The organism is Parasegetibacter sp. NRK P23, from assembly GCF_023721715.1.
GTDB lineage: Bacteria > Bacteroidota > Bacteroidia > Chitinophagales > Chitinophagaceae > Parasegetibacter.
In genome coordinates this window covers 57,672-173,014 of sequence record NZ_JAMDLG010000017.1, presented here as the reverse complement: position 1 = coordinate 173,014, position 115,343 = coordinate 57,672, and the positions used below count along the sequence as shown (strand labels likewise).

Below are 115,343 nucleotides of genomic sequence, written 5' to 3'. Positions count from 1 at the left end.
AATACTTTGTCTACGGCCGGATGTTGTTCGAGGTACTTCGCAATGGCCAGTGCATTCCGGCAATGTTCGCGTACACGGAGGTGGAGCGTTTCCAGTCCGCGGATCAGCAGGAAGCTATCGAATGGTCCAAGAATGTTCCCGGTGGCGTTTTGAAAGAATTTCAGTCTTGCGCCCAATTCCGGTTCAGCGGTTACCACAACGCCCGCTATAATGTCGCTGTGTCCGCCGAGGTATTTGGTGGCGCTGTGTACCACGATGTCGGCGCCCAGTTTTAGTGGTTGTTGTAGTGCCGGCGTAGCGAAGGTATTGTCTACGCAAAGCAATGCACGGTGGGCGTGCGCCAGTTCCGCGATGGCTGCTATATCTGAAATTTTGAGTGTCGGGTTGGTGGGTGTTTCCAGCCAGATGAGCCTGGTGGCGGGCGTTATGGCCCTTTTGATTTCCCGCAGGTCAGCGGTATCTACATAGGTTACTTTGATGCCGTATTGGGAATATACTTTATCGAACAGGCGAAAGGCTCCGCCGTAGATGTCGTCAACGGCAACCACTTCGTCGCCGCTGCGGAGCAGTTTGATCACGTTGTCGATGGCCGCGAGACCGCTCGCGAAAGCGAGTCCCGTGCTGCCGCCTTCCAGTTCAGCCACGATTTTTTCGAGGGTGGCACGGGTGGGGTTGTTGCTGCGCGAATAATCGAATCCTTTGTTGATGCCCGGGGCTTCCTGTACAAAAGTAGAGGTCTGGTAGATGGGCACAGCGATGGCGCCGGTCTGTTCATCTACGGGAATGCTGTGAATCAGTTGTGTGGTCGCTTTCATTGTTAAACAGTTTTAAGTAATTGAAAAACAGTTGTTCGAGCGACACCACTCAGCAAGAATTTTTTTCAGGGGGCTTTCTTCAGGGCATAAAAAAAGCTCTCCCGGAAAGTCAGGAGAGCTTGGATATATTTTGTTTTGAATAATCAAGCGGACGCTGACTTATCTGACCCGCTGTACGCGGGATGGAATTGGCACCTTGTTGCGCATTGCTGCACAATAGGTTGTCAAGGCTTCATCGGGCCATATCCCTCTGCCTTTCTTGATAAGCGATGTTGAAAAGAACTGGTGCAAAGGTAAATCCGGAATCCCGGATTTACCAAATTTTATTTTTTGAACTAGAAACGGTAGCCCAGGGAAACGCCGAAACCGGTGTTTTTATAGGAAGACTCGTCGGTTCCAGGCCCAGTATATTTAGGATTGATTTTCGCGAGGCCTAGTTGCGCATTTAATTGGAAAGAGAGTTTGTTGGAGAACTCATAACCCGCCAAGAAATTTGCACCGGCATCCATTCTTTTGAAAGTTGGCGTAGTGCTTAAGCCTGAAATTTCATTTTCAAACTCAATATCAACATCATTTCCGTTAGGCAATTCCACTTTACCCCCTACGCCGAATCCTACATACGGTCCAAAGCCAAGCAACATCTTACCTGCACCCAGTGCTGGTTTATAGAGGAAGTTCACAGGAATTTCCACGTACGATAGATTTATTTTGCTGTCGTTTTCCAGCTTTGCACCTTTAGTGGAAAGCAAAACACCAGGTTGAACAAAATAATCCGGTGCAACAGGAATTTCAGCATTCAGGCCTACGTTAAAACCAGTCTTCAGTTTATTTTCCATTTTACTGCCATTGCTCGCATCTCCGGTAATGTTCTGAAAATTCACGCCAGCCCTGATTCCAAAAGTTGTTTGTGCGTTTACTTGTTGCAGTCCGGCAAAACCTGCCAATACAGTGAGTGCTGTGATGATTCTTTTTTTCATCGTAGTAGTTTTAATTGTGAGCTATGAAGTTTTGATGATAGGATGAACTTATTGCTTCGCTTCTTTTTCAGCTTCAGCTTTCATTTTTTCGTTCGCGGTAATCAGGAATTCCACACGACGGTTTTGTGCACGCCCGGCTTCCGTGTCGTTGGTGTATTTGGGAGAACCTTCACCAAAACCTTTGGTGGTGATGCGGGAAGATGCGATACCATGCGACCTCAGGTAGCTTGCGGCACTTCCTGCCCTTCTTTCCGATAATCCCTGGTTGTATTCATCTGTTCCGGCGTTATCAGTATGGCCCTGAACTTCCAGGTTGGTATCGGGATAAGTATTCAGTACCGTGATCAGTTTGTCCAGTGTTTGGGAGGCTTCCAGCGTAACATCGGCCTTATTAAAACCAAACAGCACGTTGCTGCTGAATTCTACTACAATCCCTTCTCCTACGCGCTCCACTTTTGCATCCGGAACTTTGTTTTTGATCTCTTCTGCCTGTTTGTCCATTTTCCTGCCAATCACTGCGCCGGTCACGCCACCAACAGTAGCACCAATGATGGCGCCCATGGCGGTATTACCTGCAGCTTTTCCGATTACGGCCCCAACAGCGCCTCCACCTGCTGTTCCAATTACGGCGCCTTTCTTTGTTTTGTTCATGGGCCCGCAGGCTGCCGCCATCATGGCGATCAGGGTGATTCCGGCGAGCATTTGTCTAACTGTAGTCATAGTGCTTATTTTTAAGTGGTTCAAGACTGGTTTTGCCCCATATAGCCAAATCTTGTGCCATAGTATTTATTCTTAATGCGTATTGGTTGTATTGTCATATAAGTATACGGGAGAAACTTTTTCTGATTCTTTTTGTTTGTACCTTCAATCCTCGAACAATAAGTATGGCAGCATCAAAGAAGCCGGTTCAGCAACCGGTGCAGGAACAGATTGAAGTGATAGGCGCAAAGGCGCATAATTTGAAGAACCTCGATATCAATATTCCCAAGAATAAACTGGTGGTGATTACCGGTATCAGTGGCAGCGGAAAATCTTCGCTCGCTTTCGATACCATTTATGCGGAAGGGCAGCGCCGTTATATGGAAAGTTTCAGCGCGTACGCAAGGCAGTTCATCGGTGATATGGAACGGCCCGATGTAGATAAGATATCTGGCCTTTCTCCCGTTATTTCCATCGAACAGAAGACCACCAATAAAAATCCACGCTCCACGGTAGGGACCATTACAGAGGTCTACGATTTCCTCCGTTTGCTGTTCGCGCGTATCGGCGAGGCTTTCAGCTACGAGACCGGGAAAAAGATGACGAAATTCAGCGAAGAAGAGATAGTGGAGAATGTTCTACAAAAATTAAAAAACAAGAAAATAACGCTCCTGGCACCACTGGTGCGGGGCCGGAAAGGGCATTACCGCGAGTTGTTTGAAGACATGCGGAAGAAAGGATACCTGAAAGTGCGCGTGGATGGCGAAGTGATGGACCTTGTTCCGAAGATGCAGGTGGACCGCTATAAAATTCACGATATCGAACTGGTTATCGACCGTTTACAGGCTACGCCCGAAATGAAGCTGCGCCTGAGCCAGAGCGTGCAGAAAAGTTTACAGGTAGGTAAGGAACTGATGTTTGTGCTGGTGAATGATGACGATAAACTGGTGCAATACAGTAAGCAATTGATGTGCGCGGATACCGGCATCAGCTACGAAGAGCCTTCTCCCAATAGTTTTTCCTTTAACTCCCCATATGGCGCGTGCCCAACTTGTAAAGGATTGGGTTCTGTGTACCAGATCAACATGGATGAAGTGATTCCTGACCCGGCCAAAAGCATTAAGGAAGGTGGCATCGCGCCGATAGGCGAGGAGCGGGAAGCGCACGTGTACAAACAGGTAGAGCAATTGTCTAAAAGGTATAAGTTCAGTCTGGTAAAATCAGTGGCCGAATTACCTGAAAAAGCGAAGAACTTATTATTATACGGCAATGAAGAAGGCGCTTCAGACGATACGGTGGATTTTGAAAACGCTGGCGCTTACGAAGGAGAATTTGAAGGCGTGGTGAATATGATCCGGCGCTGGTTCTTTGCTACGGGCAGTGATGCCATCCGTGAATGGGCCGAAGGGTATATGAAACTGCATACTTGTCCTTCGTGTAACGGTGCACGTTTGAAGAAAGAAAGTCTCTGGTTTAAGGTGGATGGAAAGAATATCTCCGAACTCAGTGAACTGAACCTCGATAACCTGATGATTTGGTTTGAAGGGGTGGAGAAAAGATTGTCGGATAAACAGAATGTGATTGCCCGTGATGTATTGAAAGAAATACGCGAACGGCTGCAGTTCCTGCTGGATGTGGGTTTAACATACCTGTCCCTGAACCGTTCCTCCAAAACACTGAGTGGTGGCGAGTCGCAAAGGATAAGACTGGCCACGCAGATCGGTTCTCAATTGCAGGGCATCACTTACATCCTGGATGAGCCTTCCATTGGATTGCACCAGCGCGATAACCACCGGTTGATCGAGGCGTTGAAGAACCTCCGGGATATCGGGAACTCCGTATTGGTGGTGGAGCACGATAAAGATATTATGATGGCCGCCGATCACCTGATCGATATCGGGCCGAAAGCTGGTAAACACGGCGGAAGAATTGTCGCGGAAGGAAAGCCGAAGGATTTGCTGAAACTGGATACGCTTACCTCTTCCTACCTGAACGGGCATAAGTCTATACCGGTACCGGATACCCGCAGAAAAGGAAACGGGAAAACGCTTGAACTGAAAGGCGCTTCAGGCAATAACCTGAAAGATGTAAGTGTGAAGTTTCCGCTGGGAAAGTTTATCGTAGTTTCCGGCGTAAGCGGCAGTGGGAAATCCACCCTCATCAATGAAACGTTGTACCCTATACTCAGCAAACATTGTTATGGTTCCAGGGTGACTCCGATGCCTTTCAAATCCATCAAAGGGCTGGACCATGTAGACAAGGTGATTGAAATAGACCAGTCCCCGATCGGGAGAACACCAAGAAGCAACCCGGCGACTTACTGCGGTTTTTTCACCGAGATCAGGACGCTTTTTTCCTCGGTGCCAGAAGCGAAAATACGCGGGTACAACGCAGGGCGTTTTTCTTTCAATGTGAAAGGAGGCCGTTGCGATATGTGTGAAGGAGGTGGTATGCGGGTGATCGAAATGAACTTTCTCCCCGATGTGTATGTGCATTGTGAAAAGTGCAATGGCAAGCGGTACAACCGTGAAACCCTTGAAATCCGTTACAAAGGAAAATCCATCTCCGATGTGCTTGAAATGACGGTGGATGAAGCCGTTGAATTCTTTACCAACGTGCCCTATCTCTACCGGAAGATCAAAGTGTTGCAGGAAGTGGGTTTGGGCTACATCACTTTGGGGCAATCGGCGGTAACATTGAGCGGAGGAGAGGCGCAACGGGTGAAACTAGCCACGGAACTTTCTAAAAAGGATACCGGAAAAACTTTTTATATACTGGACGAGCCCACTACCGGGCTGCATTTTGAAGACATCAACCATTTGCTGGATGTGCTCAACAAATTGGTGGAGCGGGGCAATTCGGTCCTCGTGATAGAACACAACCTGGATGTGGTGAAAGTAGCGGATCATGTCATTGACCTCGGGCCGGAAGGCGGTGCTGGCGGTGGGCAGATTTTGTTTGAAGGCACACCTGAAGAACTCGTGAAAGTGAAAGGCAGTTTCACGGGGCAGTTCCTGAAAATGGAACTATAAATGGAACGGTATTTTCACCGATCCTTATCAAATATGGTCAGAAACTTTGCTGTGAGGACTGAATGATTACCTTTGTGGCGTTTCACATTAATGGCGTTTCTCAGGCATGATTGCGTAAAAAGCTAACTTATGGGAGCACATACTCCCGCCAATCTGCCCGCTCTCCGTAAAATTGTACGGTCGCCGAAAACATGATGCATTCAATCTATGAAGAAGCAGCTTAGAAAAGAAGACGCGCTGGAATACCACGCGAAGGGTCGTCCGGGGAAAATTGAAGTAGTGCCCACGAAAGAGGCGAAAACCCAACGCGATCTCTCACTCGCCTATTCTCCCGGCGTGGCCGAACCCTGCAAGGAAATTCATGCCAACCCGGAAACCGTTTATAAATACACCGCGAAAGGAAATCTTGTGGGCGTGATCAGCAATGGTACCGCCGTACTCGGTTTGGGCGATATCGGCCCTGAAGCCGGCAAACCCGTTATGGAAGGGAAAGGCGTACTTTTCAAAATATTCGCAGATATTGATGTTTTCGATATAGAAATCAACGAGAAGGACCCCGAAAAATTCGTACAGATCGTTAAGGCTTTGGAACCAACTTTCGGTGGCATTAACCTGGAAGACATCAAGGCGCCTGAGTGCTTTTATATTGAGCAGAAGCTAAAGGAGCAGCTCAAAATACCCGTTATGCACGACGACCAGCACGGTACCGCCATCATCAGCGGATGCGGGTTGCTAAACGCATTGGAAATACAAAAGAAAAAGATCGAAAAAGTAAAGATCGTGGTGAACGGCGCTGGCGCGGCGGCCATGGCCTGTGTGCAGATGTATGTGTCGCTGGGCGCGAAATATGAAAACTTTATTATGTTCGACAAGGACGGCGTGCTCCACAAAGGCCGTCCCGACCTGGATGAACTAAAACTGAGATTCGCCATAGACGCGAAGAAAAGTAATATCGTGCTGGCGGACGCGCTGAAAGATGCCGACGTGTTCCTGGGATTGTCCGTTGGCAACGTGGTATCCGGTGAAATGATCAAAAGCATGGCGAAAAACCCTGTGGTATTCGCACTGGCGAATCCCGAACCGGAGATCAGTTACGAAAAGGCCACCGAGGTGAGGAAAGACATCATCATGGCCACCGGTCGTTCCGATTTTCCCAACCAGGTAAACAACGTACTCGGATTCCCCTACATATTTCGTGGTGCGCTGGATGTGCGGGCCACCCAGATCAATGAGGCGATGAAACAGGCCGCGGTAAAGGCCTTGGCCGAACTCACACGCACACCCGTTCCGGAGATTGTTACCCTGGCCTACAACGAAAAACACATTTCTTTCGGGCCCAATTATATTATCCCCAAACCGCTTGATCCGCGCTTACTGGAAACCGTTGCTCCCGCCGTGGCGAAAGCCGCCATGGAAAGTGGGGTGGCTCAGGCGCCCATCAAAAACTGGGACAAGTACAGAGAAGAACTGAACCGCAGGCTCGGTATTGACAATCAGGTAATGCGCGTGATTGGCAACAAAGCACGTCGTGCGCCCAAGCGTGTGGTGTTCGCCGATGCGGATAATGTGAAGGTGCTAAAAGCCGCGCAGATCGTTTATGAAGACGGTATCGCCTACCCGATCCTGTTGGGGGGAGAGGTGCGCATCAGAAAGATCGCCGAAGAAAACGGCATAGACCTCTCCGATATGCCCATTCTCGATCCCCGGAGCGATGAAATGGAAGAAAAACGCCAGCTCTACGGAGAAATATTCTTCCAGAAAAGGCAACGCAAAGGATTCAATTACTATGAATCCAAAAAAGCCATGCGCGACCGGAATTATTTCGGCTGTATGATGGTGGAATGCGGAGATGCCGATGCCATGATCTCGGGGCTGACTAAAAACTACCAGGAAACACTGCTGCCCGCTATCCAGATCATCGGCACGGAAGAAAACGTGAAGAAGATTGCGGGCATGTACCTGTTGCTCACCAAGCGAGGCCCGCTTTTCCTGGCAGATACCACCGTGAATTTCAATCCCACGGCCGAAGAACTGGCGGATATCACCCTGATGGTGGCCAAAGAAGTAAAACATTTCAACCTGGTGCCGCGCATCGCCATGCTCAGCTATTCTAATTTCGGCAGCAGCAACTCGCCGGAAGCCAAGCTGGTGGCCAATGCCCGGAAAATTGTGAAGCAAAGGAATCCTTCGCTCATCGTAGATGGTGAAATGCAGGCCAGCGTGGCTTTCAACAAAGAAATCCTCCGCGACAACTACCCGTTCAGCGAACTCGCCGACCAGGACGTAAACACACTCATCTTCCCCAATCTTACCGCAGGCAACGTGGCTTACAACCTGCTCAAAGAGGTGGGTGGCGCCGATGCCATCGGTCCCATCCTGCTCGGGTTGAAAAAACCGGTGCACGTGTTGCAACTCGGCAGCTCCGTGCGCAGCATCGTAAACATGACCCTGATCGCTGTAATAGACGCACAACAGAAATGTAAAATATCTACGGAAGAAGAAGTGCGGAAATCGCCCTGGTGGAAGAGTTTCAGAAAGGTGAGTAAGGATATGTAGGAAATTTTGAATGCTGGATATTGAATTTTGAATAGACGGAAACTCGAATTTATTAAGGGTAGTGCATTACTTCGCTGTATATTCGGAAAGTAGTAAACTAAACAACGCTTTGCGTCTCTGCTCCTTTGCGCCTTTGCGTGAAAAAAAGCAATAACTTACCACCTCAATTCATCATCCAAAATTCATCATTCAAAATTTAAAATTCCCTGGAAACCATCTCAAAAAAGAAAATCTCCTATCCCGTCAGCAAACACTTCAGGAAGTTCCTGAAACGATACGGGCGGGAAGCCCCGTTGCCCATCTCTTACGAGTTTCTCCGGCATTTTGATTCCTGCCGACCCGTATACGATTCGGCGGGGAAAGACACCTTATGGGAATCGGTATGGTACCATCCCACCTTACAGGAAGAGATCAATAAAAGCCTGAAGCACGTCTACTCCCTGCTGAAATCCGGGGGACAAACGGAAGCGGAAGAACACCTCCATATCGAAAGGATCGATTACTGTTTGTTCGGCAACTCACATCCTTTCCGCATCAAGATCGTGAACAACTACAACGAGGTGTACGACTATTTCTATATCAAACAGGCGGATGCCTCGCGGGTACTGGGCCTGGAACTGGAGCATATCGTTTCACCTTACTGGATCAACTATCTCGTGGATAACGGTACGCTGGTGGAAGAACACATCATCGGGGTGCCCGGCGACACCTTTATCAAACAGTACCTCGGCAGGCCTGAATTTAACCCTAAACGCATCGCGAAAGAATTCGTAAAATTCAATGAACGCTGCTTCTTCCGACTGCTGGGGGATATGCGCAGTTACAATTTTGTGTTCGACATCACCCAGGATTTTGATGACATTCATTTCCGGATGCGCGCCATGGATTTCGACCAGCAATGTTATGAGGGCAGAAAGAACATGTACCTGCCCCAGTTCTTCAAAGAGAACAAGGTATTCGTTGACCTCGCCATTCAGCACTGCCATCCTGATGTGATCCAGCAATACCAGGTGGAAGAACGTTCCCAGATCATCCGGCGCATCCGCTCCCAGCGCCACCGCCTCAAGGATTTGCACGATGCCGTTGTGCTGGATGAACTGTCCACGCCCGAAAAAACCGCTTCGCTGGCACAGGAATTGAGTGAGTACCACCAGGTTCCTGAAATGAAGCACTGCCGTACCATGGGAGAACTCATTAAGGCCCACATGAAAGTACTGATACTGGCAGGGATGAAAAAGTGACATCCGTTTCCGTTATTTTTGTTTTACTAAAACAGGCCCATGACATTTTTTACGGAGTTCGGCAGGTACCTGCTGATGTTGAAAGGCATGTTCTCGAAGCCGGAGAATTTTAAGATGTACTGGAAGGAATTCATGCACCAGTGTTCGGAGATAGGCGTGGGTTCTTTGGGAATCGTGGTCATCATTTCCATTTTCATGGGAGCGGTATCCACGTTGCAGACGGCCTACCAACTGGTTAGTCCGATCATTCCGAAATCCACCATCGCCCAGATTGTACGGGATACCGTCATCCTGGAGTTCGCACCCACCCTGGTATGTATTGTACTGGCAGGGGTCGTGGGCAGTAAAATCGCGAGTGAACTCGGTAACATGCGGGTAAGCGAACAGATTGATGCGCTGGAGATCATGGGCATCAACACCAAAACCTACCTTGTTCTGCCTAAAATAATCGGCGCTTTATTGATGATCCCGATGCTGGTCACACTTTCCGCCGCTCTCGGCATCTGGGGAGGAAGGTTTGCGGGCCAGGCGTCCGGCATTGTGTCCACCGCCGATTTTGATAAAGGCCTTTTGCAGAATTTCATGCCTTTCAACGTAACCTTCGCGCTCATCAAAGCGTATACTTTCGCTTTCATCATATCTTCTGTTCCGGCTTATTTCGGCTACTACGTGAAAGGTGGTGCCCTGGAAATAGGCCGTTCCAGCACAAAATCGGTGGTGGTAAGCTGTATCCTCATCCTTTTCGCTGATTATATACTGGCGGCATTGCTGCTCTGATAAAATTTAACCCAAAAGAAACCAGATGATCCAGGTAAACAATATCAAGAAGAATTTCGGCGAGAAGCAGGTGATCAAAGGCGTGAGCGTGAACATGGAGCCGGGGAAATGCAACCTGATCATCGGTTCCAGTGGAAGTGGTAAAACAGTTTTTACAAAATGCATGGTGGGGCTTTTCACCCCGGAAGAAGGCGAAGTGCTGTACGATGGACAGAATTTCACCACCATGGATTTCAAGGAAAAAAAGGACATCCGGAAACAAATCGGCATGCTGTTCCAGGGATCAGCGCTTTTCGATAGCATGACCGTGGAGCAGAATATCATGTTTCCACTTGATATGTTCACCACTGATTCCTACAAACAGAAAAGAAAACGGGTAAACGAGGTCCTCAACCGGGTTCAACTCAATGAAGCCAACCGGAAGTTCCCCGCGGAAATATCCGGCGGGATGAAGAAGCGTGTGGGCATCGCCCGGGCCATCGTGTTAAATCCGCATTATCTTTTCTGTGACGAGCCGAACTCCGGCCTTGATCCACAGACTTCGCTCGTAATTGATAAACTCATCCAGGAGATCACCCGGGAATACAATACCACCACCGTGATCGTTACGCACGATATGAACAGTGTAATGGAGATTGGCGACCACATCATTTACCTGTACGAAGGCCTGAAAGAGTGGGAGGGCTCCAACCAGGAGATCATTTTCTCGAAAAATGAGCGCCTGAACAACTTCATTTTCGCCTCCGAGTTCCTGCAGGATGCCAAGGAGCTCCGGATGATGGAGATGAACAGGAAAAATAAAGGCTAAAACCCTTACCTTTGCCCCGCCCAATAAGTTATAATCACCAAAATAGCAGATATGTCTGTATTAGTTAATAAGAACAGTAAGATCATCGTACAGGGATTTACAGGTACGGAAGGAACTTTCCATGCTACCCAAATGATTGAATACGGCACACAGGTGGTAGGCGGTGTAACCCCGGGTAAGGGCGGCACCAAACACCTCGACAGGCCCGTTTTTAACACCGTACTGGACGCTGTGCAGCAAACCAATGCAAACGTATCTATTATTTTCGTTCCCCCTGCCTTCGCTGCCGACGCCATCATGGAAGCCGCTGACGCGGGTATCGAACTGGTGGTTTGCATCACCGAAGGCATTCCCGTACAGGATATGGTGAAGGTGAAAAACTACCTCCAGGGTAAAAACACCCGCCTGATCGGACCAAACTGCCCCGGTGTGATCACTGCCGATGAAGCCAAAGTTGGCATCATGCCCGGCTTTATCTTCAAAAAAGGCAATGTTGGTATCGTTTCTAAATCCGGTACCCTCACTTACGAAGCCGCCGACCAGGTAGCCAAGGCCGGACTGGGCATAACAACCGCCATCGGCATCGGAGGCGATCCCATCATCGGAACACCTACTAAAGAAGCCGTGGAACTGCTCATGAACGATCCCAATACCCACGGTATCGTAATGATCGGTGAGATCGGTGGGGGCATGGAAGCAGAGGCCGCCCGCTGGATCAAGGAACATGGCACCAAGCCCGTGGTTGGTTTCATCGCCGGACAAACAGCGCCTCCCGGTCGCCGTATGGGCCATGCGGGTGCTATCGTTGGTGGAGCAGATGATACAGCAGCCGCAAAAATGAAGATCATGCGCGAATGTGGCATCCACGTGGTGGACAGCCCCGCTGATATCGGCAAAACAATGGCTGAAGTGCTGAAAAAATAATTTTACAGCAACATCATATTTAAAACGGTGAACGAAAGTTCGCCGTTTTTTGTTTGCGGTACTGTGAGAAAAGCGATTTCAGGTTATTGATAGCCGCTGAACTTCTTAGACGGGTGCTGCCTGGTTTCAAAAAAAGTAATGATTTCAATTTCAGTTTCATTCCTTACTGCATAAAGGAGCATACACCTTCCATGAAGAATAGCTTCCCTGATGCCTGTTCTTTCTGATGGCCTGTATCGTCCCGGATTCTTCTCAATACATCCTATTGCAAACCAGGTTCTGGAAAAGAACTTCTCTGAAACATAAGGCGGCCATTTTTCATCCAGGTAAGCTGTTATTTCCCTGAATCTTTCTTTTGCTACATCCTTCCAGTTGATCTTGATGCCCTTAATGCGATTAACCATTCCTCCATTTCTTTCTTTACTACTTCATGAGGTGTTCCCGGTCCCTCTTCCGCCAAAGCCGCCTCAATATCATCCCATACGCGTTGGGGATAACGGCTCCTTCCGCCATCACGTAATAGGGATTGTTCTTCCCCTTCATCATCTTCTTCATAACGGACCTGCGTCCGCAGTTTCACTTCATGCATAAAAACTGGTTTTAAAAATCAAATGTAGGACTTCTTACAACACCAGTCAATCCGTTTTAACACTGTTTTTTCTACACGCTTATGTAATACTTTGTGGTTTTGCATTCTACATGCAACTATACCCGCTTCAGGGTAGTCAACCTGGTATTTGTTTTGATAACTTGTAGTAAAATTTGCAGCATGGTTCAGTATGGTAGTAAGTTTTGTATGTATTTGAGGCACGGATTTGTTTTGCTTTTGCTGTTAATCCCTTTTATGGGAAAAGCACAAACCTCGGATAAGATGTATGCGGCACATTGGAAGAAGATTGATTCGCTGATTAATAAGAAAGGGCTACCCAAAGACGCGCTCGCGGAAGTTGAAAAACTCAGCGCCCGCGCCACCCAGGAAAAGAATGAGCCGCAAAGGTTGAAAGCCCTGGTGTACCGGATCATTCTTACGGAACCCGTGCAGGATGCACCTGTTCCCGTATCCATCTCCATGCTGGAAAAGGAAATGTCTGGCGCCGCAGGCGTATCCCGTGCCATTCTTCAGAACATGCTTGCGGAACAATACTGGCGGTACCTCCAGAACAACAGGTTCCGGCTTTACGACAGAACAAATGTGGCTGCTCAAAAAAATGATAACATCAATACCTGGACCGCGGCTGATCTTCACCAAAAGATCAGCGCACTGTACCAGGCTTCCCTGCAAACACCGGAACAACTTCAGTCGGTGCAATTGTCTGCTTATGAACCATTGATCCGGAAAGGTAATATGCGGCACCTGCGTCCTACGATGTACGACCTGCTTGCTTTTCGTGCATTGGAGTATTATACAAATGAAGAAAGAACGATCATTCAACCGAAAGATCCTTTCCGTATCAATATGAACGCGGCTTTTGATCCGGCGGATCAGTTCGTTAAAGTGAAATTTCCCAGCTCCGATTCCGGTTCCCTGTACCATAAAGCATTGTTGTTGTTCCAGGACATCATCCGTTTTCATTTGTATGATAAAACACCGGATGCTTTGCTGGACGCGGATATTAAACGACTTTCCTTCGTTCGCGACCATGCCGTTCAGTCCGACAAAGATGAATTGTGGCGGATGAGTGTGCGGCACCTGACCACCCAGTACGGACAAACTCCCGCTGCGGCCCAGGCCTGGTACCTGCTCGCGGAGGACCTTGCTGAAAAGGCAGCATCTTATCAGCCGTTTGAAGATACCACCCACCGCTATGCGTACAAAGAAGCGTTGGCGATATGCGACAAAGTGCTTACCCAGCCCGATTCTTCAGAAGGGAAAACAAACTGTGCCGTGTTGGCAAGGGATATTCGCTCGAAAGAAATACAACTGCATACAGAGCAGGTGAACGTTCCCGGACAGCCATTCCGCTCACTCGTTTCTTTCCGGAATATTTCGGGTATCCATATCAGGTATATACGAATGACCAGCGCATTAAAAACGGAGTTGAAAAATAATAATTTCAACAAAGATTTCTGGAAAAGAATCGTTGGGCTTCCGGCTTTCCGGAACGCAATGCAGTCATTGCCCGTAAACGATGACTACCAAACCCATAAAACTGAAATCGCACATGAGGCGCTGCCCGTTGGAGACTACCTTTTACTGGTTGCCAACGATGCGGATTTTTCCCCCAATTCCTCCCTGCTTGCCTTGCAGCAATTCCATGTTTCCAATATTGGTTTTGTGCAGAAAGGAAGACAGGTATATGTGGTGAACAGGGATTCCGGTGTGCCGCTGGCCGGTGCTTCGGTGGAACTCTGGATGAACCAATACGATTACAATACCCGTAAATCCACGGAGCGTAAAATAGAAACAGTTACCACCAATAAGAACGGATTGGCCGCTTTCACCACGCAGGAAAAAGAGGTGTACAATATGCGCTTTGCGGTGCAATGGGGGAAGGAAAGGTTACAACTGGATGACGCGCAATACGTGGTATACTGGAACAATAATGAGGAGGTAGAAGAAAAGAGGACCAACCGTACCTATCTTTTTACCGACAGAAGCATTTACAGGCCGGGGCAAACGGTACAGGTGAAAGGATTGATTGTTGCGGAAGCACGCGCCTACAAGGCGGTGCAGCCCGGGATTACCACCACGCTTTATTTGTATGACGCGAATTATAAGGCGATCGATTCGGTGAAAGTGACCACCAACCGTTTTGGTTCCTACGCCGCCAGTTTCAGGCTGCCTGAAAACAAGCTGAACGGGAACTTCCAGTTGCGCGATGCGAAGCAGCAAGGCTATGCGTCTTTTAGTGTGGAAGAATACAAGCGCCCTAAGTTTTCAGTTGAATTGAAACAGCCATCGGGGATGTTCAGGCTGAACGATTCCGTGTATATTTCCGGAAATGCACTTGCGTTTGCAGGGAACAATATTTCAGATGCGGAAGTTGCCTACAAAGTAACAAGAACACGCTGGATCGTGTATTATCCCTGGTTTGGAAGAAGCGTATGGCCTCCACAGCGGCCCGGTAATGACGCGGTGATATTGAATGGTACCGCAAGAACGGACGATCAGGGGAATTTCTCCATTTCGTTTAAAGCGATGGCTGATATGGACCGGAAGGCTGATCCCAATGATGTTTTCCTGTACCAGGTTGAAGCCGATGTAACAGATGTGAACGGGGAAACAAGGTCGGCGCAAACCAGCGTGCGTATTGGTTACAAATCGGTTACGCTTGCTTTCTCGCTGCCCGCTGAAATGCCCGCGGATAGTTTGAAACAACTCTATCTCTTCGCCCGGAACAGCAGCGATTCAGCACAATCCTTACCCGCAACCATTCATATCCATCAGTTGAAAACGCCGGACCGAAATTTCCGGGAAAGATTATGGGAAAGGCCGGATCAGTTTGTGCTGTCAAAAGAAGCATATTACGCCGCTTTTCCGCATGATATTTACAGCAATGAAAATGAAGTGATGGCCTGGCCCAAACAAGGAGAAGCGGTGTATTCATCCAGTTATCACACCACTACCTATGGCGAATGGGAACAAAAGCTGCCCGCATTTAAACCAGGTTGGTATATGCTGGAAGCCAGTGTGGTGGACGCTTTTGGAGAACAGGTAACCACGAAATGGTACATGCACCTTACCGGAGCGCAGAAAACCGGTGTGATGTATGGCATTCACCTGGAGACCATTCCTGAACCCACTGTTCCGGGTCAAAAACTCACTGCCCAATGGCAGACCAACCTTCCCAAACCTGTGTTGCTGAAAGATGTCTTTCGGTCAAAAAATACGGTAACCGAACACATTACAGGGAATAAAACAAACGGTGCTTTCGATATCAATACAAATGAATCCGATCGTGGCGGACTGAATGTGATGCTCACCACGGTGAAGTACAACCGGGTTTATACCACCAGCACTATGGCGAATATTTTTTGGAACAACAAACTGTTAAAGATAGAAACCACCACTTTCCGTGATAAGTTATTGCCAGGCGCGAAGGAAACCTGGAGTTTTACCGTGAAGCCTTCTGAAGGTACGCTGGATACGGCCGAAGTGCTGGCCGCCATGTACGATGCCTCACTGGATGACCTGAAGCCGCACCAATGGAACAGGCCGTACTGGCCCAATAATTACAGCGGTGCGACCTGGCAGGGGAATGGAAATTTTGGCGCAACGGAAGCGCAGGTGAAGGAGATTGAAGTGGCTCCTCCGGTGTATCTGGTGAAAAGTTATGATGGATTGTTTACGCCAGAAACTTGGAATATATTTGATAATGATCGGATCAGGTATTTTATGCGCTCGGATGAGTTGTATGTTCAAGGTGATAGAGTTACAAAAGAGGTAGTCGCTTCTGCAGCAATATCCAAAGTTGAAGGAAAACAATTTACCGCTCCGGAAGTTGTCCCAGACTTTGAAACAGCGCCACCGCCCGCTCCAAATACCAGCAAGCCCGCTATCCGCGCCAATTTCTCCGAAACCGCTTTCTTCTTCCCGCAACTCACCACGGGTGCTAATGGCGCTTTATCCTTCAGCTTCACGATCCCTGAATCCCTTACCAGGTGGAAATTTATGGGCTTTGCGCATACCACTGAAATGGCATCGGGCTACCTGGAAAGAACGGTCGTTACACAAAAGGATTTGATGTTGCAACCCAATCTTCCCCGTTTCCTCCGGGAAGGTGACAGGATCGATCTCAGTACTAAAATCGCCAACCTCACCGATAAGGAAATGACCGGCCAGGTGGAACTCCAGTTACTGGACGCGGATACGCGCAAGCCGGTGGATGGCTGGTTCCAGAATGTGATGCCCAACCAGTATTTCACGGCAAAAGCCAAAGGTTCGGCCGCCATTCGTTTTAGCATCCAGATACCTTATCAATACGCGAAGCCTTTGGTGGTAAGGATGATCGCCAGATCCGGAGACCACAACGATGGAGAGGAAACCATACTGCCCGTATTGGCGAATAAAATATTGGTAACCGAAACATTGCCCGTGTTCCTACAGGGTGATGGCGTGAAAAAAATCAGTTGGGATAAGCTGAAAAAGAGCGGGGAAAGCGAAACCTTGCAACACCAGCGGCTCACCGTGGAATTTACTTCTAATCCCACCTGGTATGTGGTACAGGCGCTGCCTTCCTTGCATACCCCTGCTTATCCTTCGGCGGATAGCTGGTTCAATAAATTATATGCGCAGGCTATTGGCGCGGCAATTTTCAAAAAATCTCCCCGCCTGAAAGTGGTGATCGATACCTGGCTGAAAGGAGATTCGGCCGCATTGATAAGTCCGTTGGAAAAAAATCCTGAACTGAAAAATATTCTGTTGGAAGAAACCCCCTGGGTCCTTGAATCTGGCGATCAGCAGGAAAGAATGCGCAGGCTCCGGTTTTTACTGAACATGGCCGCGGTGGAAGACGATATGCAACAGGCATTAACTGAACTGAAAGCGTTACAAACGCCCAACGGTGGATTCAGTTGGTTCCCGAATGGTCCCGACAACAGGTATATCACGCAGTATATTACCACCGGGATTGGCCGCTTGAAAAAGAACGGCATGTTACCTGCTTCCCTGCAAGGCGAACTGGAGGAAATGGCCGCCAAAGCAGTGGTTTATCTTGATCTCCGCTTCCTGGAAGATTACAACCTGCTCCTGAAAAAGAAGGTGAAAATGGATGCCCAGCAATTGGGCGCTGAGCAGGTGTATCATTTGTACATGCGCAGTTTCTTCCCGGATCTATCGGTGGATAAAGCTGTTCAGACGGCGCTTACTTATTACCGTAAGCAGTCCGCTACTTTCTGGCAAAAACAAACTCGGTATGTTCAGGGACTTATCACGCAGGTGCTTCTCCGCAATAATGAACCTTCCCGCGCGGCCCAGGTGCTGAATTCCGTCAGGCAATACGCGGTAAGAACACCGGGTGAGGGCATGTACTGGAAAGAGAACCGCGGCGGCTACTATTGGTACCAGTCTCCGGTAGAAGTGCAATCTCTGCTGATAGAAGCTTTTGCGGAGAAAGGCGGCTTCGCTTCCGAAGTAAACGACATGAAGACCTGGCTGCTGCGCCTCAAACAAACCACGGATTGGGGTAACAGCGTGGCCACAGCCAATGCCTGTTATGCGTTGCTCATGAATGGTGCCGACTGGTTGAATAAAACGCCCGTGGTTTCCGTAAACATCGGCGGGCAAAACCTGACCGCCGATTCCATTGAAGCGGGAACCGGCTATTTTAAAAAGCAGGTGCAGCAGGATAAGATCAGTGCCGCTTCGGGAGATATTTCCATTAAAATTACCGGCGCTGGAACAGGTAGTGCAGCCCTTCCAGCCTGGGGTGCGGTATACTGGCAGTATTTTGAGCAACTCGATCGCATCACAAGTGCCGGAGCCGATTCCACGCTTTCTATAAAGAGAGTGTATTACAAGCAGAAAGAAACCGATGCAGGTACGGTGCTGGAGGAAATCAACAACCTCACACCTTTAAAACCAGGCGATAAACTCGTGGTGAGGATGGTGGTAACCACAGGAAGGAACATGGAATTTGTCCACCTGAAGGACCAACGTGCCGCTTCCCTGGAGCCTGTGCAGGTGTTGAGCCGCTACCAGTGGAAGAACGGACTGGGGTATTACCAGACGGTGAAAGACGCATCTGTTCAATTCTTCTTCGACTGGCTTCCGAAAGGAACGCACGTGTTGGAATACCCGCTGTTTATTACGCATACCGGTGTTTTCAGTACGGGCATCGGAACGGTGCAGAGTCTGTATGCGCCTGAGTTTGCAGGGCATAGTGAGGGAAGTGTGCTGCGGGTAGAGGAATAGTTTTTTTCACGCGGGTGTTTTTTTTTTCACGCAACGACGCAATGACGCAACGCCTTAATTTGTTGGCTAAAGTCTTTTGGGAGCATGTTGCTTTTCTTAACTGTGATCGCCGCAACTTAAACAATACTTTGCGTTGCGAGGAACGAAGCAATTGCGTGACCCCGCCGCTTTCTTATATTTGCGCCCATGCGCACTAAGGTATTGATCCTCGGCCAGGGCCTCTGCGGCACCTGGCTGAGTTATTTTCTCGAGCAGGCAGGAATCAGCTATATTGTTTTGGACAAAGCTCCAGGCATCACATCTTCCCGTGTTGCTTCGGGCGTAATCAACCCGGTAACCGGGCGCAGGCTTCAAAAAACCTGGATGGCCGAACAATTGCTGCCTTTCGCGGAAACGCACTACAAAGCGATGGGCGCATTGCTGAACGAGGAACTTATTTCGGCCACCACGATCCGTAATTTTTTTCCCACCTTCCAGATGCAGGAGGCTTACCGTAAAGTGGCGGAAGAGGACCCGCATTATGTGAATCCCTGGAGTGATGGCGCTGAATGGAGTTCTTATTTCGAATTTATGTTTGGGGCCGGCGAAATTGCCCCGGCCTATTGGATCAGGCTCCGGACCATGCTGGATGCGTGGCGGAAAAAACTGGTCGCCACCAATAAGTTGGTGGAAGATATTTTTGAATGGAGTGAAGTGTCGGTGGAACAAAATATTGTTCATTACAAAGACATTGAGGCGGAATACATCGTTTGTTGTGATGGGGTGGCGGCCCTGGATAACCCGTATTTTTCCCGGCTGCCCTTTGCCCCGAATAAGGGAGAGGCGCTGTTGCTTTCCATACCGGGATTGCCCGGCGGAAATATTTACAAAAAGGGGATCACGCTGGTGCCCTGGGATGAGCCGGGTGTATTCTGGGCGGGGTCCACTTATGAACTGCGGTTCACTGATCCTGGTCCGACCGAGCAATTCAGAACGAACACGTTGTTGCAACTGAAAAATTTTCTGAAACTGCCTTTTGAAGTGATCGATCATTGGGCGGCGGTGCGTCCTGCCACGGTGGAACGAAGGCCTTTTGTGGGATTTCATCCTGTGTTTCCAAGGGTAGGGATACTCAATGGGATGGGCACCAAAGGCTGCTCGCTTGCGCCCTGGTTCGCAAAAGAGCTAACAGCACATATTACAGACAACACGCCCATTACACCGCAGGCGGCGGTAGACCGTTTCCGGGGCCTGCTCACCAAACAAATCAGCTGATACCAATATGGAAGAAAAGAAGCCTGCTTATACCATTCCCGCGCGTTTTCGTCAACTTGAGAACCTGCACATCCTTTTCTGGCTCATCAAAGACCTTTGCTGGTGCCTTTTGTTTAAACCATTGGGCATATTCATGATTCTCCCCACCATTTCCGTTGCCCTGTTCATCACCTGGCGGAACCGGAGGATATTTTCAGAATTGATGCACAACCTGGCCATCTCGCTGTGGATCGTGGCCAATAGCATCTGGATGATCGCTGAATTTTATGAGGTGGATGAGCAGGTGAAGCCGTATTGCGTGATTCCTTTTTCGCTGGGGTTGGCGTTGTTGCTGTATTATTATATTGTTTATAAGATGATTCAGAAGAAAGGAAAGGATGTGGTGGTAGAAACGGAGGAGCGGTTGGGGTGAATCTATGCCGCACACAGCGGATCCTGCCGCAACAATTTCCGCATCGCCTCATACAAATCCGGCAACTCCCTTCGTAAACTAACCGGGTTCTCAAAAAATACCTCCACGCTCACCGCCCAGAATTCGTTGTAATTCGATGCCGCGTATTCACCCAGCAAAGTGCTCTTTCCTTTCTGCATCTCGTTAAAAATAGGACGTGCCACTTTAGAGAACTGGTGGAACTCTTTTTTGAAGTGCTTATCCTCCTCCGTTTCTGAAACGAAATTCACGTACGCGAGGGCGTGTGCCATTTCGTGTAAACCGAGGTTGGAGTTCGTGGTCATCTGGCGGATGCCTTTCCTGAAGTTGTCCCAGGAGAGGTAGATGCCGCTGTGGTCCACGTGGCCCATGAAGGGCATGGAGTAATAACCATATTGGTAGTCTTCACGGAGCACATAGATGTTGCGGAAGTAATTCAGTAAAAAATGATCCAGGCCCAATGTGAGTTGCACGGCTACGGCGCTGATGAGGATGGGCATTTCATCGTGCTCCTCGATTTCCACATAATGGAAGCGGTGGGAGTGGCGGAAAAGAAAGGTCCGGAATAGAAACTTTTGCTGCTCCTCTGTGGGAAGTCTGTTGTAATACATGAAATTGGCCGAGATCACCTGGTGGTAATGCGGGGCATGCTGCGCGAAGCGCCGAAGATGGCGTTTGAAGAACCATTTTTCTCCCGCCTTCCTGCATAAGAAGACGACTCCTGCGATCAATAGCGCGATCAGAATAGTGTAGATCATTTCCATAAGGGCTCCTTTTGAGGTTCGGTAAAAACGTGTAAAAGGCCATTCAGGAATGGATTAAATACGGAAAACGGTCTTTCGGGGGATGGGATTCCAGGTAGGGGAATGAGGGTGCCGGAAAAATAGAAAGAATAGCTGGAAAATGGAAATGCCTGTTATAAGTTATTGAAAGACATTTTTATACATATATACTTGTTAGGAGAGTGCTTTCCAGGCGAGCGGGTCCTGGTTCAGGAGCTGGCACATGGCTTCATAAAGATCGGGCATCTCACTGCGCATTTGCATGGGTTTCTCAAAAAAAGTCTCCACGCTTACGGCCCAGAACTCGTTGTAGTTGGTGGCGGCATAAGAATCCAGCAGGAATTGTTCGCCGCGCTGCATCCGGTTAAATATGGGCCGGGCTATTTTAGAGAAATCCCTGAACTGCCCGCGGAAATGGGGGTCGTGGCCGGAATCGCTCATAAAGTTCACATAAGCCAGCGCGTGCGCCATTTCGTGGATGCCTACGTTGTGGGCGTCGTTGTAATTCTGAAATCCGCGGAGGAAATTGTTCCAGGAGAGGTAAATACCGGAATGGTCCACATGTCCCATGAAAGGCATGTTGTAGTGGCCATAGCGGTAGTCTTCCTTCAATACATAGATCACTTTGAAATGATCGAGGAGGAATTCGTTGAGGCCGAAAGTGAGTTGTACGGCTGCCGCACTGATCAGAATGGGCATCCTTTCCTGCGGCTCAATGTTCATGTACCTGAATTCGCGGGCATGCATAAATACAGTAACGCGTTTCAGGAAACGCACCTGTTCTTCGACTGGAAGTTGCCGGTAGTAGTGGTTGTGTTCCAGGAGATGCTCATGGTAGGAACGGGAATTCGTTTTCAGGTCTTTGCGCCATTTTTTACGCCGGAGCATGGCCTGGAACAATTTTGCCAGGAACGGGGCCAGGATCACCAGTAAAAGGGTGGCGATCACGATCGGGTTGTCGAGGTCGGGGCGGAGGGAAGGGGAGGTAGCGGTATCCGTCAGGGTTTCCGCCGGTAGACGGGGATTATTTCCGGGGGCAAGGAGGAGCTTTCCCGTTGAGTCAATCTTGGTATAGAGGGTATCGTTCGGCATTCCAATAGGAAACGTTTCAAATATCGTCCTTATTTTCTTTTCGCCTACCTTTGCACCTCATTTTAAGCATTTTAATAACTTTCTATATGTACAGAACCCATACCTGCGGCGAACTGAGAGCGGCCCATACCGGAACGGAAACAACCCTGGCCGGCTGGGTGCAGACCGTCAGGAAATTCGGCAGCATCACTTTTGTGGACCTCCGCGACCGCTACGGCATCACGCAGCTCGTATTCAGCGAATCGCTCAACCAACAATTGGATGAGCAGCCGCTGGGCAGGGAATTTGTACTCCAGGCCACAGGCGCCGTGGTGGAAAGGACCAATAAGAACCCGAATATCCCCACGGGTGATATAGAGATCAATGTTACTTCTTATAAAATTCTGAATAAATCCGCCGTTCCACCCTTCACCATCCAGGATGATACCGATGGGGGAGATGACCTCCGGATGAAGTTCCGTTACCTTGACCTCCGCAGGAACGCCGTGAAAAAGAACCTGGAACTGCGTTACGCTGTGAACCGGGCCGCCAGGAACTACCTCCATGAAAACCATTTTATGGATATCGAAACGCCGTTCCTGATCAAATCCACACCCGAAGGCGCGCGCGATTTCGTGGTGCCTTCCCGCATGAACCAGGGACAGTTCTATGCGCTCCCGCAATCGCCGCAAACCTTCAAGCAATTGCTGATGGTGAGCGGCTACGACCGTTATTACCAGGTAGTGAAATGTTTCCGTGACGAGGACCTGCGTGCTGACCGCCAACCTGAATTTACCCAGATCGATTGTGAAATGGCTTTCGTGGAACAGGAAGATATCCTCACCATGTTCGAAGGCATGATCAAACATATTTTCAGAGAAGTAAAAAATGTGGACATCACCGAAAAAGTGCAGCGCATGAGCTGGGATGAAGCCATGACCCGCTACGGCAACGATAAGCCCGATATCCGCTTCGGCATGGAAATCACTAACCTGAAATCTCCTTTCACCGGAGACGACAACGCTACCATCGCGGCCGCAGGCTTCAAAGTATTTGATGACGCGCAAACCGTGCTCGCCATCTCTGTGCCCGGTTGCAGCGAATACACCCGCAAACAAACCGATGAACTCACCGACTGGGTAAAACGCCCGCAGATCGGCATGAACGGGCTGGTGTTCATCAAATGCAATACAGATGGCAGCTTCAAAAGCAGTGTCGATAAATTCTTCGATGCCGATAAATTAAAGCAACTGGCCGCTGATTGTAAGGCGCAACCCGGCGATCTGATCCTGATCCTTGCCGGTCTGGAAGAAAGAACCCGCAAAGCCACGAGTGAACTGCGCCTTGAAATGGGTGAACGCCTTGGTATGCGGAAAAAAGATGAGTTCAAACTGTTATGGGTACTCGATTTCCCGCTTTTCGAATACGCGGAGGCGGATGGCGATGAACCCGGCAGATGGGTGGCGCGCCACCATCCGTTCACCTCTCCGAAACCGGATCATATCAGTATCATGATCAATAATAATCCGGTGATCGAGGACCAGGCCAACTACCTGTCGCATCCTTACGCGGGCATCAAGGCCAACGCCTACGATATGGTGCTGAACGGCAACGAAATTGGCGGTGGTTCCATCCGGATCTTCCAGCGTGAACTCCAAGAGAAAATGTTCGCGGCCCTGGGCATGAGCGACGAAGAAGCACGCCACAAATTCGGGTTCCTGCTCGGCGCCTTCGAATACGGCGCGCCACCACACGGCGGCATAGCCTTTGGCTTCGACAGGCTCTGCTCCATCATGGGGGGCAGCGAAAGCATCCGGGATTTTATCGCCTTCCCCAAAAACAACAGTGGCCGGGATGTGATGCTGGATGCACCTTCCGAAATTGACGCGAAACAAAAGAAAGAACTGGGACTGAACTAAGTTTCAGCCTCCGCAATATCCTTTATGAAGAAATTCACGAATATAACAGGTGTACTTTCCTGGATCAACCTGATCATCGGCGGGTTGATTACGCTTTTCGGACTGATCCAGGCATTGATGGGCGGTGGCATTGTAGCCATATTGCAACTGCTGCTGATAGGATCAGTTGTACTGCACAGTTATGCGGCGCTCCAACTGAGGAAGAGTATTGTAAACCCTGAATTTCCTTTGGACAGCAAAACGCCCACCGGTATTCGTTTTATCGGGTTTCTTGCCCTGATGCTTGGGGTGGGTTGTGTGTTTCAGGGTGTACAAGTGATCGGCAATACAAAAGAACTTATAGACCAGGTTGAACTGCCTGAAATGCCCAAAGAAATTAACGTGGAGAAGATGTTCCGCGGCGTAGGGTATTTTGTGCTGGTGTTCGGTTTGTCTGTAGCTATAAATGTCTTGCTGAACATTTCTTTGTTGAAGTGGTACAGGCAGCGGGAGCAGGGATAAGAGAAAGATTATGCAAAAGCCTCGCTATACATCTTTCTGATTTTCTTATGCATTTTTATTAGCGCAAAACTCCAGGCTAGTTGTACCGTTACCACAATAGGATAAATGAGCACAATAACGTCCGAACGTTGCGGCGTAAAATATTCCGGTGCATAGATGCTGCCAAGCGCTACAAGTGCCAGGAATAACGCGGCAGGTAAACAATACAGGTATTCCATCTTACGGAGGACAGCTATGCTTAATAACGGGAGCTTACGTTCACTACGGTTCCTGTATAGAATATTGTTCCCTGATACTATTAATACCCCTAAATTGATGATGTTGAAAATGTGCAGCAGCACTGGTAATGTTTCTTTTGAATACCCCGCTTTAACGGTCCAGATTGCGCCTGCAAATATTAATAAGATCAGTATTAATCTTGGAAGTGTGAAATTTGCCCTGAGCTCCTTAAAGTAGGATTGTTTAACGGTACGGGCGATCTCCCGCTTCTTTGTGTTCAGAATCATACTCCAATCGCTTACAAACTCGCGAAAACGGGTTTCGTTTTTAAATGCGACCTGCATTTCAGTGGCATTGTACCCTTTCTCTTCCAGGAGAGAACAGATGTGGTCAGCAAGCTCTAACTGAACATCATATTCTTTAATTCCTTTTTTCTCGCAAAAGCGTATCGCTTCCTGTTGCATAGGATCCATTTCAGGTGAATTGAGGTTTTATGATGGTGTGCATTGTTTCAAGGAATGATTTCAACTCATCCATCGCTTTGGCGGATGCTTTTTTCCCGGCTTCCGTTAACTTGTAATATTTTCGGATGCGGTTCCCTTCTCTTGCGGTCTCCACTTCCAGTGCGCCGTCAGCTTCAAGTCTGTGGAGCAAGGGGTATAAAGCGCCTTCGGTAATATGTAGCGCCCCATTACTCCGCTGTTTGACCTCTTGTGTAATTTCATATCCATACATGCGCTTCCGCTCTTTTAAAAGTTGAAGCACGATCGGCTCCAGGCATCCCCGGTATAAACCTGAATTGTTCATACACGAATATACATAACTTTCTTATGTATATCCATCTTTTTCTTTTCCCACCCCTCATTAAATTTTACCTTAGCAGTCTTTCAAACTAAGCGCATGTTAGTACCCAATATACCGCTTGCGGAACGGCTTCGTCCACAACAACTGGACGATCTTGCCGGGCAGCAGCACCTTACCGGGCCAGGCAGCATTCTACGCAAAGCTATCGCCCAGGGCAAAATTCCTTCCATGATCCTGTGGGGGCCACCGGGCGTGGGAAAGACTACGATGGCCCATATTATAGCCCATACCCTTGAAGTGCCGTTCTACACGTTAAGCGCAATTTCTTCCGGCGTGAAAGAAGTACGTGAAGTGATTGAAAAGGCCAAACTGGATAGCCAGTCGATCCTCTTCATAGACGAGATACACCGGTTCAACAAAGGGCAGCAGGACGCCTTATTGGGCGCAGTGGAGAAAGGTACCGTAACACTGATCGGCGCCACCACCGAAAACCCATCTTTCGAAGTGAACAGCGCCTTGTTGAGCAGGTGCCAGGTATATGTATTGAAGGCATTAGATAAAGATGATCTCCTGCGACTGATAGAAGACGCTTTCCGGCGCGATGATTACCTGCGGGAAATTGAAGTCCAGGTGAAAGAAACAGAAGCCCTCTTGCGCATATCCGGCGGGGATGGCAGAAAATTGCTTAACCTTTTGGAACTGGTGGTCACCACCTTGGGAAAGAACGGCGTAATTACCGATGATGCCGTGATGGAGATCGCCCAGCAAAAAGTGGCGATGTATGATAAACAAGGCGAGCAGCATTACGATATTATTTCCGCTTTCATTAAATCCATCCGCGGAAGCGATCCCAATGCCGCGGTGTACTGGCTCGCGAGGATGCTGGCGGGAGGAGAGGATATTAAGTTCATCGCCCGCAGGCTGGTAATCCTGGCCAGTGAAGATATCGGCAACGCGAATCCTAATGCGCTGTTGCTGGCCAATGCCACTTTTGAGGCCGTGAACAAGATCGGTAACCCCGAAGCACGGATCATTCTGTCGCAATGCGCCACCTACCTGGCGGCATCCGCCAAAAGTAACGCCTCTTATATGGCCATCAACGAAGCGATGGCAATGGTAAGCAGGGAAGGGGACCTCCCGGTTCCCATGCACCTCCGCAACGCGCCCACCAAACTGATGAAGGAACTGGGCTACAAACAAGGCTACCAGTATTCCCACGATTACAATAAAAATTTCTCCCCACAGGAATACCTTCCTGAAAAAATCGCCGGAACAAAGTTTTATGATCCCGGGAAAAACGCCAGGGAAGAAGAACTGCGCAAACACCTGAGAAGTTTGTGGCAGGAAAAATATGGGTATTAAAAATATGTGTATGCAAAAGCAGGGTAGTTTTCCACGGGTAGAGTGGATTTGTAAACATTTTTCTGAATTGAATACTGAAGCGTTGTACCAGATCGTTCAATTGCGGATCGAAGTATTTATCGTGGAGCAGCAGTGCGTTTTCCAGGACCTGGACAATAAGGACCGGGTTTGCGACCACCTGATGGCCTGGCAGGAAGGGAAGCTGGTCGCATACACCAGGCTGGTGCCACCGGGTGTTTCTTACGAAGAACCATCTATCGGAAGGGTGGTTACTTCCCCATTGGTGCGGAGAACAGGTATCGGGAGAATATTGATGGAAAAATCAATCGCGCTGGTACACAATAAATACGGAAAAATCCCGATTAAGATAGGAGCACAATGCTACCTTAACAAATTTTACACATCTCTGGGATTTATTTCCGAAGGTGATGTTTACCTGGAAGATGGCATTGAGCACGTGGCTATGAGGCTGCCGGTCTAAGTTCAAAGATCGTGCCGGAGAACGGAACGGCAGCAGGTTGATCCAATACTATTTGAAAACTAAAATCTAATATTCATGAAGAAGAAGTTACACTCTTTTTTGGGAACGGGTGTATTCGTAGGGTTGCTCTTATCCTGGCAAACATCCTTCTCGCAATCGCTCTCTTTTGGAAACCCCGGCCTTGAAATAGGGCTGAACGTCGCCCCGATGAACTTCCTGGGGGATGTGGGCGGAAACTACGGAGAAGGCAAACGATTCCTCAAAGACAACAATTTCGAATTTTTCCGGTTAATGAAAGGCGTATATGCCACCGCGCACCTTTCTCCCGCGTTTGGTATTCGTGTAGCCGTGAACGTTGGTCGGCTTGAAGGACACGATAGTGTGATCAATGGCAAAGGCGGCCTTGAAGAAGCCCGTCGTGCACGTGATCTCGGCTTTAGGTCTAACCTCCTCGAGGCGTATGGCGCCATTGAATTTTACCCCACCGTATTTTTTGAAGACGATCCTTCTGATGTATGGCACAAGTTCCGCCCCTACGGTGTGATTGGCGCGGGTATCTTCAAATTCAATCCCCAGGCGGAATACATCAATCCTGCCACCAAAGCAAAAACATGGGTTGACCTTAAACCCTTGCGTACCGAAGGACAGGGCATGGCCGAATATCCCGACAGGAAGGAATATAAACTCACTGAAACACTCATCCCCGTTGGCATTGGATTCAAATACTATGTGAACGAACGTTTCCATGTAGGATTCGAAGTGATGCACCGCGTTACCTTCACCGATTACATTGATGATGTAAGCACCAACTACATTGATCCCGCATTATTCGCCAATTACCTGCCAGCGAATCAGGTAGCGGTGGCCTACCAGATGTCGGACAGACAAAACTTTTTCCAGAGCAATACCCGTCCTGGTTTCACCCGTCGCGAAGGTGATCAGCGTGGTAACCCCAAGCAGAACGACTCTTTCTTTTCGGCCGGCATCAAACTGGGTTGGAGAGTAGGAAGCCTGCTTGATAAAGCATCGCTCCGCCAGACCCGTTGCCCGGTATGGTAAACAACAAATTCAATTAGCAATAAGGCCCGTATTTAGATCCGTACCCTGATTTTTGTTTTATCCCTAACCCCCGTGCCCGTGTGCGTATGAGAAAATGCTACTCTGTTTCGTTTATTCGTTCCTGTAAGTTGTTGCTTCCGGTATGTTTGAGTTTTGCCGGACTCCAATTGTATGCAGGCGTCTTCCAACTGGAACGAAGCGTTTCTTTATACGCATGCGGGCCATTTTTCCGAGCCCCGCTTTATGCTCCGGCCAGTATCAGTTTTCAGCCGGTGAGCGGACTAACTGCTTCTCTGGTAAACAACAAAGAAGTTCAGTTGCAATGGGAATTGTCCGATGAGAAGAACATTCTTCATTTCGAAATTCAGCATTCCACCAACGGAAGAAGTTTCAGCGCGGTAGGCATCGTTAAATTCAAACTCAATACCGAGGCTTCCAAAGCGGCTTATACTTTCCTGCATACACAACCGGTTTCCGGAAAGAATTACTACCGCATAAAAACGGTGTACCTTAACCGCAGCGCTGAGCAGTCTGTTATCGTCCCAATACAATACTCCACGGATGAAAAGGATAAAAAGGAAGCGGTTGTTTTCCCCAATCCTTCGGCAAATGGCATTGTATATTTCTCTACAACATCCTCCCGTTCCGCGCAGTATCAACTGTATGTATTTGACCTGGACGGAAAACTGGTGCGGCAAAAACTGATTCAATCCAACCAGACCACCATCCTGCAACAACTCAGTAAAGGAACCTACCTTTTCGAGATATTTAAAAATGATGAAAGAATAGACAGCGGCCAGCTTATCGTAAGATAACCGCCATTAACTTATTGCCCCGGAGCGCTCTTAAGAATCTGATATCCCGGTTGAATAACAGCCTGATCCGTTCCCTATTTTTGAGTGTACCTTTGAAACAAAAAGATTTTTTTGAAGTAGTTCCGGGGCCCCCCATTGCGAGGCACCGCAGGTGCCGAAGCAATCTCCCCTCGCCACCCACCCAATCCCCCCGCACCTCAACAAGCTCCCCACTCAAAACAAGCTCCCCACTCCAACCAACCCCCCCGCACCCAACCAGCAAACCAACCCCTCCCCAACTCATTCCTCCTCCCCATCCCCCGCCTCGCCCCACAAATCCTTCCATCCCTTATTCATCCCCTCCACCAACTTCTCCTTCGCCCTCCTGTTCCCGCCCTTTATCCTCTGCTCCTCCTCCCGCGCCTCTCTCAAAGTCCCGAACCACCGATAATACACCAGCTTATCCACATTATACCTCCTGCTAAAACTCTTCCCGTAAAACCCCGACTGATGCTCCAGCAACCTCCGCCTCAAACTAACCGTAGACCCCACATACAACACATTATGATAACTATTCGTAATTAAATACACCGCACCTCTTCTCATCCCACACCATTTTCAACAAAGTTCCGCACCTGTACCCAATAAAAATCCACCCGGCCAAAACACCATTCAACACACCGTGATTATCTCCTCCCGCAATCGGTATTTTAACCCAACGGCAAACCCCTTCAATGGAAATCTTCCCTGAAAACCTTACATTTAGTTTCCCAAAATCATTTGACCCATGCCCATCCGAATGGTAGATGATCCCCAGGATCCTAACGAATACAACGACAACAACGATTCCGGCGGCGGTGGTTCCCGCGGTGGTGGCGGCTTCTCCGGCGGCGGAGGCCTATTCAATCTATTGCCGCTTTTGTTGGGTCTTTTTCGCGGCAAAGGCATCCTCTTCCTGCTCGTGATCGGAATAGGCGCGTATTTCCTGATGGGTCGTGGTGGCGGTTGCGCTACCGGCAGCGGCATGTTCGATCAGTTGTCTAAGCTGGCCACGGGTGGCGTACTCGATCCAAAGCAGTTCGCGAAAGCCGAAGTGTATGAAGGACTGGAAGATGACCAGGGCAAGAATCCCCTGCCGGAAGCCGTATCCCTGCTGCGTTTTGCACCCTCGGCACAAAACCAGGGCGCACAGGGCAGTTGTGTGGCCTGGAGCAGCGCTTATGCGGCCCGCACCATCCTGGAAGCTGCCCGCACCGGTGAAAATCCCGATAACATCGCTTTCTCTCCGGCATTCCTTTACAACCAGATCGGACTGGAAGGTTGCCAGGGTTCCTACATCATCCGTGCCATGGAATATATGCAGGGAAAGGGCGCTGTTCCTTACGACGCTTTCCCTTACGATGAAAACAATTGTACCCGCCAGCCGCCGCCATCCCTCGTACAGGAAGCGGCGCAGTACCGGATGCACGGCTTCAACCGGCTTACGGCCACTGAAAGTACCCGGGACATTTCGATCAGAAGTATTAAGGAACACTTGTCCACGGATGCCCCGGTTGTGATCGGCATGATGGTGGGACAAAGTTTCATGCAACCCATGATGGGGCAAGCCCTCTGGGAGCCTGCTCCGGGAGATGAATCCATGATGGGCTTCGGTGGTCACGCCATGTGTGTGGTGGGTTATGACGACCGTAAATACGGCGGCGCTTTCCTGCTCTACAACAGCTGGGGGCCGGAATGGGGCAACAACGGCACCGCATGGGTGCGGTACGGCGATTTTAAACGGTTCGTGCGGGAAGCTTATGGGGTGAATACCATGCCCGCCACGGAAACAATACAGCGAACGCCGCTTGAAGTGTCGGTGGGTTTGGTGAAAAATGAAGATAAATCATACATCGCGTTGAGGTCAACGGGAGGAAATGGCCTGGAGACTACCCGTAACATTGAAGCGGGAACACGTTTTAAAATTGAAGTGAAGAACAATGTTCCCTGTTATATTTATGTTTTCGGGCAGGAAACGGATGGCTCAGGTTATATCCTGTTTCCCTATCCTTCTGAAGACGATCCCAAACAATCGAAGCATACACCTTATTGTGGCATCACGGGATACCGGTTGTTTCCGAAGAACCAGTCATTGATGGCAGATAGTCTGGGTACGCGCGATTTTATGGCTGTGGTGGTCAGCAAAGAACCCATTGATCAGTTCGCGTTTAATGCGCAACTCAACAATGCATCCGGCGACTATGCGGCGAAACTGAATTCCGCGCTCCGTTCGGTGAATGCCGGAAGCGCAACCGTTTCCACCACTTCAAACGGAATGGTAGCATTGCGTTCCAACGCTGCGGATGGCGCAATGGGCTGTTTGGTGCAGATTGGGAAGAACAACTAGTTCACTTATAAAATAACGGTTGCCTATGTCATCTTTCCGTGATATTGTTGCGAACCCGCTCAAGCTGCGGCTCTTCCTGGTCACAAAATTGCCATCGGCCTATTTTGCAGGTGTGCGTGTGCGTTATTTCGATGGGGAAAGGGCAAACGTTTCGGTTCCTTACAAATGGTTCTCCACCAACCCATTCCGGTCTACTTATTTTGCCTGTCTTGCCATGGCGGCTGAAATGAGCACCGGATTGCTGGCCATGAATGCCATATTTGGAAGAAAGCCAGCAGTTTCCATGCTCGTGGTGAAAATGGAAGCCGAATATTTTAAAAAGGCCATCAGCCACACTTTTTTTGAATGTACAGATGGCCATGAAATAGCGCAAGCGGTGGAATTGGCCTGTTCCTCCGGAGAAAGCACCCAATTTACCGCCACCGCTACCGGGAAAAACACAGCAGGCGAAACCGTGGCCGTATTCCATTTCACCTGGTCCTTCAAACAAAAAACACAAACATAACAGCTATCAATACTCGAATAAACGAATCCTCTCGTGTTGTTCCTGCCCCTCTCCGGCCGGAGAGGGGTTGGGGTGAGGCGTTTCTACAAATCAAGAGAACTATAACCAATCAATCCATCCCTCCAAAAAATAAAATCATGAAAATAGCATTCCACGGCGCCGCAAGAACAGTTACAGGTAGCAAACACCTCCTTACACTGGCCAACGGCAAACAAATACTCCTCGATTGCGGCATGTTCCAGGGCATGGGCAAACAAACAGATGTATTGAACCGCAGCTTCGGTTTTGACGCGGAAAAAGTGGACATACTCGTTTTGTCCCATGCGCACATAGACCACAGCGGGCTGATCCCAAAACTGGTGAAAGAAGGGTTTAAAGGAAAGATTTACTGTACCCCCGCCACCCGCGACCTGTGCGGTATTCTCCTGGAAGATTCCGCCCAGATACAGGAAGATGATGTGAAGTATGCGAACAAGAAGCGCGCATCAGAAGGGCAGCCCTACCTCAGGCCACTGTACACCAAAGAAGATGCCGCCGCCGCGATGTTGTTGTTCGAACAAAGGGAATACGGCGGCTGGTTCTCCATTGATGAAGATGTAGACGTTCTTTTTACCGATGCCGGCCACATCATCGGCAGCGCGGCCGTTCACCTGAAGATCAGGGAAAACGGACAGGAAACACGGCTCACCTTCAGCGGAGACGTGGGCCGGTACAGGGACGTGATCCTTCGTTCCCCCGAAGATTTTCCCCAAACGGATTTCCTCCTCCTCGAATCCACTTACGGCAATAGTTTGCACGACCTCCACGAAGCCACGCCCGACCTGCTCCTGGAATGGATCGAAAAAACATGTATCCGGAAAAAAGGTAAACTCATTATCCCCTCTTTCAGTGTGGGACGTACGCAGGAACTGCTTTTCGCGCTGAACCAGCTTGAACTGGAACGAAGGCTGCCCGACCTCGATTATTTTGTGGACAGTCCATTGAGTATTGAAGCCACCGAACTCGTAAAAAGGCATCCGAAATACTTCAACAAAACCATCCAGAAAATACTGGAAAGCGATGATGATCCGTTCCGTTTCAAAGGACTGCGTTATGTGAAGTCTGTAGACGAATCCAAACTGCTTAACTTCCGCAACGAGCCTTGTGTGATCATCTCGGCGAGCGGTATGGCGGAAGCGGGCAGGGTGAAACACCATATCTCTAACAATATTGAAAACAGCCGGAACGCGATTCTGATGGTGGGTTACTGTGAGCCGCGCTCCCTGGGCGGCAGGCTGATGGCAGGGCAGAAAGAAGTGGGCATTTTCGGCATACAACACGAAGTACACGCGGAGATAGGTTCTATCCGCAGTTTAAGCGCCCACGGCGATTATGAGGACCTTTGCCAGTTCATCGCCCGCCAGGACCCGCGCCAGGTAAAGAAAATTTTCCTGGTACACGGTGAATTGCCCGTGCAGGAAGACTTTAAGGAGCGACTCCTGCGCAAAGGCTTCTGGGACGTGGAGATACCTGAAATGCACCAGGTGTTCGGCCTCGGATAATGGCCTATATTTGCAGGCTTGAACCAATCTCGATATTGTTATGACGCCGTTCCGTACGCGACTGTACCTGCTATTGATTGGTCTGGGGTTATCCGCAGGCATATTTGCGCAGAATACACTTACACAGATCGATTCCTCCCTGTTTGTGATGGATACGCTCAGGCCGCTGTTGCAGAAGTTCGGCAACGTCAGGTTTTCCGGGTACATGCAAACACAGTTCCAGCTTACCAAAAATGATGGCACCAAAACCTATAATGGCGGCGACTTTCAGCCCGCCAGCAATAGCAGGTTCATGATGCGGAGGGGCAGGATCAGGCTAGATTATCTTTTGCTGAGTGAAGAAAATCTGCCCCGCGTGTTTTTCGTGTTCCAGTTTGATGGAACGGAGCGCGGGGTCAATATCCGTGATTTCTGGGGAAAGGTGTATGAGAATAAATTCAATGTGTTTTCCCTCACTACAGGTGTTTTCGCCAGACCTTTCGGTTACGAGATCAACTGGTCGTCGGTGGTGCGCGAAGCGCCGGAACGGGGGCGGATGTCGCAGATATTGTTGCAAACGGAACGCGATCTCGGTGCGATGTTGTCATTCGAACCACAACGCAATAGCCATAAACTTCGTCCCTTAAAGATAGACCTCGGCTTATTCAATGGACAGGGCCTCCCGGGAAGAGCGGATTTCGACAGCAGAAAAGACATGATCGCAAGGGTGAGTATGCGCCCTGTAAAGCTGGTGCACAAAGTGAATTTGTCGGGAAGTGTATCCTATTACCATGGCGGTACGCAACAGTTTTCAAAATACGTATACGAACATGCGAAGAACAGGCTGGGAGAACCGACAATGGCCGTGGATTCCAGTTTAACGAATATTGGTGAATATTCCCGCCGACAGTATTACAGTGCCGACGCGCAGTTGAAAATAAAGAACAGCTTCGGTTTGTCGGAGTTCAGGGCCGAATACTGGCAGGGCACACAGCCCGGCAGCGAACTCACCACGGTAAGTTTCCCATCTCAAACGGAGGCTGCACTTCCGCGTTATATCCGTGATTTCAACGGCGGCTTCTTCTATTATTTACAGAACATCGTGAACAACAAGCACCAGTTCGTGATGAAATATGATTGGTACGATCCCAACATTCACGTGAAAGGGATGGAAATAAAACCCGGCATGAACCTCTCGGAAGCCGATGTCCGCTACAATACATTGGGCATGGGTTATGTGTATTACCTGAATGATCACTTTAAGGTGACCACCTGGTACGATATGGTGAAGAACGAAGAAACCGCATTACCCGGTTATACGGAAGACATCGAAGACAATGTGTTCACCGTGCGTGTACAATATAAATTCTGATTACTGCTCTTCCTGGAACACGAGCAGGCTTTCGAGTATCACGTGTTTCTTTTCAGGTTCTCCGCCGTTCACTTCTTTGTTCAGCAATTGCATCAGCATATTGGTGGCCTCTTCACCCTGTTGGTAGGGGAACTGTTCCACCGAAGCCATGGGCGGATGGTCGAGGTAATGCACGATGGGCAGGTTCGCGTAGCTCACGAAGCAGATGTCTTTGTTTACTTTCATCTTCATTTTCTTCGCGTACTGGATGGCATCCAGCGCTACATAGTCGTTGAAAGCTACAATAGCCGTGGGCCGGTTCTTCAGCGAAAGCAACTGCTGCATGGCTTTGTGCGTGCTTTCTTTGGTGAGGTCGGTATCCGCGATCAGCGCGGGATCTATCTTTAAACGGTTCTTCTTCAGGGCTGCCTCGTAACCTTCCTGGCGCTCGTCGGTAATGCCGATGCTTTCCGGTCCTTTCAGGAAGCCGATGCGTTTGTGGCCGCTTTTCAGCAGGAACAATACCGCTTCGGTGGTGCTTTGCAACATAGAGCAGTTCACCTTGTAGTAGTGTGGTTCGCGGGGTACCCGGTCGAAAAATACGACTGGTATATTGTAATTCGTGAGTTGCTCAAAATGTTCGTAGGTATAAGTGTTCTTCGACACAGAAACCAGGATGCCGTCCACCCGGTGTTTGCGCATGGTTTCCACGATCTGTTTCTCGCGTTCCACATCATCGTGCGATTGCCCTACAAGAACGTTGTAGTTGTTCCTTGTGGCGGCGTCTTCAATCCCGCTGATGGCCTGGGAAAAGAATTCCTCCCCGAGGTTGGGCAGGATCACACCCAGTGTGAAAGTCTTGCCCTGCTTGAAAAAGATGGCTGTTTGGTTGGGCTCATAGTTCAGTTCTTTGGCCAGTTGCTGTACCTGCGTCTTGGTCCTGAGCCCGATGCTGGGATGGTTGTGCAATGCACGGGAAACCGTGGATACCGAGATGTTCAACCGCTTCGCGATCTCCTTGATGGTGGGCGCCTTCTTTTCCATTTGCGTTAGTTTTGCATGGTGAAGCTATTGAATTTGCATGAATTTGCGTAAAAGATGCGCAAACGTTTGTGTTGTAAAAACCGGTTGTAAAGCCCGGCGCGAATTGTATTTTCGACAACGATTCTTTCCACCAAACCGCTTATTATGAAGCCATTCCTGCTTGCCTTACTGCTCGTTTCCTGCCACGCCATGGCGCAGCAACAAAAACAGCCTAATATTATTTTTATCCTTGCCGATGATATGGGTTATGGCGATCTTGGTTGTTATGGCCAGCAAAAGATCAAAACACCACAACTCGACCAGATGGCGCAACTGGGCATGAAGTTCACCGATTTCTATGCGGGCAGTACGGTGTGTTCCCCATCCCGCGCAGCGTTGATGACCGGTGAGCATACAGGCAAGACTTATATAAGGGGCAACGCACCCATCTACCTCCGGCCACAGGATACCATTCTTCCGCAGTACCTGCAACAACGCGGTTATGAAACAGCGATGGTAGGGAAGTGGGGACTTGGGCTTCAACACACCACCGGCGTTCCGCACAAAAAAGGCTGGGATTATTTTGTGGGACACCTCGAAAACAAAGAGGCGCATTTCCAGCATGGTGATTCCATCTGGTACATGCACAACGGTACAACCGATCTGCTTCGTTTGAATAAGGATATTTTCTACAACGAAATGTTCACCGATTCTGCCATGGCCTTCATCGCGCGGCAGCGCCATCAGCCTTTCTTTCTCTACCTTTCTTTCACCCTTCCCCATGCGGAACTCCGTGTGCCCGAAAGGTACCTGGAACCATACCTGGATGCACAGGGCAAAAGTATTTTTCAACCGGAAACACCCTGGAAAGAAGGACAGCACTACCGGGGACAACCCAATCCCAAAGCGGCTTACGCGGCAATGGTGAGCAGTATGGACGATTATGTGGGAAAGATCAACGCGTTGCTGAAGCAACTGAAAATGGACGACAACACCATCGTCATCTTTACCAGCGATAACGGCACACATACGGAAGGAGGCAGAACCGCAGGGGATGTATTTGATTGCTTCCAGAGCAGCGGTCCGTTCCGGGGCAGAAAAAGAGATATGTATGAAGGCGGTATTCGCGTGCCGTTTATATTAAAATGGCCAGCCGCGGTGAAAGCAGGTTCCAGTTCGGACTTTCAGGCCGCCTTCTGGGATATATTGCCTACGTTCACTGAAGTGGCGGGCGGCAAACCAGTTGCTAAAAGCGGCCTTTCTATTCTTCCATCACTGAAAGGAGAACACCAACGCCCGCATGGCGTGTTGTATTGGGAATTTTATGAAGGTGGTTTTAAACAGGCCGTACGGTTCGGCAACTGGAAGGCTATTCGTTTTTATAATAATAACAATGCGCCACTGCGTACCGAGCTGTACGACCTCGGAACCGATCCCGGGGAAAAGAATGATATCTCCACAAGCTATCCTTCCAAAGTAAAGGAGTTGGAACAACTCATGAACAAAGAACATTCTAAACCGGAAAGCAACAACTTTCACCTGGGTATATAATTGGTTTTCGCGATCGGCAAACGATTGCGTGTCTGTCTTCGGTTATCGTGATAAAAAAAATACGCAAACGGTTGAAACAACTATTTCAATCGTTTGCGTATTTTTCTTTTAAGGCGCTGTAATGCCTGCCAGTACTGGTTTTGTTAAAAAAATGCCAACTTCACAATACACAGTTGGAACAGAACTGTGATGAAAGCCAGACCCCTGTATGCCTTACTGCAAATAACCAACCCTACCGTTTATTCATTACTCAAAAAACCAAAACTAATGCGAAAAGTTAGAGGAGGTGTCGTGTCCCTGACATGCCTGTTTTTTCTGTTGGCATGTATTCATCCGCTGATGGCGCAAACGCGTAAGATCAGTGGTATTGTACAGGACGGCAAAACCAATGCCCCGTTGGAAGGGGCCACTATCCAGGTGAAAGGAACTGAGGTAAGTACTACTTCCTTATCAGGAGGGAGCTTTTCCCTGAATGTTCCGGAAGGAAAAAATCAACTCGTGGTCTCTTACGTGGGGTTTAAAACCCAGACCTTCTCCCTGAAAGCGGGCGAAGCTACCATTACTGTACGACTTGAAGACGCGGGCTCTTCGCAGATGAGCGATGTGGTGGTGGTAGGTTACCAGAAACAATCCCTGCGTAAAACAACCAGTGCCGTGCAACTGGTGTCCGGGAAGGAAATTGAAAACATGCCCGCGCCCAGCTTCGATCAGATGTTGCAGGGACGCGTCGCGGGTGTTAACATTCAGAACTTTACCGGTGAACCAGGCGTGCGGAACACCTTTACCGTTCGCGGGAACACGACCATTGTAACGGACCTGAACAGTGGCGTGGATGAAGCCAGAACAATGAGTACACCCTTGTACGTGATAGATGGAATTCCCATGTCTGTAACTGACCTGGAAGGAATCGGCAGCACTGGAACAAACTTCCTCGCCGGGATAAACACCAACGATATCGAAAGCGTTGTGGTGCAGAAAGATGCCGCGGCCACCGCCGTTTGGGGCTCAAGGGGCGCCAACGGGGTGATCGTCATCAAAACAAAAAGGGGCCGCTCAGGTAAACCGCAACTGCGTTTTTCGTATTACACCGGCCTTACCCAGAAACCAAAATTGCTGCCTACACTGGGTGGCGTGGATGAACGCCGCGCAAAACTGGCGCTGTTCAACGAATACGGCACTTTCGCGCAGCAGGCTAACATCCCGCAGATATTGAGCGACAGCTTAAATCCTTATTTCAACAATGCTACCGACTGGCAGGAAATGTTCTACCAGAACGGTAACGTAAACAATGCCGACCTCAATCTTTCATCAGGCAACGACCAGGTGAACTACAGGCTCGGTGTCAACTTTTACGATGAAGCCGGTATCGTACGCAACACCGGGTTCAAACGCTTCTCCATACGCGGAAACTTCGATTTCAAGGTGAGCCCCAAACTGGATGTGAACCTGAATATTTCCGCTTCCCGCATGGATAGAAAAAGAGGATTGGGAAGAGGCAGGAACGATGTATTGCCCATCAACCTCGGACAAATGCCCTCTTCGTTGTACATGGTATCGGAAGAACAGAAAGCCTTCTACTACGGACAGTTCGATGATATAAAAGATAAGAACCAGTCTGACCTGCTTTCCCTCTATCTCCAGGGCAACTATGATATCGCCAAAGGCTTTGAATACAGCTTCCAGGGCTCCGTTTCCAAAACTACGGACCGCAGGGACAGGTTCCAGCCTACCTATATCACCGGCGACCGTTCTTTCGCGGAAAGCAACAACGGTAATTTCGAATCTTATTACCTGGCCAACGTCCTTACTTATGCCAAAACATTTGGGGAAAAACACAACCTCGGACTGGTAGGCACCCAGAGTTTCCAGTTTGATACCCGCTCCGGAAGTACGGTAGGAGGGTATAACGTGCCCGACGACAACATCCAGGTGGTGTCGGGCATTCCGCAGCAGGACTTGTATGGTTCTTCCTATATTCAGAAGGCGGGCCTGCTTTCAGCGATGGGACAGGTTTCCTACGATTATGATCAGAAATATATCCTGAACCTTTCGTGGAGAGCGGACGCTTCGTCCAGGTTCGGCTCCAGTACCAAATGGGGCTATTTCCCCGCGGTATCCGCCGCGTATATTCTGTCGGATGAATCTTTCATGCAGAACATCAGCTGGCTCAATATGCTCAAACTCCGCGGCAGCTATGGTTTATCCGGTACCATGCCCGACGATTTCTATGCGCCTTTCAACGTATGGAACCTTTCGCAGGGCACCTACAATGGAACCGTCATCGCCACACCATCTTTCACCAAACCCATCACGCAGCCCGACCTCACCTGGAACAAATCCAAGCAAACGAATATAGGTGTGGACGTCGCATTGCTCGAGAACAGGATCAGTTTCTCAGCGGACATCTACCGCAGGTACACCTCCAATCCTATCCTGCAGTTTCCTTTCCCCTTCTTTACAGGATATACCAGCGTTACCTACAATGCGCCGGTGAAGCTGCTGAACGAAGGACTTGACCTCAGTTTAACCAGCAGGAACCTCAACAAGAAGAGCGCCGTACAGTGGAACACGATTGTGAACCTCAACCTCAACGAGAACCGCATCGCTGAACTGCCCAACGGCAACAGGAGTTTCTTCCTGGATTCCTACGGGTACAACCAATCGCTGGTGTTTTCCGTTGGCGGCCCCACTTACGGCTGGGCGCAGATGTTATACAGAGGCGTATACAACAGGCTCGATGAGATACCGGTGAACCCCGTTACCGGACAAAAACTGTCCTATTTCAAAACCTATAACCCCGTATTGCCCGGTTACCCCATCTGGGTGGATGTGAACAAGGACTGGGATGTGTGGAGCGACGAGGACCGCGGGGAGCAATATGGCGACCTGGTACCAACAGGAAATCCAAATCCTAAACTTACAGGCGGTTTTACCAACGAGTTCACGTACAAGAATTTTTACTTCAGCGTACTTTGTACGTTTACCCTTGGCCGTGATATCATCAACAACTTCGACGCGAACCAGTTCGCGAACGTATGGAACTACAGTGGAAACACACTCGCTGATTTTGGCAACACCAGGCTGCCCGACCTCACCGGAAGGAATTACTGGACACCAACCGGCGCCGCGAAGGACCCGGCTTATTCGGCCAATTTCCCCTCACTCTCTCCTTACGGCGGACACTTCTATGAGTTTCTCCCTTTCTCCACCATGTGGAACGAAGACGGAAGCTACCTGAAGATCAGGAACATCTCCATGGGGTATACACTTCCCCGGAGCTTTATTGACCGGCTTAAACTGAAGAACGCCAGGGTGTACAGCATCATCGATAACATTTACGCGTTCCAGCGCTCTAATGTTCCGGATGCCGAACTGGTGAGCCCGCAGGGCGAATACAGGGGCGGTGCATACCCGCTGCCACGGAAATACACACTTGGATTAGAAGTTACATTTTAAAAGTTCAAACCGAATTCAATATGAAACGGAACAATAAACTGAAATACCTTGCGGGAGCGCTGCTGCTGGGCACCTCACTCGTTTCCTGCAAGAAATACCTTGACCTCGCGCCGGAAGACGCCACCTACGATCAGGTGTTCTGGAGCACGGGAGACAACGTTGACAAAGCCATTTCGGGCGCTTATGGATTAATCAGAACCGCATTCAGGGATACCAGGTCTTATTTTACCCTCGGTGATCTTCCCGCGGATGAGTTTCTCCTCGATGCCGGTACATTCTGGAACTACCAGGACCTGCTCTCCACCAAACAATACCATTACAGCTACGCGCCTTACCTGGAGGACGCGCTGCACAACTGGACCCGCTTCTACGGTATTATTAACCAATGCCATCTTATCGTGGAAAACGGTGAAAAAATTCCGGTAGCCAAATACAAGGGTGGACAGGAACAGAAGAACGCGTTCGTAGGGGAGGGGCATTTCCTCCGCGCCTATACCTACTTCTACCTTACCAAAGTTTGGGGAGAGCCCGTTATTACCAGGGAATCACTCAAAAACCCTACTGATGTTCAGCCCATACCGCGTTCCACCGACCAGGAAGCGCTGGAATATTGTATCAGCGATCTGAAAAAAGCGGCGGCTTTGCTGGGCTTCAATAAGGGAACCACTTCCGCCCGGATCCGCGCCGATAAAGGGGCCGCATGGGCGATGCTGGCGCATGTATACGCGTGGAAAAGAGATTTCGCCACCGCCAAACTTTATTGCGACAGTGTGATTGAAAGAGGTGGTTATACGCTGGAACCCATGTCCAGTTACGCGAACATCTGGAAAGGCGCATCCGGAGAAAGCATACTGGAACTGTTCATGAAGTATGATGCCGCCAACCAATCGGAATCAAGCGCGGGCTTCTTTGGAGATTTCCTCGCCGACCCACTGATCCGCAACAAAGGCATCAATACTTCCTGGCGCGTAAACGAGGACCTTTTCAACCAGTTGTACGATCCCGCCGATCTTAGAGCACAGCAGGTGTTCACCACCGTTTTGGGAGAAAGCCTGCTCACCAAGTACGCCAACGTGAATTACTTCGATCCCAACAGGCCCAATACTTATGTGGTAGACAATAACCTGGTGCTGTTGCGTTTGTCCGACATCCACCTGCTGCGTGCAGAGGCCCTATTTGAAGAAGGCAACGCCACCGCCGCGCTTTCCGACATGAATGTCATTCGCCAGCGTGCAGGTCTGGACCCGCTTACAGTGCCCGCCGACCTCACCATCGATGAAATTTACGATGAACGCGTACGCGAATTGTATGGAGAAGGTCAGGTCGCTTTCGATAAGATCAGAATGCTCATCACCAACCCCGATAAAAGAAGCGCGCTGCCTGAACCGTATACCACTGAAAGGGTGGATAAGAAAGGCTACAACTGGCCGCTCGCCATGCGGAAATTATTGCCGCAGAATGTATTGCTCACCCAAAACGAATGGTGGAAAAATCACTAAAAGCGCTTAAAATGAAATACACACCCATATTATTGCTGGTGCTTGCCCTGGCCGCAGGCGCCACTTCATGCAAACGAGACGATTATTTCAGCGGCAAGGATACCCATAACGCCAAAGTGGAGATGACCACCTACGATTTCCTGAAAGCCCATCCGCAGGGATTATTCGATACGTTACTGCTGCTGATCGATAAGGCCGGCCTGAAGGATAAAATCAACCAAAGCAATACCACTTTCTTCGCACCGACCGATTACGCGATCACCAATTACCTCAACAGAAGGGTAGTGCAGGAACAGAATATTGATCCGTTCAGAAAATGGACGATTGATTCACTCATTAAGTATGAATTGCCCAAGTTCACCGATTCCATCAATGTTTACCTCGTGAACCAACCCCTCAGTTTCGATAAACTCACGGAGAATGGTCTGGTAACACCCACCCTCAAAACTGGTGCCAATGCGGTTACTTCCTGGGAGTTCACCAACGACGCCAACCTGGGGTATAACCCGAACGTGGGTTCTTTCCCGCGCATCGTGTATTACGCGTTGTTGCTGAGAGACGTGCCGCCGCCCATAGTTTCAGCGGAACTTACCGCTACCGATGCCAGAAGGGTGCGTGTACAAACGGCAGGTATCCAGACCAATACCGGTATGGTGCATGTGCTGAACAACGGACACACTTTATTCTTCAGATAGTAAAAACATTCGTATGAAAATTCGTGCTATTCTAAATATATGTGTTATCGCAGCGGGTATCGCCGCCACCTCTTCCTGTAAAAAACTGCCCGATGGTTTTTTAAGTCCCATTGTACGGTACGAAGAGGACCCCATTATCATACAAAGGGGAAGGGTGAAAGTGAGCTCCGCGTTGAATTTCGATGGTTCTTCCAAGCCGGCCAATGTTCAGTTGCTTCATATTTACGATGCGAAAACCGGCGCAAATGTGGATGCGTTGTTCAATAAGAAATATCCGTTGAAAGTATGGACAGGATTATATGATCCTAAAACGGATACCACGCTGGAGCTGATCGCCGCCAAACAGGAAACGCAGGAACTGAGCCCGATTATCGTGAATCCTTTTTCGGGCCAGCTCGAAGCCAACTTTACCACGATCAATTTACCTGTGGGGGAATACGAATTCGACCTTGAAATCACCAATGCCGCGGGCAGGAACGTATACAACAAGATCGGACGCTTTAATATCGTGGATGCGAAACCGTATGAAGCGCATCCTGAAATAGGCACACCTTACAACAGGATGATTGTGGTGGGCAACGAAGGAGTGGGTACCAACCTGTTGAACCCGATAGTAACCATTACCAGGGTTGCCGATGAACCCAATGTGGTGGCCGTGAAATTTGTAGATAAGAATGGCGTTGCTTTTAATCCTTCGGCCGGTGAAATACAAAGAAGGCCCAACACGGGCAATAACCCCACACCGCCCTTCCTTCAGACACTGCAGGATTATTCCCTGAAAACAACCTTGTTCAACGACCGGATGGAATTCTCTTATGGCGTAACACCTTTCCCGCTCGCTTCGCTGGGAAACGGGTTTAATATTTATTACAGAATACCTACACAGTATTTTTCACACGACAACCAGGTGGCTTATCCTGATGGAAAGTATTCGGCTAATCCGCGGTTTGTTTTCAGAGGATATGTACCGGGTAAATATGAAATCAATTTCAAATTTGTGGACCTGGTCAGGAAACCCTGAGCACCAGGTATAGTGAACGGAGGTGGTTTTCCCTGACCGCCTCCGTTTTATTTTACATACTCCCCACCCATTCCCTGAACTGCGCCGCGTTCTCCTGGCTTACCGTGATCTCTTCATGTGAAGGAAGCGTAAGGTCTATTTGTATCTTGCTTCGTTCGGTGGGACGGAACTTGGCGATGAAATCAATATTGATGATGCATTGCCTGTTGGCGCGGAAGAACCTTCTTTTGTCGAGGCCCGCCTCCAGTTCCGTGAGCGTTTTGTTGACCATGAACTTTTTATTCTCCCTGTTCACCATGTACACCAGTTTACTTTCTGTGAAGAAGTAGGCGGTATCTTCCAAAGGGAGCGCGAGGTATTCGTTGCCTTTCTTCACCACGATTCTGCTGCGCGGCTGCGAAATTTGTTGCGTGAAGAATTCGAGCAGTTGCGTGTAATTCTGCAAAAAATGGGAACGGAAGGTCTGGTATTTGTGAATGGCCTGCTGCAGTTTTTCATCATCAAGTGGTTTCAACAGGTAGTAGATGCCGTTGTTGGAAAGTGCTTCGGTAATGTATTGGTCGTAAGCGGTCACAAAGATAACCGGTGCCGTGATGGTGCAATGCAGGAAGATGTGGAATGAAAGTCCGTCGTTCAGTTGCACATCCATAAAAATGAGGTCGGGAGAAGGATTTTGTTGCAGCCAAGCGATGCTTTCCCTTACGCTGGAGGTGGAACCCATGATTTGCACGGGAATATTGAGCCTGGAGCAACTGTTTACCAGGTGTTCACGGGCGGGCTGTTCGTCTTCTATGATCAGTACTTTTAACATGCGTAAGCTTTTATTAAGGGCAATCGTACAAGAAATTCGTTGTTGTTGCTGAACACCTGTATGGTACTGCGGGTAAGCAATACGTACCGGCTGTTCAGGTTTTGCAGGCCGGTTCCGGAACCGGGCGCGGCGTATGCTTTTTCCTGGATATTGTTGCGTATCTCCAGGTGGTGGTTGGAGCAATGCACATCAATCTTTAACGGTGTTTCGGAACTGAACGCGTTGTGTTTGATGGCGTTCTCCACCAGCGATTGCAGCGATATAGGTGGAATCATGTAACCCTTCGCATCCTGGTCGTCCATATAAAGATGTAACTCAATGCCTTCGCGGAAACGGAGTTTGAGGAGGTGGAAATAATTTTTCACAAACTCCACTTCTTCCCGTAATGGCACGAGGTTCCTGCTTTTGTGGCCGAGAATATAGCGGTACACCCGCGCCAGGTTATCGTTGAACTGCCGGGCCGCCACCGGGTCCTGTTCAATCAGCATCGATAAAGTATTCAGGGAGTTGAATACGAAATGCGGATCGATCTGGCTTTTGAGGATAGACAGTTCGGTGGCGATCTTCTCTTTATCGAGCCGGGCCATCATCAACTGGTCGGATTCCCGCTCCACGTTCAGGTACACAATTTCGTATATACTCGCAATGATGACGGCCACATTCGTGGAAAGCAGTACCGCGATGGCGAGCGCGTCACTGCTTTTGCCTTCCCTGCTCAGTTCGTATTGCCAGAATCCGAGCAGCAGCAGTGCCACCAGCGCCGAATAAATGATATTGGCGATAAACATCACGATGATGCGGTTCACCATCGAGGGCATCCTCCGGAGCCAGCGCCGGATACGAATATGGATCACCTCATTGCCTCTCCAGATGGAATAAGAGGTAAGAAAGAAGCAGCCGTAACTGATAAGCAACTCGGGCCAGGGATAAAGCCGGTTGTGAATAAGCCCGGAAATATTGGGAATAAGCAGCCCCAGCAAGGGGATACTGATCACCTTGCCCAACAGGGGGCCGATATGTTTTGATGTTCCTGGCATTGGTCACACGAAACCGGCATTTCAACCCGTGGTGGATTAATTTTGCCGTTCAGTACAATATTTTACGGGTTTGGTCATTTTAACATTGTATAAAGCAACCAAGCCTGTACTTTTGTAACTGTTCGGCTGAAAGGCCGAATATTAGTTTTCTCATGTGACCGCGGGTAGTTTCTACTACCTGCTTTTTTTTGCCCTTTCGGGAAGGAGGAGAATGATGTTGGGGTGAAATTAAGGTATTAGGGTGGAAATTCAAGAAAGAGGGCTGTTCACGCAATTGCTTCGTGATTCGTTTCACGCAATTGCTTCGTGCTACGCACTTCGCAACGCAAAGGAGTAAGGACGCAAGGCCTTGTTTGTTTGGCGGGTTGCTGATGGAGGATAATTATTTATTTCTCGCAACGGCGCGGCGACGCTACGGGCTGTTGTTAGAGGAGTGGATGAATAGGCTTTCCTCTACGTTGGTTGCTGCGAGAAAAAACACTTCTCCTCCAGCACCTCAACCGCTCCTTGCGTCCTTGCTCCTTTGCGTCTTCGCGTGAAAAACATAGCCTTTGCATGAAACCTATCCCAGCGCCTGCAAAATATCTTCCAGTATATCTTCCTTCTTCTCCAGCCCCACCGAAATCCTGATCAATCCCGGAGTAATGCCGGTTGCGAGCCGCTCCGCCTCAGTCAACTTAGCATGTGTGGTACTTGCCGGGTGCGAAGCGATGCTCCTGCTATCCCCCAGGTTCGCGGTAAGGGAAAGCATCTTCAACTTATCAAGAAACGCACGACCTGCTTCCAGTCCACCTTTCAGTTCAAAGCACACGATGCCGCCACCGTTGCTCATTTGCTTCGTGGCGATAGCATACTGCGGGTGCGAGGGGAGGAAGGGGTACTTCACCCAGGACAGTGCGGGATGTTGTTCCAGCTCCCTGGCGAGGAAGAGCGCGTTGCCGGAGTGGCGTTCCATGCGCACGTCCAGTGTTTCCAGGCTTTTGCTGAGTACCCAGGCGTTGAAGGCCGATAAAGTGGGGCCGGTGCTGCGGCAAAAAGTATAGATTTCCTTTACGAGGTCTTTTCTGCCGACCACTACGCCACCCAGTACGCGTCCCTGGCCGTCGATCCATTTGGTGGCGGAATGCACGACGATGTCGGCGCCGAAGCTGATGGGCGTTTGAGCCACCGGCGTGGCGAAACAGTTGTCCACGTTGAGGATGATATTGTGTTTTTTACACAGTTTGCCGGTCAGCTCCAGGTCTACGATGTCCAGGCCCGGGTTGGTGGGCGTTTCGAGGTAGAGCATCTTGGTATTGGGACGGATGGCGGCTTCCCAGGTTTCGGGCTTGTCCACTTCCACATAGGTGTATTCGATCCCGTATTTGGGGAGGAATTTGGAGATCACGGTATGGGTACTTCCGAAGATGGAACTGCACGCGAGCAGGTGATCGCCCTGTTTCAGGAGTGCCATGAAAGAGCCGAAGATGGCGCTCATCCCGGAGGCGGTGGCGAAGCCGGCTTCAGCGCCTTCGAGGGCGCACATGCGGTCGGTGAATTCCTGCACATTGGGATTGCTGAAGCGGGAATAGATATTATCATCGGTCTCATCCGCGAACGCGGCGCGCATATCTTCAGCGTTGTCGAAGCAGAAGCTGCTGGTCAGGAACATGGGGGTGGAATGTTCCATTTCATCGGTACGCGGTACGCGGGTGCGGATAACTTTGGAGGAAGGATGCATGAAATGTAGAATTTTGGAAGTTAGATTTTGATGAAGAGAGGAAAATCCAACAGTTTTTTAAGATTGGTTCAGGGACACTTGCCATTGGATGTCGCAACCGGAGCGGCGCAGTGTTTCGGCTACGGAGCAGTACTTGTCCATGGAAAGTTCAACGGCGCGCTGGGCCTTATCGGGATCAATGGCGCCTTTCAGGTGGAAATGAATATTCGCTTTGATCCAGATGGAGGGTTCCTTACCCTGTTCTCTTTCCGCTTCGATGGTCATTTTAATATCCTGCAGGTCCTGGCGTTGTTTCTTGAGGATATTCACCACATCAATGCCGGAGCAGCCGCCGAGCCCCATCAGCAGCATCTGCATGGGGCGGATGCCGAAGTTTTCGCCACCGGTTTCGGGGCTGGTATCCATTTTCGCTACATGGCCCATGCTATCGGTCGCTTCAAATCCAAATTCACCGGAAACCCTGTTGATCTCAATTTTTATCATAAAATCACCTTTTTTACAAAGGTAATTGTTGTATGTACTTACTTTGCACGCTGATAGCACCCGGCGTGGATTTTTTTTGAAGCATTTCTGAAAGAAAAACGCGGAACTTGATATTGTTTTACAAACGGATAGCAGGGATATGACTATTTTCAGGCCCGATGGCCCTTTTACGCTGGAAAGCGGTACACAGCTTGCGCAGATTGAAGTGGCGTATCACACTTACGGCACCCTCAATGCCGATGGCTCCAATGTGGTATGGGTATGCCACGCTTTAACGGCCAGTTCCGATGTGGTGGCCTGGTGGCCCGGACTGGTAGGCAAAGGTTGCTATATTGATCCCGCTGAACATTTTATCGTTTGTGCCAATATTCTCGGTTCCTGCTATGGTTCTACCGGTCCCACCAGTATTGATCCCGCAACCGGAGCACCGTACTACCTCGATTTCCCTGTTCCTTCCATCCGCGATATGGTACGGGCGCATATATTGCTCCGCGAATACCTCGGCATTCAGAAAATACATCTGCTCATGGGGGGAAGCATGGGCGGCTACCAGGCGCAGGAATGGGCGCTGATGGAACCCGACCGCATCCATAAACTTTTCCTGATCGCCACTTCACCCGCTGAAAGCGCCTGGGGACATGCCATTCACGCGGCCCAGCGCATGGCCATAGAAGCCGATCCCACCTGGAACGAACGTTCACCCGAAGCCGGCGCCAACGGATTGAAAGCAGCAAGGGGCATAGGGATGCTTACTTACCGCAACTACGATATCATGGTACAGCGCCAACAGGACCCTGATCCGGAAAAGATCAGCGGGTTCCGTGCTGAATCGTATATGCGCTACCAGGGACAGAAACTGGTGAACAGGTTCAACGCCCAATGTTACTGGATCCTCACCCAATCGATGGATACACACCATTTGGGCCGTGGCCGCGGCGGGAAACTGGAGCCCGTGTTAAACAGTATTCCGCATCCCACCCTCGTGATGGGCATTACCTCCGATATACTTTGTCCGCCCGCCGAGCAACAGTTCATGGCGAAGCATATCCCCAACGCCACCTACATCGAAATGCAATCAGACTACGGCCACGATGGCTTCCTCGTCGAAGGCGAACGAATCGGCGCCATTCTTGAACATTGGATGCAATAAAAAAGGCCCCGGAACATATCGCTATGCCCGGAGCCTGCCATGAACGCTATCGTACCCCTGATTTATTTTGAAAGAAACGCAAGAACGAGATCCAGGCTTACCCCTCAAGTTGCTGAAACCTACTCAAGGCGTTGCGTCGCTGCGCCGTCGCGAGAAATAAAATTTCCGCAAGAAAACCTCCCCAAATCTAACCAACGCCTTGCGTCCTTGCTCCCTAGTGTCCTTGCGTGAAAAATACCAATCGTCGCGAAGCATGAAGCAATCGCATGAAAAAACTATCGCTTCAACAAAACCCCCACAGCCACCTTCCCCCCATGCAACACCTGCACATGATACACCCCAGGCTTCAACCCATTCAATGAAACCGCAGCTCCATTGCGTGTATTCCCCATCTTCACCGTGCTCCCGTTGTTATCCGTAATCCGGTAAGCGAATACCGCATCTACACTTGGTATGGAAATCGTCACCATCGATGGCGCCGGGTTAGGAAACAATTTCAGTTCAGGCACCGCTTGCTCAGCTCCTATCCTGATGCTTTGTGAATAGTCAAACTGTCCATCCGTATCCACCTGTTTGATGCGGTAAATAGCCTGTCCTTCCAATGGAAATTTATCGGTAAAGCTGTAACTGTTTTCTCCGTTCCCACCTTTAGCCGCAATGTTTCCGATAGCGGTGAAATTCCCGTTGCCTTCACTGCGCTCCACGATAAAATGACTGGTATTGTATTCATCTGCGGTTATCCATTCCAGTTGCATCTTCCCATCCTGTTGTTTACCCGTAAAGCTCACCCATGAAAGCGGCAACGGCCCCGTGGTAACGAAACTGCCGGTAGTACCTGTTGTATTGTATACGGGCGCATCGCTTCCGTTGTATTCAAACACCTCGTAATGATAAGTTGTATTGGCTGTTAAACCGGTTACAGACACATTGCTGCCCGTTCCGCTGTACACCACGAATTCGTTCAATCCTATCTGTGCTCCGCTGCGGAAAGTTGTATTGGCGGTGTACTTATTCAGGTCAACGGGATTTCCCGTTACCGCCCCGCTTTCTTTCAAAACAACCAGTCTGCCACTGCCGCTCCCTTTGGTCCATTGAAGATTGGCAGTTGTTTCGCCGGTGGTGGCGATGGGTGCGGAACTCGGTGTAACCGGACTTACAGCGGTGGACGCGCTTGCTGTTAACGGACTTGCCTTGAGGTAAGCCGTAGCGGCATCTGCCCCGTTGTATTCAACAATGCTGAAGTGATAAGTAGAAGCAGGTTCTAAGCCAGAGATCGTAACTGAACTGTTATTGTTGTTGTACACGATGTAATGGTCCGTTCCAACTGCGCTGCCGGTTCCAAACTGGGATGCAGACGCATATGTAGTACCGTTTACCGGAACGAATGTTACGGGGTTGTTTTTCCGGGCGATCACGATGCGGTTCGCGCCATTGCCATTTGTCCACGATAAAGTGATTTTGTTCCCGTCAATATTGCTGAAAGATGCATTGGTGGCCGGAACCGTGGGGGTGATGTCTGCGGAAGGCAGTGTGGTGAAACTGAACAGGGTTGGTGTGTTATTGTACATCGGGGCGCTGCTCCCATTGTATTCATACACCGCAATATGATAGGTTGTTCCGGGTTGCAGGTTGGTAGCCGTAAAAACAACACCATCAGTACGTTTTGCGATAATGTAGTTGTCTCCGGAAAGTGTTAAACCGCCAAACGAGTAACTATAATTATAGCTGGTTAAATTGACCGGCGCAGCGTTTACAGGATTGGCTGCTCTTATGATGAATATTCTCCCATCACCGTTGCCGGCTGTGAAGGATATGGTGGCGCGGTTTTGCTGCACGTTGGATGCAGCGAGATTACTGGTACCCTGATCCGGCGCTGATACGGTGGCTGCGTTGCCACGGAGGAATGTGCTGGTAAGGTAGTCGGGTGAGCCTTCGGTAGTATTGAAGTCGAATACCGCGAAGTGGTAGGAGGAAGAAGGATCGAGGTTGTTGATGGTAACGGCGGCGGCGGTGCTGTTGTACACCACAAATTCTCCCGGCGCAATTTCCTGGCCCATACCGAAATCATCATCGGCGGTATAGTTGGTGCCATCGGCGGGCAGGCTGCTTACTTCACTGCCTTTCCTGGCGATGACCATTCTCCGAGAGCCGTTGCCATTAGTCCAGCCTATCCGGAAGCTGTTGCCTTCCCGCGAACTTACCGCGAAGTTGGTGGCCGCCGTCGTGGGTTGGTTGGGAATGGTGATCGTAGCCCTTGCAGGTGTGCTTCTGTAAATCGGGTAGTTGGTACCGTTATATTCAAAAATCGCTGCGTGGTAGGTTTTACCGGGTACTAATCCCAGAATGCTGACCGCGCTTCCGTTCATGCCTCCATGTATAACATAGTTTCCGGTCCCGAGTTGTACACTGCTCCCGAAGGTGGAGTTGCCCGTATAACGGGTGAGATCGGATGGAATTATGTCAACGGGAGCGCCCTCTTTCAACAGCACCAGGGCATAGCTACCGTTGCCGCGTTGGAAACGAAGCGTGGTGGAATTCCCTGTAACATTATCGAATAAAAGGTTGCTCGCTTCCTGTGTGGGCGCCGAAACGGTGCTGCCGCTGAAACTGAGCGACTGGCTGGTAAGGTAATACGTGAAACTGGCTGAGGTAACATCGTACTCATATACGCGCATATAGTAGGTGGTGGCCGGTTCAAGGTTGGTAAAAGTGCGCACATTGGTGGTGCTCACCACAAATTGTCCGGGCGCGATTTCCTGTCCGGAACCAAAAGCCGCGTTGGCCGTGTATTGTACGCCGTTCGCCGGAACAGCGGTAACAGGATCCTTACTCATGATGGTGAGGCGGTACATGCCGTTTCCGTTCGCTGTATTGATGGTGAACCTGTTCCCTTCCACCGACAATACCTGCGGATTCCAGGAAGGTGTGGTGGGACCGGTATTCGTGGTTACCTGTGCGGTGCTGGCCGTACTGTAGTAAACCGGAGCATTCGTTCCGTTGTATTCATGTACGGCGAAGTAATAGGTGGTATTCGGCTCCAGGTTGCTGATGGTGGCGCGTGTGGTGGAGGTTTTTCCCACTACAAAACTGCCGTCGCCAATTTCAGCGCCATCTCCATAATTGTTGGAGGAGCTGTAACTGGAGAGGTTTTCAGGCACACCGTTCACAGGCGCGCCTTTTCTGGCCAGTACAATTCTCGCGTTGCCATTACCATTGGTCCAGTTGAGGGTAACCTCGTTTCCGGCGATCGCGGTAAAATTTAGGTTCGACGCGTTGGTGGTGGGTGCGGCCAATGTACTGGTGCTGGTGGTCAGTGGAATGGTCAGGTATTCTATCGTTCCCGTCAGGTTGTTGAACTCGAATACTTTAATATGGTAAACGGTACCTGGTTTCAGGGCCCGGATGTTTACGCTATTCCCTGCACCTGCGTACACCACATATTCACCGGCGGCGGTAAATGCTGTTCCTGATGTACCGAATTGCTGGTTCGCAGTATAAGTGACACCATCTACCGGGCTACCTGTCACTTCGCTGCCTTCTTTCACTACCACAAGGCGCGATCCGCCATTGCCACGGGTGAAACTGAAAGTAAAACTGCTCCCTTCATAACTCGAAAAGGCGGGGTTGCTCGGTGTAATGGTGGGTGGCGCGGCCTGAACTGGCAACCATAGCGCCATTACTAACAATGCGAATAAGTACAACTGTTTCATGATCGTTCATTCAATTTTTTGTAGAAGGATGTACACCGTTACTGACCCATGGCTGGTCTTTGTTTGAATGAAGAATATCGGATGGAGCTGGCCCTGAAGGAGTAAGGGTACATTGATGCCACAAAAATATTGACCCGCATGAAGCGGGTCAATCGCATAAAGATGTGCGTTAGCATGTGCACATCACACAATTATGTGAGGATCATGAAAAGAAGATAGTGGTAAGTTGGTTAGAACGAATTAACGATAATCCGTACGCTCCAAATTATTACCAAAATAGAAAGCAATATAAAAGATGTCTTACGCGGAAGCCTACCCGCCAAACGAGCCGCAAACGGCGCAGCCATCAATCCTCCCAGTATCAACGCCACGATCACCTGCCAGTGCGATACGCCGAGTAAAGTAAAAAAAGTAAGTGCGCTCGCCAGGGTCACGAAAAACTCCGTTAAACTTACCGAGCCTATTACAAAGCGCGGTGTTCTTCCTTTAGAGATGAGGGTGGAAGTTACAATAGGTCCCCAGCCGCCGCCACCGAAGGAATCAAAGAAGCCGCCGAATCCGGCCAGCCAGCCGTAACGCTTGAATTTTTTGGGCCGCTTCTGGGATTTGAAGGCGTTCATGAAAATGCGGATGCCCAGGAAAAAAGTATAACACGCGATGATAGGACGCACGAATTGCGCGTTGGTTTCTCCTAAATGTGTAAGCAGTATCGCACCGCCGATGGCCCCCAATACACCGGGAATAATGAGTAATTTGAACAACTTCTTGTTCACGTTCCCGAACTTGTAATGACTATACCCCGAAGCGCCGCTCGCAAACATTTCAGCGGTATGGATGCTGCCTGAAATAGCGGCCACATTCGTGCCGGTTGACAACAACAGGGTGGTGCTGGTTACGCCGTAGCCCATACCCAGCGCGCCATCCACCAATTGTGCGATAAAGCCCGCAAGCACCATCCAGCCAAAATTTTCTCCCAACTGATCATAAATATGGATAGCACCTGTGCCGATATCTTTTATCGGGATATATGAAAAGATGAAGTGACCGATCAGCATAAGGCCGAAGGCCGCAACGGAATAGGTCGCGATCTTCCGGATCTTTTTTTCTTTCTGCTCTTTTTCATTTTCCACCATGCCCCGGGTAATGGCGTTCAGCTTTTTCACTTTCTCTTCAAAATCTCCTGAAAGCTGGTTGCGCACCTGGTGCAGGTTTTCGATGAGGTCTTCTAATTCGCCGGGAAGGGCATGTTGTAATACTTCTTTCAGCCTTTTGGCCGCGGTGGGCGATTTGCCATTGGTGGAGATGCCTATTTTCAGTTCTCCTTTTTTTACTACGGAGCCCAGGTAAAAATCACAGAGCCCGGGCTTGTCAGCCACATTAATGAGCAGTCCTTTTTCTTTTGCATCGATCCGGATCTGCTCCGCGAGAGGAATATCGTTCACGGCTACCATCACCAGTTCCGCATCCTCCAGATCGGAGGCTTCGTAATACTTTTTTACCAACGTAATGTTGGCGTGCGCGGAAGCCAGGTTTTCCACTTCTTCGCTGATGTGGGCAGCCACCAGTTTCACCTTCGTTTCCGGTGCATTGGTTACCACGGTCTGCAGTTTTTCAAAACCAATGGCGCCCCCACCAATCATGGTAAGCCTTAACTGTTCCAGTTTCAGAAAAACAGGCAGCAGGTGGTTGCCCGGCCTTTGGTGCGAGGCAGTTGTTGAAGCAGATGATGGCGCTGGTGTTGATACAGGCATGACTCGTGGCTGAAAATTAAAAGTTAACCCATTGCTTCCGAACGGCAAAATCGCCGAAATGTTCGCCCTTGTTCTTTTCAAGCGCAAAGCTCGCGAAAAGACCATCCAATGTTTCTAAAATTTCCGCTTCGTTGATGTTCTCGCGGTAAATTTTATTCAGCCGCATACCTTCATGGTCACCACCCAGGTGCAGGTTGTAACGGCCCGGACCCGTGCCCACGAACCCAATCTCGGAGATGTGGGAGCGGCCGCAGCCGTTCGGACAGCCGGTCATTCGGGTGATGATGTTTTCTTTCTGAAGGGAATGTTTGGTCAGCAGGTCATCAATTTTAGTGATGAGCTCTGGCAGGTAACGTTGTCCTTCGGCCAGCGCCAGCGGACAGGTAGGCAAAGCCACGCAGGCCATGCTGTTGCGGCGCAGGGGGGAAGCGGCTTCGGTAAATGCGATCACCCCGTGCTTCTCGAGTATGGTGTGTACTTTCTTTTTGTCGGCGGGTTTCACATCGGCAACAATCAATCCCTGGTTACCCGTGAAACGGATATTGGAAAGCCGTGCTTCGGTGATTTCCAGTAGTGCAGATTTCAGCGTTTGCTGTTCATCGTCCAGTACGCGTCCGTTCTCCGCGAAAACGGTGTAGTGCCAGTTCCCGGTATGGTCCTTTTCCCAACCGTAGCGGTCGGTACGCTCCGTAAATTTGTAGGGACGCGGTTCTTCCAGTTTGAAGCCGATCCTTCTTTCCAGTTCTTCCCGGAACCACTGCACGCCTACTTTGTCGACGGTGTATTTGAGGCGCGCCAGTTTCCTGTCGCTCCGGTTACCATAATCGCGTTGGATGGTGAGTACTTCGTAGATGGCCTTTAATGTTTTTTCTTCCGTATCGGTAAAGCCGATCACAGTGGCCACACGGGCGTAGGTTTCCGGGTTGCCATGTGTGGTGGACAATCCCCCGCCGATAGCGATGTTGAAGCCTTTCAGTTCATTGTTTTCCACGATGGCAATCAGGCCGATGTCGTTGGCCAGTACATCGGGATCGTTGTTGGGTGGAATGGCGATGGCTATTTTGAATTTACGGGGAAGGTAGCGGTCCTGGTACAGCGGATCGGCTTCTTCCTTTTTATCTTCTATCTTTTCTTCATCCAGCCATATCTCGTAATAGGCGCGGGTTTTGGGCATCAGGTGGCGGCTGATCTTATCGGCATACGCAAATACCTGTGCGTGAACGGGTGTTTCGTTGGGATGCGCGGACACGATCACGTTCCGGTTGATATCGCCGCAGGTGGCGATGGAATCCAGGTTGGCCCTGTTGAATGCCTGTAATGTTGGTTTGATGTGCGATTTCAGGATGCCGTGCAACTGAAGCGTCTGGCGCGTGGTGATTTTGATCACGCCGGTGGAATGCGCTCCGGCTATATGGTGCGTGGCCACCCATTGTTCCGGGGTCAGGAAACCACCGGGGAGGCGCAAACGAATCATGAAAGAATAGAGCCGGTCCAGCTTTTTGGCGGCGCGTTCCTCGCGGCGGTCGCGGTCGTCCTGCTGGTACATGCCGTGGAACTTGATCACGGCCTGGTCGTCTTCACGGATGGAACCGGTGATCTGGTCGCCCAGACTTTCCTTAATAGTACCGCGCAGTCCGTCGCTTTCTTTTTTTATTTTCTCTATCGGAGAATGTTGTTGCTGTTGTGACATGGGAAAAATTCTTCTGGATTAATAAACGTCTTTCAGGTAACGGCCCTCGTTGGAAAGCTGTTCCAGGTATTGCGCGGCTTTTTCTTCGGTGAGGTTGCCCTGTTCTGCAATAATCTCGAGCAGGGTTCTTTCCACATCTACGCTCATCGGTTCCTTCGCGCCGCAAACATAAACGGATGCGCCGTTTTTCAGCCAGGCGTATAGTTCTTCGGCTTTCTCCTTCATGCGGTGCTGCACATATATTTTCGCTTCCTGGTCGCGGGAGAAAGCAAGGTCGATATTGGTGAGTACGCCTGTATTGAAGAAATCCTGCAATTCGGTTTGGTAAAGAAAATCGGATACGAAATGCTGTTCGCCAAAGAACAACCAGTTTCTGCCCGTTGCGCCTGTGCTGTCCCGTTCTGCAAGGAAGGAGCGGAAGGGGGCGATACCGGTTCCTGGTCCGATCATGATTACATCTTTATCGGGGGCGGGTAAACGAAAATGATTGTTGGGATGAATATAAAATTCCACTTCGGTATTTTCCGCCAGTCCGTTGAGGAAAGTAGAGCAGAATCCGTAATGTATTTCATCGTTCACCACATAGGTATTGCGTGCCACGGTGAGGTGCAGTTCTCCGCTGTGCGCGTTGGGCGAAGAGGCGATGGAATAGAGCCGTGGCGTAATGGGTTCCAGTATATCAACGAGTTGCTGCACCGGAACGGAATCGGCCAGGGGATATATTTTCAGCAGATTCAGCAGGTCGATCTTTGTTTCAGGGATATCCTGCTGGGCGAGCGCCGCGTACTTTTTAACCACACGTTCCGGGAGATGAATGATGCTGATCTTTTTAGTAAGAAGTGCGCGCAGTTCCCAGGATTCATTTTTGAACTGCACCTGTTCTGTTCCCGCGCATCCGGTAATGTCGAGGATGGCCTGCACTTCTTCCCCTTTGTTGTGGGGAACGAAGCCTGCGGCATCTCCGGGTTGATAAACAATCTCTTCGTCACACACGATCTCGATGTGATGGGTTTCTTTGGAAGAGCCGCGGTCGTTGAGGTCCACATTCGTGGCGATGGTGCCGGTATATTGTTTTTTACCTGATTTGGCTCTTACGGGAACGGGGGCTGGTTGCGCTGCACCGTTTCCGTGCTCCAGGGTTTTCAGCACCTGTTCAAACCATTGCGCGGCCTCCGCTTCATAATCGGTATCACATTTCACGATAGGCAAAACTCTTGAAGCGCCTTTCTTTTCAAACAACTGATCGATCTCTTCACCGGCCTGGCAGAAGAGCGGGTAAGAAGTATCGCCCAAAGCGAGGATCCCGTATTTGAGTTGCTGATAGGTTTTATCGGAAGAACGCAGGTGGTCGAAGAATTTGATGGCCGCAGCCGGTGGTTCGCCGTCGCCCTGCGTACTGACCACGGAAAAGAAATATTCTTCTTTGGAAAGATCGTTTACGCGGTACTGGTCCAGTCCGGCCAGTTTTACCTGGATGCCTTTTTTCTTGGCCACGCCCGCGAAAGTGGTGGCGAGTTTTTTGGCGTTCCCCGTTTCGGTACCATAGGTAAGGGTGATCTTGTTCACCTTAACGGCCGAAGCAACTGGCGTTTCTGCCACAGGTGACGCGGAAGACTGCGCTACCAGACCGGCAAGGTATCCATTCATCCAGATGAGTTCTTCTTTGGTGGAACCGCTCACCAGTTCCTGTAAAGTTTTCCATTTAAGCTCTGCTAACATGGGGCGCTTGTTTTATGTGAGATGCCTGAACGCTGCGTGGCTGGCTTCCCACCGGTTTGAAATACAGCTCGCGGCTGGCGCTGTTGGGCAGCCATGCGAATTGCTTGTGCAGGTGCACCACTTTTCCTATAATGAGCAGGGCGGGAGAGAGGTAGGTTTCCTGCCCCAGGTTCTGTTCGTAATCGTATATATCGGAGATGCGCACCTGTTGCAGCGGCGTGGTGGCCTGTTCAATCACAGCCACGGCACGGTCCGCAGGAATCTTGTGCGCAATGAGTTTCTGAATGAGTTCAAGTGAAGTATCCCCCGACATATAGAACACAAGCGTGTCCTCGGTTTGCGCGAGTTCCGCCCAATACGCATCAGAAAGGATTTCTTTTTTATAGTAAGTAAGTAAACGTACCGCAGTAGAATGTTCCCGCGCCGTAAGCGGCATACCGGCATAGGCGGCGGCACCTAGTGCAGCAGTGATGCCCGGTACAATTTCGTAAGCGATACCGTAAGCTTTCAACGCAAGCAGTTCATCCAGTATATTGGAGAAAATAGAAACATCACCACCTTTCAGCCGAACCACTTTTTTCCCGGCCAGCGCATGTTCCACGATCAATTCGTTGATGGTTTCCTGTGGCGTGGATTTTCCCCTCCTGCATTGCTTCCCAGCAAAAATCACCAATGCGCCTTCACTCACATGCGCTTTCAGGATATCCTCACTTACCAGCCTATCCGTGATCACCACTTCGGCCTCCCGCAGCAGGCGCGCGGCCTTCAGCGTAAGCAACTCCGGATCACCCGGACCGGCACCCACCAGGGCCACTGTTGTTTTGAAGTTTTTTCCGTGTTGCATGTACCTGGTTTTGGTTAAAAAGTCTATTTATATTGTAGGCTATTATCCCGAAAGAAAGCTCCGCATATCTACAAGATGCGCCATGCTAAACTGCATAACAAAACAAGCGCTTCCAAATCTCAACCGCTACAAACCTTGTCTATGCTTTGCGTCCTTGCCCCCTTGCGCTGCGCAGTGCGAAGCACAAAGCAGTTGCGTGAAATTCTACCCCTGAATCATACAAGCCCCCACCGTCACATGACTCGTTTCATCAATCAATATCCCGCCCCCATTGGAACGCAATACCTGGTAAGCATCGTAAGCAATAGGCGTAGCCGTCTTAATCGTTGCCCGCACAATATCATTCAACCCCGCTTTTTCCGGCGCTTCCAGTTTCTGCAACGAATTCACGTCCAGTTTATAACTGATCTCTTTCACCACGCTGCGTACCCGCTGGCTGTTGATCTGGAAAAGGTATTTATTACCCGGCACCAGCGGCTTGCTGTCCATCCAGCAGAGCAATACTTCCAGTTCCTGGCTGGTGTTTGGAATATCGGAAGAAGGAACAATCATATCTCCCCGGCTAATGTCCACATCATCTTCCAGGTGGAGCACGATGCTTTGTGGCGCGAATGCTTCTTCTACTTCTTTTCCACCCAGTTCAATGGCGGAGATGGTAGATTCGGCGAAGGAAGGAAGAATGGTTACTTTATCTCCTTTTTTGTACACGCCGCTGATGATTTTTCCGGCATAGCCGCGGTAATCGTGCAGTTCATCCGTTTGGGGACGGATCACGTACTGAACGGGAAAACGTGCGGTGGTATGGTTCACATCGTCTTGTACCTGCACTTCTTCCAGGAACGAAAGTAATGCGGGCCCTTCATACCAGGGCGTGGCTTCACTTTTATCCACGATATTATCGCCACGGATGGCGCTGATGGGCACGTAATGCACATCTTTCAACCCCAGTTCCTGGGCCAGGTTGGCGTAGTCGATCACGATGTTATTGTACACATCCTGAGAAAAATCCACGAGGTCCATTTTATTGATGGCCACCACTACATGCGGGATGTTGAGCAGGGAGGCGATAATGGAGTGGCGGCGGGTTTGCTCAACCACTCCATGCCTGGCGTCTATCAGGATGATGATGAGTTCCGAGTTGGAGGCGCCGGTCACCATGTTGCGGGTATATTGGATATGCCCTGGTGCGTCGGCGATGATGAATTTGCGTTTGGGGGTGGCGAAATATTTATAGGCCACATCGATGGTGATGCCCTGTTCGCGTTCCGCACGGAGTCCATCGGTGAGTAACGCGAGGTCGATTTCCCCGTCGGATTTGTTTTTACTTTGCTTTTCGATGGCTTCGAGTTGGTCGATCATGATCGATTTGCTGTCGTAGAGCAAGCGGCCGATCAGGGTGCTTTTCCCATCATCTACTGAGCCTGCTGTTATAAAACGAAGAATATCCATGTTGCCGTTATTTAAAGGCCGGAGCCTGCTGTCAGATAATTAGAAGTAACCGTTCTTTTTCCTGTCTTCCATCGCCGCTTCGCTGGTTCTGTCGTCGATCCTTGTTTCGCCGCGTTCGCTGGTTTTGGTGGCGGTGATTTCGCGGATGATATCATCGATGGTGGAAGCGGTGGAGGCTACGGCTGCGGTACAGGTCATGTCGCCTACGGTACGGTAACGAACGGTTTTGTTCACTACGGTATCTCCGGGTTCCAGTTGAATGAATTCGGAAGTAGCGATGTACTGTCCTTCATATTCGAGTACTTCACGTTCATGGGCGAAATAAATAGAGGGCAGTTCAATGCCTTCGCGTTTGATGTAGTTCCATACATCCAGTTCAGTCCAGTTGCTGATGGGGAACACGCGCACATTCTCGCCTTTGCTGATTTTTCCGTTATAGATGCTCCACAGTTCGGGACGTTGGCGCTTGGGGTCCCACTGACCGAACTCGTCGCGTACGGAGAATATCCTTTCTTTCGCGCGGGCCTTCTCTTCATCCCTTCTGGCACCGCCGATGCAGGCGTCGAATTTGAATTCTTCGATGGTATCCAGCAGGGTATAGGTTTGAAGCGCGTTGCGGCTGGCGAATTTGCCTTTGGGTTCAGTGAGTTGTTTGGCTTTAATGGTATCGCCCACGTTGCGGACGATGAGTTTCTCGCCGAGTTTCTCCGCAAGTTCATCCCTGTATTTTAATGCTTCCGGGAAATTGTGTCCGGTATCGATGTGTACAAGGGGAAAGGGGAACTTGCCCGGACGAAAGGCTTTCAACGCCAGTTGTACCAGGGTGATGGAATCTTTTCCGCCCGAGAACAGGAGGGCTGGACGCTCGAACTGGCCCGCCACTTCCCGGAAGATGTGGATGGCTTCGGCTTCCAACTGATCGAGGTAATCTAATCTGTACTTGCTCATACGCTTGTTTCTTTCTCTGCTAAGGATGAATATTATTGATGAACGTGGAGTCCACATTCTTTTTTAGCGGCATCTTCCCACCACCATCTTCCTGCCCGGAAATCTTCTCCTTCCCGGATGGCGCGTGTGCAGGGCTGGCAGCCAATGCTCACGAAACCTTTGTCGTGAAGCGGGTTGTACGGAATATTGTGCTCATGAATGAACGCCTTCACTTGGTCGAAACTCCAGTGCAGGATGGGGTGGTATTTGATGATGTTGTTGCTGGCATCGTATTCCACCTGCGGAATGTCCTGGCGGTCGGGAGAATGTTCTGCCCTCAGGCCTGTGATCCATATTTCCCGGCCTTTCAGCGCTCTTTTTAGCGGCTCTACCTTTCGGATGAAACAACATTCTTTCCTGTTCTCCAGCGATTCGTAAAAAGATTGCGGTCCTTTCTCACTGAGCAGTGTTTCCACCGCCGCTGCCTGGGGATAATATGCTTTGATGTGGGTATTGTACCGCTCGTTGGTGCTGCGCCAAACGGAATAGGTTTCCGGGAAAATCCGGCCCGTGTCGAGCGTAAAGATGTCAATGGGAAGATTTTCCTTCAGGATGATATGGCTGATGGCCTGGTCTTCGTAACTGAAACTGGAGGAAAACACCACTTTTCCGGGGAAGTTTTCCGCCAGCCATTTTAATGCTCCGGCTTCATTCAGTCCATTAATACTGTAGGATATATGTTCAACTTGTTCATTTATTTCCGGCATACGCGTAGATTTCTGGTGGTTAAAAATCGAAATACGGACCTGTTCAACTGCTTAACAGCAACAGCTCACAGTATAATTGCGCATTCCCGAAATGATGGTTGCCTGTAAGATCATACACACTAATAGTCTACTGGTTCGATAGATATTTGAAACAAAGATAATTCCTGCCGGTAATATGGCCAACTAATTTTCCATCAAACTGGTGGACTAAGTGTTAAAAACGCCTGTGAATACGTGAAAAACTAACGGGTGTTTGGTGAAAAAACGGTCAGTCCATGTTTTCATAATGAAATTCGAGGTAATTTTTCAGCAAGGTATCCAGTTTGGAGGCATCAAATTCTTCCTCCCAATAAATGCCGGAAACATCCTTCATAGGGAAGATGTCTTTTGAATTAAGGATATACCCACCCGAAACCCCCAGGTAGGAAACGGCATCTTCCTCCGTTCCAAACGTGACTTTATAGAGTATGAAATGGTATTTTTTCTTGTTGTAGGTACCGGTCTTTTCTGCCACCAGTTTCACCGTATCCGGTTCCTGTTCATCACTGGCGAGTTGGTACATGCTGCCTTCGGCCATCGCGCCTCGCGTAAGGTATTCCGCGGGGAACAGGTGCACCAGTTGCAGGGTTTCCAGTTCTTCATACAAACTCATGCGCAGTGCTTTGCTGGCCGCGATTTCTTTTATAGTGGCCGTTGGTATTTTTTTCTTCTTTTCCAACAGCACCATGGCGGCGCCTTTTTTAAGGTAAACGTCTTCGTGCTGCAGCATTAGTTCCATCGCTTTGAGCAAGGTGGGCGTGCCCAGAGAGTCTGCAAGGTTGATCAGCGCCCATAGCCTGTAGTCCGGTTCTTCTGCTTTTTGTCCGGCGAGCTTTTTGGAGAGGTAGCTGGAAAAATAATCCTGGAAGGGTGAAATTTCCTTTGGCGACAATTTACCCTGGTTCAGCAGGGAATGCGAGAGTTGGATCAGTGGCAGACAAAGCGCCGAGTCTTTGGCGGCTTTCATGAATTCCGGATAGTATTTTTTAGTGAGGCCGATACTGTCCTGCAGCAGATAACCGAGGTTGTGCGGTACTTCTTTATATGGTATTCCTTTTTCAAATAACTCCTGGAGTGCTTTATAACTTTCTTCAGTTGTAGTGGCGGCGAGCAGGGTAAGTGCGCTGGCCCTCACCGCGGGTTCCGTATGTGTGGCAAGAAATGTTTTGGCAAAAGAAATTATGGATGAATCACCTGTTTCCGCCAGTTTTTTCGCCAGCTGGTAATTGGTGTAGGCATCACGCTTATCTTCGAAAGGGGATGGGTAGGTTTGTTGAAGGGCATTACGCAGGAATTGATTTACGTCTTTTGTTCCAGGTAAAGATGGAATGGCCAGGTAGGCTTCATATCGAACGGTGGAATCTGGGTTCTGAAGTGCCGTGAGCAACAGGTCCGCTTTGGATTCAAACAAGGCCTCGCTTTTTTCCGGCACATCCCATTTAAAAGAGTTGAAGACCTGTGTATTGAAATCGCTGCGCAATTGCTCCGCTGCGCCGTTGGCGGACAATGTAGCCAGTACATTGTTTTTGAGGATATACCTCATTCGTGTATAAGAGTTGAAAGAGCCTTTTGTTTTACCGGTGAACTCCATGGAAGGCTGGGTGCCGCTGGCGTAAACGGGGTTGCCCGCAAGTTCATAAGTTTCTTCGTGCTCCTTCAGTAATTGTTCCCACAAACTGTTTTCAGAAGGGTACCAGTTGTACTTTCCGATGGTGTCGAGGGTAATCGAGTAGGTGGTATGCGTGGTGGAATCATAGGCATAAAAATCCGGGATTTCACCTTCCGTTTCATCTTTCAAAATGTCATCGGGTGTGAGGAGTGAAATTCCCCATTCACTGATCGGTGTTTTTCGCAGTGAAGGTGCCGTGTTTTCGGGGAAAGACACCTCGTGTAAAAAACGGTGGATGGGTTCTTTACGCAGTTCTGCTGAATCCCCGATGGCTACAAGCATCAATAGTCCGTTGTTGGCCACAACAGTGGCGCCGCGCATAAACAGCTCCTTATCATCTGCTGAAGTTCCTTCGTAAAGGAGCCATTTCCTTCCATCGATAATCTTTTCTTTCACGACACTATCGCGCAGGGTTTCTTCCAGGTTTGTGACCACGTTGTGGTACATGATGCTATCGTTCGTGATATAGAATTTTTTATTGATCGTTTTAGAGATCACCATCAGGTAAGTTCCGGTAGCCAGGTGCATACCTGCTTTTGTTTCCATGGTCCAGGCCTCATCTTCGGCATCACTCATTTCTGCGGACCTTACCATTTCCGCCGGTGCTTTAATCTGTGCTCCGTTTAAGGTGGTGAGCAGGTATGTTTTTTCGGAAACTTTATTTTCCCGGTAAGGGGCTATCACAGCGGAGGAGAAAAATCTTTGTTCTGTGGAATCCCGGGCCGCGGTTGTTTTTTGTTGAACCCCTGCCAGTGCATACACTTTGTTCTGCCTGATGAAGAGGCGCACGCGCATTTTTCCACCGTACATATTACCATAATACTCACGTCCCGGCACGCCGTTCAGGGTCACATTTGCGGAGTCGGTCAGTTTTCCCGCCTTGAACATTTGCCTTCCCATGGCGCCGATTGTTTGCATGGGGTCGGCCTTGGCCATAGAGGGGGCTCCAGTTATAGCCATTCCATAAAAAGCGGTGTTTTCAAACAGGTCGAAGTAATAGTGCATATCCAATACGCCCATGAAGTTGATTTTTTCGGTTTTCCCGGGCGTAAAAAATGAAAATCCCGCAAGGGTATCCTTAAACTGCACCCATGGTGATGGAACTTCGGAGAACTGGTATTTTGATAGGTCCTTCTTTTGGGAAGACAGCACCGGCTCCACAGCATATCCCTTTTTTCGCAATAAATTGATCAGTCCCTCCGTGCCTGGTAAGTGGGCGGCACCGGTGGCGAAGAATGTGTTGCGCAGTCGGGCGAGGCTATCGATCCTGCCGCTCATTTTATAGTTTCTCCTGATAAGAATCGCGTCAGCGAGCGAATCTTCCGAGGCCTTGATGATGAGCGCTTCCACTGCGTTCAGGTCCTCTTTCTGGTAGATGCCGATGAGTTTTTCGAGCATCAGGGCGTTTTCCGCACGGAATGGGTTTGTGGCGATGGCGTCTTCCAGGTCTCTGGTCCTGACCTTTTTTATCAGTCCCGTCTGATCCGAAAGGTCTTCGATCCCGCCCGTCCATTTGCCTTGTTTTTGGGTCATCCCGTACAGATAGGCGTCCAGAAATGTCTGCATGTTTTCCGCACCCTGTGATTTTTTCAGCCAGGTATGTTTTCTTTCCAGGATATCATTCAGCGTAAGCTTATTGGCTGGTTTTTTCAGTTTGCGTGCAAGCGCTTCCCTGTATTGGAGAAAAGTCTCATCCGGATTATCTTCCTCCAGGAACTCTTTTTTGATGGCATCAGAAACGGCCAGTTGTATAGAATAATTGGCGGCTTCCTCCATATTTAATTCAGTGGCTATCCCTGCTGTTTTTTCCAGCGCGCCCAAAACTGAGTCGCCCAACATGAATACACGTTTATCAGTAAGGTGGATGGTGCCGAAAAGGTAGGAGGGTTTTTCCAGCCCGTTGCCTGAAATGCGCCACAGCAATGTGTTTTGAAGATTGTCATTTTTTTGTGCTGAAGCGAAAAATGGCAGCAGAAAGGCCAGGATAATAATACGGGGATGCATGGGGTAAAAGGATTGGTTTCCGGCAACAAGATAAGGAGCTTCCTGCTTATGGTGAAAAAATGATATAACTGCTTATATTAGAGGAACAACCTGAAAAACATGGAGCATTGCCTTAACTGTGGCCAGGAACTTACGGCGGAAGATCGTTTTTGCCCGAAATGCGCGCAAAAAGCGCATACGCACCGTTTAACGCTGGCTCATTTTTTCCATGAATTTTTTCATGCGTTCACCCATACCGATAAAGGCATCCTGCATTTGTTGAAAGCGCTCGCGTTGCGTCCGGGAACGGTGGCCCGGGAATATATGGCGGGGAAACGGAAGAAGTATTTCAATCCCTTCACTTTTTTCCTGATCATCATGGGAATCTTTGTTTTCACCGGAACGGTGTTCCGCAAATCCGATATTGCCGTACGTCCTGATGAGCAGGTGTTGCGCCGGATACCTTCGGAAGAGGGGCGAAATCAATATGTTGCCACCATGCAGCGGGTAGAAAACGTGCGCAACTTTACGAACAAACACGGGAACGTAATTGCGATGGTGGCCATTCCTTTCCTGTCGCTGCTCACCTGGCTTTTTTTCCGGCGGAAGGGGTACAATTACGCTGAACACCTTACGGCGAACATGCTGTTCATTACGTTCAGCAACCTGCTCTTCGCTTTGCTGGTGTTTCCGCTGGCTGGCATCTTAAAAGGAACGGCGGGACTGGGTATACTGTACCTCGCTGCATTTGTGGTGCAGGCCCTGTACCTGTCGTGGGGATTGAATGGTTTCCTGCTGTTGAACACCGCGGGGGAAAGAATGCGTTCGCTGGCGGTTAGTTTTTCAGGCATTATATTATGGGTGTTGTTTTCCCAATTGGTATTTGCGGTATACATCTACCAGAACTTGAACTTCCCGCAATACTTCACCCGTATGTTCGGGCAATAAAAAAAGGCGGCATTGCTGCCGCCTGCTGAGCAAGGTGCCATCTTACTGTTTCAGCTTCTCTGCGTTGTTTCCGATCCCGTAATATCCTTTCGAAGGGGCCGCTGGGGTGGAAGTTGAAACGATGGTAATGGGTTTTTGTAATTTCCTGTTATTGGTTCCGATGGAATAATAGCCTTTCTGAACGGAAGGCGCTGTTGCGGAGCGCTTAATGGTAATGCCTTCTGATGGCGCTTTTTTAGTTTTTTCCGCGTTCTTTCCTATAGAATAATAGCCTTTTGTGGGCTTGTTGTCGTTGTTGGATTGTGCGCTGGCTGCGAAAGTTCCTGAAATAAGGAGGACAGCGATGAAGAATTGCTTTTTCATACGTGTAGAATTAAATAGCTTGAATAATAGTTGTTGCTGACGGTAATAGTTCTTCTTTTCTTCCCTGCCGGGAAAAATCATGATTCGTCTGTGATGGAAGTCAATTCTATAGTATAAAAACGCAGTGCCGCAGGTAGAGTGGGAGCGGACTTGCGTGCAGGAAGTTTTCCGGGAGTCCATACTGAATGGCGGCTACTGAAGGTGCATTTTCTTCCCGGATAATGATGGAGCTGAATCCCGCGGGACGGGGTGCTTTAACCTTACCTGAAAGGTGTTTGGCTGTTTTCTTGAGCTGGCAGTTGATGGAGAAGTCTTCTTCCGAACTGGAAGCGGAAGTCTCCTGAACCGGTTGCTGAAGTTGCTGTTTGATGCCCGCGGTTACATGCGCATAAGAAGCCTTGTTGGAGACATGCCCCATACCCGCAACCGTGGCTGCGAGGTAAACAATGCTTAATATGAGTGCCGCGACTTTTTTCATCTTGCGGCAAAGGTACGGCAGGGCGGGTGGGGATATGCTTAGGTTTTTGTTAAAATCAGGTTCACGCTAAGACGCACTGCTTCCTGCTTCGTTTCACGCCAAGACGCAAAGGAGCAAGGACGCGAAGAATTGTTGAAGTGCTACAGGCTGAGTGGAATAGGTGGAAGATATAACGCGCTGAAAAAACTCCCTGTGAGAAAATTAATTCGCCTCCGTATAAGCCTTAAAATTATCCAGGATCGCCTGCCATCCTGCTTTTTGCATTTCTACCGGGTTCATGCTTTCAGCTTCAAAAGTTTCAACGATCCTGGTTGTAGTTCCTGATGGGAAAAATTGAACAGCAACTTTCCTGTTATCGGCCAGTACATACGCGATGAATTCGTGGTGCTTCACATCCGTGTAGGTTCCCTCGAAATCGAATCCCATGCTTCCGTCTTTCGCTTCCATGCGGGTATTCAGTTTGCCGCCTGGGGTGAGGTCGTTGGTGGCGCGGGGTGCATGCCATTCGTCGGAGGCGGCACACCATTGGGTGATATGGGTCGGCTCGTTCCAATAGGTCCAGGCTTTTTCAACAGGTGCGTTAACAGTGGTTTCAATTGTAATAACGGGGTTGTTGGTGGTATTTTCCATCTTGTTTTTATTTTGATGTAAACTTAGAGAGAATAACGGGAACGAATAGTGGCTGGTAACGACAAAAATAGGAGGGAATGCGACATGGGGAAATAAAGCCATTACCCCTCCCGCCCCGATGATCTCCGCTCAATCAACCGCGTCTTCAACACCGTAGAGGCCGGAATATTAAATGAAGGATCATTGATTTTATTAAGCAGCAAATGCACACAGGTCTCCGCCATTTGTTCTATCGGTTGTTCCAGCGTGGTGAGCGAAGGCTCTATTACTTCGGAACGGGAATCGTTGCTGAAACCTACGATGCCCAGGTCCGGACCAACGCGGAGCCCCCGGTTCCGGGCTTCGATGATCAGTGCAATAGCGGCAGGATCGTTCACTGCGAATACCGCATCCAGGTCGGTGTTTTTGTCCAGCAGGGATTGGGCGCATTTCTGGGCGCCCTGTAAACTCAGGTCGTGGTAAACAACCCGGTTGGGATCATATTCCAGTCCGTGGTGAGCGAGTGCATCACGGTAACCCCGGAGCCGGTTCTTGCTGATCTGCAGGTTATCCGGGCCACCGATATGGCCAATCTTTTTATAGCCATTGTGAATAAGGTGCTCCACGCCCATGAAGGCACCATGGTAATCATCGGCCAGCACTTTGGGAAAACCGGGCCTGTTTTTCACGCGGTTGAAGAGGATGACCGGTACACCCGCTTCTTCAAAAACATGCAGGTGCTCCAGCGACTTTGTTTCACTGCTCAACGACAACAAAATTCCATCCACCTGATAAGCGAATAATCTTTTCAGTACTTCCATCTCGTTGCTGAAACTTTCGTTGGAATGGCAGATCAGCACCTCATAACCCGCAAGAGAAGCTGCTTTCTGCGCGATGATGATGAATTGCGAAAAGAAATTCGTGATCAGTTCAGGCACAACAATGCCAATCGAATAGCTCTTCCTTTTAACCAGGCTCGAGGCAAAGTAATTGGGAACATAGTTCAGTTCCTGCGCTTTCTTCAGTACAGCGTTCCTTGTTTCCAGGTTAATTTCACTGCTGTTCCGCAACGCACGTGAAACGGTGGATTTCGAGATTTTCAGTTGCTGTGCAATATCAAGTATTGTTGCATGGTGCCGCAGTGAGGCCCCTACAGGAACAGTTGGCGGCGGCACAGATTGCAGCGTGAAATAATAGCTGCAGTGCCGGCAAACATAACGCTGTTTCCCCCGCACCTGCCCGGCTTTGGCAATACCGCTTACTTCATTGCATTTGATGCATCTTATCACGGTCCTGTTTTTGAGTTGCGGTCTGAAAAATAACGAAATTCAGCCACTTCCAACGGGGATTATCTTTATTCATATCCGGGTCTATAACGGGAATGCTTACCGGGAACGGTGCCGAAATCGTTCCCGATACATCTTGTGGATAAGCCGGATTTCAGGATTGAAGAACAACCGTAATTTAGTCCCATTCGCATGAACCGGATGTTACAACCATCCACTAACGATTGATATGCTTATGAATAAAATGAACCCCAACCTGCCAGGGGCACTACGTTTTTGCCTCACACTACTGGTCGCTTGTTTAACTGCGCTCACAGTAGCGGCCCAATCCCAAACCATTAAAGGCACTATTACCGATGAAAATGGCCAGCCTGTTGCCGGCGCCACCGTTCGCGTGAAGAACAGCCAGCAGGCCACCACTTCCGGCGATGATGGCGTGTACACCTTAACCAATGTGGCCACCGGCGCTGTGCTGATCATCAGCTACACCGGTTACGAGCAGCGGGAAGTGCCAACTTCGGGTACCGCCTACCAGAATGTTCAACTTAAAAAACTGGATAAGTTGCTCGACGATGTGGTGGTGGTTGGATACGGTTCCCGGAAAAAATCCGAGGTAACCGGCGCCATTACTACAGTAAAAGCTTCCGATCTTTTACAGACACCCATCGCCAACCTGGCACAGGGGCTGCAAGGAAGAGTACCTGGTTTGCAGATCACCCAGAACAATGCCGCTCCCGGCGGCAGCATCAGCGTGCGCCTTCGTGGTACCAATTCCATCAACGGGTCTTCCGAACCGCTGTATATTATTGACGGGGTACAAATACAGAATACCACGGCACCCGGCGTTTCAGGTCCCCCAACATTGGGCAATATCAGCAGCGTGGGGGGGAACGCGAACAACGTGAGTTCACTTTCTTTCCTGAACCCGAATGATATTGAGTCGATAGAAGTATTGAAAGATGCTTCCGCGGCAGCGATTTACGGTTCACAGGCCGCCAACGGGGTGATCATCATTACCACTAAACGCGGCAAGGCCGGCACTTCGCTGGTGAGTTACGATGGGTATTATGGGTTGCAACAGGTTGCCAATACCATCCCCATGCTGAACGCGTCTGAATTCGCACGGATCGAAAATGAAATCTACAACAACAACCGTTTCCCGCAACCCGATTCCTTCGGCGTGGGCACCGATTGGCAGGATGTTTTGTTCCGTACCGCGCCCATACAAAGCCATCAGCTCAGTTTCTCGGGTGGAAACGACAAAACCCAGGCCTTGCTTTCGCTGAACTACTTCAACCAGGAAGGTGTGGTGGTGAACTCGAAGTTCGATCGTTTTTCCGTTAGATTGAACCTGGATCACCAGGTGAAAAGCTGGTTGAAGATCGGAACGAATACGACCATGACACGTTCCGTGAACAACCGCGTACAAACAGGTTCTGTGAATAACGATGGTGGCGGACTCACCCAATCGCTGATCGGGGCCGCACTCGCAGCGCCACCCACCCTGAAGCCCTACAATACAGACGGCAGCATCTGGGCCTGGCGGGATCAACCCTACGGATCCTTCTATTCTGAATTGAGGAATCCCGTGCTGGGCCTGCAAACAATGGACATTACCCGCACCAATACCGTACTGAGCAATGTGTATGTGGATGTGTTCCCCCTGAAAGGATTGCGCTACAGGATCAACCTCAGCGCCAATACCAACAATGCGCTCAACGATTATTATTTCCCCACTTCAGCATTCTCCTCCGGGGAAATATCGCTTGCAGGAGGACTCGGTGGTTACGGGATGAAGTATAACAGCAATTTCATCCGCCTCATGCACGAAAGCATCCTCACTTACGATAAAACATTCAATGAGGACCATGCGCTGAAACTTACCGGCGTTTTCAGCACGCTGGAAAACAACAACAATTACAATTACATGATCGGCTACGGTTTCATCAACGACGCCACGGCCAACGAAGCGCTGCAAACCGCCAGAACTTTTTCAGTAAGTACAGGACGCACAAAAGACGCGCTGATCTCCTACCTCGGAAGGATCAACTACAATTACAAAGGGAAATATTTCCTTGACCTTACTGCGCGTGCCGATGGCAGCAGCAAATTCGGAGAAAACAATAAATATGGTTTCTTCCCCGCAGCCGCCGTGGCCTGGAACATCAGCCGGGAAGATTTTATGGACAATATTGGCAGTATTACGAACCTGAAACTCAGGGCCAGCATAGGTAAAACCGGAAACCAGGCCGCTATTGAACCTTACCAGTCGCTGGCAACGGTGGCAGCCGGAAACGACTATGTGTTCAACAACACCCTCAACAAGGCCATCCTGCCCAATGGTGTGCCCAATCCCGACCTGAGATGGGAAACCTCGGTTCAGTCTGATATCGGATTGGAAGCGGATTTCTTCAACAACAGGCTGAACTTCGTGATTGATGCCTACCTCAAAAGAACAACGGATCTTATCTACCGGAAAAATCTCCCGCTCTCCTCCGGATATGAAACGGTGACCGGGAACTTCGCTTCCATCGAAAACAAAGGGATAGAAATAGCGCTGGGCGGAGATATTATCCGGAACAACAATTTCCGCTGGACCATGAACACCAATTTCACCATCAACCGCAACAAGTTGCTGCGTCTCGCTGATGATACCACCCGCGAAACGGCCATCAACAACTTTAATATCCTGCGGGTGGGTAGTCCGCTCGGGTTATTCAAGACTTATGTTTATGATGGAATCTTCCAGACAGGAGATGTAATTCTGCCCGGTCAGCCCGTTACCAATCCACGCCCCGGTACACAAAGAGTAAAAGATGTGGCCGGTGGTCCTGACGGGAAACCAGATGGAAGAATTTCTGAAGCCGACCGCATTGTTACAGGTGATGCAAACCCAAAATTCATCTATGGTTTCTCCACCAACATTACCTACAAAAACTTCGATTTCGCCGCCTTCTTCTCGGGTGTGTATGGGAATAAAATCTTCAACATCGCGCGCTGGTCGCTGGAGAATCCCGTTGGTGGCCGTAACCTGGTGGCAGGCGCCGCGAACAGGTGGACACCTTCCAATACTACTGCCGATCACCAGACTGCGACAGGAAGCCAGGGCGGAAGATTGCCTTTGTCTGACAGGTACCTCGAAAACGGCTCCTTCCTCCGTTGCAAGAACCTCTCGCTTGGTTATACTTTCAAAGTAAAGAATGTATCTAACCTCAGAACCTACATCAGCGCCAACAACCTGTTCACCATAACAGAATATACCGGCTTCGATCCGGAAGTAGGTTCTTTCGGCAACTCGAATACACAGTTCGGTGTAGACAACATCGTTTACCCCGCTTCACGCTCATTCCTGGTTGGTGTTCAGGTAACCCTCTAAAATGTTCATTATGAAAAAACTGATTTATATAAGTGTACTTTTCATTTCCTTCACCAGTTGCAAAAAAATGCTGGAGGAAACGGCTTATTCCGCCACCTATACCAAAGACTTCTATTCCAATGCCGCCGAAGCGGAAGCGGCCATTACCGCGGCTTATGGCAGTTTGTACGTGATGTACAGCAGCGGTGCGCCTTTCTTCGCCTCAGACTGGTCGGCTGATCAGACCTTCCCCCGGAACGTAGTGGGAAGAAATACCCTTACCCAATTTTCCTATGATCCGGCATATTCCGTGCAGAACAGCTTTGGCCGCGTGAATGAATCGCCCATGGAAATCTGGAGAAGGGCTTACCAGGCCATTGAAAGCGCCAACTGGGTAATCGAAAAAGTACCCGGCACTCCAATGGATGCCAACAGAAGGGACCAGATTGTGGGAGAAGCATTGTTCCTGCGCGCCTATTACCACTGGACACTTTCTAAAAACTTTGGCAGCGTGGTGATTAAAACAAGTCCGACCAACTCCATCGACAATGCCGTTGTGGGAAGGTCTCCCATTGATGATGTATATGCGCAGATATTCGATGACCTCACCAAAGCCGAACAAATGCTGCCCGATTACAGCGCGGCACTCGTAAAAGGAAGGGTAAGCAAACAATCGGCGCAACTCCTTCATGCCAAAGCTGCATTGTACAACGAAAAATGGGCCATCGCGCTGAACAAGGCGCAGGCCGTGATCAGCAGTAAAAAATGTACGCTGGTGCCTTCGTTCACCGACCTGTTCACCGCAGCCAAAAAAGACCTCGGTCGCCAGGAAGTAATGTTCGCCGTGGAACTCAACAACACGACCAATCCCATCAGGCAATCACAGATTCATTATTTCTATGCGCCGCTCGGTTCCAACGAATTCAATAAAGGTGGCGCGGGCGGTATTTATGCCTACAGCTCTTTCTACAATTCTTTCAAGACGGGAGATACCCGGAAAAATGTACTGGCCACCAGCTATATGACCACCGCGGGCGCCACGGTGTTGCAAGCCAACATTGATACACGACTCGCCACCAAGGACCTCGTGATCATGGGCAAATACAAGGACCCCAATTCCGTAGGGGCCTACGCCAGCAATAATATTTACCTCCTGCGTTATGCCGACGCGTTCCTGATTGCCGCCGAAGCGGAAGCCAGGGCAGGCGCTCCCGCTGAAACCGCTTACGCCAATGTTGATTCCGTAAGAAAAAGAGCAGGACTACCGGCACTTACCCGCGGCCTTTCCCAAACGGCCTTCATCGATTCGGTACTACAGGAAAGGTCCTGGGAGTTTTACGGGGAAGGCGATCGCTGGTACGACCTTACAAGGACCAACAAATTCCTGACCGTGATTCCCACAGCCGTAAATGCTGACTACCCAACACGTACACCCGCACCGAGGAACAAATATTTCCCGATACCGCAGGTGGAAATCAACGCTAACCCCAAACTTACCCAGAACGACGACTGGAAATAAATGACCATTGAACCTTATATAAGCTACTGCGCATGATAGTGAATGAAGGCGGAAACGCAAGAGAACTTTATACGGAGCACATTCAAGCCGACCTGGTAATAACGGGCGGAGGCATCAGCGGCGTGTGTTGCGCCATTACGGCCGCCAGAGAAGGATTGAAAGTAGTGCTGATACAGGACAGACCCGTGCTGGGGGGCAACGCTTCCAGTGAGGTCAGGCTGTGGATACTCGGCGCCACGTCCCATATGGGCAACAACAACCGCTGGGCAAGAGAAGGTGGGGTAATTGATGAATTGCTGGTGGAGAATACGTACAGAAATCCTGAAGGCAATCCCATCATCTTCGATTCTATCCTGCTGGAAAAAGTGTCGGAAGAAAAAAATATCCACCTGTTGCTGAATACCGCGGTGTACGAAGTCATGAAAAAAGATGCCGATACCATCAGCGGCGTAAAAGGGTATTGCAGCATCAACCAGACTGTTTACCATGTTCGTGCTCCTTTATTCTGTGATGCTTCAGGAGATGGTATTGTCGCTTTTCTTGCAGGCGCTGCTTTCAGGATGGGCGCTGAATCGAAGGAGGAATTCGGGGAGAAATTCGCGCCCTCACGGGAATACGGAGAACTGCTGGGGCACACCATCTACTTTTACTCTAAAGATACCGGAAGACCGGTTCAGTTCACGCCGCCATCTTTCGCACTGAAAGACATTGAGGATATTCCTCGGTACAAAACCTTCAACCTGAAGGACCAGGGCTGTAAACTCTGGTGGATCGAATACGGCGGCAGACTGGATACAATAAAGGAAGCCGAAAAGATCAAATGGGAACTCTGGCGCATCGTATATGGCGTCTGGAACTACATCAAGAATTCGGGCAATTTCCCTGAAGCAGCCAACTACACGCTGGAGTGGGTGGGCACAATTCCAGGGAAGCGCGAGAGCCGCCGTTTTGAAGGCGATTATATACTTACCCAGCAGGATGTGGTGGAACAACGCCACCAGGAAGATGCGGTATCTTACGGAGGCTGGTCCATCGACCTGCATCCCGCCGATGGTGTTTTCAGCGAACTGCCGGGTTGCAACCAGTGGCACAGCAAAGGTATTTACGATATTCCTTACAGAAGTCTTTACAGCCGTAATATCCGGAACCTTTTTCTTACGGGAAGGATCATCAGCGCCTCTCATGTGGCTTTCGGTTCCACCCGCGTAATGGGCACCGCCGCCAACAATGCGCAGGCCGTGGCCATGGCCGCGGTAATGGCTACCGAGAAAAATCTGCTGCCCCGTGAAGTGGGGCAGCAGATTCCGGCATTGCAACAAAGATTGCTGAGAAGCGGTCAGTTCATTCCGGGCGTAAAGAATATGGATATGGAGGACCTCGTTTCAAAGGCCACCATCACCGCTTCAAGCGAATACGCCTTAACGGAATTGCCTGAAAACGGAAACACACTGCCGTTTGATGTGGGCATGGCGCAAATGCTCCCCGTTTCACCCGGTAAACTCCCGCTGATACGGTTGCACCTTCATGCGAAGGAGCGCACCAGTGTTCCCGTGCAACTCGTGGGCAGCAGCAGGGTGGCGGGTTATACCCCCGATACCATCCTGGAAGAAAAATTGCTGCAACTGGAACCTGGTAGGAATTGCATAGAACTGGAATGGAACACCGCGTTCACGAAGCGCCAGTATGTTTTTCTCCTGTTCAGAAAAAATCCCGGGGTGTCGGCATATTTATCCGATGCCCGTTTGACGGGTGTGCTGTCGCTTTTTCAGGCGGAAAACAAAGCCGTTTCCAATACGGGTGAGCAAACACCGCCCGAAGATATTGGCGTGGACGCATTTGAATTCTGGACGCCCAAACGCCGTCCGGAAGGATGGAACATGGCGCTGCGCTTCGCGGAACCGGTCCATACTTTCTCAGCTGAAAATATCTGCAACGGCTATGCGCGGCCTTACCTTGCGCCCAATGCATGGGTGGCCGCAAAAGAAGATGCCACACCATTTGTAATGCTCACCTGGGAGCAGGAAGTGCGTATTTCCTCCATCCAACTCAGTTTCGATACCGATTTCGACCATCCCATGGAATCGGTGCTGATGCACCACCCGGAAAAGGAAATGCCCTTCTGCATCAGGAATTACTACATTTATGACGGACGTGGTAACCTGTTGCGGGAAGTTAAAGGCAACTACCAGACAAGGAATACGATTACACTGGAGGAACCCGTTTTAACCGATACGATTGTTGTGCGATGTGAACACCCATCCGACAGGGTTCCCGCCGCTATTTTTGAGATCAGATGTTATTAATACACTATGAGTACACTGGATTTTGTAGTAATGAGCGTGTTCGCGATCCTGATGGTCATCATCGGTTTGGTCTTTACCGTACAAAGCAGTAAGAGCGCGAGCTCCTTTTTTGAGGCGGGCGGACAAACACCCTGGTGGATCAACGGCCTTTCTTTGTTCATCTCTTATTTTTCAGCCGCCACCTTCGTGGTATGGGGTTCTATCGCTTACAAATACGGCCTGGTAGCCAATACCATTCAGTTCACGATGTGTTTGAGCGGACTGGTAACAGCGCTTTTTATAGCCGCACGCTGGAAAAGAACGGGTGCCACCACCGCGGCTGAATACCTCGGGAAACGCTATGGAAGAAACGCCAAACAATATTACAGTTATATGGTGCTGCTGTACAGCCTGGTGAGTACCGCCGCTGTATTGTATGCCGTAGGTAAAGTGGTGTATGTGGCCACGCCATTTTCGCTGGAAGCCTGCATCATCGCTATTGGCGTTACCATCATCATTTATACGACCGGCGGCGGATTGTGGGGCGTGCTCGCAACCGATGTGGTGCAGTTTGTGATCCTCTCCGCCGCGGTGATCATCATTATACCGTTGTCGCTTTCGGAAGTGGGGGGTATGACGAATTTTCTGGAAAAAGTCCCGGCCCGTTTTTTTGATCCGCTGAACACGGAATACGACCTCGGGTTTATGCTGTCCTTTTTTGTGTACCAGGTGGTGTACATCGCGGGCAACTGGAGTTATGTGCAGCGTTATACATCTGTTTCCACGCCGCGCAATGCTAAAAAGGTGGCCTGGCTTTTCGCTGGACTATACCTCGTGGCGCCGGTCATCTGGATGCTGCCACCCATGGTGTACCGCGTCATCAACCCGGCCCTGGAAGGCATGGAAGCGGAAGGCGCTTACATGATGCTGTGCCAGAAAGTGCTGCCTGCCGGACTCATCGGGCTGGTATTGTCGGGCATGATCGCAGCCACGGCCAGCAAGGCGAATACCACCATCAATACCGCGGCCATTATTTTCGCGCAGGATATTTATAAAGATGTGTTCTTCAAAAACAGTTCTGAAAAAAGGACTATTCTTGTGGCCCGTTTGTTTACCATTCTTTTTGGAGCAGGCACCATATTTCTTGCTATCCTGGTGCCCGCCGCAGGCGGAATCGTGAACGTGGTGCTGAGTACGGCGGCCATTGCGGGAGGAAGTTTGTTCGGTCCGGTGATCTTTTCGCTGTTTTCCAAACGGCAAACCGCCGGGTCACTGATCTGGATATCCGTCATCTCCCTGGTGGTAAGCCTTTTCTTTAAAGTGCTGGCCCCGGGAATGCTGGGCATCACCTTGTCGCGTACCATGGAAACTGTGTTGGGGGTTGGGTTGCCATTGCTGATGCTGAGTGTGTATGAAACATACGCTTATTATGTTGGTAACAATATTCCATTCCTTCACCTCAATACGGAAGGAAATGCCGCCTTTAACAGCGGCGAAGCCGTGAAACAGAACATCTTTGGCACCCGGGTGATTGCGCTGAGTACGGCATTCGTAGGCCTGGGCATCACTATACTCGGCGCCATCGCGGAGAACGGAAACATCGCCCTGGTAACGGGTGTGGTGGTCATGCTCGTAGCCCTGGCCGTGCTGATCAAAATGTTTGTAAACACCGCGAAGCCCGCGGAACTGAAGACTATTTCCTAAGCTCATGCAAAGTATCTATCGCACCATATTTCTGATCCGTTTACCTTTTTTAACAGGATGGCTGTTGGCGTTAACAGGAACATCGTTCGCACAAAACGGTGCACGCACCTGGTACAAAGGCGATGCACACATCGCATTCAAATGGCGGTTTGGCTACAGCGAATTTCCTTTTCCCGAAAACAATGTCGTAGCGCAACAAGACGCCCTGCGCGGAAAGTTCGGGTGGTACGACGGCGCTTTGTGGTCGCATCCCTACAAAACCTGGGACGGCAATGCGGTTCATGGCGTACAACTGCTCTTCAGAGGCGGTTCTCCTTATTCCCGCGAAGTAATGTGCACCAGTGAAACAGTACCTTATGAAGCAGCGGGAAAACCGGTATCTTTTTTAATTCCTTTTCAATACACCATCGGGTCGGAAGAAGCCATCGCTTTTTCGCTTCGCGTGAAAGGCGCTTCGGAAGAAACCATCGTTTGTAAACTGAATCCACAGGCAGAACAAACGATCACCGGAGGGTTGTTTAAAGTGAATTTCATCACCTTAAAAATTGCAGGATCCGGCAACGCGAAACCAGTGCTGAACGCCAGTGGTATGATGCACCTCACGGTTTATCCGCCATTGCTGGGTTACGGTGGAAGAACGGAGTTCTATTTCAGCTCATCCACCCGCCACATGGATGTGGAATCTTCTTTGCTCATCGGTTCACTTTACAGGGACATGCACCAGGCTGACCCTTATCTTCAACTTTCGGAATCGCCACTTTTAAAGGATACGATCAAAGCTGCAGCGGCATTACATGCGCAACAACTGCGCGAATGGCAGGTTGCCACCGCACAGCGTTCTGATGCGTTGTTACAGCAGGCGAAGGTGGAAGTTTTTTGTGCCGGTCCAACTGAAAAGCGCGACCGGGGTGAACGCCGTGTGACCGCTTACTCCGGCAACCCCGTAAAAGACTTTCAATACGGTGACCCTTCGCCTCAAATGGCTGGAATGGCAAAATCCGTGACCAACGCATTGGGAAAGAAATTCTCTCTGTTCCGCTACCAGCACCATTATCTGCCCTGGAAAATGGAGGATCCCGCGCAACTCGATTCCAGTCAGCTCACCTACCTCAAAGAATGGCTGACCGTAGCCAACACGTATGCCGATTCGGTCATGCTCGACCTGCAACTTTCTCCGGTCGTGAAGCTGTACAGGCAGCATACCAAAGCGGGAACCATTGCTTTACCGCAAGCGGGCATTCCCGGTGCAGAATGGGATAAGATAACGCAGGGCTATCTTACCACCCTGCGTTATGCGAAGCAGGTCTGTCCCAGGTTGAAGATCATCCAGATGCCTTATGAACTGGACAACATGTCGGATGCCGAAGTGCATGCGGATGCGCATTATATGTTCTATAAAAGTTTGTACGAAGCGGTATATCTTTTTAACGAAGGCCGTTCCGAAGCCGACCAGGTAAGGGTTGCAGGATTGGGCAGCAATAATCCCAACAGCCGCTGGGATTTTATTCAGGGTTTTTTAGAAAGGTACAGTAAAGATACGGGAGGCCGGAAACGCCTGGATTACCTCACCTGGCACACCTATCTTTTCCCGGGCAATTACCCGGCGATGATCAAAGGGGTGAACGATAGCCTTCAGCATTTGCTGAAAAAGTATGGACTGAACCCGGAACTTCCCGTTATCATCGATGAAATGGGACTGGCAGAACCTTCCACTATTGAGGACCTCAGCGATCTGCGCGGCGCCATGCGCAAAGAAGCCGCGATGGCCAACTTCAGCGCCGCTATTCACCATTATTATGAGCAGATGCCCGGCAACTGGATACCCATCAGTGGCGCGGGTTGGCATTTCGCCTTACTCACCTACGGGGAACAACAAGTTCTTTCCACTTACGCGAAAGGTATGTTGCTGCGGAATAAGCTCGGAGACGAAAAAATACCCGTAAAGTCCACACCGGTTGATGCGCAGGGGTTTGGGCTGCATGCCACCGCCACCAAAACAGCGGACCGCATCAGTGTGTTGCTGTACGCCGCTTCGCCATCAATTTTCTACAGCCAGGCAACACCGCTCTCGTATAAAAATATTGAACTTGTGCTGAAAGATATTCCGCCGCATTTCAGGGACCGGGTGTTGAAGGTTACCCAATTTTTCAGTACACCGGAAGACAGCGCCATGCTTCGTGTATTGTCCCGTGATGAATACCAGACCTTGCCGCTTACCCGTGGCGCAGACCGGTATGAAAAAGATTTTACGGAAAAAGAAGCAGCACTGTTGAACCGCATTGATACCCGTTCTTACCAGGTTACTTCAGGCAAAAATATGCTCTTGTTGCCAGTGGACCTGGACACATACGGGATGTTGCTCGTTGAAATAGAATTGCTGAAAAAATAAAATATTTAATTGCGATACATGATGCCGATGGGAACTGTTGTCAGAAAGAAATTAACTACAAAAAAGAACTACGGAGAACGCTTCCTGTTCTGGTGTATGCTGGTGGTTATGCCCGTATTGGCCATAAGCCAGGAAAGTATAGAGAATGCGCATTATAAAGTGCAGCCTGCGGCTGATTTTAAAAAGTCGCCAGGGTTTATTGTAACCCACAAAGCATCTAACCTGCAACGCAGAGTAACCCCGGCGCTGAACCTGGTATACAGCAATACAACACCGGAAATGACCAGTGCTTCCATGGACGGCCAGCCGGGAGTGGTGGCCTGGAACAAGAACGGCATAACAATACCGGACATCAATGCTTTAGGCAATACCCCTCTGGTGGCCCGTGCGTATAAGATCAGCGGGAATCAACTGGTGTTCACCTTCAAAGACCCGGCCGCCGCGCATGTTTCACTTACCATAAAATTTATTCAGGGGCAGGAAGCGCCGGTTTTTGAAATGGAAATGACGGCACGGAAAGCGGGGCATTTTTCATTGGGCTTTTCCGGAATGCCAAAAGTAGACTCCGCTGCTGTTGATTTTGTGTACCAGCCGCTCACGTGGAGCTGGAAGCGTTTTCCTTCAAGGTTTGCACTCACGGAAGAGGCGTATGCCAATACCGCCGCGGTATTCACGAGCCATCATGGTTACACCGAGGGACTGGCCGTATTGCTATCGGATATCCCATACCGTTATGCACGGAGCGCGCAATGGAACAACGCAGGCAAAAAGAGCAATGCATTCTGGTCGGTTTTCCCGGAGGATGGTCCGAAAGGGAACAGTCTTTTTGGAATGGCGGTCCGTAACCCGGAGGGAAAGGCACAGCCTACAATATATGCGCCCTTGCCCGGAACGGAACGTGCGGCCTTGAAAGCAGGAGAGAAGTTCCATATCGGACTGGTGTATGTGCTGCATCCCGGCGACTGGCAAGCGGGAACAACGCATTTGTTGTCTACTGTATTCAATTACCGTTCGGAGCGGGAGAATGCGCGTACTTCCCTCAACCAGACCTTTGAAAACATGCTGAACTTCGCGATGAACGATGTGTACAGCGGCTGGAACGCGGAACTGAAAGCTTCCGATTACCAGTTTGATGTACCAGGCACGGTTAAAAATGTTTCAGCTTTACACGCGCTTAGCCTGGCCATGGTTACGGGCAACGAAGAAATTTTGCGCCGACGTGCGATTCCAACAATAGAATATGTGATGAGCAGGGAGAAATTCCTTTTCAGCACCAGCGATTCCGCGCACCAGAGTCAGGTGCCCTCGCACCTGCTCAACGGGCCCTGTGTGGACATAGGCGAATTGTCGGCACTTCATGAAATGACCAACGGCTATACCCCTGCATTCGCATTGGAGGCGAACCGGCTTTTCGGCAAAAGCAGGCAACTGAACATGAACACGCAAACGGGCGGCGGCAGCTGGCAGGATTACCTGGCGAGGTACAGGCTACACCGCAACAACGAAGACTTGCGCAAAGCTGTTGATGGCGCGAAGGATTACCTCCGGCAGGTGTACCACAACTATTCACATACCTTTTTTGATTCACCCGGGCTACGTGACCGTGGCGCGGGTTTTACTACGGATTACGGGCTCCGGATTTACGATCTTTTTGAGCTTTTCCAGGAAACCAAAGATTCGCTGTATTTAAAGGCTGCCGTTACAGGAGCGAAACAATTGCTGCTCTGGACCAGGAGCAACCCCGCCCCTCCCGAAACAAACATCACGGTGAACAAAGGGGGAAAGGTGGAAGGCATATTCCCGGGAAGAAGGGTGAGTGCCTTGGAAGGCGCACCATTCGTGCCGATGGATGTTACCAGTTATGTGCCCGAGCAAACAGTTCCTGCCTGGGAAACTTCTTTGAATGGCCTTATCCCCGAAGCGCCCAATACCTATGCTTTCGGGCCGGTTATGCTCGCGCACCACGCTGCCTGGTTGCTGCGCCTCGCGCATTGCTCAGGGGATACGCTGCTCCGGAATGCCGCCTACAACGCAATTGTCGGGCGATACAGCAATTTTCCGGGCTATTATTTCACCTCCCTGCATACCGATGTGTACCAGCGCCAGGATTATCCCATGCACCCGTTCGCGGATGTGAAGTACAACGCTATCTTCTATAATCATGTATGGCCGCATCTTGCTTTACTGATGGACTTTCTCGTATCCGATTTCTATTACCGCTCAAAAGGACAAATCGATTTCCCTGGCACCTATGCGCCCGGGTACGCTTTTCTCACGAGCCAGGTGTACGGTGCGAAGAAAGGAACGGTAATGGGTAATCCGAACGTGCAACTCTGGATGCCTTCCCATGCCATCCGTTCAGATGGGATCGCCTTCAATTATATCATGGGATACAATGAAACCGACCTTTTTCTGGCTTTCGCCAATACTTCCCGCAAGGCGGTAACTGAAAATATTTTCCTGAATCGTGAGGTGATTCCCTGGGATATGGATCAGGAATATACCATCCTCCTGCACGATATGGAAGGAAAGGCTGCTGAAGGGAAAATAAAGAATGGTAAACTTTCTCTTACCATTCCTGCCGGCGGCCTCCGTTGTATTCAAGTGAAAGGAATGGCGCCTTTGGAGAAAGAGCTTCCGGAGCAGCGGTCAATCAGTAAGAACAGGTTCCTGCGCTACCATTCGTTAAAAGATACTTCGGCCACCGCAACCGCCATGGTTATTCAAACCAACGCCAGTAACGCAGTGTTTTATGTGTATGCGAACAAAACGGAAAAAGATTGGAAAGCATGCACGTTCCGTTATCGGATCAATGGGACACAAACATGGTCTTCAGTTACGGATGAAAACTATCCTTTTGAATTTGATCTTCCTTTGACGAATGTAAATGATGCCGTAGATTTCGAAATAATCGCAACACCCCACGATGGGCGTGAACTTCGATTTCCCATTAAAACCATCAACCATTGAACAAAAGAATGCTTACCAATACACGATATATATACCTTTTTTTAACCTGGTCTATACTGCTTGCAGGATGCGCGGCCAGGCTGGCACAACAAAGCACAGAAAAGAAGCATGACCTTGAAATACTTGGTCTGGGCGATTCTATTACAGAAGGAGGTCCTGGTTTCTTTTCCTATCTCTTCACATTGGATTCATTGCTGAAACAGTCTGGTTATCATCCGCGGTTCGTTGGCCCAAAAACCAGTATTCAATCCGGGGATACCTTGCGCCACGCGGCGTTCAGTGGTATGACGGCGGAATTCATCGCCAAAAAAATCGACAGTATTTACAGGGCATACCCTGCAAAGCTGGTACTCTTACACAGCGGGCACAATCATTTCGCGGAAGAAAAGCCGGTGGCGGGTATTCTGAACGCGCACCGTACTATCATTGCCACTATCAAAAAGATAAATCCATCTGCAAAGGTATTCGTGGCCGGCGTGGTTACCGCAGGGAAATTGCCCAAGTATGAATATATTCCCGCACTGGATGATGCCTTGCGCAATATGGTGGATTCGTTGAAAGATCCGTCTGTGGTATATGTTGACCAACGCAACAACTGGAACTGGAGCATCCATGCCATTTCAGATAAAGTGCACCCCAACAGGGAAGGGGCGCGGATCATCGCGGAGAACTGGTTCCGGGCGCTGGCCGTTTCGAAGCAGGTACAACCGGCGCAGCCGGATTCGTTGCTCCCCGTAAAAGCGTTCGCGCCGAGAGGCGGATTACCCAATTTCTTCTCTAAGTTGAATTCAGGCAAACCAATGAAGATCGCCTTCCTTGGCGGAAGCATCACCCGCGCGGGTGGTGGGTATCGTGATCAGATTATTGAAAAACTGATGGACCAATACCCTAAAACCACGTTCCAGGAAGTAATGGCGGCGGTAAGTGGCACCGGCTCCGATTTTGGCGCCTGCCGTTTGAAACAGCACGTGACCGATCACCGGCCCGACCTGGTATTCGTAGAGTTCGCGGTAAACGATAACCGCTGGCGCATGAAGCTGGTGCGGGAAACCATGGAAGGTATTGTACGGCAATTGTGGAATGCTGATCCCGAAATGGATATTTGTTTTGTATATACTTTTTCGGCGGAAAACCTGCCCACCTTACAGGCAGGAAAATTTCCGGCATCCGTATCTGCTATGGAACAAGTAGCGAACCACTATGGTATTCCTTCCATCCATATGGGGCTGGACGTTGTGAACGAAATAACGAGGGGGCGTATGCGCATTTCAGGAAAGAAAGAGGAGCATGCCGATATCCCCCTGTTCTCACTGGATGGCGTACACCCGCTGCCGCAAACCGGGCATAAAATGTACACCGCGGCGCTGGATAAGTACCTCATGCAGATGAAAGAAAAACGTACCCCGGTAAAGCATACACTGCCTGGTGCGTTAGAAGCCGGGAATTGGGAAAATGCAGGAATGGTAAGTCTTGAAGCGCAGGGGAAATTTTCAGGCAACTGGGGTACCACCGATTCCGTGACCTTGGGCAAAGAGTATTATTCGCTGATGCGCACCGTATATGCAACGGCTTCACCCGAAGCAACGCTCACTGTTAATTTTGAAGGCACACGTTTCGGGCTGGCAGATATTATGGGACCCGGCACTTCGGCCATTGAGCTCACCATCGATCAGCAGCCGCCCCGCGTGATTTCACGTTTCGATGCCTTCAGTACTTATTACAGGCTCAATTATTTTATACTCACTGATCTTGCACCCGGTAAACATACGGCTACCATCAGGCTTTCTCCGGCACCATTGAACAAGGCCGCCATCCTTGAAACCCGGAACGTGGTAGTGAAAGACTGGGCACCTTATGAAAAGAATGTGCTGTATGTGGGTGGCATTCTGTATTAATTCAATTTACGCGTTATGAAATTTATCCGATCCATTTTCCAAAGATGCTTTCTGTTCACGGCTGTACTGTTTACTACCGGTTATAGTCATGCGCAAAAAAAATATACCGCCGACTGGACGTCATTGGATGCCCGCCCGGTTCCGCAATGGTTTAAAGATGCGAAACTGGGCATCTTCATTCACTGGGGCGTTTATTCGGTTCCGGCCTGGGCGCCCGTAGGGAAGGAGTACGCTACCTATTCCAAATATTCGGAATGGTACTGGAACCGGTTGGTAACAGATAGTTCGAACGTGGGAAAAGCATTCAGGCAATACCACAACGCCGCTTATGGTCCCAATACAAAATACCAGGATTTCGCGCCGGCATTTAAGGCTGAATTGTTCGATCCCGCACAATGGGCGGAAGTCATGAAGCAGTCGGGCGCGAAATATGTGGTGCTTACTTCCAAACACCACGATGGGTTCACTTTGTGGCCCAGTGCGCAGTCGTGGAACTGGAACGCCGTAGATGTGGGGCCGCACCGCGATCTTGCCGGTGAACTGAGCGCAGCGGTAAAAGCGAAAGGGCTGCACATGGGCTTATATTATTCGCTGTATGAGTGGTTCAATCCCTTGTATAAAACGGATGTGAACAAATATGTTTCCGACCACATGATCCCGCAAATGAAGGACCTGGTGCAACGCTATGAACCGGAGATCATCTGGCCCGACGGGGAATGGGAGCACGCCAGCGCTACGTGGAAAAGCACCGAGTTCCTCGCCTGGCTCTACAATGAAAGTTCCGTTAGAAACTCCGTGGTGGTGAACGACCGTTGGGGGAAAGAAACCAGGGGGAAGCACGGCGGTTACTACACTACAGAATATGATATTGTACACAACGAAGATGCCACCAAGAAGAAGTTTGACCATCCCTGGGAGGAATGTCGGGGTATCGGCGGTTCTTTCGGCTACAACCGGAACGAGAACCTGGCCGATTATGAAACTTCAGACGCACTGATCCACATGCTCATCCAGAAGGTGTCGCGCGGCGGGAACCTGCTCCTGGATATCGGGCCCGCTGCCGATGGAACGATCCCTGTAATTATGCAACAACGCCTTGCCGACCTCGGCGCCTGGCTGAAAACGAATGGAGAAGCTATTTACGGTACCACCGCCGCGGATATGGAGCCGGGTGATGGTGTTTATTTTACGCGCAAAGGCAAAGATGTTTTTGTATTCATCACAAAGCCGCAGGGTAGTACTTTGGAAATCACCTTGCCGGATGCACCCGCGAAAGTTGCCTGGCTTGGATCGGATAAAAAGATCGCGTACACTTACAGGAAAGGAAAATGTGTGGTCCGTGGCCTTGATGTGCATCCCAACCTCCCCAATGGCGGTTACGGATGGGTGATGAAACTTTCAGGTGGAAAATAACGGACAGCCGTATTGCGCACCACGGCAAAATAGTACCGGTTTTTACCAACATAGTTCAATATATAAACCTGCAAGCGGATTATATTTACCCGGTTAGCGGTATCAAATATATTCGTTTGCCATGCTTAAATATTTTTTCTTACTCGCATTTAGTATAGTGGGGCTTCACGCAGCGGCTCAACCTGTTGGTACACCTGTTTGGGGCAACTGGAAGCATTGGGGCGACCAGGGAAACGGCAATTATGTAAACCCTGTATTACCGGGAGACTACAGTGACCTGGATTGTATCCGTGTAGGCGATGACTATTACGCGGTATCCTCTACTTTTCAATTCTCACCCGGCTTCGTTGTGCTGCATTCCAAAGATCTGGTGAACTGGAAAATACTTGCGCATGCCGTAAAAGACATCACCACGATTTCTCCTGAAATGAACTGGGACAGGATGAATTGTTATGGAAGGGGAATATGGGCCGGCGCGATCCGTTACCACAATAAAAAATTCTGGATCTATTTCGGTGATCCTGAAAAAGGCTATTTCATGACCACGGCTAAAAGTCCGGAGGGCCCATGGGAGCCGCTGCACCAGGTAATGGCAGAAAAAGGTTGGGACGATTGCTGCCCTTTCTGGGACGATGACGGACAAGGTTATTTTATTGGAACACATTTCGCGGACGGCTATAAAATTCATCTCTTCAAAATGACCCCCGATGGAAAAACCCTGATTCGGGATTCTGATAAAGTAATTTATCAGTCTAAAGGCAGCGAAGCAAACAAGTTGTTTAAGATAGGAGACACTTATTACCATTTTTTCAGTGAAGTAAAACCTGATGGGCGGGCCGTAATGATGCAACGGTCGAAAAACCTCTACGGCCCTTACGAAGTAAAACAACTGAGTCACGCCCAGCAGGAATGGCGGGAACCGAACCAGGGCGGTATTGTGCAAACAAAGGCGGGCGACTGGTATTTCCTTACGCACCACGGTTCTGGCGACTGGAGCGGAAGGATCATGAGTTTGCTGCCGGTGAACTGGGTGAACGGATGGCCCATACTTGGAGCCGTAGGGCCCGATACCATCGGGCGCATGGTTTGGGGCGGGAAGATGCCTGCGCAGGGCCATCCGAAGATGGTGCCGCAAACGGATGATGATTTCCGGGTCGCCACACTCTCCCCGCAATGGGAGTGGAACTACCAGCCCCGTTCCGGGAAATGGTCGTTAACGGAAAGGAAGGGGTGGCTTCGCCTGCATGCCTTCCAACCGCTGAAAGCAAATGATTTCTTCAAAGCGGGCAACACCCTCACCCAACGCGCTTACCGTACGGAACGGAGTGAAGTGGTCGTGAAACTGGACATCAGCAGGATGGCAGAAGGCCAGAGAGCGGGACTGGCGCATTTCGGATACCCTAAATACGCGGCCGTGCAGGTCTCTTGCAACGCAGGAGGGAAAACATTAAATTATGTGGTGGATGGCGTGGTAACTCCCGGACCTGTAGTGAAAGACAATATCATCTGGATGCGGTCAACCTGGGGATTGGATGGCATCAATACTTTCAGTTATAGTTCAGATGGAAAAAATTTCACCGCCATCGGCCAGCCCTGGCAACTGGTTTGGGGCGCTTACAGGGGCGACAGGATCGCGTTGTTCAATTACAACGACCATGCGGAGGATGGGATAATTGATATAGATCAGTTCACTTATAAGTACACGCAGCCAGCTCACCGCTAATCAGGCCAATCGTTTAAATTTTTTCGGTCATTGATGAAAAAAGCAGATTTTTAAGCCCATTATATACCTGTGCCCATCTTTCAGCGTTGCTGGATTTTCAGAACAAGCTTAGGTATAACGAATGTTTGAATGGGAATCAGATGCAAAGTGATTATGAATTATTGCTGTTAATTGCTGAGGGTAACGAACGGGCGTTCGAACTCTTTTTTAGTCGTTACCGTGACAAGCTTTACCAATACCTGCTTCTCGTTACCAAATCTTCAGAAATAGCGGAGGAGATCACTATGGATATCTTCCTGAAACTGTGGGCGGGTCGGGAATTGCTGAGTCAAATTGCAGACCCCGGCGCTTTTCTCCGAAAGATCGCGCACAATAAAGCCATTGACTTTTTCCGCGTGGCCGCAAGGCACGACAAGCTGCACAAAGCTTATGCGGCGCACATCCAAAGGCTTCATGAAAATGATGACCAAAGTACACTGGATGAAGAAAGCCTGCAATTGCTCCGGGAAATTATCAATCAGCTTCCCCCCAGGAGAAAACAGATTTACCTGCTGAGCAGGGAACACAATATGACCTACGACCAGATCGCAAAGCACCTCAATATATCCCATAAGACCGTGAAAAACAGTATGTTGGCAGCCTTAAATGAGATCAGGGAGCACCTCGCTAAAAAGTCCGGCAATGCATCGTTGCTGTGGCTGTTTTTCTCCTGCTGAAAATAAAATTCATAATTTTTTAATGGCGATGGGCCTGCCGGGTTGTAAAATTCGTCATTAGTAAACATACAACCTTATGACCCGGCAAACACAACCTTTACAAGCGCTGCTTCAGAAATACCTGGACAATACGATCACGCCATCGGAGTTAAAGTTATTTTTTGAAGCGGTGGCTGCTGCTGCTCATGAAGATCAAATTCATGAAGAGGTGGGGGCGTTGTGGGATGAACTGCCCGGTAGTAAAGGGGCTGCTGCTACGGAAGACAGCGCGGCGGTATATGATTACGCCGCGGCAGCAAAGCAGATCATTCAGCAGGCGGAAGTGCAGGAGTGGGAAGCCACTTCGCGCATGCCGATGTATAAAAAGGCCTGGTTCAGGTATGCGGCAGCAGTTATACTTTTTGTGGCGCTCGGCGTTTATTTCTACCGGTATAACGGAAATGATGCCGCCCCGCCTTCCATAGCTGCGCATGATTCAGGCAGAAATGACATACAACCCGGTGGTCAGAAAGCCGTGCTGGTGCTGGCCGATGGAAGCACCATAACACTGGATGATGCGGGAAACGGGCAACTGGCCATTGAGAATGGTACCGAGATTACCAAAAAAGATGGACAGGTGGTGTACGGGAATTCAGAAAATACTGCGGTTACCTACAATACAATGTCCACACCCCGCGGCGGACAATATTCGATTACCTTGCCTGATGGTACAAAAGTGTGGCTCAACGCAGAAAGTTCCATCACTTTTCCCACACATTTCAACGGTCCGGTAAGAGAGATCGCAGTGAAAGGGGAAGTTTACCTGGAAGTGGCCCGCAATGAAAAGAAACCCTTCCGGGTAGATGTGGATGGGCGCGGTATAGTGGAAGTATTGGGTACGCATTTCAACGTGAACGCTTACACCGATGAAAAAAATATTAGGACAACGCTCCTGGAGGGCAGTGTGAAAGTAAGCAGGAAAGGCGCCGGAAACGCCTCACAGGCAAAGCTTTCACCTGGACAGCAAGCCGTTATGGGGCACGGTGCCGGACAACTGGAAGTAGTGGCCGGTGTGAATACTGCCGCCGTTGTAGCCTGGAAAGATGGCGTATTTGACTTTGATGATGTTTCATTGGAAGAGGCCATGCGCCAGCTCGCGAGATGGTATGATATTGAAGTGGTATATCCACAGTCGGTACCAGATGTAAAACTGGGCGGCGCTATCAAAAGAAACCTTTCGTTTCCCGATGTGCTGCGTTTTCTCGGAAATGTAGGCCTGCGGTGCAAGCTGGAGAACAACAGAAAATTAATGATATACCCCTAAACACTAAAAAAACATCATAAAATATGGCAAGATAAAAAAACTGGCGGGCCGCTAAAAAAAAACCGAAGATGGTGCGAACATCTCCGGTAAACGTTTGGTGGGCCAATAAAACAATTTTCATTCGGACAACTGCTTCATTATTCAACCAAACCCGACTAAGTTATGGAATTTATTGCTTCTAACCGGCCATTGCGGACCGGATTGGCCTGGTGTGGCTGTATCCGCCGCGGGCTACTAACCAAAACGCTGTTAGCGATGAAACTAACAATTGTTTTATTAACCGCTTTTTTTATCCAGGTGCAGGCCGCGGGTGTGGCCCAGCCCGTTACGGCGAACTTAAACAAAGTGCCTTTGCGGAACGTGTTTAAGCTCATCGAAAAGCAAACGGGCGTGACCTTTTTTTACAACGATGAACACATCCGTCAGGCGGGCACCATCACCATTGAGGCACGCCAGATGCCACTGGCTGATTTTCTTTCCGCTATCCTGAAGCCAGCGCAACTATCTTTTGAAATAAAGCAGGGAAACGTAGTGGTGATGCGCAAAACACCCGAACCTTCCGTGAAAGAAGAAGCAGCTCCCCGGATAAAGATTTCAGGCATGATTACCGACCAGAATAAGTTGCCATTGCCTGGCGCCACTATTCGGGTGAAAGGCCGCCAGTTAATGGCGCTGAGCGATGACAAGGGGATGTTTCAACTGGAGGCGGAAAGGGGAGATGTACTCATCATCAGCTTTGTGGGCTTCAATGAAAAACAGGTGAAAGTAGGAGATGGGCAGATGCTCACCATTGTGCTGGATCCTTCCGAACAAATCATGGAAGCGGCCCAGGTGATTTCCACCGGTTACCAGAGCATCGCGCGGGAACGCAACGCCGGTTCGGTAGCGAAGGTGGATATTGCTACCGTAGCCAACAGGTCCAGCAGTACCAATATCCTCCAAAGACTGGACGGACTGGTACCCGGTCTGGTGGTCAACAACGCACCGGGTGGCGAACCATTGCTTATCCGTGGACTTACTTCGCTCAATTCCACCAGGTCGCCACTGATTGTAGTAGATGGCGTGGAATTACCGAGTGACATTACCAACACTGCATCCACAAATAACATATTGAACGGTTCTAACCCAATTGCCAACATCAACCCCCAGGATATTGCTGATATCACCATACTGCGCGATGCTTCCGCTGCTTCCATCTGGGGATCGAAAGCGGCCAACGGCGTGATCGTGATTACCACCAAAAAAGGACAGGCCGGACAAAAACTGCGTGTGGAATACGATGGTTACTACAATTTCCAAGGTAAACCAGACAGGGATTACATCCCCAAAATGAACAGCCGCGACTTTATCAATACTTCCAAAGAATTGTTCCCGCAGTTTGTACCTTCTTTCCCCTGGAATACAGTAAAATCAATATTTCCTGTTTCGCCCCATTTGCAGATTCAATACGACGAATACCGCGGATTGATTACAAAGGCACAGGCTGACAGGGCGCTGGACAGCCTTTCAGCCATCGACAACAGGGGTGAGATCTCCGATATTTTTTACCGGAACGCATCCACCACCAACCATACCGTATCCCTCTCGGGTGGCATGAACGCTTACAGCTTTTACGGATCCATGAGTTATACCGGTGTTCAAAGCAGCACGCCTGGTGAAAGAAACAATACCTACAAACTCAATTTGCGCCAGGATTTCAAGTTCAATAAAAGGATTCAGTTCACCCTTATTTCAGACCTCACCAATACTTCTACGGCCGCCAGCAATCTGGGCAATGGAATTACTGCCCCCGGCGTGTCTTTTGTACCTTACCAACGCTTCCGTGATGATGCCGGTAATGCCCTGCCTGTGCACTACCTCGGTAACTATGCCGATTCGCTTCGGTTGATTTATGCCGCACGTAGCAGGGTGAACCTCGACTATGTGCCGCTGGATGAAATTAACCGCGCTTATTCGAGGGGTTCAAGCCTTTCCGGAAGGGTGGTGGGAACAGCGAAGCTGCAACTGCTGAAAGCACTGCGTTTTGAAGGTACTTATGGCTACCAGACTTTTTCTAGAACCGGCCGCACCGTTCGGGACCAGGAAAGCTATTTTGTAAGGAACCAACTTGTAGGATTTACGCAGGCCGCGAATGTAAATACCACACCCCGGTACTGGTTGCCCCGCGACGGTGGCATGCTGACCGTAAACAATGCCAACCAGCGCAACTGGACCGTAAGGAACCAACTGGTGTTCGATAAAAACTTTGGGGAGCACCAGCTTACCGTACTCGGGGGACAGGAAGCCACCAGCACAACTCCTTTCACTTCTACCGCTACTTATTACGGATGGGACGATCAGCTCCAGGTTTCAAGACCCGTGAACATCGATACACTGATGAAAGGCATCTCCGGCACGGTGCCCGGTGGTACCCGTGTATTGCGCGACAACAACGTGGGTGGAGGCGAAGGCGCCATTGCCCGGACTACTTCGTATTATTCCACACTCGGCTATATGTTCCTGCGCAAATATGCGCTGAACGCCAGTTGGAGAATCGACCAGAGCAATCTTTTCGGACTCGCCAAGTCCGCGCAAAACAGGCCGGTGTATAGCATTGGTGGTAAATGGATGCTGAACAGAGAGGATTTTATGGCGGGCCTCTCCTGGCTCGACAGGCTCGATTTCAGGCTTACTTACGGTATCGCGGGCAATGCGCCGCGTCCTGCACAGGCAGCTTCTTTCGATATCCTCCAGGCTACGGCTAACGTAAATTATGTAAGCGGCGTTGGACTCAACGTAAGAACACCGGGCAACGATAAACTCACCTGGGAAGGTACCACCACCTACAACGCAGGCGTTGATTTTACAGTATTTGGCGGGAGGTTTGGCGGTTCCATTGATGGATACGTGAAAAAAACAACAGACCTGATCGGCTCCCTCCTCACCGCACCACTTACCGGTTATCCCACTGTAACAGGTAACTTCGGCGACCTCGAAAATAAAGGAATTGAATTCAGCCTGAATTCCATCAATATCAATAAAAAGGATTTTATATGGACATCCATGCTGAATGTCGCTTTCAATAAAAATAAAATCACAAGACTGGCCAGGGCCACAGCTATTACTACCGGTACCGGCATGATCGGCAGTTCTTTCATAGAAGACAACCCGGCGTATGCGGTATTTGAATTCATGTATGGCGGATTGAATGCAGAAGGTGATCCCCAGATCATCCAGGCCGATGGCAAACTGCTTTCCACGGCAAATGGTTCCAAGCCTGAAGATGTGAACCTGGCCGGCACTTCGCAGCCCATCTGGACCGGCGGCTTGTTCAACAACATCACGTACAAAAACTTCCAGTTTGGCATAAACATCAGCTTCAATTTAGGACATGTGCTGTTCCGGGATTTCAACGCAGTATGGCAGGAGCCGCTCAACCAGAACACGATCCACCCTGAATTCGCCAACCGCTGGAAAGTGGCGGGCGACGAGGCCAGAACAAATATTCCCCGCTATGCCTACAACAGCACCATCGCGAACGGAAGAAATATCTTCTATTACACCTATTCTAACCTGAATACGTTCAACGCTTCCTTCGCGAAGATCAGGGAAGTGACGCTGCAATACAGCATGGGGCAGGGCATCGTAAGCAAGCTCGGTGCAGAAGGACTCACCTTCCGGGCGCAGGTTTCCAACCTGATGTTGTGGAAGCAGAATAAACTGGGTATTGATCCTGAGTTCCAGGATCCGACAGGCAACAGGAATATGCGTACGGGGCAGGGGACTTTCACCATTGGCGCGCACCTCACGCTTTAATTAAAACAAGTTTACAATTATGAGAACAAATTATAAGGTACTATTACCTATTCTGATTATACTGCTGGTTACACAATTGTCTTGTTCAAAAGATTTCCTGGAGATAGAAGCGAAGGGCTCCAGGATAGCCCGCACCACCTTGGATTACGAGCAATTGATGAATGCGGTTGCACTGCAGGTGCTGTACGCGCCTTCCCTATATCTTGGAGATGAAATGGCGGCGCAGCAAACCTACATGGATGCAGCGGCCATCAGAACGCAACGGCTTTTCAGGTATGAGGAAAGAATATATGATGAAGACCAGCTCCCATCTGAAACCTGGCACCTCAGCAGCCTGTACACGTTCAATAAGGTAATCAATGAAGTGATGGAATCGCAGGGAGGATCGGAGCAGCAAAGAAAAGCACTGGTCGCCGAAGCGAAAGTAGGCAGAGCGTTGTGTCACCTCTATTTCCTTTCCGATTATTCTTTGCCTTATAATCCCACCACCGCATCAACGGATTTGGGTGTACCGCTGCTTACAAAGGCAGATGTGACACAAAACTCTTTTGAACGTGCCAGCGTGCAGGAATCCTACGACTTTATTGTTAAAGACCTGAAAGACGCATTGCCCGACCTCGGCCCCTTAACGCACCGCAGGAAATTCTCCAAAGTAGCGGCGGAATTTATACTGGCGCGCACCTACATGTACATGTTGAAATTCGAGGATGCGATGACGCATGTGGAAGGCGCCTTTGCTGAGCTGGGCAAATCTACGATACCGCTTGCGCTGTATGACTACAATATTGTACTCGATCCCAACGCCGCCGGTACATGGTTCCCTGATTTCGGGTTCGGTCTTTCCAACTATCCGCTCCCTGCTGTGAACCAACAGATCATGTACAACCTGAGTATGACCAATTTCCAGTTGCAAATGGTCAACGCGTATGTTTTTTCTCCTGAAACGGCCGCGCTGTATGATCCAGAAGATAAAAGGCTGCTCCTGTTTTCTGATGAGGAAATGTTCAATCCGGCAGTAGTGTATCCCAAGGGGATGAGAAGGTTCTCTGCATCCCTTTTTAACGGAATAGAAGTGGGCCCCTCCCTGCCAGACCTCTACCTGATGCGGGCCGAACTGAAGGCGCGTGCAAATGATCTTCCCGGTGCGAAAGCTGACCTGGAAACGCTGCGGTCCAAAAGAATGCCGGCCAATGTCGCGACGGTTCCCGCCAACATAGCCCAGAACAAAGAAGCATTGGTGCGCTTTATCCTGGAAGAAAGAACCAGGGAGTTCGCCACTTCCGGAATGCGCTGGATGGATATGCGCCGCCTTTCCGTAGACCCGGTGTACAGCAATACCGTGAAGTACACGCATCACCTGTATGATGATGATGGCAATGTAGTTGCCACTTATACTTTAAAACCCGAAAGGTTCGCGCTCAAATTCGGAGAACGCATGATTGCAGAAAACAAAGGATTGGTGGAGAACAAATAAACAGACTATGAAAAGAACAATGCTTACAGCCGTGGTGTGTTGCATTGGTGCAGCCGCTTTACAGGCCCAGGTTTCCAGTATTGTAAAAGGAAAAGTTGCGAAAGGACATCCGGCCAAAAAAGCCTGGATCGGCTACGAAGACAAGAATAATTACAAGACCGATACCGTAGATATAAAAGAGGGTAGGTTCGAATTCAAAGTGTCATCTGAACGCCCAGCATTGGCGCAGGTTACTCTGGTTGTGCCCCCGCCGCCCGGAGAACGCCGCCGCAGGAACCAGGAAGAGAACGATGACGCCGGAGTGATGAGGAACATGGCCCTGTTTTACACGGATGGTGCCATACAACTGGCATTCGATACCACCGGTGTTGCCATTGTAACAGGAGGCGGAAAAGAGGAAGCGGCCTACAAAGCGTTTACGGCAATGGGTAAGGAAAATGCCAAAAAAGGCGAAGCCGCACTGCCTTTCGAAAAAATGGTGACCGGGTTTATTCAGCAGTATCCTGACGCGTACATGAGCCTTGACATCATGGAAATGTTCGCGGGTGTGATACAGCCTACTACCTTCGAACCTATGTACAATGCGCTCAGTCCAAGACTTCAGAATTCGGCAAAAGCAAAGGCCTGGAAACAAAGGCTGGACCAGGCCAAAAAGCTGGATATAGGACAGAAGTCAATCGACTTTACACTGAACGATGTGAAAGGTGCGCCGGTGTCTTTATCCGATTTCAGGGGGAAATATGTCTTGCTGGATTTCTGGGCAAGCTGGTGCGGTCCCTGCAGGGCAGGGCACCCCGAACTGATCGTTATATACAACAAGTTCCGGAGCGAAAAATTCGAAATTTTCGCCGTTTCCCTTGATACAAACAAAGATGCCTGGGTGAAAGCCATTGCCGAAGATAAATTGCCCTGGCGACTGGTGATTGATTCAAAGGACGCTGCTTCAGACGTGGCGAAAAAATACAACATCATGCAAATTCCGCAAAACCTGTTGATAGGTCCGGATGGCGTGATCGTAGCCAGGAACCTCACCGGTAAAAACCTTGAAAATAAACTCGCTGAACTGATGAAGCCATAACACAGGTTTCAGACCGTTCTAACCAAATCTTCTACTGCTGACCTTATCCTGTGTATCGCTCCGTTACATCTCTTCAGGGGATTTAATGGGGCGATTGAAAAGCTATTGTTTCACGGAATTACGCATTCAATAATTTAAAAAACCTGAATCTCATGATCTTAAAAAGAATCATACTGCTGTTGCTGGTATCCAATACCCTTTTCGCGCAGCAGTCTGCAAACGGAAAATACAATTTTCAGGACTTCAGCCTGATCGTGAAGGTTGAAGACCAGGAAAAGTTGTACCATGAAATGCTGAAGGAAAAGCCAGCCGATCCCGCCAAACCCAACATGTACAGTGAATACCGTGCGCAACTGGCGTTGGGATGGCTGAATAAAGGCGACTTCAAACGGTATTGGGCTTATAAAAAAATGAATACCAGTTTTAATGTGCTGCAGTTCCTCTACCTCACGTATGCGTTGGAGTACCTTATGGACGCGGATAAGGATATAGCGGAAGTGGAAAAAGTATCGGCCGATCTTATGGAAGACATTAAGCAGAAAAAACTGAACGATGGCATAGGCAGGGTACACACCCTGTATGAATTAAATGCCGCTGCTAACGCGAAACTGGGTAATACGGAAAAAGCACTGCAACTGATGGACAAATACACCACCAGAAAGTGGGAAGCCCGGGATATGAATTATTTCAGGGATTCCAGGTCCAACTACCTGCACCGTTACGCCATCGTGATGGCGGCTGCGGGGAAGACCCAGGCTGCTTTCGATACACTCAGTAAAGCATTTAAAATGGCCGATTCCAATCCGAAAATGGTCGCCACTTTTCGTACGGTATATAAGAAGCTGAAAGGCTCCGATAAAGGATTTGATGTTTACCTGAAATCATTACAGGAGGAAGCCTACCAGAAATATTACAAAGAAGTAGAAAAATCTTATATCGCCACGCCGCAGCAAACCATGCAGGGTTTTATAACCGGGCCCGGTACCGATGGTAAAAAGATGACCCTCTTTACAGGAAAGCAACCGGTAAAGGATATCTCTTTGATGAACCTGGAAGGTAAAATGGTTAGTCTGGGCGATTACAGCGGTAAAATACTGGTGGTGGATTTCTGGAGCACCTTGTGTACGCCCTGTGTGGCCGCTTTCAGCGGATTTGAGCGCGTGGTGGAAGATTACAAAAAAGAACCATTCCAGTTGTTTGTGATCAATCTGTTCGAAGACGAGGCTACCGTTAAATCTTATGTTGAAAAAAGAAAAATACCACTTCAGGTGCTGCGCGATGAAGAAAATAAAGCTTACGACATTCAGGGCACACCTACTAAAATCGTATTCGACCCTACGGGTAATATAAGGTTTTATGCTTCAGGTTACGCTGGTTCTACCGACAGGGAATATTATAAACTGAAGGCTATGGTGGAGATCGTAAAAGCTAAAAATTCAGACCTGGCGAAAGTGCAGGGACATTGATCAGAAGAGTAAACCATAAGCTGTAGTGGCGATTGTTATTGCGCCACAATTCTAGGTGCTCCGGCAAATAAGCTGGCAGCACAATGTTCACACGAATTGATTTTATTTTATGAAAAGAATGTTTTTTGCGGCATGCTTACTTTGCTCGCTAAGCCTGACCGCACAACAGAGAAACGCTGATCCTAAACTGGAGGCCTTAAAGAATGAAAAGGATCAGGCTGCGCTCCGCCAGAAAATTAAAACACTGGAAAATGGTTCAGCAGAAGATATGGAATTATTGGTCCGTTACTATGATAAAAACGCCGCGAAGAAAGCTTCAGTAACCAAAAGCCTGGTGAAAAAGTATCCTGAAAGCCAGCAGGCGCAAATGCTTCGACTGACACCCTTTCTGAAAGCCGATGGTGCGGAGGGAACAGAAAAGGCACTTACAGCCATGCTTAAAGATTATCCGGGCATCAACCTTGATCTTGAAAAAACACTGGTTGCAGCCGCTTATGCAGAGCAGCCCAACCTTGAAAAAGTACTCCAATACCTGAATATGCTGGAGGACCAGGTCATGAGGGCAAGAGCTGTAACGCAGGTGGCGGATATCATGGCCGGATATGACAATGCGGCGGCATTAAAATTTTCAGCGGGGGAACTGGAACGCATAAAGCAGCTTAAAGCGCAGACCACGCCAAGTAAACCCATGAAACTTGATCCGCAAGCTGCCTATTACGATTACATCAATCAATATGGAAAGTTGCTTTTCAACGCAGGCAGAAATGAGGAAGCATACCAGTACACTATGGAGGCATACCAGCACATAAAAAACAAGGATGCTGAATTGGTTGAGAACTATGCTTTCCTTTCCAGCCTGAACGGCAAATACGAGGAAGCGCTTCCCATTCTTGCCAAAGCGGTAAAAGAAGGTAAACTGGAGCAACGATATGTGGACCAGGTACGAAAAGGCTATGCTCAACTCAACCCCGGTAAAGATGTGGACGCTTACATTGAAGGACTTCAGCGGGATTTCAAAGCGAAAATCCGCGGTGAAGTGGTTAAACTACTCATCAATAAAGCGGCACCGGATTTCTATGTAACGGATGTGAACGGTAAAAAATTTACGCTGGCGGATTTTAAGGGCAAGACCATCGTGCTGGACTTCTGGGCTACCTGGTGCGGACCTTGTGTGGAATCTTTCCCCGCCATGCAGATGGCGGTGAACCATTATGCTAAAGACAAGGACGTGAAATTTCTTTTCATTCATACTTGGGAAAACGCGAAAGACCCGCTCACCGATGCGAAAAACTTTTTGAGCAAAAGAAACTACGCCTTCGATCTGTATATGGATCCCAGGGATCCGTCCACCAAACGCAGTGCAGCCGCGGATGCCTTCAAAGTAAATGGTATTCCGGCCAAGTTCGTGATTGATGGCAACGGGCGCATACGCTTTGATGTATCCGGCTTTAAAGGCAAGGCTGAAGCTGCCGCTGAAGAACTCGTTCAGATGGTAGAGATCGCCCGTAAAGGCGCATAGGAAACCGTGTGGTGTTAATGATAAAAATGATGTATGAAAAAAGCGATGCTTATTGTAATCTTGAAAACGTTGGTGCTTTTTGCATTTGCACAGGATGAATATCCTGTTTCGTGGAAGTTCGATGCGGTGAAAACCGGTCCTTTAACCTTTAAGGTACAAATGCATGCCACGGTAAAGGAACCTTACCATATTTACCCGCAACAGGCTTCCGGCGGCATCGGTATGCCCACTTCTATTGCTTTTATGGAAAATGCTGATATGGAGCTGATTGGCGGAATAGAAGAAAAAGGCGTAGAGCCCGCCGGGGAAGAAGGCGCGGCGCATTATGCGATAGGCGTAACCTTTTCGCAAACCGTAAAACTCCGTTCCAACGAAAGTGTCACTTTGCAATTCAGGATCAAATATATGGCCTGTACCGATCTGATGTGTCTTCCGCCAGCCTCCAGGCAATTTAGTATTGTACTGAACGATAAGGAAGGAGCGGTGGCAGGTGAGGAACGTTTGAAAGCAACACCGGATTCTGCCAAACTGGCCATGAAATGGAAGTATGAAGATTTCGTGATGCCCGATGTTGCCGGTAACCTTATCGCTACAAAGGCCATCACCACAGCCAACAAATACACTTTTATTGATTTCTGGGCCAGTTGGTGTGCGCCATGCCGCGTGCAGGCCAGGGCTTTACTGCCGCTGTACAAAAAATACAGCGCTCAGGGACTGGGGGTAATAGCTGTATCATTGGATACCGATGCGAAAGCATGGAAAAAAGCGATTGCCGATGATGGCTATACCTGGACCAACCTCAGCGACATGCAGGGGTTTGATTCGCCGCTCAGTAAAAAGTACGGCATAACCGCTATCCCAAGAAATTTCCTTATCAATCAGAAAGGAGAGATCATTGCGGCAGACCTGCATGGCAAGGCGCTGGAAGAGAAGCTGGAAGCATTGTTCAAGTAATCAAGTCAAAGTTCAAAAGATGAAAAAGATATTTTTCGCGCTATTGCTTCTGCAACTGGGTGTATCCGGACAGGAAAAAAAGAAATTTACCATTAACGGTAAATACGGCGCTTTTAATGCACCCGCGAAAGCTTACCTGGAGTATGAACTGGATGGTAAAACAATCGTGGACTCGGTTGTATTGAAAGACGGGAATTTTAAATTTAGTGGAAAGGCCCCGGTTTCGCCTGTGGAAGCGGCTTTGATTTTTGATACGAAAGGTGAGGGGAAACGTAAAAGTTTTGAGCAAGCCACTGTTTACCTGGAGCCAGGCAACATCAGGTTTGTATCGGATGGGAAAAGTACACTGGGTGCGCAAATAACAGGAACACCCGGCAATAACGACTACACCGATTTTAACAACCTGGTGGATGCGGCATTTGCGAAGATGACCCCGGAAGACAGGAAGTTCCTCGAAGGAAAGATATCTCCGGAAAATACGCCCGATTTTGAAGCAGAACTCGCGGGATTTAAAAAAAGATACAGCGACCTTACCCTGGATGCTTATGTGCAATTCATACAATCGCATCCGGCAGCCAGACTTAGCCTGGATTTGTTGCCCAAAGTGGCTTACGACCGCGACTACACCCTGGTTAAGCCCTTGTTTGACGGCCTTTCCGACAAAGTAAAAGCCAGTGCCGAAGGTGTGAAATTCGCGGAAAGCCTGGAGCGTATGAAGAACACGGGCATCGGGCGTACCGCGCCAGACTTTGAACTGCCGGATACAACGGGCAACATGGTAAAATTATCTTCTTTCCGTGGCAAATATGTACTGCTCGATTTCTGGGCTTCCTGGTGCGGACCCTGCCGTGCTGAAAACCCCAACCTGGTTAAAATGTACCAGCAATTCAGTACACAGAATTTTACGATTGTCGGGGTATCGCTTGACAGGCCCGGCAGCAGGGCCGCATGGCTGTCCGCCATCAAAAAGGACGGACTTCCCTGGCTGCAACTTTCCGACCTGAAATGCTGGGACAGTCCCGCCGCAAAATTATTCGGCGTCCAGGCCATACCACAGAACTTTTTGATCGATCCCAACGGCGTCATTATTGGAAAAACCCTGATGGGCAAAGACCTGGAGTTGAAGTTGCAGGAGATTTTCAAACCATAAGATTTTTTTACACTTGCCGTAAACGCGCCTCAACATTTGTTGGGGCGAAGTTTTTTACAGGCTTCATGACGATCTTCAATTCTGTGGCACAATACCTGAAATTGAACTATGTTTACAACCGGCATAGCTTCAGCATCTTGGATCAGAACCAACTATATACAGACAATGAACTTTTTCTCCGGATCAGCCGCGGGGATGAAAAAGCGTTCGGGGATTTGTTCCACCGATGGAAGGACAGGGTTTTCGGGATCGCCTATCGTTTTACGGAGCACCCGTTCCGTTCGGAAGAAATAGTCCAGGATGTGTTCCTGCACCTTTGGACCAACAGGACCCGGTTACCGGGAATCGATCAGCCGGAAGCCTGGATATACACGGTTACCCGCAACCGCTCCATGACGGCGTTCAAAATACTTTTAAGAGATGCTTCCTCGCAGGCACAGGTGCTGGAGTACCTGCCCCGCCAGGAAGCCGCCAGCTCCGGCACCCTGGAACTGGATGACTTGAAAAGAACCCTCGCGCAGGCGCTGGACCTGCTTACACCTCAGCAACGGCGCGTGTTTGAACTCAGCCGCCTGGAAGGGTTCGACCGTGAAGCGGTGGCCCTTGAAATGGGCATCGCCAAAGCCACAGTGAGCGTTCACCTCACAGTAGCGCTCCGCACGGTAAGGGCCTACCTGCTGAGCCGCCTCGATGCTTTAACGGTACTTTTGCTGCTCCGGGAATTTTTCTAAAAAAAATCCTCTTTTTACTAATAACGTTGGTCCGTTCCGGAGACTATCCTGTTTACAGCAACAATAGTTTCATGGAAACGCAACGCATTAATGACCTGCTTTACCGGTACCTCCATAAAACGGCCACTCCCGCCGAGCGGGAAGAGTTGTTTCTGCTGGTGAAATCGCTGAACAACGACGCACCAGTGGATGATGTATTGTCCCGGATAGATGTCGCCTTGTTGCCTCCCATGCCTTTACCGGAAGAATCCGGCAGGGAAATCCTGGAGGCTATATTACGGGCGGCACCTGCTACGCCGGTGGTGGCGGCACCTGTTCACCGGGTACATTTCCTCCGTAAATGGCGGTGGGCCGTGGCTGTAGCGCTTGTATTGGGCGTTGCGCTGGCATTCTGGATGAACAGGAAGGACGCACCCGCGCCCGACCTGGTAAAAATGGATGTACGTGATGTTGCGCCCGGCAAAGAAGGGGCGGTACTAACGCTGGCGGATGGCAGCCAGGTGGTGTTGGATAGCATGGGGAACGGACTGGTGGCCACACAACATGGCGCACAGGCCGTGATCAGGAACGGGCAACTGGTTTATGAACCCACAGCGCAAACTTCCGGAGAAGTGCTGTACAATACGATGAGTACGCCCCGTGGACGCCAGTTCCAGGTGATGTTACCCGATGGCTCAAAGGCTTGGCTTAATTGTGCGTCCTCCATTCGTTTCCCCACAGTGTTCTCCGGTCAGCAACGTGTGGTGGAAGTTACCGGTGAAGTGTACCTGGAAGTGGCGAAGAATACCGGCCAGCCATTCATCGTACAACTTCCCAATCAGTCTTCGATTGAAGTGCTGGGCACCAGTTTCAACATCAATGCTTATGAAGATGAACCCATTGTGAAAACGACATTGCTCGAAGGAGCCATTCAATACAAACGCGGTACGGAAGTACAAAAACTGGTTCCAGGCGACCAGGTGCAGGATGATGCGCAGGCCAGAACAGGGCTCCGTAAAAAACAGGTGGAAGATATAGAGGAAATAGTGGCCTGGAAGAATGGCTACTTTAGTTTTTCCGGCACTAATTTCTCTACGATAATGCGGCAATTGGCGAGATGGTACAATGTGGAAGTAGTGATCAATGGGGAAGTGCCGACCCGCTCTTTCAGCGCTTCGGTGAGCAGGAACATCTCCCTGGAGAACCTGTTGAAGGCCATGGAAGTATACGGTATCCGCTCGTCGTATGAAAATGGACGCGTGGTGATTACGCCTTAGGAAGAACAATATTTTTAACCATAGACCGGCCTGAAAGAAAGCCGCTTCGTGTACGAGACGAAGCGGCCGGAAGTCAGGTTGATCAAACAAATTTCATCGCTTAAGACGCTTTTTATTTTTCAACCAAAACTGACCAAAGTTATGCTTTTAAAGGATTTCTTTGTCCGGGGCATTTATTTGCCTCCAGGATGCTTCACCAAAACTTTGCGGATCATGAAAGTTACCGCTATTTTACTGCTCGCTGCCTGTCTGCACGTTACGGCCAGGAGTTTTTCCCAGAATGTTACCATTTCAGCGAAGAAGGCCACGCTGGAAAAAGTGATCCGTGATGTGCGGTCACAAACCGGGCTCTCGTTCATGCTGGATCTGCAATTGCTCCGCAAGAGCCGTCCCGTGGACCTGGACATTAAGAATATGCCGTTGCAGGAAGCCCTGAACCTACTGTTCCGCACGCAGCCACTCGGTTACCGCATCGTGGATGGGGTGGTGGTGGTGTATGAAAAAGAGGTTGCTCCCAAGAAAGAACCGGTGGCCGAACAGGTGATCGCCTTCGTGACCATTACCGGAACTGTGGTGGATGGTAAAACCCAGGAGCCTGTATCGGGCGCCAGCGTGCTGGTGAAAGGTTCCGCTAAAGGCGCCACCACCGATCAGAATGGAAAGTTCAGCATCGATGCCAATCCGGGCCAGGTGCTGGTGATCAGTTCCGTTGGCTTCGAAAGCCAGGAAGTAGTGCTGGGCGGCCGCACGAACCTTCGTATCTTACTCAGTGTTTCCGATGTTTCCATGAAAGATGTGGTGGTAACGGGAATGTTCAATCGCAAAGCCTCCAGCTTTACCGGCGCTACCACCAGCTTTACGCAGGATGAACTGCTGAAAGTGGGCAGTGTGAACGTGCTGCAAAGCCTCAGGAACCTGGATCCGGCCTTCCAGATCATTGATAACATGGAACTGGGTTCGGATCCCAATGCGATTCCGAATATCCAGTTGAGGGGACAATCAGGCCTGCCGGACCTTCGGGGCGAATACACGACAAACCCCAACCTGCCCTTGTTTATCCTGGATGGTTTTGAGACTACGATTCAGAAAGTGATCGACCTGGATATTTACCGGGTAAAAAGCATCAACGTATTGAAAGATGCCGCCTCCAAAGCCATTTACGGTTCCCGTGCGGCCAACGGGGTGGTGGTGATAGAAACGATACGGCCACAGGCCGGGAAACTGCGACTTTCCTACAATACCAATATTACTTTACAGGCGCCCGATCTTTCCAGCTATAACCTGACCAACGCGGCCGAAAAACTGGAAGTGGAACTGGCAGGCGGTATCTATTCCAACTCCACTGCAGGCAGTGGTCAGTATATCCTGAAGCAACGTTACAACGAAAACCTCGCGCTCGTATTGAGCGGCGTGAATACCGACTGGCTCTCGAAACCCGTTCAAAACGGTTGGGGCCAGCGCCACTCCATGCGCGTGGAAGGTGGCGACGAAAGTTTCCGTTATGGCGTTGACCTCATGTACAACAAAGTGACCGGTGCCATGAAAGGTTCCGACCGGAAAACCACTACCGCAGCCATCGATCTTACCTATCGCGTGAAAAAAATATCGTTCAACAATATTCTCACCATCACCAACAACAGGGCCGATAATTCACCCTGGGGCGACTTTTCCCAATATGCCGCGATGAACCCCTACCTGCCCTACCAGAATGAGAACGGACAGATACTGAAGGTGATCAATACCATCACCAGGCCACAGGGCGGCGGCGCTCCCGGAGCCGTGACGAACGAAGCGGTGTACAACCCTGCTTTTAATTCAACCCTCAAAATTCTGGATTATTCCAGGTACACGGACATCACCAACAACTTCAACCTCGACTGGCGTTTACTCCCCGGCTTGAGGGCCGTAGGTAATTTCAGCATTACTAAGCAACTCAACGAAAGCCACGAGTTTCTTCCGGCAGAACATACCATGTTCACCACTTCAGAGTTCTCCGGTGCAGGCGCTTCCAGGAAAGGCCGTTATACAAAGGGAGATGGCAGCATCGACTTTTATTCCGGAAGGCTGATGCTCAACTATACAAAAAACGTTGGGCTGCATTACTTCGCGTTGAACGGTGGTGGCGACTACACCAGCAACCAGGCGCTGAACATCACCCACGCGGTGGAAGGTTTCCCGAACGACCGGCTCGATTTTATGTCGCTGGGATTGCAGTACCTCCTCAATTCCCGCCCCACCGGTTTTGAAAGTACGGTGAAAGACATGAGCGGCATTGTTTCCGGTAACTACTCTTTTGACGACCGTTTTCTTTTTGACGTTTCTTACAGGGCCACCCAATCTTCTTTGTATGGGAAAGACAACCGTTGGGGACAATTCTATTCCACGGGTATCGGCTGGAACCTGCACAAGGAAAAGTTTATCGCTGACCTTGGTTTCATCGACCAGTTCAGGCTCCGTGCCACCAACGGGTACACCGGTTCCCAGAACTTCAATTCTACCATTAGTAAGTCTACCTACGCTTATTACCTCAGGAACGCTTACGCCACATTCGGCAATGGCGCTACGCTGATTGGCCTCGCGAATCCCGGTCTTAAATGGCAGCGCCGCCAGGATATGAACTTCGGAACGGATATCTCCCTTTTCAAAAAACTCAACATCAGGGCCGACTATTACATCAGTACCACCGATGGATTGGTAACGGACATTACATTACCACCATCTGCGGGCTTCAATACCTACAAGGCCAACCTCGGAAAAGCAGAGAACAAGGGTGTTGACGTAAGGCTGGATTACAGGATATTCAGCAACGCGGCCAAAAAGAGTTCGCTCACCGTGTTCGTACTGGCTTCCCACAACAAAAATACCATCCGGGAAATCTCCAATTCCCTCAAGGCATGGAACGCTTCGCAGGATTCCATCAGCGGCAACAACGCTACCGCCAACAAAGAAGCTGCCAAACCACGCGTAAGGTTTGAAGAGGGACAGTCGATGAACGCGATATGGGCCGTTCAGTCCCTCGGCATCGATCCGGCCACGGGCAGGGAAGTGTACCTCAAAAAAGACGGTACCGTAACCTACAACTGGAACGCCAACGACCAGGTGGTGGCGGGCGATCTGCTGCCGAAAATCTCCGGCAACTTCGGTTTCAACTTCCAGCACCAGGGGTTGCAGGTGAATACCTCTTTCCGCTTCCAGTATGGCGGGCAGATGTACAACTCAACACTGGTAAGCAAAGTAGAGAACGCGAACATTTACCAGAACGTGGACAGAAGGGTGCTTACCGACAGGTGGCGCAAGCCCGGAGATGTGAGCTTCTTTAAAGATGTGGCCAGTACCACCGTTACACAACTGAGTACCCGCTTCGTGGAAGACAACAACCAGCTCAATTTCGCTTCGCTGAACATCGCTTACGACCTGGAAAGAATCAGGGCCATCAAATCACTTGGCTTCTCCAGGCTCAGGGCCGGGCTCAATATGAACGAGGTATTTGTGCTTTCTTCCGTTGAAGTGGAACGCGGCACCTCATACCCCTTTGCGCGCAGTTTCCAGTTCACTCTTCAGGCTTCATTCTAAAATCGAACAACATGTCAATTAAACGAACTATACATATACTCGGGCTGGCGTTCCTGCTATTTTCGGTCGCCTCCTGTAAAAAATGGGTGGAGGTTTCTCCCAAGACCCAGATAGAGGACCTGGATTTTTACGGCAACGAACAGGGGTTTAAAGAAGCTCTGAATGGTGTTTACCTGCTGATGGGGCGCCCGGCGCAATATGGCCGTGAACTTACTTTCGGCCTTGCCGATGTGCTCGGCGGCATGTATGTGCTGAATACATCCAACGGCTCCCTGGCTTACCGCGATGCTTTCGCGGGATTGTATACCAATGCGGCCACGCAAAACATCATCAACAGCGTTTGGGCCAACCAATACAATGCCATCGCGAATGTGAACAAGCTGCTCCAGGAACTGGAAAGAGCGGACACTACAAAGTTCCTTCCCAAAAATTACCACATCATCAAAGGAGAAGCATTGGGTTTAAGGGCCTTCCTGCATTTCGACCTGCTGCGCCTGTTTGGTACCTCGTACGCTGCGGGTGGCGCCAGTCTTCCCGCCATTCCTTACCTGAAAACGTACGCGACCACGGTTACAGGAAAAGCCAGTTCCGCGGAAGTAATGCAAATGATCTTCGAAGATGTGACGAAGGCGGCGGAGGAACTCAAAAATGATCCCCTACTTACGGGTGAAACGATTACTACGGATATGGATAACGGTTACCTTATGAACAGGTCGCTCCGTTTCAATTATTACGCGGTGAAAGCACTCGAGGCGCGGGCGCAGCTCTGGGTGGGCGCTACCGATAAGGCTTTGCCTGCCGCTGAAGCCGTGATCGCTGTGGCCGGGCAGAAATTCCCCTGGGTGGCACAGTCTACCATCGCCACCAGCAACGAAGCGGCCCGTAACAGGGTGTTTACCACCGAGCATATTTTTGGCCTCTTTGTGAACGATATGGCCCTCAATTATACGGACTTGCTGGATTCCAGCCGTTTCCAGACCACGCTCACCGTCAATTCATCGCGGCTGACGCAGCAATTTGAATCGGGCTCCATCGGTGCTGCGGATTACAGGCTCGTGTACCTGATCCGGAACCTTTCTAACCTGCCGACACCGAAAATATTCTTCGGAAAACTGTATCAGCCCAATGGGATGACGGAAGCGTACGCGAAAAGAATGCCACTCATCAGGATTCCTGAAATGTATTATATCGCCGCCGAATGCCTTAAAACGACGGATCCGGCCAAAGCCACCAGCTACCTTACAGCTGTTCGCGCCAGCAGGGGCGTTACCGCTCCTTTGTCGGCATCACTCACCGCAGACCAGATTCAGGAGGAGATCAGGAAAGAATACTGGAAAGAATTTCCTTCTGAAGGACAACTGTTCTTCTACTTCAAAAGAAGGAATGGTACGGCGGTGCCTGGTGTAAACGGAACCTATCCTTCCGCGCGGTATGTGCTGCCTTTACCACCCGCTGAACTTGAATTCGGATTCTGATAATTTTAAAACGAACTAAAATGAATAAACGAATATATATCCTGTTATTGCTGCTTCCGGCAGTCGCGTTCCTGGGTTGCAGGAAGAACGTGCTTGACCCCGCCTTCAGGTCGGATGCGAGACTATTGCTTACAGCAAACAATGCAGACGGCGCATTGGGCGACTCGCTGGTGTTTTCTTTCGCCGTCTGGCCGAATTCATTAAGCGATACCGTGGTAAATCTTTATGCGCAGGTGATGGGAACGGTTACTCCTGAAGAGCGCACCTTCACCATCCAGGTTGATCCGACCAGTACCGCGCAACCTTCCGAATATGTGTTGCCCACTTCTTTTAAAGTGCCGGCTAATGGGTTCCGTGTAGCGATACCTGTGAAAATAAACAGGACGGCACGTCTTACGGATGCTTCGGCAAAGCTGGTACTGAGGGTAATGCCGGATGATAATTTTTTGCCCGGACCCGTAGTAACGGGTGTGGTCAATTCAGCTCCTGTATTTTCATTGATCTGGACGGACGTACTCATAAAACCCGTTACCTGGGATAACAATATGCTCTGGTCCGTAGGCAAGTGGAGCAAGGTGAAGCACCAACTCGCAATTGATGCCACAGGAATAAGAAATTTTCAGAACATCACCATTGCCGAGCAGTACTACATAGCCTCCCGGTCGTTGGAATTCCTGACGGAATACAACAGGAACAATCCCGGAAATCCGAAAAGGAATGAGAACGGGATAGTAATTGATATATGCAGCCAGTGCGAATAGGCTTCATTTTCAACAGTATTTAACTAGAAAAAACACAGGAATGAAATCATTAAAATATTTTTCCTTCTTTCTTTTGTCGATCCTGTTCATCACCGCATGTGTGAAAGACAAAGGGAACTATTCCTATACCGATCTTCCCGACTTTTTAGTAGATACGGCCGGTACCCAAACCCGGTTTGAAGTGTACCAGAGCCAGGGAAAAGTGACCATTCAGCCGGAGATCGTGTACCATGCGGCCCCAGCGGAACTGAAAGGGTTGTGGCGGCTTTATGTATCGGCCGGTGTATTTGATACGTTATCGAGAAAGCTTACTATTGATACAGTTATTACACGCCCCCCCGGAACCTATACCCTTGAATTTGAAGCTACCGCCCCCAACGGGCTGAAAGCGTTAATGCAATACACCGTTGTGGTGCTGCCGCCAATTCCGTCGGGCTGGATGGTTGCTTATGAAATGAGCGGTGCAACTGAAGTGGATATCTTCCGCGCGCCGGAGTTTATCCCTGGGGTGAGGGATACGGCTTACCGTGCGGTGTATTCGAAGATCAACGGAGCGCCTATGCCCGGAACGCCTGTTTCTATCCATTATTTCAGTACGGCGCTTACGTATATCATCACATCAGCGTCCGGTGCGACGGTGCAGAATACTGATTTCCGGAGGGCTCAGACTTTACAGCAAATGTTTGCCGGCGCTACGCCCGAAACGTTTAAACCGCAGGCCCTCTGGCCCGGCTCTTTCAATGGAGCGATGCTCGTCAATAGCGGTGAGGTGTACTGGAACACGGATAACCTTTTTGTAGGAAAAGTTACCGTGGATCTTGCAGGCTATCGGGCGGCGCCTTATGTCTACACGCAGTATGGGAAACAGGGTGGTTTTTATGATGAGCTGAACAGGCGCTTTGTTACCATCGAGCAGCAAAATAGTCGGGCGGGGAAATATGCCGACGCCGGTCCTTCGGCCCGGTTTAATTTGAACAATATCGGGAAGGATTTGCTTTGGATCGAAAGAGGCTTCGGTCAGCACAGTGCAACTATAAGCGATGCTTACAAGTATGCCTTCTTCAAAGATGTGTCCGGCAACGCTCGCTACCTGTACGTCATCAATACACAAACACCGGACAGGCCCGATATTGCCGCTGTGAATATCAGTACCGCGCCGGAAATCAACGATGCGAAGTTCTATGCCGTAGGGAATATGGGACCCGCTGCTTTTTACGCAACGAACAGGTCTTTGTACAATTTCCAGATCGATTTCAATGGCAATACCATATCTGCACCCGTGAAAGGGTTTGAGGTGCCTGCCGGGGAAGAAATTACTTGCCTGAAACTCTTTAAAGGACAGGGTACATTTGGCGTGAATACCATCCTGGCGGACGACAGCAAGTTCATGTATGTTGCCACCTGGAACGCCACCACCAACGAAGGGAAGATTTACCTGCTGGGGGTGAACATCACCAGCGGTCAGATCAATTCAACCCCGCTTAAATCCTGGACCGTGGCCGGAAAGGTGAAGGACATGGGATTCAAACGAAGCTAAGATGACGCATACATTCAGATTTTTAAAAGGAACACCGTACGCAACGGTGTTCCTCTTCAACTTGTTATTCTAAAAAGCCGAAAAACTACAACAGAAACCTTTCTCCCATTAATAGATACATAACAAACAAAATAACCAGATGAAAAAATACCTCATGATTGCAGCCGCGCTCCTGGCCCTCACAACGGCTGGGAAAGCGCAACGTGGTCCAGGCAATCCCAGGCTTTCCGCCCTGGTGGCCATGGAAGATAAAACAGCCATACAGGATACCATCAAAGCATTGTATCAAAGCAACAATGAAGATGACCTCCAACTGCTCGTTAACTATTACGCCGCTAAAAAAGAAGGGGAGAAAAGTTCTGAAACAGCCGAATTGCTGATGAAACGTTTTCCCAACGGCAAAGCTGCTTTCAACGAAATCGCGGAGCGCATCTACAACGAAACTGATCCTGAAGTGAATGAGAAGAATTACAAGGAGCTGGTAAGCCGGTTCGGATCAGATCCGCGCTTCAACCTCGATGGCTCAGCTTATTTTGTGGCGGTTACTTTCCTGGGAAAGAATAAGCCGCAGAAAGTAATGGAATACCTGCAAAAAATTAAGAATAAAACATACGAAACAAACGCTTATTCTTACGCCGCGCGGGAAGCCATCAAAGCGAAAGATTACCAGTTGGGCGAAAGTCTGATCCGTAAAACCTTTGCCGATCTGAAAGGGGATACCACGCACCGTGGCATGGATGAATTCTCCAGGATTTTCAGCGAACTGATGTTCGCCAATGGAAAGTATGAAGAAGGTTTTCCGTACGCCAAAAGGATTTATGACAAGCAATCAAGAAATACCTCCATTTCTTTCAATGAGTTGAAATCAACCTACCTCAATTACCTGGTGAAGCTGAATAAGTATAAAGAAGCCTTTCCGCTGATGGAAGAGCAGATAAGCGCTGGCGCGGCTTCCCCGCTGGTGAAAGAAAAGTTTAAAGCGGCTTATGTTGCGGTGAACGGTTCCGAGAATGGTTACGTCGCGCTCATGGAACGGTTGAACAAGGAATTGAAACAGAAAATACGGGAAGAGGTAACGAAAAAGATGATCAATACCGCAGCCTATGATTTTGAACTGAAGGATCTAAACGGCAAGACCGTTAAACTCAGTGACTTTAAAGACAAGGTCGTGATCCTTGATTTCTGGGCCACCTGGTGCGCGCCCTGTAAAGCGTCATTCCCGATGATGCAGTCCGCGGTGAACCGGTATAAAAATGACAAGGACGTGGTGTTCCTGTTCATTCATACCATGGAAACCTCCGCTAACGCCACTAAACTGGCAGGCGACTACATTAAGAGTCAGCAATATACTTTCAACGTGCTGATGGACCTCAAAGACCCGGCTACAAAAGTGAACGCCGCGGCCAACGGGTATAAAGTACGCGGTATCCCCTCCAAGTTCATCATTGATGGCGCAGGGAACATCCGTTTCAGTACGCTTGGAAACTCCACTGCCGGAGCAGATGCGTTCCTGGAAGAAATGGATGCTATGATTGATATCGCGAGGAAAGGCGCGTAGCAAACTTTGTTGGAATGGGTACTTTATGAGGAAAAGAAACAACTATGTATTATGAAGAAAATCTTCAGGCTTCTGTTTTGTGTCGGCTTTTTGTGCAGCGTTCTTACCGCTTTCGCTCAAACAACTGATGCTTTTAAAAAAGAAGAAAAAGAAAAGATAGCGGCTGAAAAAAATCCGGAACGCAAGGAAGAACTGCTCCTGGCATGGCTGAAGAAGTACTATGCCGGGAAAAGTTACCCGCAGGAATTCAGCTACGACTATGTATCCGTTGGCAATGCGTTTGCGAAACAGGGAGAAGTAAAGAAAGCTTTACGTTATGCTGATCTGCTGAAACCAGGCCCCTGGGCATCGGAAGGACGGCACCAGATAGCGCAAAGCCTTTTCGGTAATGGATTAAATGAAGAAGCGGCAAAGCTGCTCAGGGAAGCGATCAGGTATGCTGAAGACTCCACCCTCTACGGTGATGATAAACAGACGGCACGGATGGTCGCACAAAATGCGAAGTACATTTACCGCTCTTATGCCCAGGTATTGTATGCGCAAAAGAAATACCCGGAAGCTTTAAGCGCGATCGAAAAAGCGCATCAATCGTTCCGGGCGCCCCTGGGATCAGTAAATGCCATTTATGCGGATGTACTGATGCGCTTAGGAAGGGACAAGGACGCTTTTGACAAGCTGGATGAAGCCATTAAAGCGGGCCAGGCCACACCGGAAATGAAAAAGAACCTGAAGGAACTTTATGTAAAGGCGAAGGGAAGTGATGCGGACTATGCGGAATATGAACTGAAGATGAAGAAGATGCTTTCAGAAAAGCTAAAAGAGGAGTTGGCCAAAAAAATGATCAATAAACCAGCTCCTTTGTTTGAATTAAAGGACGTGGATGGCAATGTTGTTTCACTGGCGGCATTAAGAGGTAAAACCGTTGTGCTCGATTTTTGGGCCACCTGGTGCGGACCTTGTAAAAGAGCATTTCCGGCCATGAAAATGGCGGTCGAAAAATACAAGTCGGATACCACCGTGAAATTTTATTTCATCCATACCTGGGAACGGGAGCCGAATGCCACTGCCAGCGCCAAAAAATATATCCTCGACAACAAGTTTCCATTCCAGGTGCTGATGGATTTGGAGGACCCTAAAACCGGTAAAAATAATGTCAGGGATCTTTATGGCATTTCCTTCATTCCCCAGAAATACGTTATCGATAAACATGGTAACATCCGTTTCATGCCCGCGGGATACTATGAAGGAGATGATGCCGCGGTGGAGGAATTATCGGCCATGATTGAGTTGGCCAGGAAAGAGTAGCGTTTACAACTGATTTGTTTGCAGGCCTGTTGTGTTTATTCGCAACAGGCCCTTTTTATCCCTGTATCTCATGTAGATGGAAGGAAGAAGTATCTTCCCTTCCCGACAGGTCATACGCTTGAACTGCCAAACCGCTTCGCCTGGATACGATCATACTCCTTCACATAATCCGGGTGCTCGGTTTTCATGAGCTTGTCCCACCAGCGGAAATAAAGGCTGTAATTTCCCTTGAATTTGCTATGGTGCAGGTTGTGGTAAACTGAGGTATTAATTACTTCAAAAAGAAAGGAATTGCGCAATGCTTTTGGCATGATCTCATAGCCTAAATGGCCGTAAACATTAATGATGAGGCTTACTACAGTAAAAAGGATCAGTACATAAGGGTGCATGGGCAAAGTAAAGGCCAGTACCAGCAGTATTGCCCCTTCGGTCACCGCTTCCAGGACATGAAAGGAATAAGCGGTCCATGGGGAGGGATTCACAGACTGGTGGTGCACTTTGTGGGTGAACCGGAACAGCTTTTTATGGTGCAGCAACCGGTGCATCCAGTAGAAGTAGGTGTCGTGTATGACAAGGCTTAACAGCAGACTTGCAGGAAGCCACCACAAAGGGAAATCATCCGGGTTGTCATAAAGCAGTGTATA

At 49.6% G+C, this 115,343-nt stretch carries 81 protein-coding genes and 1 riboswitch (2 of these 82 cut by a window edge); of the genes, 52 read left to right on the top strand and 29 right to left on the bottom strand.

Annotated elements, in window-relative coordinates; genetic code table 11:
* The 3 genes from M4J38_RS18425 to M4J38_RS18415 all read right to left on the bottom strand — a co-directional run.
* On the bottom strand, positions 1–815 hold the 5' portion of the coding sequence (locus M4J38_RS18425; protein WP_251761278.1) for a PLP-dependent aspartate aminotransferase family protein. The gene continues 367 nt to the left of window position 1, outside the view; 815 of the gene's 1,182 nt are visible here — the first part of the coding sequence; its start codon is at positions 813–815; its stop codon lies off the left edge, out of view.
* A 156-nt stretch (positions 816–971) separates the two neighbouring features.
* Positions 972–1,084: riboswitch (SAM riboswitch) on the bottom strand.
* Positions 1,085–1,150: 66 nt separating this feature from the next.
* Positions 1,151–1,792 carry a porin family protein gene (locus tag M4J38_RS18420; RefSeq protein ID WP_251761277.1) on the bottom strand — a complete coding sequence of 214 codons (642 nt, stop codon included), beginning with the start codon at positions 1,790–1,792 and terminating at the stop codon, positions 1,151–1,153.
* 48 nt (positions 1,793–1,840) lie between these two features.
* Positions 1,841–2,512 carry an OmpA family protein gene (locus tag M4J38_RS18415; RefSeq protein ID WP_308217833.1) on the bottom strand — a complete coding sequence of 224 codons (672 nt, stop codon included), beginning with the start codon at positions 2,510–2,512 and terminating at the stop codon, positions 1,841–1,843.
* 164 nt (positions 2,513–2,676) lie between these two features.
* Here M4J38_RS18415 and uvrA point away from each other — a divergent pair, with 164 nt between their 5' ends.
* The 6 genes from uvrA (at position 2,677) to sucD (ending at position 11,829) form a co-directional block, all read left to right on the top strand.
* A complete protein-coding gene (gene uvrA, locus M4J38_RS18405) occupies positions 2,677–5,523 on the top strand; it encodes an excinuclease ABC subunit UvrA (RefSeq protein WP_251761276.1) in 2,847 nt (948 codons plus the stop codon).
* A 207-nt stretch (positions 5,524–5,730) separates the two neighbouring features.
* The gene (locus M4J38_RS18400) at positions 5,731–8,079 is read left to right on the top strand and encodes an NADP-dependent malic enzyme (RefSeq protein ID WP_251761275.1); all 2,349 of its coding nucleotides are present in this window, start codon (positions 5,731–5,733) and stop codon (positions 8,077–8,079) included.
* Positions 8,080–8,372: 293 nt separating this feature from the next.
* Positions 8,373–9,320 carry a hypothetical protein gene (locus tag M4J38_RS18395; RefSeq protein ID WP_251761274.1) on the top strand — a complete coding sequence of 316 codons (948 nt, stop codon included), beginning with the start codon at positions 8,373–8,375 and terminating at the stop codon, positions 9,318–9,320.
* 39 nt (positions 9,321–9,359) lie between these two features.
* Positions 9,360–10,097: an ABC transporter permease gene (locus M4J38_RS18390; RefSeq protein WP_251761273.1), complete on the top strand. Its 738-nt coding sequence runs from the start codon at positions 9,360–9,362 to the stop codon at positions 10,095–10,097.
* 25 nt (positions 10,098–10,122) lie between these two features.
* Complete coding sequence (locus tag M4J38_RS18385; RefSeq protein WP_251761272.1) at positions 10,123–10,905, top strand: ABC transporter ATP-binding protein; 783 nt, start codon at positions 10,123–10,125, stop codon at positions 10,903–10,905.
* Positions 10,906–10,956: 51 nt separating this feature from the next.
* A complete protein-coding gene (gene sucD / locus M4J38_RS18380; RefSeq protein ID WP_251761271.1) occupies positions 10,957–11,829 on the top strand; it encodes a succinate--CoA ligase subunit alpha in 873 nt (290 codons plus the stop codon).
* Positions 11,830–11,912: 83 nt separating this feature from the next.
* Here sucD and M4J38_RS18375 read toward each other — a convergent pair whose 3' ends face one another.
* The gene (locus tag M4J38_RS18375; protein ID WP_251761270.1) at positions 11,913–12,233 is read right to left on the bottom strand and encodes a type II toxin-antitoxin system RelE/ParE family toxin; all 321 of its coding nucleotides are present in this window, start codon (positions 12,231–12,233) and stop codon (positions 11,913–11,915) included.
* Entirely contained in the window at positions 12,188–12,418 is a 231-nt protein-coding gene (locus tag M4J38_RS18370; protein ID WP_251761269.1) for a hypothetical protein, read from the bottom strand. The genes M4J38_RS18375 and M4J38_RS18370 overlap by 46 nt, the downstream gene beginning before the upstream one ends.
* 255 nt (positions 12,419–12,673) lie before the next feature.
* On the opposite strand from M4J38_RS18370, the gene M4J38_RS18365 reads away from it, so the two are divergent.
* The 3 genes from M4J38_RS18365 (at position 12,674) to M4J38_RS18355 (ending at position 20,348) form a co-directional block, all read left to right on the top strand.
* On the top strand, positions 12,674–18,682 hold the full coding sequence (locus tag M4J38_RS18365; protein WP_251761268.1) for an alpha-2-macroglobulin: 6,009 nt from the start codon (positions 12,674–12,676) through the stop codon (positions 18,680–18,682).
* Positions 18,683–18,868: 186 nt separating this feature from the next.
* Positions 18,869–19,936 (top strand): FAD-binding oxidoreductase, encoded by a 1,068-nt coding sequence (locus M4J38_RS18360; RefSeq protein ID WP_251761267.1) that lies wholly within the window; start codon positions 18,869–18,871, stop codon positions 19,934–19,936.
* A gap of 7 nt (positions 19,937–19,943) precedes the next feature.
* Positions 19,944–20,348, top strand: a complete 405-nt coding sequence (locus M4J38_RS18355) for a hypothetical protein (RefSeq protein ID WP_251761266.1) — start codon at positions 19,944–19,946, stop codon at positions 20,346–20,348.
* Positions 20,349–20,350: 2 nt separating this feature from the next.
* Here M4J38_RS18355 and M4J38_RS18350 read toward each other — a convergent pair whose 3' ends face one another.
* Both M4J38_RS18350 and M4J38_RS18345 read right to left on the bottom strand, forming a co-directional pair.
* Positions 20,351–21,130, bottom strand: a complete 780-nt coding sequence (locus M4J38_RS18350) for a zinc-dependent peptidase (protein ID WP_251761265.1) — start codon at positions 21,128–21,130, stop codon at positions 20,351–20,353.
* A 192-nt stretch (positions 21,131–21,322) separates the two neighbouring features.
* Positions 21,323–22,240 carry a zinc-dependent peptidase gene (locus M4J38_RS18345; protein ID WP_251761264.1) on the bottom strand — a complete coding sequence of 306 codons (918 nt, stop codon included), beginning with the start codon at positions 22,238–22,240 and terminating at the stop codon, positions 21,323–21,325.
* Between the two features lie 86 nt (positions 22,241–22,326).
* Here M4J38_RS18345 and aspS point away from each other — a divergent pair, with 86 nt between their 5' ends.
* A complete protein-coding gene (gene aspS, locus M4J38_RS18340; protein ID WP_251761263.1) occupies positions 22,327–24,138 on the top strand; it encodes an aspartate--tRNA ligase in 1,812 nt (603 codons plus the stop codon).
* A gap of 24 nt (positions 24,139–24,162) precedes the next feature.
* Entirely contained in the window at positions 24,163–24,639 is a 477-nt protein-coding gene (locus M4J38_RS18335) for a hypothetical protein (RefSeq protein WP_251761262.1), read from the top strand.
* 8 nt (positions 24,640–24,647) lie between these two features.
* Here M4J38_RS18335 and M4J38_RS18330 read toward each other — a convergent pair whose 3' ends face one another.
* Together M4J38_RS18330 and M4J38_RS18325 are read right to left on the bottom strand one after the other, a co-directional pair.
* Positions 24,648–25,331, bottom strand: a complete 684-nt coding sequence (locus M4J38_RS18330) for a hypothetical protein (RefSeq protein ID WP_251761261.1) — start codon at positions 25,329–25,331, stop codon at positions 24,648–24,650.
* A gap of 1 nt (position 25,332) precedes the next feature.
* Entirely contained in the window at positions 25,333–25,665 is a 333-nt protein-coding gene (locus tag M4J38_RS18325; RefSeq protein ID WP_251761260.1) for a PadR family transcriptional regulator, read from the bottom strand.
* Positions 25,666–25,758: 93 nt separating this feature from the next.
* Between M4J38_RS18325 and M4J38_RS18320 the strand changes: the two genes are divergently transcribed.
* The 4 genes from M4J38_RS18320 to M4J38_RS18305 all read left to right on the top strand — a co-directional run bounded on the left by M4J38_RS18320 (position 25,759) and on the right by M4J38_RS18305 (position 29,379).
* A complete protein-coding gene (locus tag M4J38_RS18320; protein ID WP_251761259.1) occupies positions 25,759–27,024 on the top strand; it encodes a replication-associated recombination protein A in 1,266 nt (421 codons plus the stop codon).
* 10 nt (positions 27,025–27,034) lie between these two features.
* Complete coding sequence (locus M4J38_RS18315) at positions 27,035–27,505, top strand: GNAT family N-acetyltransferase (RefSeq protein WP_251761258.1); 471 nt, start codon at positions 27,035–27,037, stop codon at positions 27,503–27,505.
* Positions 27,506–27,580: 75 nt separating this feature from the next.
* On the top strand, positions 27,581–28,564 hold the full coding sequence (locus M4J38_RS18310; RefSeq protein ID WP_251761257.1) for a DUF6089 family protein: 984 nt from the start codon (positions 27,581–27,583) through the stop codon (positions 28,562–28,564).
* 272 nt (positions 28,565–28,836) lie between these two features.
* Positions 28,837–29,379 (top strand): T9SS type A sorting domain-containing protein, encoded by a 543-nt coding sequence (locus M4J38_RS18305; RefSeq protein ID WP_251761256.1) that lies wholly within the window; start codon positions 28,837–28,839, stop codon positions 29,377–29,379.
* A gap of 279 nt (positions 29,380–29,658) precedes the next feature.
* Here the strand turns inward: M4J38_RS18305 and M4J38_RS19765 are convergent, their stop codons facing one another.
* Entirely contained in the window at positions 29,659–29,964 is a 306-nt protein-coding gene (locus tag M4J38_RS19765) for a GIY-YIG nuclease family protein (RefSeq protein WP_256469249.1), read from the bottom strand.
* A gap of 181 nt (positions 29,965–30,145) precedes the next feature.
* Here M4J38_RS19765 and M4J38_RS18290 point away from each other — a divergent pair, with 181 nt between their 5' ends.
* The 4 genes from M4J38_RS18290 (at position 30,146) to M4J38_RS18275 (ending at position 35,141) form a co-directional block, all read left to right on the top strand.
* On the top strand, positions 30,146–31,744 hold the full coding sequence (locus tag M4J38_RS18290; protein ID WP_251761255.1) for a C1 family peptidase: 1,599 nt from the start codon (positions 30,146–30,148) through the stop codon (positions 31,742–31,744).
* A gap of 25 nt (positions 31,745–31,769) precedes the next feature.
* On the top strand, positions 31,770–32,249 hold the full coding sequence (locus M4J38_RS18285) for a DUF4442 domain-containing protein (protein WP_251761254.1): 480 nt from the start codon (positions 31,770–31,772) through the stop codon (positions 32,247–32,249).
* Between the two features lie 137 nt (positions 32,250–32,386).
* Positions 32,387–33,790: an MBL fold metallo-hydrolase gene (locus M4J38_RS18280; protein ID WP_251761253.1), complete on the top strand. Its 1,404-nt coding sequence runs from the start codon at positions 32,387–32,389 to the stop codon at positions 33,788–33,790.
* A 40-nt stretch (positions 33,791–33,830) separates the two neighbouring features.
* Positions 33,831–35,141 carry a porin gene (locus M4J38_RS18275; RefSeq protein WP_251761252.1) on the top strand — a complete coding sequence of 437 codons (1,311 nt, stop codon included), beginning with the start codon at positions 33,831–33,833 and terminating at the stop codon, positions 35,139–35,141.
* On the opposite strand, the gene M4J38_RS18270 is transcribed toward M4J38_RS18275, so the two are convergent.
* Entirely contained in the window at positions 35,142–36,164 is a 1,023-nt protein-coding gene (locus M4J38_RS18270) for a LacI family DNA-binding transcriptional regulator (protein WP_251761251.1), read from the bottom strand.
* Positions 36,165–36,308: 144 nt separating this feature from the next.
* Between M4J38_RS18270 and M4J38_RS18265 the strand changes: the two genes are divergently transcribed.
* The 5 genes from M4J38_RS18265 (at position 36,309) to M4J38_RS18245 (ending at position 44,365) form a co-directional block, all read left to right on the top strand.
* Positions 36,309–37,694, top strand: a complete 1,386-nt coding sequence (locus M4J38_RS18265) for an arylsulfatase (RefSeq protein ID WP_251761250.1) — start codon at positions 36,309–36,311, stop codon at positions 37,692–37,694.
* A gap of 267 nt (positions 37,695–37,961) precedes the next feature.
* Positions 37,962–41,150 carry a SusC/RagA family TonB-linked outer membrane protein gene (locus tag M4J38_RS18260; RefSeq protein ID WP_251761249.1) on the top strand — a complete coding sequence of 1,063 codons (3,189 nt, stop codon included), beginning with the start codon at positions 37,962–37,964 and terminating at the stop codon, positions 41,148–41,150.
* A 20-nt stretch (positions 41,151–41,170) separates the two neighbouring features.
* A complete protein-coding gene (locus M4J38_RS18255; protein ID WP_251761248.1) occupies positions 41,171–42,649 on the top strand; it encodes a RagB/SusD family nutrient uptake outer membrane protein in 1,479 nt (492 codons plus the stop codon).
* Positions 42,650–42,660: 11 nt separating this feature from the next.
* A complete protein-coding gene (locus M4J38_RS18250) occupies positions 42,661–43,344 on the top strand; it encodes a fasciclin domain-containing protein (protein WP_251761247.1) in 684 nt (227 codons plus the stop codon).
* A 13-nt stretch (positions 43,345–43,357) separates the two neighbouring features.
* The gene (locus M4J38_RS18245; RefSeq protein ID WP_251761246.1) at positions 43,358–44,365 is read left to right on the top strand and encodes a DUF5007 domain-containing protein; all 1,008 of its coding nucleotides are present in this window, start codon (positions 43,358–43,360) and stop codon (positions 44,363–44,365) included.
* A 52-nt stretch (positions 44,366–44,417) separates the two neighbouring features.
* Here the strand turns inward: M4J38_RS18245 and M4J38_RS18240 are convergent, their stop codons facing one another.
* From M4J38_RS18240 to M4J38_RS18225, 4 genes are all read right to left on the bottom strand, one after another.
* A complete protein-coding gene (locus tag M4J38_RS18240; RefSeq protein WP_251761245.1) occupies positions 44,418–45,176 on the bottom strand; it encodes a LytTR family DNA-binding domain-containing protein in 759 nt (252 codons plus the stop codon).
* The gene (locus tag M4J38_RS18235) at positions 45,170–46,213 is read right to left on the bottom strand and encodes a sensor histidine kinase (RefSeq protein WP_251761244.1); all 1,044 of its coding nucleotides are present in this window, start codon (positions 46,211–46,213) and stop codon (positions 45,170–45,172) included. Before M4J38_RS18235 ends, M4J38_RS18240 begins: the two co-directional genes overlap by 7 nt.
* Before the next feature lie 562 nt (positions 46,214–46,775).
* Complete coding sequence (locus M4J38_RS18230; RefSeq protein WP_251761243.1) at positions 46,776–47,933, bottom strand: PLP-dependent aspartate aminotransferase family protein; 1,158 nt, start codon at positions 47,931–47,933, stop codon at positions 46,776–46,778.
* A gap of 57 nt (positions 47,934–47,990) precedes the next feature.
* On the bottom strand, positions 47,991–48,416 hold the full coding sequence (locus M4J38_RS18225) for an OsmC family protein (RefSeq protein ID WP_251761242.1): 426 nt from the start codon (positions 48,414–48,416) through the stop codon (positions 47,991–47,993).
* Between the two features lie 139 nt (positions 48,417–48,555).
* On the opposite strand from M4J38_RS18225, the gene metX reads away from it, so the two are divergent.
* A complete protein-coding gene (gene metX / locus M4J38_RS18220) occupies positions 48,556–49,566 on the top strand; it encodes a homoserine O-acetyltransferase (protein ID WP_251761241.1) in 1,011 nt (336 codons plus the stop codon).
* Between the two features lie 275 nt (positions 49,567–49,841).
* Here metX and M4J38_RS18215 read toward each other — a convergent pair whose 3' ends face one another.
* The 9 genes from M4J38_RS18215 to M4J38_RS18175 form a co-directional block, all read right to left on the bottom strand.
* Positions 49,842–53,276 (bottom strand): T9SS type A sorting domain-containing protein, encoded by a 3,435-nt coding sequence (locus tag M4J38_RS18215; protein WP_251761240.1) that lies wholly within the window; start codon positions 53,274–53,276, stop codon positions 49,842–49,844.
* A 230-nt stretch (positions 53,277–53,506) separates the two neighbouring features.
* Positions 53,507–55,027, bottom strand: coding sequence for a TSUP family transporter (locus M4J38_RS18210; RefSeq protein ID WP_251761239.1), 1,521 nt, complete (start codon positions 55,025–55,027; stop codon positions 53,507–53,509).
* 16 nt (positions 55,028–55,043) lie between these two features.
* A complete protein-coding gene (locus M4J38_RS18205; RefSeq protein ID WP_251761238.1) occupies positions 55,044–56,717 on the bottom strand; it encodes an NADPH-dependent assimilatory sulfite reductase hemoprotein subunit in 1,674 nt (557 codons plus the stop codon).
* Between the two features lie 18 nt (positions 56,718–56,735).
* Positions 56,736–58,436, bottom strand: a complete 1,701-nt coding sequence (locus tag M4J38_RS18200; RefSeq protein WP_251761237.1) for a sulfite reductase flavoprotein subunit alpha — start codon at positions 58,434–58,436, stop codon at positions 56,736–56,738.
* On the bottom strand, positions 58,420–59,280 hold the full coding sequence (cobA, locus tag M4J38_RS18195) for a uroporphyrinogen-III C-methyltransferase (RefSeq protein ID WP_251761236.1): 861 nt from the start codon (positions 59,278–59,280) through the stop codon (positions 58,420–58,422). The genes M4J38_RS18200 and cobA overlap by 17 nt, the downstream gene beginning before the upstream one ends.
* 204 nt (positions 59,281–59,484) lie before the next feature.
* Positions 59,485–60,729, bottom strand: a complete 1,245-nt coding sequence (locus M4J38_RS18190; protein WP_251761235.1) for a sulfate adenylyltransferase subunit 1 — start codon at positions 60,727–60,729, stop codon at positions 59,485–59,487.
* Positions 60,730–60,768: 39 nt separating this feature from the next.
* Positions 60,769–61,677, bottom strand: coding sequence for a sulfate adenylyltransferase subunit CysD (cysD, locus tag M4J38_RS18185; RefSeq protein WP_251761234.1), 909 nt, complete (start codon positions 61,675–61,677; stop codon positions 60,769–60,771).
* A 32-nt stretch (positions 61,678–61,709) separates the two neighbouring features.
* Positions 61,710–62,423 carry a phosphoadenylyl-sulfate reductase gene (locus M4J38_RS18180; protein ID WP_251761233.1) on the bottom strand — a complete coding sequence of 238 codons (714 nt, stop codon included), beginning with the start codon at positions 62,421–62,423 and terminating at the stop codon, positions 61,710–61,712.
* Between the two features lie 268 nt (positions 62,424–62,691).
* Positions 62,692–66,135 (bottom strand): TraB/GumN family protein, encoded by a 3,444-nt coding sequence (locus tag M4J38_RS18175; protein WP_251761232.1) that lies wholly within the window; start codon positions 66,133–66,135, stop codon positions 62,692–62,694.
* 99 nt (positions 66,136–66,234) lie between these two features.
* Between M4J38_RS18175 and M4J38_RS18170 the strand changes: the two genes are divergently transcribed.
* Positions 66,235–67,062 carry a DUF3667 domain-containing protein gene (locus tag M4J38_RS18170; RefSeq protein ID WP_251761231.1) on the top strand — a complete coding sequence of 276 codons (828 nt, stop codon included), beginning with the start codon at positions 66,235–66,237 and terminating at the stop codon, positions 67,060–67,062.
* Between the two features lie 42 nt (positions 67,063–67,104).
* Here M4J38_RS18170 and M4J38_RS18165 read toward each other — a convergent pair whose 3' ends face one another.
* From M4J38_RS18165 to M4J38_RS18150, 4 genes are all read right to left on the bottom strand, one after another.
* Positions 67,105–67,425 (bottom strand): hypothetical protein, encoded by a 321-nt coding sequence (locus tag M4J38_RS18165; protein ID WP_251761230.1) that lies wholly within the window; start codon positions 67,423–67,425, stop codon positions 67,105–67,107.
* Between the two features lie 106 nt (positions 67,426–67,531).
* Complete coding sequence (locus tag M4J38_RS18160; RefSeq protein ID WP_251761229.1) at positions 67,532–67,903, bottom strand: hypothetical protein; 372 nt, start codon at positions 67,901–67,903, stop codon at positions 67,532–67,534.
* A 201-nt stretch (positions 67,904–68,104) separates the two neighbouring features.
* The gene (locus M4J38_RS18155) at positions 68,105–68,533 is read right to left on the bottom strand and encodes an SRPBCC family protein (RefSeq protein ID WP_251761228.1); all 429 of its coding nucleotides are present in this window, start codon (positions 68,531–68,533) and stop codon (positions 68,105–68,107) included.
* Between the two features lie 101 nt (positions 68,534–68,634).
* Complete coding sequence (locus tag M4J38_RS18150) at positions 68,635–69,801, bottom strand: LacI family DNA-binding transcriptional regulator (protein WP_251761227.1); 1,167 nt, start codon at positions 69,799–69,801, stop codon at positions 68,635–68,637.
* A 226-nt stretch (positions 69,802–70,027) separates the two neighbouring features.
* Between M4J38_RS18150 and M4J38_RS18145 the strand changes: the two genes are divergently transcribed.
* The 26 genes from M4J38_RS18145 to M4J38_RS18020 all read left to right on the top strand — a co-directional run bounded on the left by M4J38_RS18145 (position 70,028) and on the right by M4J38_RS18020 (position 114,699).
* The gene (locus M4J38_RS18145) at positions 70,028–73,174 is read left to right on the top strand and encodes a TonB-dependent receptor (RefSeq protein WP_251761226.1); all 3,147 of its coding nucleotides are present in this window, start codon (positions 70,028–70,030) and stop codon (positions 73,172–73,174) included.
* Between the two features lie 10 nt (positions 73,175–73,184).
* Positions 73,185–74,672: a RagB/SusD family nutrient uptake outer membrane protein gene (locus tag M4J38_RS18140; protein WP_251761225.1), complete on the top strand. Its 1,488-nt coding sequence runs from the start codon at positions 73,185–73,187 to the stop codon at positions 74,670–74,672.
* 32 nt (positions 74,673–74,704) lie between these two features.
* Positions 74,705–76,975, top strand: a complete 2,271-nt coding sequence (locus M4J38_RS18135) for an FAD-dependent oxidoreductase (RefSeq protein ID WP_251761224.1) — start codon at positions 74,705–74,707, stop codon at positions 76,973–76,975.
* A 6-nt stretch (positions 76,976–76,981) separates the two neighbouring features.
* Positions 76,982–78,658 carry a sodium:solute symporter family protein gene (locus M4J38_RS18130; protein WP_251761223.1) on the top strand — a complete coding sequence of 559 codons (1,677 nt, stop codon included), beginning with the start codon at positions 76,982–76,984 and terminating at the stop codon, positions 78,656–78,658.
* Positions 78,659–78,662: 4 nt separating this feature from the next.
* The gene (locus tag M4J38_RS18125) at positions 78,663–81,047 is read left to right on the top strand and encodes a hypothetical protein (RefSeq protein ID WP_251761222.1); all 2,385 of its coding nucleotides are present in this window, start codon (positions 78,663–78,665) and stop codon (positions 81,045–81,047) included.
* 27 nt (positions 81,048–81,074) lie between these two features.
* Positions 81,075–84,017, top strand: coding sequence for a hypothetical protein (locus tag M4J38_RS18120; RefSeq protein ID WP_251761221.1), 2,943 nt, complete (start codon positions 81,075–81,077; stop codon positions 84,015–84,017).
* A complete protein-coding gene (locus M4J38_RS18115) occupies positions 84,014–85,912 on the top strand; it encodes an SGNH/GDSL hydrolase family protein (RefSeq protein WP_251761220.1) in 1,899 nt (632 codons plus the stop codon). Before M4J38_RS18120 ends, M4J38_RS18115 begins: the two co-directional genes overlap by 4 nt.
* A 15-nt stretch (positions 85,913–85,927) precedes the next feature.
* Positions 85,928–87,325, top strand: a complete 1,398-nt coding sequence (locus M4J38_RS18110) for an alpha-L-fucosidase (protein WP_251761219.1) — start codon at positions 85,928–85,930, stop codon at positions 87,323–87,325.
* Positions 87,326–87,446: 121 nt separating this feature from the next.
* Positions 87,447–89,048: a glycoside hydrolase 43 family protein gene (locus tag M4J38_RS18105; RefSeq protein WP_251761218.1), complete on the top strand. Its 1,602-nt coding sequence runs from the start codon at positions 87,447–87,449 to the stop codon at positions 89,046–89,048.
* Between the two features lie 140 nt (positions 89,049–89,188).
* Positions 89,189–89,764, top strand: a complete 576-nt coding sequence (locus M4J38_RS18100; protein ID WP_251761217.1) for an RNA polymerase sigma factor — start codon at positions 89,189–89,191, stop codon at positions 89,762–89,764.
* A 76-nt stretch (positions 89,765–89,840) separates the two neighbouring features.
* A complete protein-coding gene (locus M4J38_RS18095) occupies positions 89,841–91,067 on the top strand; it encodes a FecR family protein (protein WP_251761216.1) in 1,227 nt (408 codons plus the stop codon).
* 255 nt (positions 91,068–91,322) lie between these two features.
* Positions 91,323–94,862 carry a SusC/RagA family TonB-linked outer membrane protein gene (locus M4J38_RS18090; protein ID WP_251761215.1) on the top strand — a complete coding sequence of 1,180 codons (3,540 nt, stop codon included), beginning with the start codon at positions 91,323–91,325 and terminating at the stop codon, positions 94,860–94,862.
* Positions 94,863–94,881: 19 nt separating this feature from the next.
* Positions 94,882–96,336: a RagB/SusD family nutrient uptake outer membrane protein gene (locus M4J38_RS18085; RefSeq protein ID WP_251761214.1), complete on the top strand. Its 1,455-nt coding sequence runs from the start codon at positions 94,882–94,884 to the stop codon at positions 96,334–96,336.
* A gap of 7 nt (positions 96,337–96,343) precedes the next feature.
* Positions 96,344–97,414 carry a TlpA disulfide reductase family protein gene (locus M4J38_RS18080; RefSeq protein WP_251761213.1) on the top strand — a complete coding sequence of 357 codons (1,071 nt, stop codon included), beginning with the start codon at positions 96,344–96,346 and terminating at the stop codon, positions 97,412–97,414.
* Positions 97,415–97,566: 152 nt separating this feature from the next.
* Complete coding sequence (locus tag M4J38_RS18075) at positions 97,567–98,880, top strand: TlpA disulfide reductase family protein (protein WP_251761212.1); 1,314 nt, start codon at positions 97,567–97,569, stop codon at positions 98,878–98,880.
* A gap of 109 nt (positions 98,881–98,989) precedes the next feature.
* Positions 98,990–100,399 carry a TlpA disulfide reductase family protein gene (locus M4J38_RS18070; RefSeq protein ID WP_251761211.1) on the top strand — a complete coding sequence of 470 codons (1,410 nt, stop codon included), beginning with the start codon at positions 98,990–98,992 and terminating at the stop codon, positions 100,397–100,399.
* 33 nt (positions 100,400–100,432) lie between these two features.
* Positions 100,433–101,353: a peroxiredoxin gene (locus tag M4J38_RS18065; protein WP_251761210.1), complete on the top strand. Its 921-nt coding sequence runs from the start codon at positions 100,433–100,435 to the stop codon at positions 101,351–101,353.
* A 19-nt stretch (positions 101,354–101,372) separates the two neighbouring features.
* Positions 101,373–102,503 (top strand): TlpA disulfide reductase family protein, encoded by a 1,131-nt coding sequence (locus tag M4J38_RS18060; RefSeq protein ID WP_251761209.1) that lies wholly within the window; start codon positions 101,373–101,375, stop codon positions 102,501–102,503.
* A gap of 65 nt (positions 102,504–102,568) precedes the next feature.
* The gene (locus M4J38_RS18055; RefSeq protein WP_251761208.1) at positions 102,569–103,234 is read left to right on the top strand and encodes an RNA polymerase sigma factor; all 666 of its coding nucleotides are present in this window, start codon (positions 102,569–102,571) and stop codon (positions 103,232–103,234) included.
* 71 nt (positions 103,235–103,305) lie between these two features.
* Positions 103,306–104,490, top strand: coding sequence for a FecR family protein (locus M4J38_RS18050; RefSeq protein ID WP_251761207.1), 1,185 nt, complete (start codon positions 103,306–103,308; stop codon positions 104,488–104,490).
* Between the two features lie 213 nt (positions 104,491–104,703).
* Positions 104,704–108,063, top strand: a complete 3,360-nt coding sequence (locus M4J38_RS18045) for a SusC/RagA family TonB-linked outer membrane protein (protein WP_251761206.1) — start codon at positions 104,704–104,706, stop codon at positions 108,061–108,063.
* An 11-nt stretch (positions 108,064–108,074) separates the two neighbouring features.
* Complete coding sequence (locus M4J38_RS18040; protein WP_251761205.1) at positions 108,075–109,538, top strand: RagB/SusD family nutrient uptake outer membrane protein; 1,464 nt, start codon at positions 108,075–108,077, stop codon at positions 109,536–109,538.
* A gap of 20 nt (positions 109,539–109,558) precedes the next feature.
* Complete coding sequence (locus tag M4J38_RS18035) at positions 109,559–110,299, top strand: DUF4843 domain-containing protein (RefSeq protein ID WP_251761204.1); 741 nt, start codon at positions 109,559–109,561, stop codon at positions 110,297–110,299.
* A 40-nt stretch (positions 110,300–110,339) separates the two neighbouring features.
* Positions 110,340–111,836, top strand: a complete 1,497-nt coding sequence (locus M4J38_RS18030) for a PKD-like family lipoprotein (RefSeq protein ID WP_251761203.1) — start codon at positions 110,340–110,342, stop codon at positions 111,834–111,836.
* A gap of 139 nt (positions 111,837–111,975) precedes the next feature.
* Positions 111,976–113,394, top strand: coding sequence for a TlpA disulfide reductase family protein (locus tag M4J38_RS18025; RefSeq protein ID WP_251761202.1), 1,419 nt, complete (start codon positions 111,976–111,978; stop codon positions 113,392–113,394).
* A gap of 51 nt (positions 113,395–113,445) precedes the next feature.
* Positions 113,446–114,699 (top strand): redoxin domain-containing protein, encoded by a 1,254-nt coding sequence (locus M4J38_RS18020; protein WP_251761201.1) that lies wholly within the window; start codon positions 113,446–113,448, stop codon positions 114,697–114,699.
* 110 nt (positions 114,700–114,809) lie between these two features.
* Here the strand turns inward: M4J38_RS18020 and M4J38_RS18015 are convergent, their stop codons facing one another.
* A protein-coding gene (locus M4J38_RS18015; protein WP_251761200.1) for a sterol desaturase family protein crosses the window boundary here: on the bottom strand, positions 114,810–115,343 show its 3' portion. It continues 243 nt past the right edge of the window; the window shows 534 of its 777 coding nt (coding positions 244–777); its start codon lies beyond the right edge, outside the window; its stop codon occupies positions 114,810–114,812.

Excerpts from the sequence above, each read along its gene's own strand:
- M4J38_RS18135 (WP_251761224.1), top strand. The coding sequence starts at position 74,705 with ATGATAGTGAATGAAGGCGGAAACGCAAGAGAACTTTATACGGAGCAC.
- M4J38_RS18280 (WP_251761253.1), top strand. The coding sequence starts at position 32,387 with ATGAAAATAGCATTCCACGGCGCCGCAAGAACAGTTACAGGTAGCAAA.
- M4J38_RS18365 (WP_251761268.1), top strand. The coding sequence starts at position 12,674 with ATGGGAAAAGCACAAACCTCGGATAAGATGTATGCGGCACATTGGAAG.
- cysD (WP_251761234.1), bottom strand. The coding sequence starts at position 61,677 with ATGAGCAAGTACAGATTAGATTACCTCGATCAGTTGGAAGCCGAAGCC.
- M4J38_RS18215 (WP_251761240.1), bottom strand. The coding sequence starts at position 53,276 with ATGAAACAGTTGTACTTATTCGCATTGTTAGTAATGGCGCTATGGTTG.
- M4J38_RS18355 (WP_251761266.1), top strand. The coding sequence starts at position 19,944 with ATGGAAGAAAAGAAGCCTGCTTATACCATTCCCGCGCGTTTTCGTCAA.
- M4J38_RS18090 (WP_251761215.1), top strand. The coding sequence starts at position 91,323 with ATGAAACTAACAATTGTTTTATTAACCGCTTTTTTTATCCAGGTGCAG.
- M4J38_RS18265 (WP_251761250.1), top strand. The coding sequence starts at position 36,309 with ATGAAGCCATTCCTGCTTGCCTTACTGCTCGTTTCCTGCCACGCCATG.
- M4J38_RS18025 (WP_251761202.1), top strand. The coding sequence starts at position 111,976 with ATGAAAAAATACCTCATGATTGCAGCCGCGCTCCTGGCCCTCACAACG.
- M4J38_RS18320 (WP_251761259.1), top strand. The coding sequence starts at position 25,759 with ATGTTAGTACCCAATATACCGCTTGCGGAACGGCTTCGTCCACAACAA.
- M4J38_RS18035 (WP_251761204.1), top strand. The coding sequence starts at position 109,559 with ATGAATAAACGAATATATATCCTGTTATTGCTGCTTCCGGCAGTCGCG.
- M4J38_RS18275 (WP_251761252.1), top strand. The coding sequence starts at position 33,831 with ATGACGCCGTTCCGTACGCGACTGTACCTGCTATTGATTGGTCTGGGG.
- M4J38_RS18375 (WP_251761270.1), bottom strand. The coding sequence starts at position 12,233 with ATGGTTAATCGCATTAAGGGCATCAAGATCAACTGGAAGGATGTAGCA.
- M4J38_RS18045 (WP_251761206.1), top strand. The coding sequence starts at position 104,704 with ATGAAAGTTACCGCTATTTTACTGCTCGCTGCCTGTCTGCACGTTACG.
- M4J38_RS18030 (WP_251761203.1), top strand. The coding sequence starts at position 110,340 with ATGAAATCATTAAAATATTTTTCCTTCTTTCTTTTGTCGATCCTGTTC.
- M4J38_RS18385 (WP_251761272.1), top strand. The coding sequence starts at position 10,123 with ATGATCCAGGTAAACAATATCAAGAAGAATTTCGGCGAGAAGCAGGTG.
- M4J38_RS18165 (WP_251761230.1), bottom strand. The coding sequence starts at position 67,425 with ATGAAAAAGCAATTCTTCATCGCTGTCCTCCTTATTTCAGGAACTTTC.
- cobA (WP_251761236.1), bottom strand. The coding sequence starts at position 59,280 with ATGCAACACGGAAAAAACTTCAAAACAACAGTGGCCCTGGTGGGTGCC.
- M4J38_RS18175 (WP_251761232.1), bottom strand. The coding sequence starts at position 66,135 with ATGCATCCCCGTATTATTATCCTGGCCTTTCTGCTGCCATTTTTCGCT.
- M4J38_RS18160 (WP_251761229.1), bottom strand. The coding sequence starts at position 67,903 with ATGAAAAAAGTCGCGGCACTCATATTAAGCATTGTTTACCTCGCAGCC.
- M4J38_RS18020 (WP_251761201.1), top strand. The coding sequence starts at position 113,446 with ATGAAGAAAATCTTCAGGCTTCTGTTTTGTGTCGGCTTTTTGTGCAGC.
- M4J38_RS18205 (WP_251761238.1), bottom strand. The coding sequence starts at position 56,717 with ATGTCACAACAGCAACAACATTCTCCGATAGAGAAAATAAAAAAAGAA.
- M4J38_RS18225 (WP_251761242.1), bottom strand. The coding sequence starts at position 48,416 with ATGATAAAAATTGAGATCAACAGGGTTTCCGGTGAATTTGGATTTGAA.
- uvrA (WP_251761276.1), top strand. The coding sequence starts at position 2,677 with ATGGCAGCATCAAAGAAGCCGGTTCAGCAACCGGTGCAGGAACAGATT.
- M4J38_RS18075 (WP_251761212.1), top strand. The coding sequence starts at position 97,567 with ATGATCTTAAAAAGAATCATACTGCTGTTGCTGGTATCCAATACCCTT.
- M4J38_RS18180 (WP_251761233.1), bottom strand. The coding sequence starts at position 62,423 with ATGCCGGAAATAAATGAACAAGTTGAACATATATCCTACAGTATTAAT.
- M4J38_RS18070 (WP_251761211.1), top strand. The coding sequence starts at position 98,990 with ATGAAAAGAATGTTTTTTGCGGCATGCTTACTTTGCTCGCTAAGCCTG.
- aspS (WP_251761263.1), top strand. The coding sequence starts at position 22,327 with ATGTACAGAACCCATACCTGCGGCGAACTGAGAGCGGCCCATACCGGA.
- M4J38_RS18200 (WP_251761237.1), bottom strand. The coding sequence starts at position 58,436 with ATGTTAGCAGAGCTTAAATGGAAAACTTTACAGGAACTGGTGAGCGGT.
- M4J38_RS18400 (WP_251761275.1), top strand. The coding sequence starts at position 5,731 with ATGAAGAAGCAGCTTAGAAAAGAAGACGCGCTGGAATACCACGCGAAG.
- M4J38_RS18335 (WP_251761262.1), top strand. The coding sequence starts at position 24,163 with ATGAAGAAATTCACGAATATAACAGGTGTACTTTCCTGGATCAACCTG.
- M4J38_RS18105 (WP_251761218.1), top strand. The coding sequence starts at position 87,447 with ATGCTTAAATATTTTTTCTTACTCGCATTTAGTATAGTGGGGCTTCAC.
- M4J38_RS18210 (WP_251761239.1), bottom strand. The coding sequence starts at position 55,027 with ATGCCTGTATCAACACCAGCGCCATCATCTGCTTCAACAACTGCCTCG.
- M4J38_RS18065 (WP_251761210.1), top strand. The coding sequence starts at position 100,433 with ATGAAAAAAGCGATGCTTATTGTAATCTTGAAAACGTTGGTGCTTTTT.
- sucD (WP_251761271.1), top strand. The coding sequence starts at position 10,957 with ATGTCTGTATTAGTTAATAAGAACAGTAAGATCATCGTACAGGGATTT.
- metX (WP_251761241.1), top strand. The coding sequence starts at position 48,556 with ATGACTATTTTCAGGCCCGATGGCCCTTTTACGCTGGAAAGCGGTACA.
- M4J38_RS18230 (WP_251761243.1), bottom strand. The coding sequence starts at position 47,933 with ATGCATCCTTCCTCCAAAGTTATCCGCACCCGCGTACCGCGTACCGAT.
- M4J38_RS18120 (WP_251761221.1), top strand. The coding sequence starts at position 81,075 with ATGGGAACTGTTGTCAGAAAGAAATTAACTACAAAAAAGAACTACGGA.
- M4J38_RS18315 (WP_251761258.1), top strand. The coding sequence starts at position 27,035 with ATGCAAAAGCAGGGTAGTTTTCCACGGGTAGAGTGGATTTGTAAACAT.
- M4J38_RS18155 (WP_251761228.1), bottom strand. The coding sequence starts at position 68,533 with ATGGAAAATACCACCAACAACCCCGTTATTACAATTGAAACCACTGTT.
- M4J38_RS18370 (WP_251761269.1), bottom strand. The coding sequence starts at position 12,418 with ATGCATGAAGTGAAACTGCGGACGCAGGTCCGTTATGAAGAAGATGAT.
- M4J38_RS18170 (WP_251761231.1), top strand. The coding sequence starts at position 66,235 with ATGGAGCATTGCCTTAACTGTGGCCAGGAACTTACGGCGGAAGATCGT.
- M4J38_RS18095 (WP_251761216.1), top strand. The coding sequence starts at position 89,841 with ATGACCCGGCAAACACAACCTTTACAAGCGCTGCTTCAGAAATACCTG.
- M4J38_RS18415 (WP_308217833.1), bottom strand. The coding sequence starts at position 2,512 with ATGACTACAGTTAGACAAATGCTCGCCGGAATCACCCTGATCGCCATG.
- M4J38_RS18250 (WP_251761247.1), top strand. The coding sequence starts at position 42,661 with ATGAAATACACACCCATATTATTGCTGGTGCTTGCCCTGGCCGCAGGC.
- M4J38_RS18245 (WP_251761246.1), top strand. The coding sequence starts at position 43,358 with ATGAAAATTCGTGCTATTCTAAATATATGTGTTATCGCAGCGGGTATC.
- M4J38_RS18050 (WP_251761207.1), top strand. The coding sequence starts at position 103,306 with ATGGAAACGCAACGCATTAATGACCTGCTTTACCGGTACCTCCATAAA.
- M4J38_RS18350 (WP_251761265.1), bottom strand. The coding sequence starts at position 21,130 with ATGGAAATGATCTACACTATTCTGATCGCGCTATTGATCGCAGGAGTC.
- M4J38_RS18255 (WP_251761248.1), top strand. The coding sequence starts at position 41,171 with ATGAAACGGAACAATAAACTGAAATACCTTGCGGGAGCGCTGCTGCTG.
- M4J38_RS18190 (WP_251761235.1), bottom strand. The coding sequence starts at position 60,729 with ATGGATATTCTTCGTTTTATAACAGCAGGCTCAGTAGATGATGGGAAA.
- M4J38_RS19765 (WP_256469249.1), bottom strand. The coding sequence starts at position 29,964 with ATGAGAAGAGGTGCGGTGTATTTAATTACGAATAGTTATCATAATGTG.
- M4J38_RS18290 (WP_251761255.1), top strand. The coding sequence starts at position 30,146 with ATGCCCATCCGAATGGTAGATGATCCCCAGGATCCTAACGAATACAAC.
- M4J38_RS18270 (WP_251761251.1), bottom strand. The coding sequence starts at position 36,164 with ATGGAAAAGAAGGCGCCCACCATCAAGGAGATCGCGAAGCGGTTGAAC.
- M4J38_RS18125 (WP_251761222.1), top strand. The coding sequence starts at position 78,663 with ATGCAAAGTATCTATCGCACCATATTTCTGATCCGTTTACCTTTTTTA.
- M4J38_RS18330 (WP_251761261.1), bottom strand. The coding sequence starts at position 25,331 with ATGGATCCTATGCAACAGGAAGCGATACGCTTTTGCGAGAAAAAAGGA.
- M4J38_RS18345 (WP_251761264.1), bottom strand. The coding sequence starts at position 22,240 with ATGCCGAACGATACCCTCTATACCAAGATTGACTCAACGGGAAAGCTC.
- M4J38_RS18420 (WP_251761277.1), bottom strand. The coding sequence starts at position 1,792 with ATGAAAAAAAGAATCATCACAGCACTCACTGTATTGGCAGGTTTTGCC.
- M4J38_RS18285 (WP_251761254.1), top strand. The coding sequence starts at position 31,770 with ATGTCATCTTTCCGTGATATTGTTGCGAACCCGCTCAAGCTGCGGCTC.
- M4J38_RS18235 (WP_251761244.1), bottom strand. The coding sequence starts at position 46,213 with ATGCCAGGAACATCAAAACATATCGGCCCCCTGTTGGGCAAGGTGATC.
- M4J38_RS18040 (WP_251761205.1), top strand. The coding sequence starts at position 108,075 with ATGTCAATTAAACGAACTATACATATACTCGGGCTGGCGTTCCTGCTA.
- M4J38_RS18110 (WP_251761219.1), top strand. The coding sequence starts at position 85,928 with ATGAAATTTATCCGATCCATTTTCCAAAGATGCTTTCTGTTCACGGCT.
- M4J38_RS18240 (WP_251761245.1), bottom strand. The coding sequence starts at position 45,176 with ATGTTAAAAGTACTGATCATAGAAGACGAACAGCCCGCCCGTGAACAC.
- M4J38_RS18360 (WP_251761267.1), top strand. The coding sequence starts at position 18,869 with ATGCGCACTAAGGTATTGATCCTCGGCCAGGGCCTCTGCGGCACCTGG.
- M4J38_RS18080 (WP_251761213.1), top strand. The coding sequence starts at position 96,344 with ATGAAAAGAACAATGCTTACAGCCGTGGTGTGTTGCATTGGTGCAGCC.
- M4J38_RS18260 (WP_251761249.1), top strand. The coding sequence starts at position 37,962 with ATGCGAAAAGTTAGAGGAGGTGTCGTGTCCCTGACATGCCTGTTTTTT.
- M4J38_RS18085 (WP_251761214.1), top strand. The coding sequence starts at position 94,882 with ATGAGAACAAATTATAAGGTACTATTACCTATTCTGATTATACTGCTG.
- M4J38_RS18130 (WP_251761223.1), top strand. The coding sequence starts at position 76,982 with ATGAGTACACTGGATTTTGTAGTAATGAGCGTGTTCGCGATCCTGATG.
- M4J38_RS18310 (WP_251761257.1), top strand. The coding sequence starts at position 27,581 with ATGAAGAAGAAGTTACACTCTTTTTTGGGAACGGGTGTATTCGTAGGG.
- M4J38_RS18060 (WP_251761209.1), top strand. The coding sequence starts at position 101,373 with ATGAAAAAGATATTTTTCGCGCTATTGCTTCTGCAACTGGGTGTATCC.
- M4J38_RS18390 (WP_251761273.1), top strand. The coding sequence starts at position 9,360 with ATGACATTTTTTACGGAGTTCGGCAGGTACCTGCTGATGTTGAAAGGC.
- M4J38_RS18100 (WP_251761217.1), top strand. The coding sequence starts at position 89,189 with ATGCAAAGTGATTATGAATTATTGCTGTTAATTGCTGAGGGTAACGAA.
- M4J38_RS18325 (WP_251761260.1), bottom strand. The coding sequence starts at position 25,665 with ATGAACAATTCAGGTTTATACCGGGGATGCCTGGAGCCGATCGTGCTT.
- M4J38_RS18140 (WP_251761225.1), top strand. The coding sequence starts at position 73,185 with ATGAAAAAACTGATTTATATAAGTGTACTTTTCATTTCCTTCACCAGT.
- M4J38_RS18145 (WP_251761226.1), top strand. The coding sequence starts at position 70,028 with ATGCTTATGAATAAAATGAACCCCAACCTGCCAGGGGCACTACGTTTT.
- M4J38_RS18055 (WP_251761208.1), top strand. The coding sequence starts at position 102,569 with ATGACGATCTTCAATTCTGTGGCACAATACCTGAAATTGAACTATGTT.